This is a genomic window from Paraburkholderia elongata (assembly GCF_013177735.1).
Taxonomy (GTDB): Bacteria; Pseudomonadota; Gammaproteobacteria; order Burkholderiales; family Burkholderiaceae; genus Paraburkholderia; species Paraburkholderia elongata.
In genome coordinates this window covers 1-81,367 of the sequence record NZ_WOEZ01000019.1, presented here as the reverse complement: position 1 = coordinate 81,367, position 81,367 = coordinate 1, and the positions used below count along the sequence as shown (strand labels likewise).

At 61.3% G+C, this 81,367-nt stretch carries 77 protein-coding genes and 2 pseudogenes; 38 read left to right on the top strand and 41 right to left on the bottom strand.

Annotated elements, in window-relative coordinates:
* The 7 genes from GNZ13_RS04010 to GNZ13_RS03985 all read left to right on the top strand — a co-directional run.
* The coding region (locus GNZ13_RS04010; protein ID WP_216674699.1) for a hypothetical protein at positions 1-243 on the top strand (243 nt) is incomplete at its 5' end.
* A gap of 261 nt (positions 244-504) precedes the next feature.
* Complete coding sequence (locus GNZ13_RS04005) at positions 505-2,802, top strand: type VI secretion system Vgr family protein (RefSeq protein ID WP_236001791.1); 2,298 nt, start codon at positions 505-507, stop codon at positions 2,800-2,802.
* Position 2,803: 1 nt separating this feature from the next.
* On the top strand, positions 2,804-3,091 hold the full coding sequence (locus GNZ13_RS04000) for a PAAR domain-containing protein (protein WP_172160704.1): 288 nt from the start codon (positions 2,804-2,806) through the stop codon (positions 3,089-3,091).
* Between the two features lie 21 nt (positions 3,092-3,112).
* Entirely contained in the window at positions 3,113-4,018 is a 906-nt protein-coding gene (locus GNZ13_RS51995; RefSeq protein ID WP_236001790.1) for a hypothetical protein, read from the top strand.
* Entirely contained in the window at positions 3,985-4,338 is a 354-nt protein-coding gene (locus GNZ13_RS51990) for a hypothetical protein (RefSeq protein WP_236001789.1), read from the top strand. The genes GNZ13_RS51995 and GNZ13_RS51990 overlap by 34 nt, the downstream gene beginning before the upstream one ends.
* Before the next feature lie 218 nt (positions 4,339-4,556).
* Positions 4,557-4,772 (top strand): hypothetical protein, encoded by a 216-nt coding sequence (locus GNZ13_RS03990; RefSeq protein WP_172160702.1) that lies wholly within the window; start codon positions 4,557-4,559, stop codon positions 4,770-4,772.
* A 240-nt stretch (positions 4,773-5,012) separates the two neighbouring features.
* Complete coding sequence (locus tag GNZ13_RS03985) at positions 5,013-5,411, top strand: hypothetical protein (protein WP_172160716.1); 399 nt, start codon at positions 5,013-5,015, stop codon at positions 5,409-5,411.
* Positions 5,412-5,434: 23 nt separating this feature from the next.
* Here the strand turns inward: GNZ13_RS03985 and GNZ13_RS03980 are convergent, their stop codons facing one another.
* From GNZ13_RS03980 to GNZ13_RS03955, 6 genes are all read right to left on the bottom strand, one after another.
* Positions 5,435-6,289, bottom strand: coding sequence for an AraC family transcriptional regulator (locus GNZ13_RS03980; RefSeq protein ID WP_172160700.1), 855 nt, complete (start codon positions 6,287-6,289; stop codon positions 5,435-5,437).
* A gap of 28 nt (positions 6,290-6,317) precedes the next feature.
* Entirely contained in the window at positions 6,318-7,031 is a 714-nt protein-coding gene (locus GNZ13_RS03975) for an alanyl-tRNA editing protein (protein WP_172160698.1), read from the bottom strand.
* Positions 7,032-7,187: 156 nt separating this feature from the next.
* Entirely contained in the window at positions 7,188-8,183 is a 996-nt protein-coding gene (locus GNZ13_RS03970) for an ABC transporter substrate-binding protein (RefSeq protein ID WP_172160696.1), read from the bottom strand.
* Between the two features lie 123 nt (positions 8,184-8,306).
* Positions 8,307-9,128, bottom strand: a complete 822-nt coding sequence (locus tag GNZ13_RS03965; RefSeq protein WP_172160694.1) for a BPSS1780 family membrane protein — start codon at positions 9,126-9,128, stop codon at positions 8,307-8,309.
* A 56-nt stretch (positions 9,129-9,184) separates the two neighbouring features.
* Positions 9,185-10,360: a DUF1700 domain-containing protein gene (locus tag GNZ13_RS03960; RefSeq protein WP_172160692.1), complete on the bottom strand. Its 1,176-nt coding sequence runs from the start codon at positions 10,358-10,360 to the stop codon at positions 9,185-9,187.
* Entirely contained in the window at positions 10,357-10,698 is a 342-nt protein-coding gene (locus tag GNZ13_RS03955) for a PadR family transcriptional regulator (RefSeq protein ID WP_172160690.1), read from the bottom strand. The genes GNZ13_RS03960 and GNZ13_RS03955 overlap by 4 nt, the downstream gene beginning before the upstream one ends.
* Before the next feature lie 280 nt (positions 10,699-10,978).
* On the opposite strand from GNZ13_RS03955, the gene GNZ13_RS03950 reads away from it, so the two are divergent.
* The 10 genes from GNZ13_RS03950 (at position 10,979) to GNZ13_RS03905 (ending at position 22,698) form a co-directional block, all read left to right on the top strand.
* A complete protein-coding gene (locus GNZ13_RS03950; RefSeq protein WP_172160688.1) occupies positions 10,979-11,272 on the top strand; it encodes a DUF1330 domain-containing protein in 294 nt (97 codons plus the stop codon).
* A gap of 237 nt (positions 11,273-11,509) precedes the next feature.
* Positions 11,510-12,760 carry an ROK family transcriptional regulator gene (locus GNZ13_RS03945; protein WP_172160686.1) on the top strand — a complete coding sequence of 417 codons (1,251 nt, stop codon included), beginning with the start codon at positions 11,510-11,512 and terminating at the stop codon, positions 12,758-12,760.
* Positions 12,747-14,300 (top strand): sugar ABC transporter ATP-binding protein, encoded by a 1,554-nt coding sequence (locus GNZ13_RS03940; RefSeq protein ID WP_172160684.1) that lies wholly within the window; start codon positions 12,747-12,749, stop codon positions 14,298-14,300. The genes GNZ13_RS03945 and GNZ13_RS03940 overlap by 14 nt, the downstream gene beginning before the upstream one ends.
* A gap of 53 nt (positions 14,301-14,353) precedes the next feature.
* Positions 14,354-15,391, top strand: a complete 1,038-nt coding sequence (locus GNZ13_RS03935) for an ABC transporter permease subunit (protein WP_172160682.1) — start codon at positions 14,354-14,356, stop codon at positions 15,389-15,391.
* A gap of 96 nt (positions 15,392-15,487) precedes the next feature.
* Positions 15,488-16,432, top strand: coding sequence for an ABC transporter substrate-binding protein (locus GNZ13_RS03930; RefSeq protein ID WP_172160680.1), 945 nt, complete (start codon positions 15,488-15,490; stop codon positions 16,430-16,432).
* A 79-nt stretch (positions 16,433-16,511) separates the two neighbouring features.
* The gene (locus tag GNZ13_RS03925) at positions 16,512-17,450 is read left to right on the top strand and encodes a carbohydrate kinase family protein (protein WP_172160678.1); all 939 of its coding nucleotides are present in this window, start codon (positions 16,512-16,514) and stop codon (positions 17,448-17,450) included.
* Between the two features lie 5 nt (positions 17,451-17,455).
* Positions 17,456-18,937 carry a glucose-6-phosphate dehydrogenase gene (gene zwf, locus GNZ13_RS03920; RefSeq protein ID WP_172160676.1) on the top strand — a complete coding sequence of 494 codons (1,482 nt, stop codon included), beginning with the start codon at positions 17,456-17,458 and terminating at the stop codon, positions 18,935-18,937.
* A gap of 116 nt (positions 18,938-19,053) precedes the next feature.
* Positions 19,054-20,019 (top strand): hypothetical protein, encoded by a 966-nt coding sequence (locus GNZ13_RS03915; RefSeq protein ID WP_172160674.1) that lies wholly within the window; start codon positions 19,054-19,056, stop codon positions 20,017-20,019.
* Between the two features lie 126 nt (positions 20,020-20,145).
* Positions 20,146-21,783, top strand: coding sequence for an NADP-dependent glyceraldehyde-3-phosphate dehydrogenase (locus tag GNZ13_RS03910; RefSeq protein WP_172160672.1), 1,638 nt, complete (start codon positions 20,146-20,148; stop codon positions 21,781-21,783).
* Positions 21,784-21,972: 189 nt separating this feature from the next.
* On the top strand, positions 21,973-22,698 hold the full coding sequence (locus GNZ13_RS03905; RefSeq protein WP_172160670.1) for a phosphonate utilization associated transcriptional regulator: 726 nt from the start codon (positions 21,973-21,975) through the stop codon (positions 22,696-22,698).
* Positions 22,699-22,745: 47 nt separating this feature from the next.
* Here GNZ13_RS03905 and GNZ13_RS03900 read toward each other — a convergent pair whose 3' ends face one another.
* The 5 genes from GNZ13_RS03900 to GNZ13_RS03880 all read right to left on the bottom strand — a co-directional run bounded on the left by GNZ13_RS03900 (position 22,746) and on the right by GNZ13_RS03880 (position 29,417).
* Positions 22,746-24,134 (bottom strand): FAD-dependent oxidoreductase, encoded by a 1,389-nt coding sequence (locus tag GNZ13_RS03900; RefSeq protein WP_172160668.1) that lies wholly within the window; start codon positions 24,132-24,134, stop codon positions 22,746-22,748.
* A gap of 115 nt (positions 24,135-24,249) precedes the next feature.
* Positions 24,250-25,380, bottom strand: coding sequence for a 2-aminoethylphosphonate--pyruvate transaminase (locus tag GNZ13_RS03895; protein WP_172160665.1), 1,131 nt, complete (start codon positions 25,378-25,380; stop codon positions 24,250-24,252).
* 34 nt (positions 25,381-25,414) lie between these two features.
* Positions 25,415-27,142, bottom strand: a complete 1,728-nt coding sequence (locus GNZ13_RS03890; protein WP_172160663.1) for a putative 2-aminoethylphosphonate ABC transporter permease subunit — start codon at positions 27,140-27,142, stop codon at positions 25,415-25,417.
* The gene (locus tag GNZ13_RS03885; protein WP_172160661.1) at positions 27,139-28,230 is read right to left on the bottom strand and encodes a putative 2-aminoethylphosphonate ABC transporter ATP-binding protein; all 1,092 of its coding nucleotides are present in this window, start codon (positions 28,228-28,230) and stop codon (positions 27,139-27,141) included. Before GNZ13_RS03885 ends, GNZ13_RS03890 begins: the two co-directional genes overlap by 4 nt.
* Before the next feature lie 131 nt (positions 28,231-28,361).
* Positions 28,362-29,417 (bottom strand): putative 2-aminoethylphosphonate ABC transporter substrate-binding protein, encoded by a 1,056-nt coding sequence (locus GNZ13_RS03880; protein WP_172160659.1) that lies wholly within the window; start codon positions 29,415-29,417, stop codon positions 28,362-28,364.
* Positions 29,418-29,656: 239 nt separating this feature from the next.
* Here GNZ13_RS03880 and phnA point away from each other — a divergent pair, with 239 nt between their 5' ends.
* The 4 genes from phnA (at position 29,657) to GNZ13_RS03860 (ending at position 33,818) form a co-directional block, all read left to right on the top strand.
* Entirely contained in the window at positions 29,657-30,892 is a 1,236-nt protein-coding gene (gene phnA / locus GNZ13_RS03875; protein WP_172160657.1) for a phosphonoacetate hydrolase, read from the top strand.
* A gap of 13 nt (positions 30,893-30,905) precedes the next feature.
* The gene (phnY, locus tag GNZ13_RS03870; protein WP_172160655.1) at positions 30,906-32,360 is read left to right on the top strand and encodes a phosphonoacetaldehyde dehydrogenase; all 1,455 of its coding nucleotides are present in this window, start codon (positions 30,906-30,908) and stop codon (positions 32,358-32,360) included.
* Positions 32,361-32,613: 253 nt separating this feature from the next.
* Positions 32,614-32,922, top strand: a complete 309-nt coding sequence (locus GNZ13_RS03865) for a hypothetical protein (RefSeq protein WP_172160653.1) — start codon at positions 32,614-32,616, stop codon at positions 32,920-32,922.
* 41 nt (positions 32,923-32,963) lie between these two features.
* On the top strand, positions 32,964-33,818 hold the full coding sequence (locus GNZ13_RS03860) for a transposase (RefSeq protein ID WP_328807172.1): 855 nt from the start codon (positions 32,964-32,966) through the stop codon (positions 33,816-33,818).
* Positions 33,819-33,885: 67 nt separating this feature from the next.
* Here the strand turns inward: GNZ13_RS03860 and GNZ13_RS03855 are convergent, their stop codons facing one another.
* The 12 genes from GNZ13_RS03855 to GNZ13_RS03795 form a co-directional block, all read right to left on the bottom strand.
* On the bottom strand, positions 33,886-34,758 hold the full coding sequence (locus GNZ13_RS03855; RefSeq protein WP_172160714.1) for a hypothetical protein: 873 nt from the start codon (positions 34,756-34,758) through the stop codon (positions 33,886-33,888).
* A 156-nt stretch (positions 34,759-34,914) separates the two neighbouring features.
* Complete coding sequence (locus GNZ13_RS03850; protein WP_172160651.1) at positions 34,915-35,124, bottom strand: hypothetical protein; 210 nt, start codon at positions 35,122-35,124, stop codon at positions 34,915-34,917.
* 33 nt (positions 35,125-35,157) lie between these two features.
* Entirely contained in the window at positions 35,158-35,406 is a 249-nt protein-coding gene (locus GNZ13_RS03845) for a hypothetical protein (protein WP_407945602.1), read from the bottom strand.
* 131 nt (positions 35,407-35,537) lie between these two features.
* A complete protein-coding gene (locus GNZ13_RS03840; protein WP_172160649.1) occupies positions 35,538-36,170 on the bottom strand; it encodes a response regulator in 633 nt (210 codons plus the stop codon).
* On the bottom strand, positions 36,148-37,797 hold the full coding sequence (locus GNZ13_RS03835) for a response regulator (protein ID WP_172160647.1): 1,650 nt from the start codon (positions 37,795-37,797) through the stop codon (positions 36,148-36,150). The genes GNZ13_RS03840 and GNZ13_RS03835 overlap by 23 nt, the downstream gene beginning before the upstream one ends.
* Positions 37,794-39,956 (bottom strand): ATP-binding protein, encoded by a 2,163-nt coding sequence (locus tag GNZ13_RS03830; protein ID WP_172160645.1) that lies wholly within the window; start codon positions 39,954-39,956, stop codon positions 37,794-37,796. The genes GNZ13_RS03835 and GNZ13_RS03830 overlap by 4 nt, the downstream gene beginning before the upstream one ends.
* A gap of 199 nt (positions 39,957-40,155) precedes the next feature.
* The gene (locus tag GNZ13_RS03825; RefSeq protein ID WP_328807171.1) at positions 40,156-40,581 is read right to left on the bottom strand and encodes a hypothetical protein; all 426 of its coding nucleotides are present in this window, start codon (positions 40,579-40,581) and stop codon (positions 40,156-40,158) included.
* Positions 40,582-40,699: 118 nt separating this feature from the next.
* The gene (locus tag GNZ13_RS03820; RefSeq protein ID WP_328807170.1) at positions 40,700-41,551 is read right to left on the bottom strand and encodes a hypothetical protein; all 852 of its coding nucleotides are present in this window, start codon (positions 41,549-41,551) and stop codon (positions 40,700-40,702) included.
* Positions 41,552-42,068: 517 nt separating this feature from the next.
* Positions 42,069-44,057: an acyl CoA:acetate/3-ketoacid CoA transferase gene (locus GNZ13_RS03810; protein WP_172160641.1), complete on the bottom strand. Its 1,989-nt coding sequence runs from the start codon at positions 44,055-44,057 to the stop codon at positions 42,069-42,071.
* A gap of 11 nt (positions 44,058-44,068) precedes the next feature.
* Positions 44,069-44,611 carry a hypothetical protein gene (locus GNZ13_RS03805; RefSeq protein ID WP_172160639.1) on the bottom strand — a complete coding sequence of 181 codons (543 nt, stop codon included), beginning with the start codon at positions 44,609-44,611 and terminating at the stop codon, positions 44,069-44,071.
* A gap of 50 nt (positions 44,612-44,661) precedes the next feature.
* Positions 44,662-45,135, bottom strand: coding sequence for a hypothetical protein (locus tag GNZ13_RS03800; protein WP_172160637.1), 474 nt, complete (start codon positions 45,133-45,135; stop codon positions 44,662-44,664).
* A gap of 155 nt (positions 45,136-45,290) precedes the next feature.
* On the bottom strand, positions 45,291-46,820 hold the full coding sequence (locus GNZ13_RS03795) for an FAD-dependent oxidoreductase (RefSeq protein ID WP_172160635.1): 1,530 nt from the start codon (positions 46,818-46,820) through the stop codon (positions 45,291-45,293).
* A gap of 155 nt (positions 46,821-46,975) precedes the next feature.
* Between GNZ13_RS03795 and GNZ13_RS03790 the strand changes: the two genes are divergently transcribed.
* Positions 46,976-47,530 (top strand): histidine phosphatase family protein, encoded by a 555-nt coding sequence (locus GNZ13_RS03790; RefSeq protein ID WP_172160633.1) that lies wholly within the window; start codon positions 46,976-46,978, stop codon positions 47,528-47,530.
* A 26-nt stretch (positions 47,531-47,556) separates the two neighbouring features.
* Here GNZ13_RS03790 and GNZ13_RS03785 read toward each other — a convergent pair.
* Positions 47,557-47,898 (bottom strand): annotated as a pseudogene (locus GNZ13_RS03785) (KH domain-containing protein); the annotation flags it as partial.
* Positions 47,899-47,943: 45 nt separating this feature from the next.
* Here GNZ13_RS03785 and GNZ13_RS03780 point away from each other — a divergent pair.
* Positions 47,944-48,282 (top strand): DUF1269 domain-containing protein, encoded by a 339-nt coding sequence (locus GNZ13_RS03780; RefSeq protein WP_172160632.1) that lies wholly within the window; start codon positions 47,944-47,946, stop codon positions 48,280-48,282.
* Positions 48,283-48,382: 100 nt separating this feature from the next.
* Here GNZ13_RS03780 and GNZ13_RS03775 read toward each other — a convergent pair whose 3' ends face one another.
* The gene (locus tag GNZ13_RS03775; RefSeq protein WP_172160630.1) at positions 48,383-48,646 is read right to left on the bottom strand and encodes a DUF1488 family protein; all 264 of its coding nucleotides are present in this window, start codon (positions 48,644-48,646) and stop codon (positions 48,383-48,385) included.
* Positions 48,647-49,052: 406 nt separating this feature from the next.
* Entirely contained in the window at positions 49,053-49,703 is a 651-nt protein-coding gene (locus tag GNZ13_RS03770; RefSeq protein ID WP_172160628.1) for a DsbA family oxidoreductase, read from the bottom strand.
* A gap of 260 nt (positions 49,704-49,963) precedes the next feature.
* Here GNZ13_RS03770 and GNZ13_RS03765 point away from each other — a divergent pair, with 260 nt between their 5' ends.
* Positions 49,964-50,869: a LysR family transcriptional regulator gene (locus GNZ13_RS03765; protein WP_172160627.1), complete on the top strand. Its 906-nt coding sequence runs from the start codon at positions 49,964-49,966 to the stop codon at positions 50,867-50,869.
* Between the two features lie 349 nt (positions 50,870-51,218).
* Positions 51,219-52,331, top strand: a complete 1,113-nt coding sequence (locus GNZ13_RS03760) for an alkene reductase (protein ID WP_172160626.1) — start codon at positions 51,219-51,221, stop codon at positions 52,329-52,331.
* 24 nt (positions 52,332-52,355) lie between these two features.
* Here GNZ13_RS03760 and GNZ13_RS03755 read toward each other — a convergent pair whose 3' ends face one another.
* The 5 genes from GNZ13_RS03755 to GNZ13_RS03735 form a co-directional block, all read right to left on the bottom strand.
* Positions 52,356-52,730 (bottom strand): response regulator transcription factor, encoded by a 375-nt coding sequence (locus GNZ13_RS03755; RefSeq protein ID WP_172160625.1) that lies wholly within the window; start codon positions 52,728-52,730, stop codon positions 52,356-52,358.
* A gap of 76 nt (positions 52,731-52,806) precedes the next feature.
* Entirely contained in the window at positions 52,807-53,433 is a 627-nt protein-coding gene (locus tag GNZ13_RS03750) for a response regulator transcription factor (protein WP_172160624.1), read from the bottom strand.
* 92 nt (positions 53,434-53,525) lie between these two features.
* On the bottom strand, positions 53,526-55,043 hold the full coding sequence (locus GNZ13_RS03745; protein WP_172160623.1) for an ATP-binding protein: 1,518 nt from the start codon (positions 55,041-55,043) through the stop codon (positions 53,526-53,528).
* Positions 55,044-55,313: 270 nt separating this feature from the next.
* Complete coding sequence (locus tag GNZ13_RS03740; protein WP_172160622.1) at positions 55,314-55,781, bottom strand: hypothetical protein; 468 nt, start codon at positions 55,779-55,781, stop codon at positions 55,314-55,316.
* Positions 55,782-55,882: 101 nt separating this feature from the next.
* Entirely contained in the window at positions 55,883-56,083 is a 201-nt protein-coding gene (locus GNZ13_RS03735) for a hypothetical protein (RefSeq protein ID WP_172160621.1), read from the bottom strand.
* A gap of 16 nt (positions 56,084-56,099) precedes the next feature.
* On the opposite strand from GNZ13_RS03735, the gene GNZ13_RS03730 reads away from it, so the two are divergent.
* Both GNZ13_RS03730 and GNZ13_RS03725 read left to right on the top strand, forming a co-directional pair.
* Complete coding sequence (locus tag GNZ13_RS03730) at positions 56,100-57,497, top strand: cytochrome ubiquinol oxidase subunit I (protein ID WP_172160619.1); 1,398 nt, start codon at positions 56,100-56,102, stop codon at positions 57,495-57,497.
* Between the two features lie 25 nt (positions 57,498-57,522).
* Positions 57,523-58,512, top strand: a complete 990-nt coding sequence (locus GNZ13_RS03725) for a cytochrome d ubiquinol oxidase subunit II (RefSeq protein WP_172160617.1) — start codon at positions 57,523-57,525, stop codon at positions 58,510-58,512.
* Positions 58,513-58,582: 70 nt separating this feature from the next.
* Here the strand turns inward: GNZ13_RS03725 and GNZ13_RS03720 are convergent, their stop codons facing one another.
* From GNZ13_RS03720 to GNZ13_RS03690, 7 genes are all read right to left on the bottom strand, one after another.
* Positions 58,583-58,996, bottom strand: coding sequence for a DUF3331 domain-containing protein (locus GNZ13_RS03720; protein WP_172160615.1), 414 nt, complete (start codon positions 58,994-58,996; stop codon positions 58,583-58,585).
* Positions 58,997-59,093: 97 nt separating this feature from the next.
* Positions 59,094-59,348 carry a hypothetical protein gene (locus GNZ13_RS03715; RefSeq protein WP_172160613.1) on the bottom strand — a complete coding sequence of 85 codons (255 nt, stop codon included), beginning with the start codon at positions 59,346-59,348 and terminating at the stop codon, positions 59,094-59,096.
* Positions 59,335-60,282, bottom strand: coding sequence for a helix-turn-helix domain-containing protein (locus GNZ13_RS03710; protein WP_172160611.1), 948 nt, complete (start codon positions 60,280-60,282; stop codon positions 59,335-59,337). Before GNZ13_RS03710 ends, GNZ13_RS03715 begins: the two co-directional genes overlap by 14 nt.
* Positions 60,283-60,652: 370 nt before the next feature.
* Positions 60,653-61,339, bottom strand: a complete 687-nt coding sequence (locus GNZ13_RS03705; RefSeq protein ID WP_172160610.1) for a response regulator transcription factor — start codon at positions 61,337-61,339, stop codon at positions 60,653-60,655.
* Positions 61,329-62,453: a sensor histidine kinase gene (locus GNZ13_RS03700; protein ID WP_172160608.1), complete on the bottom strand. Its 1,125-nt coding sequence runs from the start codon at positions 62,451-62,453 to the stop codon at positions 61,329-61,331. Before GNZ13_RS03700 ends, GNZ13_RS03705 begins: the two co-directional genes overlap by 11 nt.
* 302 nt (positions 62,454-62,755) lie before the next feature.
* Positions 62,756-63,193: a PRC-barrel domain-containing protein gene (locus GNZ13_RS03695; protein ID WP_172160606.1), complete on the bottom strand. Its 438-nt coding sequence runs from the start codon at positions 63,191-63,193 to the stop codon at positions 62,756-62,758.
* Between the two features lie 289 nt (positions 63,194-63,482).
* Positions 63,483-66,482: a winged helix-turn-helix domain-containing protein gene (locus tag GNZ13_RS03690; protein WP_172160604.1), complete on the bottom strand. Its 3,000-nt coding sequence runs from the start codon at positions 66,480-66,482 to the stop codon at positions 63,483-63,485.
* Positions 66,483-66,820: 338 nt separating this feature from the next.
* Here GNZ13_RS03690 and GNZ13_RS03685 point away from each other — a divergent pair, with 338 nt between their 5' ends.
* The 11 genes from GNZ13_RS03685 (at position 66,821) to GNZ13_RS03635 (ending at position 77,296) form a co-directional block, all read left to right on the top strand.
* Positions 66,821-67,528 carry a TetR/AcrR family transcriptional regulator gene (locus GNZ13_RS03685; RefSeq protein ID WP_172160602.1) on the top strand — a complete coding sequence of 236 codons (708 nt, stop codon included), beginning with the start codon at positions 66,821-66,823 and terminating at the stop codon, positions 67,526-67,528.
* A 195-nt stretch (positions 67,529-67,723) separates the two neighbouring features.
* Complete coding sequence (locus GNZ13_RS03680) at positions 67,724-68,209, top strand: VOC family protein (RefSeq protein WP_172160600.1); 486 nt, start codon at positions 67,724-67,726, stop codon at positions 68,207-68,209.
* Entirely contained in the window at positions 68,209-69,435 is a 1,227-nt protein-coding gene (locus tag GNZ13_RS03675) for an FAD binding domain-containing protein (RefSeq protein ID WP_407945603.1), read from the top strand. The genes GNZ13_RS03680 and GNZ13_RS03675 overlap by 1 nt, the downstream gene beginning before the upstream one ends.
* A 101-nt stretch (positions 69,436-69,536) precedes the next feature.
* A complete protein-coding gene (locus tag GNZ13_RS03670) occupies positions 69,537-69,872 on the top strand; it encodes a DUF485 domain-containing protein (protein ID WP_172160708.1) in 336 nt (111 codons plus the stop codon).
* Positions 69,869-71,545 carry a cation/acetate symporter ActP gene (gene actP / locus GNZ13_RS03665; protein ID WP_172160596.1) on the top strand — a complete coding sequence of 559 codons (1,677 nt, stop codon included), beginning with the start codon at positions 69,869-69,871 and terminating at the stop codon, positions 71,543-71,545. The genes GNZ13_RS03670 and actP overlap by 4 nt, the downstream gene beginning before the upstream one ends.
* Before the next feature lie 295 nt (positions 71,546-71,840).
* Positions 71,841-72,968, top strand: a complete 1,128-nt coding sequence (locus GNZ13_RS03660; RefSeq protein WP_172160594.1) for an FAD binding domain-containing protein — start codon at positions 71,841-71,843, stop codon at positions 72,966-72,968.
* Positions 72,969-73,143: 175 nt separating this feature from the next.
* Positions 73,144-73,293, top strand: coding sequence for a hypothetical protein (locus GNZ13_RS03655; protein ID WP_216674697.1), 150 nt, complete (start codon positions 73,144-73,146; stop codon positions 73,291-73,293).
* 156 nt (positions 73,294-73,449) lie between these two features.
* Positions 73,450-73,761: a DUF4148 domain-containing protein gene (locus tag GNZ13_RS03650; RefSeq protein ID WP_172160592.1), complete on the top strand. Its 312-nt coding sequence runs from the start codon at positions 73,450-73,452 to the stop codon at positions 73,759-73,761.
* Positions 73,762-73,861: 100 nt separating this feature from the next.
* The gene (locus GNZ13_RS03645) at positions 73,862-74,512 is read left to right on the top strand and encodes a response regulator transcription factor (RefSeq protein ID WP_172160590.1); all 651 of its coding nucleotides are present in this window, start codon (positions 73,862-73,864) and stop codon (positions 74,510-74,512) included.
* Between the two features lie 716 nt (positions 74,513-75,228).
* Positions 75,229-76,203 (top strand): LysR family transcriptional regulator, encoded by a 975-nt coding sequence (locus GNZ13_RS03640; RefSeq protein ID WP_172160588.1) that lies wholly within the window; start codon positions 75,229-75,231, stop codon positions 76,201-76,203.
* Between the two features lie 187 nt (positions 76,204-76,390).
* Positions 76,391-77,296: a helix-turn-helix domain-containing protein gene (locus GNZ13_RS03635; RefSeq protein WP_172160586.1), complete on the top strand. Its 906-nt coding sequence runs from the start codon at positions 76,391-76,393 to the stop codon at positions 77,294-77,296.
* A gap of 341 nt (positions 77,297-77,637) precedes the next feature.
* On the opposite strand, the gene GNZ13_RS03630 is transcribed toward GNZ13_RS03635, so the two are convergent.
* The 3 genes and pseudogenes from GNZ13_RS03630 to GNZ13_RS03620 all read right to left on the bottom strand — a co-directional run bounded on the left by GNZ13_RS03630 (position 77,638) and on the right by GNZ13_RS03620 (position 80,976).
* Entirely contained in the window at positions 77,638-78,162 is a 525-nt protein-coding gene (locus GNZ13_RS03630) for a hypothetical protein (protein WP_172160584.1), read from the bottom strand.
* A gap of 332 nt (positions 78,163-78,494) precedes the next feature.
* Positions 78,495-79,686 (bottom strand): annotated as a pseudogene (locus GNZ13_RS03625) (TIGR03118 family protein).
* 678 nt (positions 79,687-80,364) lie between these two features.
* Complete coding sequence (locus GNZ13_RS03620) at positions 80,365-80,976, bottom strand: putative quinol monooxygenase (RefSeq protein WP_236001788.1); 612 nt, start codon at positions 80,974-80,976, stop codon at positions 80,365-80,367.
* Positions 80,977-81,367 lie beyond the last annotated feature (391 nt).

Genomic DNA, 81,367 nt, shown 5'->3' with positions numbered 1-81,367 from the left:
TCACATGCCCCAATCCCCCCGAGAGACCCCAAGCGCACCCCGCGCATGTCCCCGCTCGAAGAAGCTGTTACCAGCACGCTGAGCATCGGCCAGCACTACGCGGGCGCCTTTGCGAAGCTGGTCAAGCTCACTGTCACTATTCAATACATGCAGGCGTCGAACCTTGACAGCACACCCGTCGTGGCGCAACTGCGGAATATGGCGGAGGATGCGCGGTCGGGTCTTCAACTGGAACTGGATTAGTTCCGGCAACTGGGCGATGAGGTGCTTCCACAGATAGAGGCGTTTTCCGCAGCGGAAGACGAGACAGAGCCTTGCGCCTACGGGCCGTCCACGACGACGCTGCAATAGTATGCAATTTTTTTATGTCGCTAATAATTTGCAATACTGAATGGATCGGCTTCAAGAGATTGACAACTTTTTCGGATCTATCCTATTTGATTCGCCCCCAAAGTCCGCCAGGGTTCTACCGGGATATCCCGTGGACGTCTAACAGGAGGGGGCTTGAGTCAAAAAACTGGTTTTACGCACCGGCACTACCGTCTCGACATGCCGCAGGCCAGCAGTGCCGAGCTGGCCGATATCTTTGCCTTTGAGGGTGAGCGGGCCATTGGCGAGCCCACCCGGTATCAGATCCGGTTCACGCATCCGCAGCCGGACCTGTCGCGCACCGAGTATCTGAACAAGCCTGCGGCGTTCGTGATCCAGCCGCCATTCAATCCTCTCATGACGCTCAAGCCGGAACCCGAACGGCGTGTGCAGGGAGTTATCACGGGCTTCAGCCAGCGGGGCAGCAGCCGGGACGAAACCACCTACGAGGTTGTGCTGGAGTCGCGCCTGGCACTGTTGCGCAACGCGCCGAAGTGCCGGTTCTTCCTTGAGAAGAGTTTTCCGGAAATCATCGACCAGATACTGCGCGAACACGGCTTCGACAAGATACACGGAAGCTTCGAGTTCAACCTGTACCGCCAATATGGCCGACGCGCATTTGTGATGCAGTGGCAGGAAGACGACCTGACCTTCATCACGCGGCTATGCCGCCGCTCTGGTATCTGGTTTGTCTGCGAGCAGGGCAAGCACTGCGAAAACGTGCGGTTTGGTGACGACTTCACGCACTACCGCCGCGACCCGGACCTGACCGTGCCGTATCGCCAGTACAGCGGCCTGGAAAGCTCAGGGGCGGAATCGGTCGATTCGCTTGAAATGGACGCGACGACCTTGCCGACGAGCTACAAGGTGCGCACGTTCAGCACTGAGCGTCCGGTATCCGAACCGATCGAAGCGGCCAGCCGGATCACTGAGGACCGGACCACATATGGCGAGGCTTATACGTGGGGCACGCCGGATCTGAGCGAGGATGAGGCGAAGGCAGAAGCGCTGCTGCGGCGCGAGGCGGCCGTGGCTGTACAGGTGGTGTATCGCGGCACCTGCGACATGCTGGATCTCGCGCCCAGTTGCATCCTCAAGTTCTCGAACCGCAAACTGCCCGACGCTGAGTACGGGCTGGTCACTGTACGGGTGAAATGCGGCGCATCGCGCAAGCAACCTTACCGCGTCGAGTTCACCGCGATTCCGTCCGACCGGCTGTACCGGCTGCCCTTGTTGGAACATACGTGGCCTAGTATCCAGGGGGTTATCACGGGCACCATTGCCTCGCCGGGCGGGTACAAGGACCCGTATCTGGACGCGCAGGGCTCCTATATCGTGCACATCCATGCGGATCAGGACAAGCGCGCACCTGGACTGGAAAGCTGCCCGATGCGACTGGCAAAGCCGTTCGCGGGCGCAGGGCAGACCGGTTTCCATTTCGGTCTGGTCGAGGGTACGGTCGTGACTGTGGGCTTCCTGTGGGGCTGCCCGGATCTTCCCTTCATCAGTCAGGTACTGCACACGGCGCAGCATACCGACCCGGTCAATTCAACCTACCCGTGGGGCACGCGCAACACGCTGCGCACGCGCTCGAACAACACATTCCAGTTAGACGACCGCCAGGGCCGCGAACACATCAAGCTCGCAACCGAGCACGGCAAGACGCAGCTCACGATGGGCTATGGGGTGGACCGTGATAACAAGCTGCGTGGCGAGGGGGCCGAACTGCGATCCTCGGGTCACCTGGTCGGGCGAGGCGGCGCAGGTGCGATGCTGACGGCCTACGACCGGCCTGGGGGCGCGGGCCAGCAGCTTGACATGGCCGAGACGATGGCGCAGCTCAGGGAAATGCTGGCGCTTGCCGAGTCCCTGGCGCAGTCCGCCGAAGCCTCGAAGGCGTCGTCGGCCGATACCGCTGCACAGAAGGCGATCAACGATGCTCTGGACGAGCTTAAACAACCCGGTGCGCTCGTGACTGCGCCGGGGCCGGTTGGCATCGAATCGGGCGACGGTGTGCAGCTTGCTGCCGATGGCTCGCTCATCTCGACAGCGAAGAAGGGCATGCACTTCAGTACGCTCAAGCGGTTCAAGGCCGGTGACATCGCCACGACGGAGACGGTCAAAATGTTGATGGAGTCCGGTAACGGCGTCTCGATCGATGGGCCGGTGCAGTGGGTGTGGGAAGCCAGCGCGCTGCAGCTTACGAAGCCGGGCTCGTTCGAGTACGTCGAGGACACGAAACAGTTCTGTGAACCCGGCGCAACCTGCCCGCGCAGCGGTCGCTGGGTTTCACGCGTGCGCACGAGTTCGGACTATTCGGCCCCGGCCTACCGGCATGACCTGTCGCACATCATCGCTTTGCGCAGAGGACAGAAGATGCCGCCAGTTCACAGCGACGCAGGCAAAGCCGAGTGGGAATGGGTAGGAGCGTGACATGGGAGAACGTGCCTGCATATTCCAGCATGACCGGACCACGGCGAATGGCATTGTGCGCGACGGCCTGGATGACATCGGCCTTGATGACCGCAAGTTGAGCTACCTGGGCGCACGGGTCCAGTGCCCCGCCTGCAATTCGACAGGTCGCATCGAGCCAGATGGCGAGCGTTCGGGGCACGATCTGAGTGGCAAACAGCATGCGCTGGAGGGCGATTTTTGCCGGTGTGGCTGCAATCCCGCGCCACGGCTGGTCGCCTCACAGCGCGAATGGACAGTCGATGCCTGACGCCAGGTTGGTGGAGGAACAATGAAATTTCACTGGGATCAGTCCATACCGCCCGAGTGGTCGGCAGGCAAACCGCCGCCCACATGGGTCTACATCGTGTTGTTCCTTGTGATTGAGTGCGTCGCCCTGGGCATCACCGTGGCTACGTGGCCCAAGGAGGAACCGGTGGCGTCACAGAACTTCGTGCGTTATGCGCTGGCCGCTCCGGTTACTCTCTGGATGGCGGTCAGTTTCGCCCTGTATGTGTCAACGTACGAAAGTTTCGCGTTGGAGGCAGCAATCAGGAACAGGGCGCGCTGGCATCTGCTCACCCGGTGGCAACGGAAAAGCCGTGCGGGCATGGCAGTTCTTGACAGCGTAACTCTCACACCCGAACCCGATCTTGCTGAGCGCATGCTGAAGCTGGAGGGCAGTCCGCCTGAGAATCCTGGGAGAGTCATGGCGCTCGAAGGCGTTTACACAGTCGATGGCGTATCGCGCGTTCGCGGGATGCTGGAAAAGCTTCTGACGCCGCTGGCGAGCAGGCTTGCCCAGGCGGCGGGCAGTGGCTCGTTTGAGATCGTGATGCAGTGCGAACGTCGGGAACTGTCAGCGGATGTTCAGGCAGTGTGGGAGCAGCTGAAACTGCCAGGGCAACCCCGCATCAGGTGGATGGACAATGACAGGAATGTAGGCTTTGCAGACAGGTGGTTCGAGGACGACAGCTACGCGCCTTACCCGTTCAGCTCGTTTATCATCCACAGGACGCCGAAATATCGCCTTCTGCTGGCGTGGCATCTGAACGAAGTGGAAGCGGAGGTCCGCAGACTTTTTCGGAGTCGGCGGTTGCGCTGTTGCTGGGTTCGTCTGCGCTCATGCAGGAGAAGCCAGACCTCAAGCATCAGGCGTGGCTGTTGCGCCAGATTGTTGCGGATGCCGACCAGGTAGACAAGTCGCTCGCGCTGCTACTCAGGGCAGAACAGGTAGCGCGTGAGCGCATCCGCCATTTCTGGCACAGCCGGCTCAACGGACTGTCGCAGCACGCGACCTTGGGGGCGGTCAGGGAAACCGATCTGAAGGTGGAGGAGCATGCAGTTGATCCGGCAATCGGGCCGCAGGCCCCGGTAGCGCGCTGGATTCTTCCGGCGCTGGCGGCGAAGATGGCGCATTTCGGACAGGGCGCGCAACTCGTCGCGCTGCCTCATGAAAAGGGTGTCGCGCTGAACCTTGTCGTCAAGGAACCCACCCCGGTGGACGTGCCATGGTAAGCGGAATATCAGTACAACCCGATCCCATCCGGGGAACTCGCGACATGCGCCAGCCTTTGGACGTTCCTGGTGCTGCTGTCCCCCAACAACGAGTGGGGCACCTTTGAAACCGTGTTCACCTGCGTACTGGTTGTTGTCGTCCTTTTGTGTATTGGATGGCGCATCTACGCACAGCGGCTCTACGCCAATGCTGTCTGGCGTGAATACGGATGACGGCCATGAGCATTCGTCCATTGAACTGGATCAGTCACCGCATTGCGTTGTTGTGGCTTGCCATGCTAGCGTGTTGCGCATGGATGACGACAACCAGCTGGTTCGCATCGGAAGACCTGGGCACGCCGACTCCCCTTCAGTACGCGTTGATCATGCTGGGCTGCACGCTGGGCCTGATTGTGGACGACCTTTGCGACATGTGGCGATGGCATAGGCCCTGACTGGGGCAGCGAAATCACGGATGCTGCAGTCTGGCGCTGGTATGTGAAACAGGGCAAGCCGTGGTGGATCAGCCCGAAACGCAAACGGCCACATGTACGTTTTCAGGACGCATGGAAGCGCATGGAGGATTGCCGGCGCGGCGCCGGAGCGTGCATGATGATGCGGCCGCGTACCATGAGTCGCGGCCGCATCATCGGCTCAACCACCCTGCACGAATCGTGTGCTTCATGGCGAAATTCATGGCGGAATATCTGAACGCTGCAATGCTCCTTGAACTCGCGCAACGTGCGGAGCAGCACGCTGCTGGGCCATGCATGTGTACAAAAACACCGCTGGATGGCTGGCACTCGCAACCGCTTTCTCTCGACGAGACGCAGTTCAAAGAAATCGGCACGCTTGCACGGGACGACGATCCGGAACCCACGTTCAGTGAATACCTGCCGGGCAAAACCAGCTACTGGTCAGCTGACGCACCCATCGCGCCGCGTTACTTCCCGTACAACCGCTGTGCCGTCTGGCAGTGTGCGTTGTGCGGCCGTCTGTATCTGCGATACATGGAAGGGGGTGGCTATTTCGTCGATCGCAGGATTCGCGCTGTACAGTCGGCGCTGATCGAGGACGTTCCGCTTCCTGAGTAACGTTAGAGGCGCAGCGCGCGGACCTAATGCCCCGGCTTCAACGCCGCATACGTCCCCGGCGTGATCCCATATGCCCGCTTGAAAAGCCGGTTGAGATGGCTTTGATCGTAAAAGCCCACGGCCGCGGCGGCCGTTGCCGCGCTATGCCCCGCCGCGAGCATGCGTTTGGCCGCGAGTAGCCGCACCTGCGTCGCATAGGCGTGCGGCGGCAGTCCAAACTCTTTGCAGAAGGCACGCGTGAGGTAATAGCGGCTCAGGCCCACCAGTTCCGCCAACTCGTCGACCGGAATATCGCGCGCATAGTTGGCAGCGACGTACTCACGCACTTGCGCCATCTTGCGGGCTTCGCGCCGTACTTCGCCGAGTTCGTGCCGCGATTGCCCATATCTTCCGACCAGCATCCCCATCGCGGCCCACCAATTCGCCTGCCGCTCCATCAGCGGGACCGAGCCGTGTTCGTCGAGACTCGCATGTGCCTTGACCAGCAGACCGGCAAGGTGCGCATCCTGATAGAGCCCCGGCGGAATCAGAAGCGGATTGTCAGGACGCGAGTCCGGCGAAAACACCGCGCCCAGCGCACCCAGGCCCTCCATGTCGAGATAGATAGCGCGGTAGATCCATTCGCGGCCTTCCCACACCTCGCCGCTGTGATACTCGCCCGGTCCGAACACGAGCACGCTGCCGGGTCCGGCGACGTCGCTGCCGGTCCGCGTATGGCACTGCCCTGCACCGGTTTGCGTCATAACGATGACGAGTTCGTCGTGCAGATGCCGGTCGAATTTGTGCTCGCCGTAGCGCGCGCTCGCGAGACAGGCGCCGTCGAGCGCACCGTCTCGCCAGCACACCACCTCCGGTCCGCTTTTATCCGCTGTGTCCATGAGTCGCTCTCCCGGGATGCCCTCAAACTCAAACCAGCTCTATTCTCACCCGGCGATTGCGGCGCCCTTTGTTCTCGATCTTCACAATGCGGATCGGTCTCGATTGCGCCGTATTGGTCAGATGCGTGCCGCCACAGGCCTGCCGGTCGAGGTCGCCGATTTCGACGATCCGCACTGTGCCGTCGGAGGTCGGCGGCGGCGCCACCGAGAGGCTGCGGATCAGGCCCTGGGTCGACTTCGCTTCCGTTTCGCTGACATAGTAGGTGCGCACGTCCATAGCGCTGCGGATCACTTCGTTGACAGGTTCTTCCAGCAAACGAAGTGCGTCGTTATCCGCTTCGGGCAGATCGAAGTCCATGCGGGCAGTGCCGTCGGCATTGATCTGCGCGCCGGTCACGAGCGCACCGGCGAAGCGTTGATAGACAAGGGCGTTGAGAATATGCGTGCCCGTATGAAGCTGGGCGACGGCGGCACGCCGGGCCGCGTCGACGGCCACGTGCACGTCGCCGTTCAGTTCGAGCGGCTCATCGAGCAGATGCCATAGCATGCCGCCTTCCGGCGCGACGCCGGTAATGCGGACGGCGCCGTGCGTGTGCGTCAGCGTCGCCGCGTCCGACACCTGGCCTCCGCCGCCCGGGTGCAAGGCCGAGCGGCCCAGCACGACAGCGCCGGGCCGCGAGGCGATCACGCTCGTTTCGAACTCGAGTAAGTCCGGCTGTTCATGGCAAAGATAATGCGGCACCTTGAATTCCTCGCATGAAATGACTGATTACGCCTAGCATACTCAGTCCCATGGGGAGTGTCTTGGTTAAAAATGCCCTGTGGAAGGCGCCGCGCAAACGCGCGCCGGCTTCGCTGGGCACGGCACGGCACGGCACGAAGCGCGCCACCGTTCGCTTCAGACCTTCACGATGTGCGTCTCGGCAATCGCGCGGACGTCGATGCGGCGCGGCAGGATAGCGTCGCGGTCCGCGCTATCGGCGACTTTCTGGAGTGCGGCGATATCCGCCTCGGTCACGAAGTGCTGTTTCAATGACGCACGCTGCGTGATCTGCCTCGCGGCATCGAGCGGCGAGCGCGTCAATGTCGAGTAGATCTGTGCGTAAGCATCGGGGTTTGCAAGCGCCCAATCACCCGCGCGTTGCAGCCGGAGCAGAACGTCTGCGATGGCCGCGCGTTTGCGCGCATCAGCAAGTGCGGTGCCCGATGCCGTGATGAAGCCGAGACCGCTATTGATGCCGGTACCGTCGCGCAAAATGCGCGCGCCGCGCTGGACAGCGATGCCGTAGTACGGATCGAACGTCGCCCACACGTCGATCGAACCGGACGCAAAAGCGGCAAACGCATCGACGGGCGGGATGAAACGGACCTTGACGTCGTCTTTCGTGAGTCCCGCTTCGGCGAGCGCGCCATACAACTGGAATTGCGAAATGCTGCCGCGCGCCGACGACACGAACACGGTGCGCCCCTTCAGATCCGCCACCGTGCGAATCTGCGAATCGCGTGCAACCAGAATGCCGAGTTGCGCGCCCGAACCCACACGCGTCGCAACGATCTTCAAGGTCGGATCGCCGACCGCCGCTGCAAGCACAGGCAAGTCGCCCGCCGGGGCAAGATCGACGGCGCCCGCGCGTTGCGCCTCGAAGAGTGGCGCGGCACCCTGGAAGTTGGCCCAGCGAAATGCGTACGGCGTGCCGTCGAGCACCTTCACCGCTTCGGCGAGCGCCCGTGTGCCGCCGGCCTGGTCGCCGAGCACGAGTGTCGTCGACGCCAGATCGGCGGCCTGCACGTTGCGTGAATGAAATGCGCCGGTTGCGGCAAGTGCCGGCACTGCGCTGAGCAGCTTCAGCGTGCGCCGACGCGCGGAAAAAGACGTGGAAACAGAAGCAGCCATATGCCCTCGCTTGCAATATGTCTGCAAGCGTAGCGATCAGGGCGCGTCGTGAGGATGATTCAATTCCGATATCGTTGTCTCGACCGGGCAGCTTTCTTTTTCACTAAGACGCGAGCCTGTCGCCTATGGTTTCGCGAATATGTCGCGATAAGCGCCGTGCATCGAGAGAACGATCAGCGCGCTGACTAGCGGCATCACCATCAATCCACTCACGAGCAACGCTGCCGAGTTGGCCAGCAATGCATTGCCCACGACCACGCCCGCGGCCACGACCCCAAATACGGACGCAACCCGCCAGTTGCGCACAACGGCGCGCAAACTTGCCGCCATCGCGTTCAGCGGCGAAACGTTGTTCAGAACAACCAGCGCCGGCGCGAACCAGACGAGCGAAGCCGCGAGCGCATAGGCGAGAAAATTGAATAGCGGCTCCAGCGCATTGCCCGCGCCGTTGCCCGTGCCATTGTGCGTGCCGTAGAGGATCGTCAGATCATGCATGCCATTCGGCGTAACAGACGCCTTCATGGATACGTGAAATGCCGCGAACGAAATCAGCTGACCCGCGCAAGCAACGGCAGCGCCGCACAGCCCGATCGCGATCAACGCATTGCGATGCACATTGACGGCCTCGACCGTCTCGCGAATCGACCACGGGCGCGCATTGCTCGAACGTTCCTGCATCAGCACCAAACCTGCGGCGAGGATCGGCCCGACGAGCACGGCCAGCACGCGCAACGGCGGCGCCAGTTCGAACAGCGTAACTAAATCGGCGCAGCCGAGAATCGCCATGAGCCACAGCACCGGACTCGCGCGAGCGATGCGAAACCCTTCCGCGAGCCAGCCGGCAATGCTCAGTACGCTGACCACGCGACTGTCCGGATAACGCAGCCCGGAAACATGTTGCGGGTGTGCCGGGACTGCCGTACTGCCTGAATAGTGCATGTTCATGACCGTTTCCTTTTCATCGAATGAGGATAGAGACGTCAGTCAACCTGCGCCGTGCTTCAGGCGGATTGCCCTTCGTCGAGTCGAGCAGTAATCAGATCGAGTTGCCGCTGAACGTAGCGGACCAGGGCGCGCCATGTGATGCGCGTCAACCACAAACACAGCCACAAGCCGACGATGCCGGCGACCAGCATCGCGAATCCGTAAATCATCGCGCCGATGCCCGAGCCATGTGGCCCGACGACCACGACGTTATCCGAACCGCTCTTGATCGCGATGTGGTCGCGATCTATCACGACCGAATCCGATCCGCTGTGGACCGCCAGACCTTTACCGGTGGCGTCCATGCCTTGCACGAAGGACACGTGGTCGCCGTGGTTCTTGATGTCCCACGCCATCGCCTTCGCACCGGTTCCGATGCGCGCGGCCGATACGTGATCGCCTTCGTCATCCTTAAGATCGAGCGCAACGATGTCGGTGGATGCGATAGACCATGTGCCGTCCGGCTCGACTTTGAACAGCTCACGCGCGCCGCCGACGGAATTGATCTTGAGTTTGCCTTCGTCGTTCTTGATGTCGATCGGACCGGCAAACGTCACGATGGAAATCCGTGTGGCTGCATCCGGCCGCAGCAGGAAACGATCGCCGACCACTCTGAATACCTTCATGTTGGCGGTTGCCAGGCGCGCGTCGCCCTGCGCGGAAGCGCCATCCGCATCGGCGTCGTCGTCATCGTCTTTCGCCGCCTTGTCGCTTCCGCTGCCGCCCGCCTGCTGATCCATTTTCACGTCGCCGCTCTCGAAGGTGAACGGCACCGAATTGAACGCCGGCCACCCGAACAGGTGATGACTCCCGAGCGCAACCACCGTCACGAGGCCGGCAATCACCAGCGCACCCGAAACCGCGTAGCCGATCGTCAGCATCAGCAGATAGAACATGAACGGGATCAGCAACAGCAATTGCAATAAGCCGAGCCCCGCGATCGACGCGACCACCCGCATCAGGTTGCCGAACGAGCGCCGCGTTTCCCACTGGCGGAAGGTCGCCTGCGCCTTCAGTTCGCGTGCGAGCTTGACCGGGTCGCCAAGTGCTGCAACCACTTCCGCCTCACTGCGGCCCGCTGCGAGCGCGTCGCCGATGTACTCGCGATAGTCGGCGACGATTTCGTCGACCACCTGCTTCGGCAAACTCCGCAGTTCGTGGCGCAATTGCTGGATGAATGCGTCCTGCGTCATTGCTTTTCCCCTGGTCCTGAGGGCGTACCGGACAAGGCCAGCACACCGTTGACTTCATCGACAAAACTGCGCCATTCGCTTTGCATTTCCGCCAGACTGCTGCGGCCGGCCGCCGTCAGCGAGTAGTACTTGCGCGGCGGCCCCGAACTGGATTCCACGAAATACGTCGACACCCACGCCTCGGCCTGCAAGCGGCGCATCAGCGGGTAGATCGTGCCCTCGCTGATCTCCATGGTTTCGGAGAGGGTCGAGACGAGCTCGTACGCATAGCTGTCGCCGCCGGCGAGGACAGCTAACACGCACATGTCGAGGGTTCCCTTCTTGAGCTGCGTTTTCATTCAATTCCATTACATTAGTGTGCATAGCACGGTACCTTGCTATGCACTGGTGCCAAACGCACCTATCCGCGAGATGACGAACGAACTCTAGCACCCAGTATCGTTTAATGCAAGGTACTGTTTTATGCACGGGACAAGCTCGCCGGCCAGACCGGCGAGCGAAACCGTCTGCGCCACGCGCTCTTGAAACGCGTGCGGGGTTTCCCGAAGTGACATAATTCCCGCGTCGTTGCTTTGCAACGCATCCACTACTTTCACGCCGCAAAACAAGGAGATTCACATGAGCAAGGGATATTGGGTGACCACCTACCGCGCGACGAAAGACCCGTCGAAGCTGGCAGCGTACGCACAGCTGGCAGCGCCCGCCGTGGCCGCCGCCGGCGGCAAATTCATCGTGCGCGGCTTAGCCGACGAGGCTCGTGAGCAGGGTTTGAAGGAACGGACTGTCGTGATCGAGTTTCCGAGCTACGAGCAGGCCGTCGCCGCCTATGAAAGCGACGCCTACAAGAAAGCGCTTGAAGCCTTGGGCGACGGTGTCGAGCGCGATCTGCGAATCGTCCGCGGCGCCGAGTGACGCGTACGATTTGACGGACGTCCGTCGGCAGGCGCTGGCGGATGACAAGACAAGCTGATCGAACAAGACCATCGGGCGATCAGGCGACACACTCGACCCATGTTGGCCTTCAGAAATGCTTCCACACTCCACCTCGTAGAAACCCCTATGTATTGAGCGAGCAGGATCGTGATTAAATAAATCATCTTGATTTATTTAATCGGCACCAAGAATGCCGGCCCCCTCCGGAGGAGACTCGTGAGAAGCCCGCATATCGGTCAAGGCAGCAATTCGGTCAACGTACGCCGCTACAACGAGCGCCTGCTGCTGCAGGCGTTGCGTCGCGCGGGTCAGGCGTCGAAAGCCGATCTCGCCCGCCTCGCCAACCTGACGAGCACGGCGGTCGGCAGCATCATCACGTCGCTCAGCAAGGCCAAGCTGATCGAATTCACCGGCCGGCGCCTCGATGGCCAGCGCGGCCAACCCGCCTCGATGATCCGTCTTGATCCGCGCGGTGCCTTCGGCATCGGCGTGCGCCTCGACCGCACCAGCATGGAGACGGTGCTGGTGAACTTTGCCGGCGAGGTGCTGGGGCGCCGTGCGCACGATACCGTGCTGCCGCACCCGGCCACGGTGCTGGAGATCGTGCTGCGCGACATTCACGAACTGTCGCAACTGCTGAGCCCGGAAGAGCGCGAGCGCTTGAGCGGCGTCGGTATCGCCCAGCCGTACAACCTCGGGAGCTGGCTGCGCGAACTCTGCCTGCCGCCCGATACGTTCCGCGCCTGGGACGAGATGGATTTCCCGAGCGAACTCGGGCGTGCCCAGTCCTTGCCGGTGTTTAGCGAGAACGACGGCAACGCCGCGGCCATCGCCGAGCTGTTCTACGGCTGCGGGCGTCAATGCGACGATTTCATCTACCTTTTTCTCGGGCCGGCAATTGGTGGCGGCATCGCCATCGACGGCGACTGTCTGCGCGGCGTGAGCGGCAACGCGGGTGATATCGGCGTCATGCCGGTGCCGCCCAGCCGCTTGCCGTCAGCCTCTCAGCCAACGGGGCAATGGGACATCCTACTCGCGCGCGCGTCGCTCAATGCGCTCACGCGGCACCTGCGTTACAGCGGCGAGTCAATCGAGAATCGCGCCAGCCTCGAGGATTGCATCGCGCGCGGCTTGCCTACCGTCGACGAATGGATTGACGACTGCATCGATGCGCTCGCCCCCGCCCTGCGCGCAACGCTGTGCGTGCTCGACGTTCCGGTGGTCGTGATCGATGCCGATGTCGATAGCGGCCTGCTCGATACGCTGATGAAACGCCTGCGCACGGCCCTGGTCGCAACCGCACCCGAAGCGCGCGGCACCCCGGAACTCATGCGCGGCACGTTCGGCTCGGACGCGGGCGCGATCGGTGCCGCCACGCTGCCGATGTTCTTCAACTTTTCGCCGCGCGCGGGCATTCTCAAAGGCGCCGGTGCTGAATCGCAGGAGGTGAACCATGTCTCGCTCTGAGTCCGCACCCGCGCTGCTGGAGATGCGCGGTATCAGCAAAACCTTTCCCGCTGTGCGGGCCCTCGACAACGTGCGTCTCGCCGTGCACGCCGGCGAAATACATTCGCTCATGGGTGAAAACGGCGCCGGCAAGTCCACCCTGATGAAAATCCTCTCTGGCGCCTACCAGGCGGACCCGGGCGGAGAAATCCTGATCGACGGCAAGCCTGCCGTCATCGACGGCCCACTCGCGGCTCGCGCGCTGGGCGTGGCGGTGATCTACCAGGAGTTGAGCCTGGCGCCCAATCTGAGCGTCGCCGAAAACATCCATGCCGGCCGCGAATTGCGCAAAGGCGGCCGGGCCTGGGGCATGATCGACCGCGCCGCGATGGAGCGGGCCTGCGAAGACGTGCTCAAGCGCCTGGGCGCCAGCTTCCGGCCGCAGACCCTGGTGGGTGAGCTGTCGATCGCCGAACAGCAACTCGTCGAGATCGCGCGGGCGATCCACTCCCGCGCCCGCATCCTCGTCATGGACGAGCCCACCACGCCGCTGTCGTCGCGTGAAACGGACCGCCTGTTCGAGCTGATCCGCCAATTGCGCGCCGAGGGTCTCGCGATCATCTATATCAGTCATCGGATGGCGGAGATCTATGAACTCTCCGATCGCGTCTCCGTGCTGCGCGACGGTTCGTACGTCGGCACACTCGAGCGTGCCGAGCTTTCCGCAGACAGTCTGGTGAGCATGATGGTCGGCCGCGACATCTCCGGCTTCTACAAGAAGGAGCATGCGCCGTACGATCCGGGCAAGGCCGTGCTATCCGTGCGTGACATCGCCGACGCACGCCGCGTTCGCGGTTGCAGCCTCGAGCTTCACGCGGGCGAAGTCCTCGGTATCGCAGGACTCGTCGGCGCAGGGCGCACCGAACTGGCCAGGCTGATCTTCGGCGCGGAACCGCGCGTGCGCGGTGAAGTGGCAGTCGACGGCCGCACGCTTGCCTTGCGCACACCGCGCGATGCGATCGACGCCGGACTGATCTACCTGACGGAAGACCGCAAGCGGCAAGGTCTGTTTCTCGACATGAGCGTGCGCGACAACATCAACGTAGCGGTATGCGGCCGCGACGCCCGTCTGGGTGTACTCGATCTGGCGCAGGGCGCGGCGCGGGCACGAGATGCGATTCGTTCGCTATCGATCCGCGTTCCGCATGCCAAGGTGAATGTAGGCGCCCTGTCCGGCGGCAATCAGCAGAAAGTCCTGCTGTCCCGGCTGCTGGAAACCCAGCCGCGCGTGCTCATCCTGGATGAACCGACGCGCGGCGTGGACATCGGCGCGAAATCGGAGATCTACCGGATCATCAACGAACTGGCGAAGTCCGGCGTGGGCATCATCGTCATATCGAGCGAGTTGCCCGAGATCATTGGTGTAGCCGACCGCGTGCTGGTCATGCGCGAAGGCGAGATTGCCGGCGAACTCGGCGGGTACTCCGGCAAGCCGATCACCCAGGAAGCCATCATCGAGCTGGCCACCGGCTCGCGACCTGCGCTGTGCGAGGCCGCCTGATCTTCGCAAAGATATTTGTAAATATATTGTTAGACAATATTTAGGAGTACAACATGAGCAATCTCACCAAGCAGCAGCGCGTCGCCGCCGCATCGGCCCAGCCGGCGCAAGCTCTGGCACCGCAAAAGACCTCGATCGATGGTCGCGAACGCATGCAGACGTTGATGCGCACGGCGGGCATGCTGCCGGTTCTGCTACTGCTGTGCATTGGCTTCGGCATCCTGACCGACGGCTTTGCCACGCTGCAGAACCTGTCAATCGTCACGCAGCAGGCATCGATCAACATCGTGCTGGCCGCGGGGATGACCTTCGTCATTCTGACCGGCGGCATCGATCTGTCGGTGGGTTCGGTGCTGGCCGCTGCCGCGGTCGCCGCCATGCTCGCGTCGAATATCGCCGGCTGGGGCTGGCTCGGCATCCCGGCAGCGTTGCTGGTCGGGCTGGGCTTCGGCTTGGTCAACGGCGGGCTGATCGCCCTTCTGAGATTGCCGCCCTTTATCGTCACGCTCGGCGCGCTCACCGCAGTACGTGGCATCGCGCGCCTGATGGGTCATGACACGACCATCTTCAATCCGCAATTGTCATTCGCCTTTATCGGCAACGACTCGATCCTGGGCATCCCCTGGCTCGTGGTGATCGCTTGCGTGGTGGTGGCGCTCTCGTGGTTCATCCTGCGCCGCACCGTGCTGGGACTGCGGATCTATTCGGTCGGCGGCAACCCCGAAGCCGCGCGTCTCTCGGGCATCAAGGTATGGGGCATCGAGATGTTCGTCTATGCGATGTCAGGTCTGCTGGCGGGCCTCGGCGCGGTGATGTCCTCGGCCCGTCTGTATGCCGCCAACGGCCTGCAACTCGGACAGTCATACGAACTCGACGCCATCGCCGCGGTGATTCTCGGCGGCACCAGCTTCGTGGGCGGCGTGGGGTCGATCGTCGGCACGCTGATCGGCGCGCTGATTATCGCGGTGCTGTCCAACGGGCTCGTTCTGCTCGGCGTATCCGACATCTGGCAATACATCATCAAGGGGCTGGTCATCATCGGCGCTGTGGCGCTCGACCGCTACCGCCAGCGCGGCTCGGCCCGCACCTGAAATCTGTAGCACGTCCTACTCTCGCCCCAACGGCATATGGCGCAAGCCGGTCCTCTTGCGCTCGAACACATCACGGACCACCCTGGAGACATTGAAATGTTCAAGCAGAAAGTCGTTCTGGCCAGCATCGCACTGGGACTCGGTTTCGCCGTGCCTGCCGCTCACGCAGCGGACAAGCCGCTCAAGTCGATCGGCATCACCGTCGGCTCGCTCGGCAACCCCTACTTCGTCACGATCGCCAAAAGCGCGGAGGCGAAGGCCAAGCAGATCAACCCCAACGTCAAGGTCACCGCGGTGTCGGCGGACTACGATCTGAACAAGCAGTTCACCCAGATCGACAACTTCATCTCTGCTCACGTCGACATGATCCTGATTAATGCGGCCGACCCGAAGGCGATCGAGCCTGCGGTAAGAAAGGCCCGGGCTGCGGGCATCGTGGTGGTCGCGGTCGACGTGGCCGCCGCCGGCACGGACGCCACGGTGCAGACGAACAACATTCTCGCCGGCGAACTTTCGTGCGACTTCATCACCAAAAAACTCAACGGACACGGCAACGTCGTCATCGAAAACGGGCCGCCCGTCTCGTCGGTGCTCGACCGGGTGAAGGGTTGCAAGTCGGCGCTGGCCAAGAATCCCGGTATCAAGATTCTGTCGGACGACCAGGATGCGAAGGGCTCGCGCGAAGGCGGCATGGGTGCCATGCAAGGCTACCTGACGCGGTTCCCGAAACTTGACGCGGTATTCACGATCAACGATCCGCAGGCCGTGGGCAGCGATCTGGCGGCCAAGCAGCTCCATCGAAAAGACATCGTGATCACGTCGGTCGACGGTGCGCCGGACATTGAATCCGCCCTCAAGAGCGACACCCTGGTACAGGCTTCCGCAAGCCAGGACCCGTGGGCCATGGCGCAAACAGCGGTGAGCGTCGGCTACAGCATCATGAACGGTCAGAAACCGGCCAACCCGGTGATCCAGATGGCGCCGACGCTGGTGACGCGGGACAACGTGAACAGCTACAAGGGCTGGTCGTCGCCCCACTGAGCCCGATCCGTCGCTTCGAGCAGCGGTGCAAGCAGCAAGCTGAATCGGCAACCTGAATCGGCAACCTGAGTCAATTCGAATGACGATGAACCTCCCCAAACTAATCGTGTTCGGCGAAGCGCTGACCGACTTTATCCGCGAAGACGGCCAGCACTGGCGCGGCGCGCCCGGCGGCTCGTGCTGGAACGTCGCCCGCGTCGGCGCCCGTCTTGGCGTACCCACCGGCTTCGCCGGCACGGTTAGCCACGACACCTTCGGCGACGAGTTGATGAAGCAAAGCGCCGAGGCAGGGCTCGACATGCGCTTCACGCGCCAGGTGGAGCGCGCGCCGTTTCTCGCCATGGTCGTCTCGAAGCATCCGCCGCAATATTTCTTTATCGGCGAGAACAGCGCCGACCTCGCTTTCGACGCCAAAGCCTTGCCCTCCGGCTGGCTGGAGGCGGCGCAGATCGTGCACTTCGGCTCGCTTAGCCTCGTGCGGCAACCGCTCGCCGCGCACCTGCTGGAAATCGCAGAGGCCGCCCAAGCTGCCGGCAAGCGGATCTCATTCGATCCGAACTACCGCGATCTGATGGCCGGCCCTGCCTACCGGAGCACACTGCGCCGCATGGCCGAACTAGCCACCTATATCAAGGTCTCGGACGAGGATCTGCGGGGCCTGTTCCCCGAACTAAACGAAGCCTCGGCCCTGGCCCAGCTGCGCGCGTGGGCGCCGGCAGCGGCCATTCTCGTGACGCGCGGCGCCGCGGGCATGCAACTGTTCACGGCGCAAGAGGTGCTGTTTCAGCCGGCCTTCGCCACCCCGGTGGTCGACACCGTCGGCTGCGGCGACGCGTGCGTCGGCGGGTGGATGGCGAGCCTGCTCACCCGCCCCGATGCGCCGCTCGCTTCCCATCTCCAGTTTTCAGCCGCTTGCGCAGCGGTAACGTGCGCGCAGCAAGGGGCTTTTGCCCCGCGGTCGGACGAAGTGACGGCGCTGCTTGGTTCCGAAAGTCTTTGTATCGATTACCACCAGTGAACGCCATGACCAAACCCTCTACCAGCGGCCCGGATCACGCCCCATTCGCCTTCGTCCTGTTCGGCGGAACCGGCGATCTGGCGATGCGCAAGATCTTGCCCGCGCTTTATGCGGCGCACCGCGACGGCCTGCTCGCGCCAGAAGGCAGAATCGTCTCCGTCGCGCAGACGGCACTGGATACCGGCAGCTATCTGCGATGGGTCGACGAGCACGTGAAGCCCTACATTCCGGGAACAGCGATCGACGATTCAGTGTGGCGAAGCTTTCGCGAACGCATCGCCTACGTCGCGCTCGACGCCAGTCAGCCCGAGGCCTTCTCCTTGCTGGGCGATACGCTCGGTGCGGGACGCGGCAGACGCATTTTCTATCTGGCAACCGGGCCTGCGCTGTTCGTGCCGATCTGCCGCGCCCTGGCGTCGGCCGGGCTCACCGAAGGCTCCCGCGTCGTTCTGGAGAAGCCGCTTGGCTACGATCTGGAATCGTCCAATGCGATCAACGATGCGGTCGGCGAGATCTTCAACGAAGACCAGATCTATCGGATCGATCACTACCTCGGCAAGGAAGCGGTACAAAACCTGCTCGCGCTGCGCTTCGGTAATTCGTTGTTCGAACCATTGTGGCGCCGCGAATGGGTCGAGAGCATTCAGATCACCGTGGCCGAGGAACTGGGTGTCGAAGGCCGCGGCAACTTCTACGACCAGACGGGCGCGCTGCGCGATATGGTGCAGAACCACCTGCTGCAACTGCTCTCCATCATCGCAATGGAACCGCCGCAGTCAATGGACGCGGACGCGGTGCGCGACGAGAAGCTGCGCGTGCTGCGCGCGCTCAAACCGGTGCTGGGCGAGGAGATCAGACAAAGTGTGGTCCGTGGCCAATATCACGCCGGCGCCATCAAGGACACACCGGTATGCGCTTATCACGCGGAGCCCGGTGTCAGGCAAGGCAGCACGACCGAGACGTTCGTCGCGTTGAAAGTCGAGGTGGAAAACTGGCGCTGGGCAGGTGTGCCGTTTTTTCTGCGCACCGGCAAGCGGCTCGCGGGCCGCATTGCTGAAATTGTCGTCAACTTCCGGCCGGTGCCGCACTCGGCGTTGGGAGCGATGGCTTTGCGTCCCGGTTCGAACCGGCTGACGATCCGTTTGCAGCCGAACGAATCGATTCGGCTCAGTGCGCTCGCCAAGCAGCCGGGCATGGGCATGACCCTGCAAGGCGTGCACCTCGATCTCGCCTTCGATCAATTCTTCCAGCAAGACCGCATGGAGGCCTATCAGCGTCTGCTGCTCGATGTGATCGCGGGGCGGCTCGCCCTCTTCGTGCGGCGCGACGAACAGGAAGCGGCATGGCGCTGGGTCGCGCCGATCATCGAAGATTGGGCCACCCAGGGCAGCCTTCCGAAACCCTACGCGTCCGGTACGTGGGGGCCGGCGGCGGCGAGCGCGCTGCTCGCGCGGCACAACACATGCTGGCAGGAAGAAGAAAACTGAGCGCGGGCCGGATGTCGCGCGGCTCTATCCCCTTTCCTGTCAAGACGACGATCATGGACAAAATCTGGCACCTTCAATGGCCTCATGGCTCCCTTAACGTTCACTCGAGAGGCGGAATGCTCGGCGGCGTTTCGCTACAGAGCGGTAACCGACACGTGCAGCCGTTTTACGAAGCCCCGTGGATCGGCGACGGGACGCCCGAACAAGCGGGATTACTCGGCCAGCTCAGAAGCGAATTTCCATGCGTGCCATTTGGGGTTCCGTATTCTCCCGAGACCGTCGTGGAAGGCTGGCAAGAGAGCCTCGCCACGTCAGTCGACGAACATGATCACCCGTTAGATGCGAGCGACGATCTGCTGCATGGTTACGCCTGTGTGGGTGAATGGACACTCGTGCGACAGACAGACCTCGCGATCGAGATCGCGCTCGAGTATCCGTCCACCTCGTCGATCGCTCGCGTCGTCCGCGTGATCCGCGCCGACCCCGATGGCCCCGCGATCGACTTCTCCGTGACGGTTGAGGCGCGCCGGAAGACGCGCCGTCCGATTGGACTGCATCCCAATCTGGCACTGCCTTCGATGGCCGGGGCGCTGCAGATCTACCCGGGCACGTTTCGCTTTGGTGTCGTTCACCCGGCCGGCCCCGAACCCGGCGTGTCTCGTGCCGACCCAGGCGCGGTTTTCGATAAGCTCGATAACGTACCGCTGCACGCCGGAGGAACAGCGGCGTTCGATCGTTTTCCTCTCGCTCACGATACGGAGGAAATCATTCAGCTCTGCGGAGTGAATGGGTCCGTCATCCTGACCGATGACGAATCCCGGGTTGCATACCGGCTGACCTGGGACGCCGCTGTGCTCCCGTCGCTTCTGCTATGGATCAGCAATCGCGGCCGTAGCTATAGCCCCTGGAACGGCCGCAACCTCTGCCTGGGCGTCGAGCCGGTGGCAAGCGCGTTTGAACTGGGCTGCCGTCCCGCGCTGGCGGCGAACCCAATCAATGCCAGAGGGGTTCCGACCGCGATCTCGGTCGATCCGGGCCAACCGGTTGAAATTGCTTATCGATTCGAGGTCATGACCCAATGAATGCGCGCGCTCCATGTGCGGGGTTCGGCTGCCTGCACGTTGCTTTATACACAGTGCGCCTTCAACATCTTGCGGGCCTTGATTCGCCACCACTGTATTAATGTCACTACCTCCTTGGGAGACCTCATGACGACCGACCACAATTCGCGACTCGCTCAGCACTTCCCCACGCTCGACGATATTCCGGCGGAACACCGTCTCACCGCCGCCGTTCACCAGCGCGCTTTCCTGGTCGGCGGCCAGATGCTCGCATGGGACGGTCCCTGCAAAACCGTGCTGTCGCCGGTCTGCACACGCGACCCAGTGACGGGCGACGTGAGCCAGGTCGAGATCGGCAGCTACCCGCTGATGGGCGAGGCGCAAAGCGACGCCGCTCTGGATGCCGCGGTCGCCGCGTACGACAACGGCCGGGGCCAATGGCCGACGATGACCGTCGCCGGCCGCATCGCCTGCATGCAAACGTTCGTGAAAGGCATGGTCGAGCGCCGGCAGTCGATCGTCAACCTCCTCATGTGGGAAATCGGCAAGAGCCTCGCCGACTCGCGCAAGGAATTCGACCGCACCATCGAGTACATCCAGGCCACGATCGAGGCCCTGAAGGACATGGACAACGGTCACTCGCGATTCATGGTGGTCGAGGGAACCATTGGCCAGGTCCGCCGCACCCCGCTAGGCGTGGTGTTGTGCATGGGGCCGTACAACTACCCGCTCAACGAGACGTTCTGCACGCTGATCCCGGCGTTGCTGATGGGTAATACGGTGGTCCTCAAGCCGCCACAATATGGCACCCTGCTGTTCGAGCCGCTGCTCGAAGTGTTTCGGGATGCGTTCCCACCCGGTGTGGTCAACACCATCTACGCACCGGGTCAACTGGTGGTGCCGCGCATGCTGGCCTCCGGCAAGGTCAACGTGCTGGCGTTGATCGGCTCAAGCCGCGTTGCCGACCATCTGAAAAAGCAGCACCCCAAATCTCACCGCCTGCGCGCGGTGCTGGGCCTGGACGCGAAGAATGCGGCAATCGTGCTGCCCAACGCCGACCTGGATCTCGCAGTCAAGGAGTGCCTGCTCGGCGCACTGTCGTTCAATGGGCAGCGCTGCACGGCCCTCAAAATGCTGATCGTGCACAGCAGTGTCGTCGACGCGTTCCTTGAACGCTTCACGGCTGAACTGGCGCGGCTCAAAATGGGCATGCCCTGGGAGGCCGGCGTGCAGATCACGCCGCTGCCAGGGCCGCATCGCACCGCCTACATGACAGAGGCGATCGACGACGCCAAGGCCAAGGGTGCGCGCGTCGTCAACGAGGGCGGCGGCGCCTTCTGCAGCACGCTGTTCAACCCGGCTGTCGTCTACCCCGTGAAGGACGGGATGAAGCTGTACCGCGAGGAGCAGTTCGGTCCAGTCGTCCCAGTGATGAGCTTCGATGCGGTGGAAGAGGCACTCGACTACGTGATCACCTCCGATCACGGGCAACAGGTGAGCATCTTCGGAACTGACGCTGCGCAGATCGGTGCGCTGGTGGATCCGCTGGTCAACCAGGTCTGCCGCGTGAACATCAACTGCCAGTGTCAGCGTGGGCCGGACGTGTTCCCGTTCGCCGGGCGCAAGGATTCCGCCGAGGGCACGCTGTCGGTCAGCGACGCGCTGCGCGCGTTCTCGATCCGCTCGATGGTTGCAACGAAACAGACCGAGTCGAACAAGGAACTGCTCAATACCATCGTGCGCGAGCATCAATCGAAGTTCATCAACACAGACTTCATCTTTTAAGCAGAGCGAACCTAGCGTCAGCCGCGGTGTCGGACGGGGCGCGCACCGTGGCGGAGAAACGGAACACGCACGGCATGCGCTTCTTTCCGACCAAAGGGTGTTGACGATTGTTGACAATAAACAACCTACCGCGCTATGGTCAAAGAAGCCGACGGTCCGTTGTCCCACCCTTTGTCTCAATCGCTGATCATGACCACGCCAACCACATCTAGCGCCATCGAACTGCTGCAGCGGCATTCCCTTGCGACGCTAGTGCAGGAAACGCTCGAACGCAGCATCGTCTCGGGGGAATTCGCCCCTGGGGAGAAATTGAACGAAGTCGAAGTCTCCACGCGCTTGAATGTGTCTCGCGGGCCGCTGCGTGAAGCCTTCCGTGCATTGGAACAAGCAGGTTTGCTAAAGACGGAGAAAAACCGCGGTGTCACGGTGCGCGCACTGTCGCTACGTGAGGCCGAAGAGATTTATGAAGTCCGTGCCATGCTGGACGAATCGGTCGCACGCGCACTCGCCAATCGGATGACGCCCGAAACGCTCGCCACGCTCAAAGGCATCATCACGTCGATGAAAGCCGCGAAGCAAGATCACGACCTCACACGCTACACGGCATTGAACGTCCAGTTGCACGATGCAATGGTGACGGGTGTCGGCAACCAGCACTTGATCGAAACCTATCGGCATCTCGTCCGCCAGCTTGGCCTGCTCCGTCAGGCCGCAATCGAATCGGAAAAGAGCGCGCTGGCGACCTCGGTCACGGAACACGAGAAAATTGTCAACGCGCTCGCCAAGGGCGATGCGGAGCGTGCCGTCACGCTCGTGCGCGAACACGTCGCGCACGGCCTCGCGAGAATGCGGCGTGCCCACGAGCACTGGGCAGCGTCCGCAAGCAATACCGGCAACACCGGAAGCCAAACCTGACGACTCCGCACTCGCCCCGCGTTCAGCGTCGCGGGGCCGCCATCACACTAAGCTTTATCCGACTTCCCCGCAGCATTGGCGAGCTTGCTGAGCAATCGGTCGACCAGCCACGGCTGTCGATCTTCGTCTTCCGCGCGCTCCTTGCGCCGAATCGCGTCGCGCACGGTAATCGAGCCCACGAACCGGATCGGTTCGGGCGGGAAATAGCCCAACGGTCCGTTCGTCAACGGACTGCGCGTCCATTCATTATCGAGCTCGAGCAACAGCGAAGACAGGATCTGCCCGCCCATATAGGTCGGTCCCACACCATTACCGGAATAACCAAATCCGTAGAGCACGTTCGGCGCGTCGTCAAGCCTGCCGAAAAACGGAAAGCCCGTGACCGAGCGATCCGACGGACCGTTCCAGCTCGCCGTCACCGGCACGTCGCGCAACGCCGGGAAGAAATCGTGCAGGCTGCGCGTCAGATCGGCTTCATACGGCGAGCGTTGATCGAACACCGGCGCGATCCGGCCGCGCCAGGCAAAGGTATTACCGCCCTTGCCGAGCATCAGCCGGCCGTCCGCAGTGCTGCGATAGTAGTAGACAAAGATGCGTGAGTCGAGCACCGATACGCCATTTTTCAAGCCCATTTGATGCAGCAACTCCGGGCATTTCTCGGTGACGATCATGTCGCTGGAGACGACTGCAAGCGTGCGTTCGAACTGCCGGAAACGGCTCGCCATCCACGCATTGATCGCGAGCACCAATTTGGGCGCCGTCACGCTGCCGGCCGGAGTACGCACGGTCACGCGCTCGCCGGAAGTGAAGTCGAGCATCGGCGTGCGTTCGTAAATGCGAATGCCCATTTCGATCGCGACACGCCGCAATCCGCGCACGAGCTTGCCAGGATGAACCGTTGCCGCAACCGGCGAATACACGCCACCGAGATTGCGAGCCGAACCGGAACGGCTCGCCACTTCGTCCGGCGCGAGATGTTGATACGAATTGATGCCATGCTCGCTCAGTGCGGCGATCACCGGATCAAGCAGGCCGATCTGTGCGCGCGAGGTCGCGGTGTAAAGCGTGCCGTCGAGCCGAAGCTCGGCATCGACAGCGTGCTCGACACAGAAGTCGCGAATCTGCCCAACAGCCGCTTCGGACGCTTTCACCAGCCGGATTGCTTCGGCCTCGCCAAACAGACGCCGCAGCGTGAAGAACTTCGTTGACCACGTCAGCAGGCAGCCGCCATTGCGGCCGCTTGCGCCCGCGCCGCACAGGTCGCTCTCGATGATCACGATGTCGAGATCGGGTTTTTTCTGTTTGGCCTGGATGGCTGTCCACAAACCGGTGAAACCGCCACCGACGATGCAGACATCGGCCGTGGTCGCGCCTTGCAGTGCGGGCGCCAATGAACCATCGGCGAAGAGTGCTTGTTCAATCCAGAACGGGCGCATGAATTGCTCACATTGATACAACGGTTTAACGCCAAGCGGCAAAACAAAGACTTCTCCCCGCTCTTACGGAAAGAAGCCTTCGCACGTGGGCATGCTCAGGCCAACCCGGGCCAACTCAGGCCAACGCTTGCGCCGATACCCGCGTGATCCCCATCGCCTTCAGCGTATCGGCGATAGCGGCAACCGCACCGGGGATGCCGGATTCGCCGAAGTGGCCGATACAGCCGACGCGAAATGTTTCTAGCTGGGTGAGCTTGCCTGGATACAGGATGTAGCCGCGTTTTTTTACTTCGGTATAGAACGTCTTGAAGTCGTAGTTGGGATCGTCAGGCGCATGGAACGTGACGATGATCGGCGCCTGAATCGACGGGTCGAGAAAGGTTCGAAAACCGAGCGCGGCCATGCCTTCGATCAGCGCCCGGCAATTGCTGGCATAGCGTGCGCCGCGCGCTTCGAGACCGCCCTCTTCCACGTATTGCGCGATCGCCTGATCGAGTGCCGCGACGACGTGGGTGGGCGGCGTGAAGCGCCACTGAGTCGTGCGGTTCATGTAGACCCACTGATCGTACAGATCCATCGCAAGCGAAGGACTGTTGCCCTCGCATTGCTCCAGCGTGCTGCGGCGAATGATCACGAAGCCCATGCCGGGCACCCCTTCCAGACATTTCCCGGAAGCGGCCACGACGGCGTCGAAGGGCGTTTGGCGCGCGTCGATGTCGATAGCGCCGAATGAGCTCATCCCGTCGATGATCAGGCTGCGTCCGTGCTTCGCGACCACCATGGCAATCTCATGCAGCGGATTGAGCACCCCGGCACCGGTTTCGCAATGCACGAGCGCGACGTGCGTGATGCCCGGATCGGCCGCTAGCGCGCGATCAACGTCAGCCGCTTTGACCTGCGTGTCTTCGGGATAGTCGAGGGTCTGATGACGGCGGCCGAGCGCCCGGCAAATCTTCGCGATACGCTGGCAATACGCGCCGTTGTTCGGTATCAGGACATGTCCATCGCGCGGCACCAGCGTGCCGATCGCCGCTTCGACCGAGAACGTGCCGCTGCCTTGCAACGGTACGCATTCATGCGTGTCTTCGCCATGCACGATGCGCAGCGTCTGCTGGCGAACACGGGCGGTGATCTCATTGAAGTCACCGTCCCACGATCCCCAGTCGCGCAGCATCGCCTGACGCGTGCGTTCTGAAGTCGTGAGCGGACCGGGAGTGAGCAGAATGGGCTGGGCGGGCAGATTCACAGTAGCTCCTTATCGATATTTATAAAGACTTGTTTCAGCCACGGCGCGAGGTGCGCCATGCCTGGGTTCTGCGCAATACACCATGCGACACGCAGGCAAACAGCAAACAGGCGAACGCAGCCGTCACGAGGACCAACGTGGCCATTGCCGCGGCCGGTCCAATCTGTCCCGCGTCGTCGAGATTGAGGATGGCGACGGAGGCCGGCTGCGTGTCGGGCGAATAGAGAAACGCGACCGCCGACACCGTCGTCATGCCGTTGACGAACAGATAACGCGCGATCTGCAGGATCGACGGCAGGCACACAGGCACGGTGACGCGCAAAAACGTCTTATAGAAAGGCACTTTCAGCGAAGCCGAGACCGCTTCGAACTCGTTGTCGATCTGACGCAGCGCGGTGACCGCAGTCAGGTGGCTCGACGAGTAGTAGTGCACCACCGTGACGATCGCGAGCAGCGCGAGCGTGCCGTAAAGACCGTTCAAAGGATTGGCGGGCGAGTTGAACAGAAAGATGTAGCTGATGCCAAGCACCAGACCCGGCACGCCCATCGGCAGGATCGCGCACAGATTGATAAAGCCGCGTAACCAGCGCGGCCCGCGTGTCTTCTCGACGAGATACGCGCCGCCGAACACGATGATGGTGCCGCCGATCGCCACGCACGCGGCCATTTTCAGGCTGTTCTTGTACGCATCGAAAATCCCGGCGCCGATCAGTCCCATCTTGTAGTGCTGCAAGCCGAGGCTCATCTGATACGGCCAGAACTTCACGAACGAAGCGAACACCGAAATGCCGACCACCGCCAACAGCAGCATGCAGACGAACCCACAGTACCCGAGCATCGCCATGTCGAAACCACGTGCGGGTTTCGGCTGATAAGGCGTCGAGCGCGCACCGAGTTGCGATTGCTGCTTGCGGCGAATGAAGAAGTCGACGGCAAACGCAACCAGCGCCGGACAGAGCAGCAGCAGGCTGACCACCGCGCTCCGATTGAAGTCCTGCAAACCGATGATGAGCTTATAGATGTCGGTGGAGAGCACCGAATAAGGTCCGCCGATCACGACCGGCACACCGAAGTCGTTGATGCAAATCGTGAACGACACCATCGTCGCGCTGATCAGGCCATACTTCGCGCCCGGCAGTGTGATCGTGAAAAATTTGCGCGCGCGGCGTGTGCCCATCGCTTCGGCCGCTTCGTATAGGCGTCCGTCGGACAGCGATAGTGCTGTTACGAGAATCATCAGCACATGCGGAAACGCGGCGTAGACCAGACTGCACACGATGCCCGGCAGCCCATAGATCGAATGCCCGTGGAGCAGGGGCTTCAGGATGCCCGAGTTGCCGAACCAGTAGATGAACGACACCGCCGACAGCAGCGTTGGCGCGAGCAGCGGAAGCAGCGCGACCGTGCGGACGGCGTTCTTCATCGGCATGCACGAGCGGGTCAGTGCGTACGCGAATGTAAATGCCATCGGAATCACGGTCGCCGTCACGAGGCAGGCGACCGTGACCGAATGCAGTGTCGACGTCCACACGCCCGAATCCACCAGATAGCCGGTGAAATTCGCAAGTCCGACGAAGTGGCCATCCGCATCGACGAAGCATTTGCCTATCACCAATGCCAGCGGCAACAGCAGAAACACGCCGAGAAACGCGGACATCAGCACGAGGGCCAACTGCGCGATCCGGTCATGCCAATGGCTCTTCTGGCGCACCTCGGCGTGACCTTCCTCGCCGCTGCGGCGCTCGATCAGAACGGCGCTCATTGGAGTCGCTCCTTCGCGGCGGAGAAGACGCACACGTGCTCGCGGTTGATGGCCAGATTGAAGCGCGACCCCGGCTGCAGGCGGGTACGATGCATTTCATGAAACGACAGGTCGGCGACGATCTCCTGCTCGCCAAGCCCGTCCACCTTGAAGCTGACCCGGCAGAACGCGCCGAGGAATTCCAGTTTCTCGACTGAGGCGGACAGCAGATTGTCCGCCTCGCTGCCCGGCGCGCTGAGGTGAATGTCCTCCGGGCGCACGAACGCCGACACTTTCGAACCCAGGACCGCACGCTCCGATCCGCACCCGTAGCGCAGCGCGATGGAACCCGCCTTCAGACTGCCGTCGCGTGCCACCTCAGCCGGAATCAGATTGACCTTGCCGATGAAATCGGCAACGAACGGCGACGCCGGTTCGCGATAGATTTCGTGTGGCGTGCCGATCTGCTCGATCACGCCTTGATTCATCACCACGATCCGGTCGGCCATCGAAAGCGCTTCTTCCTGATCGTGCGTCACCATGATCGTGGTCACGCCGAGGCGCTGCTGCAACTGGCGGATTTCCTGGCGCAGCCGCACACGTACGCGCGCATCCAGCGCCGAGAGCGGCTCGTCGAGCAAAAGCAAACCGGGCGAAGTGGCTAGTGCGCGCGCCAGCGCGATGCGCTGCTGCTGGCCACCCGACAACTGGTTCGGATGCTTCTTCTGCGCATCCGGCAAGCCGACCAGTGCGAGCAGTTCGTTCACCCGATCGACGATCGCCGCGCGCTTCATCTTGCGATTCACCAGACCATAGGCCACGTTGTCGAAGATGGTCAGATTCGGAAACAGTGCGTACGACTGAAAGACGATGCCGTAATCGCGAAGCTGAGGCGGCAGCCGCGAAATATCGCGGCCGTCCTGCATGATCTGGCCGGCGCTCTGTGTTTCCAGCCCGGCAATGATTCGTAGCAACGTGGTCTTGCCACATCCCGATGGCCCGAGGAAGCAGAGCATCTCGCCCTTCTTCACGCCAAGATTGATGTCCTCCAGAACCGGCGTGTCGTTGAACCGCTTATAAACCCGCTGCACGCTCAAATACGCTGTCATCTGCTCCTCCGCTTCCTTGCCCGCATGGCGGCGACGCACTGCCGCTGCATCGCCGCATCGTTCAGGGGTCGCGCAGCGCGCGCCCCGGCGCTCGTCAAGACCTGGCCTGAGCCTGGCCTTTGAGTCTGGCCTTACTTCTGCTCCTTGTTGCCGTAGCGCTTTTGCCAGTCTTCGAGAATTGCGTCGCGGTTCTTGGCCGACCATGTGAAATCGTTCTTCACGAGCAGTTCCGAATAGTTGTCGGGGATGCCCGAGAGCTTCTTCGCGACGCCGGGGTACGCAACAATCGCCCACCATTGCGCGGTGATTTCATTGGCCTCCTTGCTGGCCATAAAGTCCGCAAGCTTCCTGGCCGCTTCCGGCTGCTTCGTCGTCTTCATGATGCCGGTCGCTTCCATGTCCCAGCCAAGCCCTTCTTTCGGGAAGATCAGGTCGATGGGCGCGCCTTGCGCCTGCAACTCGTGTCCACGGAATTCGAACGAGATACCGATCGGAAATTCTCCGGTGCCCGCCAACGTGCAGGGCTTCGAGCCCGAGTGCACGTATTGCGCGACGTTCTTGTCCAACGCGTCCATGTACTTCCAGCCCTTGTCTGCGCCGAACGTTTGCAGCCACGACGTCACATCCAGATAGCCGGTGCCGGACGACACCGGACTCGGCATCACGATCATGCCCTTGTAGACCGGCTTGGTGAGGTCTTCCCATGACGTCGGCTTAGGCAGGTGGCGCTTCTCCGCTTCGACGCGGTTGTAGCAGACCGTCGCGCCCCACACGTCCATGCCCACCCAGCGCGGCGGCGTGTTCGCGTCGCTGTACTTGCGCGTCAGACTGTCGAAGCCCTTCGGTGCGTAGGGCATCAGCATTCCCTGCAGATCGAGCAGCGTGAGGCTGGATGCCGCGAGCCCGAGCACCACGTCGGCACGCGGATTGTTCTTTTCGGCGAGCAGTTTGGCCGTGACCGCACCAGTCGAATCGCGCACCCAGCGGATTTCGATATCCGGATTGGCCTTTTCGAACGCGTCCTTATACGGCTTCATCGCTTCGTCTTCGAGCGCCGTGTAGACGAGCAACTGCGTTTTCGCGTACGCGAACTGGACTGCGCCGAGCGTGACGGTGGCAGCCACCAGACAGCGCAGCGCCAGATTCAGACGACCTCTGCGATTTTTAAACCCCGACTTTTCCTTCATTTCCAGACCCCTTGAGAAAGTGGCGTCGCGGCCAGCGACGAAAACGACCGGTGCTACGGGACCACAGCGTGTTGCAAGCCTCTTGAGCAACCCTCCTGACAACTGCCTTCGACTCTTTGAAATTCTTGTCTGTTGTTGACAATCTACAAAGCATCAATTTTAATGTCAAGTATTGCCTCACTTTGCCACACAACGCCACATCTCCATCACCCGACTTACCCTAGCCAAAAGGACCTGTCATGAGCGAAACACCGGTTTCCATTGAAGTGAACGGCCGCAGCTACAACTGGATGCGCAGACCTGTCGTCGTGGTCTGCGTGGACGGCTGCGCGTATGAATATCTGGAGATGGCGGCGGCGGCAGGGGTCGCGCCCTTTCTTGGCAAGCTCCTGCGTCCCGGCACGTCGCTCAAGGGCGAATGCGTGGTGCCGAGCTTCACGAACCCGAACAACCTGTCGATCGTGACAGGCGTGCCGCCCGCTGTGCATGGCATTAGCGGCAACTACTTTTTCGATCGCGACAGCGGCACCGAGGTGCTGATGAACGATCCGAAGTACCTGGTCGCCCCTACCGTGCTCGCCAGTTTTGCCGAACAGGGCGCGAGCGTCGCGGTGGTCACGGCAAAGGACAAACTGCGCCGGCTGCTCGGCAAAGGCCTGAAGGGCGTCTGCTTCTCGGCGGAGAAAGCCGACGAAGCGACGCTCGAGGAGAATGGCATCGACAACCTGCTCGAACTGGTCGGCCAACCGGTGCCGAGCGTCTATAGCGCGGAGTTGTCGGAGTTCGTGTTCGCGGCCGGCGTGCGGCTGCTCGAAACCCGCGACATCGACCTGATGTACCTGTCGACCACCGATTACGTGCAGCACAAGTGCGCCCCGGGCACGCCCGGCGCCAACGCGTTCTATCAGATGATGGACGGCTATCTGCAGCGGCTCGACGAGTTGGGTGCGATCGTCGCGGTCACCGCCGATCACGGGATGAATGCGAAGCACAACGAGGACGGCGAGCCCAACGTAATCTATCTGCAGGAACGCTTCGACGAGTGGCTCGGCGAAGACGCTGCCCGCGTGATCCTGCCGATCACGGATCCCTACGTGGTGCATCACGGGGCGCTCGGGTCGTTCGCGACGGTCTACCTTCCCGCCTCAGCCGACCTCGAAGCGATGCGGCGCCGGCTTGCAGCGGAACCGGGCATCGAACTGGTGCTGACGGGTGCTGAAGGCTGCGCGCGCTTCGAACTTCCGCCAGCGCGCATGGGCGACCTCATCGTGATCTCCACGCGCGACGTGGTGCTCGGCACGCGACGCATCAAGCACGATCTGTCCGGCCTCGACGTGCCGCTGCGCTCGCATGGCGGCCTTGCCGAACAGATCGTGCCGCTCCTGTTCAATCAGCCGGTCGCGAAGTCGGTTGGCGAGCGGGCACGGCTACGCAACTTCGACATTATCGACATCGCACTCAACCATCTTCAATGACCGGGGATCAGACATGAACGCTGTTGCTGAAATGAAGGCTCAATGGCAGGTGCGTCATGAAGCGCTGCGCATTGGCGGCGAAAAGATCTTTCGCGACGAAGTGATCGAAGTGCGCAACCCTTACGATGGCACGCTCGTCGGCACCGTGCCGAAAGCGACGCTCGAGGACGTGCGCCGCGCGTTCGAATTCGCGCGCGCGTATCGTCCGGCGCTGACCCGCTATGAACGAGCCGCGATCCTGCGTCGTGCGGCCGACGCAGTGCGTGTACGCACCGAAGAAATCGCCGCCCTCATCACGGCGGAAGCCGGCTTGTGCAAGAAGGATTCGATCTATGAAGCCGGCCGCGTCGCGGACGTGCTCGTTTTCGGCGCCGGCGAAGTGCTGAAAGACGATGGCCAGATTTTCTCGTGTGACCTCACGCCTCACGGAAAGAAACGGCGCGTCTACACGCAACGAGATCCGTTGCTGGGCGTGATCTCCGCCATTACGCCGTTCAACCATCCGATGAATCAGGTCGCGCACAAGATCGTGCCGTCGATTGCAACGAACAATCGCATCGTTGTGAAACCGTCGGAGAAAGTGCCGCTGTCATGTTATCTGCTTGCCGACATTCTCCATGAGGCAGGCCTGCCCGTGCAGATGCTTCAGGTGCTGACGGGCGACCCGAGCGTAATTGCCAACGAGCTGATCACCAACCCCGCGATCGATCTCATCACCTTCACTGGCGGCGTTTCGATCGGCAAATCGATTGCCTCGCGGATGGGCTACCGGCGCGCCGTGCTCGAACTGGGCGGAAACGACCCGATCATCGTCATGGAAGACGCCGATCTCGACGAAGCCAGCTCGCTCGCCGTGTCGGGCTCGTATAAGAATTCGGGCCAGCGCTGCACCGCCATCAAGCGCATGCTGGTGCACGAGGCGGTTGCCGACCGCTTCACGGATCTCGTCGTGGAAAAGACACGCGCGTGGAAGTATGGCAATCCGGCGGATAGTTCGGTCGATATGGGAACGGTCATCGACGAAGCGGCCGCGCAGTTCTGCGAACGCCAGGTCAACGACGCCTTGTCGCGCGGCGCCCGTCTGCTTGCGGGCAACCTCCGCGACGGCGCGCTTTACTCGCCGACGGTGGTCGACCGTGTCACGCCCGACATGCCGCTCGTCAAGTACGAGACGTTCGGACCGGTGTCGCCGATCATGCGCTTTGCCAACATCGACGAAGCGATCCGCATGTCGAATTGCACGGATTACGCGTTGTCATCATCGGTCTGCACGAACCGCCTCGACTACATCACGCGGTTCATCACCGAACTGGAAGTGGGCAGCGTGAATGTGCGCGAAGTGCCCGGTTACCGGCTCGAACTCACGCCGTTCGGCGGCGTGAAGGACTCGGGACTCGGCTACAAAGAAGGCGTGCAAGAGGCCATGAAGAGCTTTACCAATACGAAGACCTACTCGCTGCCATGGTGAGTGCGGGGGTGAGTGCGAGAAGCGCTGACGCGCTTCCCGTCCCGCAGCCATGCTGACCGCGGGAGCCACGCGTCTCGGTTCGACAAGCGCGCGGCCATCGATATCCGCGGATCTGCCTGCAGCCCCCCCTTAGGGATTCCCTGACCCCAAGTTCAGCATCGACCGTGCGTTTTTTCTCGATGTCCCGACAGCACCGCGATAACTGGCCGCATACGATGAATGCAAGCCAATCGTCCTTTATCCGGGTGCTGTCATGTTCCCCTACCTGTCTGAGCGAGAAAACTCTATCGAGCATATCAACGCGATGTGCTTGCACCTTTTCGACCTGTGGTGCGAAAGCAGAAGCGTCGTGCCGCTGACGCATCTGTTAAGAGGCTGGCCGCTGACGAACAGCGACCCCGAGGCCCTCCGGCGCCTCGGCAACGCACTACGCGATCTCAGACGACAACATCCTTACGACGCCAAAGGTGCCTCGTTTCAGGAACTCTGCGAGCTATCGGATTGTGTCGAGGATCTGCTTGTCCTGTCGTCCCTATCAACGTGGGCGACGAGCAGCGCGTAGCGCGACCGGAAACACCGGGCCCCGCGCAATGCAATGGGTATGTGGAGGACAGCGTGCATTTCAACGAAATCAGTGATGAAGAATGGCTACGGTTGGCGCCCGTCCTGTCGGATGCCGCCATCGCTCATGGGCAACGCGGCCGGCCTCGCGCGCAGGTTCGCGTTGTGGCAAATGCTGTGCTGTGGATACTCACCACCGGCGAACCGTGGTCCCGGTTGCCGGGCACCTTTCCGTCGGTGCCGACGTGCCGGCTCCGCTTCGAAAAGTGGCGTTCGAGCGGCGCCCTTGCGCAAATGCACAGGCTACTCTCGGACGCCGGCCGCACACTTCGTTGCGGCCCGGACGGGCTGCTCGAACTCCGCCACGCCACGCCACGCGCCATTGACCGTCAGCCCAAGAATGAAGGTCTTCGCCAGGTGTTCTGGAAAGACCAGGCGTCGTGGCAGATACCGCATGACACACGGCAGCCACGTCATACCGTGGATACGTTCACTCAGATCGCACAGCAGCTCCCGAATTCTTCGCATACCATGCCTGAGCGCATCCAACCCCACGCTCCGATTGAACGCCCTCAGTCCATCCATCGGACTGTCTCGCCCTGGATGGGTCTTGCGTCGAAAGGCAAATGCGAATTCGACCCGCGCGGCTACGTCATCTACCTTGCTGCCGATCCGGTGGCCAACGCCCGGTTCCGCGGATGGGCCGAGATCGTGCGGGATGCACGGCGAATCGCCCGTTCCGGGCTGATTGGCCCGAGCTTCAAGAACAGCGAGGCGGCGCAACAGTACGCATTCGAATGGGCGCGGCGATGGATCGACGAGGCAAGCGGTAATAACGGCGACGACGTCGACGAAGTCGAAAGCGATTTCTGGCAGCGAAAAGTCCGGTCCGGGTAAGCGGTCCATCGACGGCGCGCCCGTGCGGCTGGTGCTGGTGCCAGCAAAAAAAACCGTCCTGACGCCGTCAGAGCATCCAGTATTCATCTGGAATTCTGCGGTCCGCTTCGGAGAGATAGGGATTGTCCAGTTGAAAAGTCTTCCGCAACGCGGGCTTCGTGCGGGCCAGCGCATCCTGAATGTAGGGATGCGAGTTGAACAGTCTCATGTAGGCGCCCTCGCGATACGCCAGCACGAGCCCCTTCTCAATCGTATCCGCCAAGGCTTCGTGACCCGTTGCGACATAGAAAATGAAATCGGATCGATACTTCAGCATCAGCCGTTTCTCGACCACCAGATCAGGCTCACGGTGCTGGCGGCCCTCCAGTTCGGCGAACGCTTCAATCACGCCCCTCGGAAAATAGTCGACCCGCCCGCTCTGGGTCATCTCGAACATGGTCTCGTAAGTCGATGTCTGAACTTCTAGGCCCGCTGCCGTCAGGATATCGGTATCGATCCATCCTAGCCCCTGGCCGCACGTGAACGCCTTCAGATCCGAAAAGCGCTCAATTCTGTCGAAGTCCTTTTGCCGATCTTTTCTTATGACGAATACCCGATAGCCGATCAGCCCGCGATGGATAGGAATCCGCACCACGTTCAGCCCGCGTTCCGCCTTCGCCTCCATGCTCGTCCAGTGCAGATTGATTGCGTTGTTGCCGTTCGCCAGTTCGGCCAGCGCACGGCCACGCTCCATGACGATTTCGGCCTGCCGCGCGGTATAGGAGGCTTTCGCCGTTTTCATCGCCAGATCGAGGACAGCGAGCGCAAACGCAGCATGCACATCGCCGCCAGGACGAATACGCGGATAGACGATATCGAAGGGCGTAGCCGGCGCCGCAGGCATGCCAAACGTCACGCCTGCGGCGCCCAGTGCGGCCAGTACAAAGCGCCTGCGATGCATGGATGGCTGGTTTCTCGACACGGGATGATGCGCCCGGATTGGCGCATTGCCGCACAGGCTCGCGCCTGAATGGTTTTTCATCGTGCCATGCGTAACGCATGCTGGCAAACCGTGCTTTCCCGCTGGCGCAGCAGGCGCTTCAGTGCGCCTGACGGGTCAATGAACCACGCCGAAGATCGCGTTGACACCCTCCGCAGGCGTCAATCCTACGTTGAAATAGCCTTCCAGCCTCGATGCGGTCGCGTCGTCGAGTATGAAAGGCGGCCGGATGAAGCCGATCGCAAATGCGTGGTCGTACCATTTGCTCATCCACGCACGCAATTCTGTCTCGTGCCTCGACAGTTCCCCCGAATGCTCTGCGCTCATCCGCGATCTCCCTTGTCCTCCGGACCTGTCATGTCACGCCACAAGCCGCTCGAAGCCCATCCTGCCCAGGTTGTCCGCGGGTGGAAATACGTGCCAGGTACCGTCGCCGTGCCGGTAGAAGAACAGCACGATCGGACCATCCGGCCGCCTGATTTCGATGCATACCCGGCAGGTCAGACCGTCCTGCGAACCATGCAGCGCAAGCAAACGGGCGGGCATCGCGCCCGCGGTTGCCTGCAATTTTTCGCGCAAACCGCGCAGTGAGCTTTTCGTCGCAACCACGTCTGCCCCTCGCACTACTCGTTCCCATATGACAATCGTGGGGTAACGGCGAAATTTTTTCCGTCAGCAGCGATGGATTGTGCATTCAGGAAACGCTGGATCGAGGCTCAGGATTTCCCTAAAGGCACGCCTTACTCCGTGACCAACCCATGCCTGATTGCATATCGGATCAGTTCAGCGTTGTTGTTGAGGCCGAGCTTCTGCATGAGACGCATCTTGTGGGTGCTGATGGTCTTGGCACTGAGCGAACACGATTCGGCAATCTCATTGATGGAATTGCCGGCAGCCAGCATTCGCAACACCTGGAATTCACGGTCGGACAGAACCTCGTGCGGCGGCGCGTCGCCGGAATGGGTCTCGAAGACCATGGCGTCGACCAGCTTCGGATCGATGAAGCGCCCGCCTCCGGCCAGCTTGCGGATCGCTGAGAGGAGAACGTCGGGATCACTGTCTTTCGTCACATAGCCGGTCGCCCCGGCCCGCAGCGCTCGCGAAACGACCTGTGCCTCGTTGTGGATACTCAGCACGAGTATGGGCAAGGGGGGCTGCTCAGCACGTACGCGCCGAATCAGATCGACCCCGCTGATCCCGGGCATCGTCATGTCCAGCAGCACAAGATCGAACCGTCCCGTACGCAGCCGCTCAAGCACTTCTGAACCCTGCGCGGCCTCGGCGGCAACGACGATGTCCGATGTCGTCGCGATAATCTGTTTCAGGCCGCCACGCACTACAGCGTGGTCGTCAGCAATCAGGACGTTGATCATTTTTTTCCCCGCCTGCGAGCGGAATGTGAATGGAAATGGCGGTGCCCATGCCTTGCGCACTGTCGATCGTCATCGCTCCGCCGATCAGGCGGGCACGCTCCTGCATGCCGAGCAGACCGTACGAATAGCCTGTACTCGCCATGGCCGGATCGAAACCGCAGCCATCGTCGCTCACGTGGAGGTCGAGCGTTGCCGCGGTGCTGGTCAGCGTCACGTCGACCCGCGCCGCGTTGGCATGGCGCCCAACGTTGGTCAGCGAAGCCTGAACAATGCGAAACACGGCGGTGGCGCAAGCCTCCGGCAACACGGGCTCGCCGCCGTTGATGTGCAACTGGCAAGGAATCCCGTTGCGGCGCACGAAGTCTTCAACCAGCCACTCCAGCGCCGAAACGACCCCGAAGTTCAGCGCCACCGGCCGCAGATGGTTCGCGACATTGCGGACCATCCAGATCGTTTTCTCGACAAGTTCACGCATGTCGTCAGCCTTGCGCATCGCGTCGGGATCATGGCCGAGGCGCATTTTCAGCAGCGAAACGTCCATCTTCAAGGCCGTCAGCAGTTGGCCCAGTTCATCGTGAATTTCCATCGCAATGCGTTTGCGCTCTTCCTCGCGAATCGCCTCCATGTACGCGGACAATTCGCGTAACTGATTGCGCGATTCGAACAACTCCTGCTCAATACGCTTGCGCGACGTGATGTCGTTCAGGCCAACATAGATCGCCGGCGCATCGCCGAAGGTCGCCACGCGCGCGGTCGCCATGGCCCAGAACGCCGAGCCGTCCACTCGCCGCAGGTGGACTTCGCTGTTACTGAAGCTGCCCTCCCTGCGCAGATGCGACACCAACCGGTCGCGATCGCCGGCATCCACATAAAAATCAACGATGTTGGTCAGAGTGTCCGTGCGTGCATCGAGACCGAACAGTTCACGCAGCGGTTCATTCGCGTACAGAATGACGCCTTCGGGCATCGACGTAATGCACAGCGGAATTGGACTGGTTTCGACAATCGTGCGAAAGCGCGCTTCGCTCGCCTGTAATTTCGCTTCCGCCCGGCGGCGCTCGTCGACCTGGGCGGAAAGCCTCACATTCGACTCCGCCAGTTGCCTCGTGCGCTGATGGACCTGCTGCTCGAGTACATCGCGCGCGCGCGACAATTCGGCTTCGGCCTGCTGGCGTACCGCCACCTCGTTCAGAAGCTGGCGGTTCTGCGCGACAAGCTGCCGGTGCATCACGCGCAGGGCAAGATGGGTCTCGATCCGGGCCATCATTTCATTGACGCGGACTGGCTTCGCCACGTAATCGACGCCACCGGCCGAAAAACCCTCGACCATATCGTCGCCGCCCGTCAACGACGTCATGAAAATCACTGCGATATCACGCGTGCGCTCATTCGCCTTGAGCCGCCTACAGGTCTCGAAGCCGTCGATACCCGGCATCTTCACGTCGAGCAGGATCAGGTCGGGCTGCGAAAACAGCGCGCGTTCGAGCGCCTCTTCACCATCGAGTGCGACGAGTACCCGAAAACCGCGCTCTGTCAGGCTATCGACGACCACGCCAAAATTCGCAGGCGTGTCGTCCGCAATGAGGATCGTCGGCCGCTCGCGGGCATCTGCGTTGGGATCGCTCATGACTTGGGCTCAACATTCAAGTATCGTTCGACCAGCTGAAGTATGGCTTTCGACTGATAGTCCCGGGCGAGCGCGCAGAGCTGCGCCGTGAATGAGTGATAACGCGAATCGCGCGCCGCCATTCTCTCGGCCCAGGCGATGATTTCTTGCATATCGCCAAGGCGGGCAAGGTGATGCAGTTCTTCCATATGTTGCTGAGGCACCGCCGCCAGGCTTATCTCGGGCGCATTGGGGCGCGCGGACGGTGGCGGCGACGCATAGATCCACGTCAGTCCGAGCAACGTGCCGATCTGGGTCAGCAGCGCTTCAAGGTCGACCGGTTTGGAAAGGAAGGCATTCACACCTGCGTCCATGCTCATCGCCCTGTGGGCTCCGGAAGGACTGGCGGGCATGGCAATGATCGGGACGTGCGCGAACGCCTGCAATTGGCGCAGGTCGCGTGTCAGTTCGAGTCCGTTCATTTCGGGCATCACAATGTCTGTGAGAATGAGTGCCGGGTGTTCGCGCTGCGCCTTCTCGAACCCCTCGCGACCGTTTTCCGCCTCGACAGTGTCAAAGCCAAGACGACTCAGCAGGTCCACCGCAATCGCACGATTGACCTCGACGTCGTCGACAATCAGCACCTTCCTGCGCGGCCCCTCATAGCCCGTCACCGTATTCGGAACCGGCGTGGTGGCTGGCGTGGGCAACACCGGCGACACGCTCGCCGCCGGCAGTTCGAACCGGAAGGTACTGCCCTGCCCGATGCGGCTTTCGACCTCGATCCCGCCACCCATCGCACCCACAAACTCCCGACTGATGGCCAGACCGAGGCCCGCCCCGCCCGCTCGCCGCTCAGCCGCGCCCAGCTGCTCGAATGGCTCGAAGATTGTATTCAGCTGATCGGGACCAATGCCGATCCCGGTATCACGCACTTCGAAACGGACGCGGTTCGACGCAGACCTCGAGATATGCAGGCTGACGCAACCAGAATCGGTGAACTTCACGGCGTTTGCAAGCAGGTTGAGCACCACCTGGCGCAACCGTCGCTCGTCGGCACGCACGCCGGCAGGCGTATCCTCAGTGATTTCGCAGATGAAGCCGAGATGCTTTTGCTCCGCTTTCACGCCGATGATTTCCCGAATGACATCGACAAACCCCGCCAGAGGCACGTCGCAGATTTCGACACGCAGCTTGCCCGCTTCGATTCTCGCGAAATCGAGCGTGTCTTCAATCAATGTCAGCAGATGTTCGCCGCTATTGCGGATGGCCTCGACGCGTTCGCGCTGCCGCTCGCTCAGCGTGACATCACGCGCCAGGATCTGGGCATAGCCAAGAATGCCGTTCAGCGGTGTCCGCAACTCATGACTCATATTCGCGAGGAATTCACCTTTGGCCCGGTTGGCCGCTTCGGCCAGATTGCGTGCTTCGCGTTCGGCCGCCGCGTCCTGCTCGTCGCGATACGCACGGTGCAAGCGCGCGCCCATCGCATTGAATGCGGCGGCCATACGGTCGAGCTCGTCCGGCTCGCGCGGTTTGCGCCGCTGGAGACTGAATGGCTGGGGCGTTTCACGGAAATCGTAGTTTTCCACCGTGCGCGCGATGGCTGCGACGTGCCGCATCACCAGACGGGACAGGATGTAGACAATGAACAGCGAGACGAGGAAGGTGTTGGCGGCCTGAGTGACCAGAATCATTGCGGCGGTCCGCATCAGCTCATGGTAAAGGTCGAGGAGCGTCGCCTCGACGTAGAGTTCGCCGATCTCCCGCTCTTTGCCCTGTACTTTGTAGACAAGCGGAAACTCGCGGGAGACAACCGGGCCAACCGAGCGCTGACCGGCGCTCAGGTAGGCAGATTGCCCCTTGTTCCCCGGCTCGCGAATTTCCACGGCACGGATGTCGGCGAGACGCAGAATGCCATTCAACTCCAGTTGCAGCTGGGCATGGTCCAGCCGCCAGAGGGCTTCTGCGAGACTGTCGCGATTGCTGCGATCGATGTCCGCAAGGCGATTTTCAATCTGCTCCACCCCGCGGTGGTAGTCGCGGTAAAGCTGCAACCCGGTCAACAACACAGTGACAACGCAACTGACGAGCAACACCGTCACGAGCAGCCGCAACACAAGGCTACTCCGGAAGCGGTTGATCAAACTCCACCATGCGTCGAACAGGTTGTGCTTCATACATCCCCGTGAGTGCTACGGTTCTAGTTTCGTCTATTCTGCACTCGTTGCGGCAGCGAGATACTGACACGTCTGCCGCCGCATCGGCCAGGTGGCGATTCAACGTATGCCTTCCCAGCCAGTCGGTCGTTCGGGTTTTTCCTGAGCTCCGCCGGCGTTCACGCCGGGTGAAACGTGCCGAGACTCATCTAAAGAACGCTTATCTCCCGTACAGAACCCGCCTCACACGCGGCGAATCGTCCACCGCCTTCTGTAAATAAATCCGGGGATACAGCACGATCTCATCGATGCACAAAGCCAGCTCGCAGAGGATCGGCCAGATGCGACCGCCGAGCGCGTCGGGATCCGTCCTGCCCAGTTCGCGCAATCCGTCCGCCAACCGTTTTACGGACACGTGCCCCTTATCCGGCAACGGCCAGGAGTGCAACAGGTAACCGAGCGGTATGACGCTTCTGCTTTCACACCACGTCTCAAACAGGCGCTGACACGCAGTGTTCAGGCGTTCAAACACGTGTTCGTGGTTTTCTGAATGACCGCTCATAACGAACCCGCTGATAAAGACGACGACAGACCATCCTAGGGAGACCGGCAGCGCTGCGCAGTCAGGAAGCCCGGAAAAATGCACTTCCGGTCTGCTGAATATGCCGTCAGGAAATCCTGAATGCCGACGCCGGATAGTCGGCCCATCCAGACAAGCCCGCCGTCACCACGGCAAGGACGGCTGGACGAGCGCGCACGCGCCACTAGCTCATCCAGTACATGTCCGGAATCTTGCGATCCCTTTCGGAAAGGTACGGATTGTCGAGGACGAACACCTTGCGATTCCCGAGATCGGAGCGGGCCAGCGCGTCTTGAATGTAGGGATGGGAGTTGAACAGCCTCAAATACGATCCGTCGAGATAAGCCTTCACCAGCCCTCTATTAATGGTCTGGGCCAAGCTTTCGTGCTCCGCGGAGACATAGAAAATGAAGTCCGACCGGTATTTCAGAAGCAGGCGCTTCTCAACGACCAGGTTCCGGTCCCTGTGCCGTGGCTCGTCCAGTTCCGCGAAAGCTTCAACGACACCGCGCGGAAAATAGTCGAGCCGGCCACCCTGAATCATGTCGAACACCGTCTCGTAGGGAACCGTCGCTATGTTCAGATCGGCTGCCTTCATGATTTCCGTATCGACCCAGCCAAGGCCCTGACCGCCCGTCAAGGCCTTCAGATCGGACAGGCTCTGCACCCTGTCGAATTCAGCCTGACGATCTTTTCGTATGATAAAAACCCGGTAACCGATCAGGCCGCGATTGATCGGAATCCGTACCACGGGCAAGCCTCGTTCCGCCTCTGCGTCCATGCTCGTCCAAAGCAGATTGATGGCATGGCCGCGGCCAGCCAGTTCCGCCAGCGCACGCCCCCGTTCCATCAGGACGTCAGCCTGCCGCGCGACGTACTCGACGCCTGCCGCTTTCATCGCGAGGTCGAGCACCGCCAGTGGAAAGGTCGCACGCGCCCGATCTTCAGGCCGGTATTGTGGGTAAACGATATCGAATGAGTCTGCTGGTGCTGCATGCGCGCGAAGCGTCACGCCTGCCGCACCCAGTGCAGCCAATACAAAACGCCTGCGATGCATAGATAGTTTCGACACGTGAGCGATATACCCGTACTACCGCCGATCGCCCAGAATCACACCAGGTCAAAAAACCATCGTGCCACGATTCGCGCCTGCATACAAAACCCACGAGCAGCAGCTTGTTACTTGATGGTCACCGAATTAAGAGGCCGCACGCGATGAAAGAGCCCCACGCCCAATTAATCCTCCAGAAGCTTGATCTGATGACTGATTGCAGAGGGAGTCACGAACAGTTCGTCTGCTTGCCGTTGTTCAGGAATGGCGCGGCACGACAATCAATTCCTTATTTCGCTTCCCCGACTACCTGTCAGGCTTGTTATCGTCTAACTGACCGAGTCCACTATCTTCGCGGACAGGGACCGCTCAGCCCGGTCACCGATTTAACAACAGTTAGCAATTGCCGGGCGTTACGGCCAATGTCCCCGCGACAGGCGTGCGAGGATCGAAGACGAGTTAGCGGCCTGCCGGAGCAGGACGCCCAGCATCGCGTGACATATCAGGCGCTCGAGTTCCGCGCCTGCTGCGCGTTCTCGAAGATATACGGCGACAAGCCACGCCGATGCAGCGCGTCGCCCAGCTTCGCCCGCAGGAAGCTGCTCCCCGTATAGCGGGATACCGTCGTGTAGTAACGCTCGACCAGGCCTTTAACCATCTCCGCATAGGCATCTTCCAGCTCCGGCAGCAAGCTGAAGTTGTCGTAGTTGACGATCGCATGCACGCGCCGGCCGAGCGGCTCGATCAGCGCCTCGACCTGCTGGCGAATCGCGTCGATGTCGGCAACGCTGCGCACGCTATGCCCTTCGAAGTTGATAAACAGCGTATTGCGCTCGGTGTCGTACGCGAAGCGGTTCGGCAGCGGCAGCCGCAGCAGGTCGTCACGCAGCCCCATCGGTTCAGGACGGAAGATGCGCGCGTCCATCAGGGCCGGCGTGCCCTTGATGATCGGCGTGAACGCCATCCGGTCGAGCACGTCGCGCTGGAGATCCACGCCCGGCGCCACTTCGATCAGCTCCAGCCCGCCGGGCGTCAGTTGCAGTACGCAACGCTCGGTCACGAACAGCACGCGCTGTCCGCGCTCGCTCGCGACGTGGCCGCTGAACGTGCAATGCTCGACCGCTTGCACGAACTTCGCGACCTCGCCGTCGTCGACGATGCGCAATTGCCCGTCATCCAGTTGCACCTGCAACTTTCCCGCGTTGAAGGTGCCGACAAACACGACCTTCTTCGCGCTCTGGCTGATGTTGATGAAGCCCCCCGCGCCGGCGAGCTTCGGGCCGAACTTGCTGACGTTGACGTTGCCCTCGGCATCGGCCTGCGCTAGGCCAAGGAACGCGATATCGAGCCCGCCGCCATCGTAGAAGTCGAACTGATAAGGTTGATCGATGATCGCCTGCGTGTTGACCGCCGCGCCGAAGTTCAGACCGCCGGCGGGCACGCCGCCGATCACGCCGGGTTCCGCGGTCAGCGTCAGCAGGTCGATGATCTTCTCTTCGCTCGCGACCGCAGCGATGCCCTCAGGCATGCCTATGCCCAGGTTCACGACGCTGTTCGCATCCAGTTCGAGCGCGGCGCGGCGCGCGATGATCTTCCGCTCGGTGAGCGGCATCGGCTCGGCATGCGCGAGCGGCACGCGAAACTCGCCGCTGAAAGCCGGGCTGTACGGCTCGGCAAAGGTCTGCCAATGATTTTCCGGACGCGCGACGACAACGCAATCCACCAGCACGCCGGGGATCTTGACCTCGCGCGCAGGTAGCGCGTGGCGCTCGGCGATGCGCTCGACCTGCACGATCACGATGCCGCCGGAGTTGTGCACGGCCATCGCGATGGCGAGCGATTCGAGCGTCAACGCCTCGCGCTCCATCGTGACGTTGCCGTCCGGATCGGCGGTCGTGCCGCGGATGATGCCGACCTGGATCGGGAACGCCTTGTAGAACAGGTACTCCTCGCCGTCGATCGGCATCAGGCGCACCAGGTCCTGGGTGGTCCGCTCGTTGAGCTTGCCGCCGCCTTTGCGCGGATCGACGAAGGTACCGAGCCCGATCCGCGACAGATAGCCGGGCTTGCCCGCGGCGATCTCGCGAAAGAGGTGCGAGATCACACCCTGCGGCAAATTGTAGGCTTCGATCTGGTTCGACGTCGCGAGGCGCTGCAGTTTCGGCACGAGCCCCCAGTGGCCGCCGATCACGCGCTTGACGAGGCCCTCGTGCGCCAGGTGATTGAGGCCCTTGTCGCGCCCGTCGCCCTGGCCGGCGGCATACACGAGCGTCAGGTTGCGCGGTTTGCCGACGGCCTGCGGGTACGCGTCGTCGCTCGCCAGGTACAGCGCCTCCAGCGCGAGCGCGACTTCCTCGGCAAAGCCGATGCCCACGAAGCCGCCGGTCGCCACCGTATCGCCGTCGCGGATCAACCGTACCGCGTCACACGCGCTGACAATCTTGCCCTGCGAGGTCTGCAGGAGCGTCGCGAGTTGCACGTTCTGAGTCATGACGTCTCCGCTCAACGGAAGGGTTCTTCCCGGATGATGCGCTTTTCCTCGTCGACCGGGTTGATCGCCGGGTTCTGATCGGCGCGGATGATGCGCTCGACGGTGCCGTCGGCCTGCATCGCCGCCCATGCCGCCTGCCAGCGCTTTGCTTCGGCATCGGGCAACGACTTCGACGCCGCGAGCCACAGCTCGGAGCGGCGGATCACCTGGCCGAACTGCAAGACGTCGAGGTTGCCGCGCACCTCGCGCACCGCGTGCACGACCATCATGCGCGGCGCCACCCACGCGTCGATCGTGCGGTCCTTGATACGCTTCGCGTTCATCCACTCCTCGCGCTGCGCGGCGATGCGCGTGAAGCCGAGACTCGCAAGCAGCGCCTGCGCGCCGCTATGGTCCAGCACGCCAACCGGCCGGTCGCGTACCTTGCTCAGGTCGCCGACGTCCACGCCCGGCGCGCCGACCAGCACGAGATCGTCGTCGAGCAGATGCAGCAGCCACGGTCGGTTTACCGATTCATGGTATCGGTTTGAGCCACCTTCGACGGGTCGACGCATGCGCTACCGCTCATTGGGCCACCGGAACGTAAACGTAAGTTTGCCCACAATCACGCTGGCGGCCTGGCGTCGCCGGAAACGTTCGACTGCTCGGCCGTTGAGGTTCCCTTTGCCATAACCGCGCGATGGATCGCTTCGGTTAGCGCATTGTTGATCTCGATGAGCCGGTGCATCTCATCCTGAATCTTCAAGAGCGCCTCAGCGTCCCTGTAGGTTTGTAGCGCCTGCTTGTCTGAGGCTGCGGCCGCAACCTTTTGGCCCACCATAATGACGGACAGCAGCACCAACTGCAAAAACGTCTGAGCGATCCAGGCGATTAGCGTCGACACTCCGCCCTGGATAGCCGATGGCAAGCTGATCAGGGTCATCGCCGCAAAGACGTAGGCGCACCACATCGTGCCAACAGCGTTGGTGACGATGAGGGCGATTCGCCCGTTCAAGCCCAAATGCTCCTGCTCGGTAAGGTGCGGTCCAGTTTTTTCGCGTTCCTTGATTCGCGGATTGGGAAGGTGTTCGACTGTCATTATTGAGTCCCCATTGGAGAGTGAGTAAACCGCGGTTGATGGGCTCGGTCTGGACCCCGGTTCTGGCCATGACGCTCCCTATGATTTGGAATTCGATTGAACTCGTCAACTCTCCGTCCAGGTTGTTACATCGCACAGGCTTTAAACAAGCCGGGTCATACAGGCGTTTCCTGCTCGAGCGTAACTTCTGCTCGAAGACTATCCAGATCCCGCCCGACGGTTGCTACCGCGAGCCGCTTGTTCTTGTACCAATAGCTCACCGTACAGTCATGCGCGCCTGGGTCGCCGTCAATGTCGGCGCGATCCCATTGCTCCGCATAGCCCACGTAGTTGATCGCCGTATCGTAGTGCTGGGTCCAGAAGAAAGGGACCGCAGCGAAGCGCTGCCGTTCTCCAAGCATATTTCGCGCCGCAACCACGCCCTGGCGCTCTGCCACCACCCAGTGTTCGACGCGGATGCGATCGCCCGTTCTGTGGTCCGGCCAGCGTGCGATATCACCCGCGGCGTAAACGCCTCCCACGCTCGTCTGCAGAAATTCATCGACCACCACCCCGCGATCCACTGCGAGGCCGGCCTCCTGTGCCAGGCCCACCTCAGGGAGAACACCGATCCCGGTCACCACCAGATCGGCGGCCAGTTCCACGCCGGTCGACAATTTCACGCGATCCGATTCAATTTCGGCGACTGTGGATCCGAGATGAAAAGTGACCCCGTGCGCTTCATGAAGCGCTCTGATCATCTTGCCGAGCGCCCCGCCGAGGACGCGTTCCATCGGATGCGCACCGGGTGCGACGACGTGCACTTCCAATCCGCGCGTTCGCAAGGAGGCCGCGACTTCGAGCCCGATGAAGCCCGCGCCGACCACGACGCATCGACGTGCTGTACCGAGACGCGCGATCAGGGCGTCGCAGTCGGCGAGCGTGCGAAGCACGGCCACGTGCGGCAGGTTTGCGCCGGGTACCGTGAGACGTATCGGTTCGGCGCCAGTGGCTAGCAACAGTGCACCGTACGTCACCCGGCTGCCGTCCGAAAGCGTGACGGCTTTTTGCGCCGGGTCGAGCTTAACGGCGCGAATGTTGCATCTCGCATCGATGTGATGATCTGTGTAGAACGCCGGGGATCGTAAAGGGAGCCAATCGGCCTGCGCGGTTCCCGCGAGGTAGTCCTTCGACAGATTCGGCCGGTCGTAGGGCAATGCGCTATCGACGCTCAACAGGGTAACCGGCCCCTGATAGCCTTCTCGTCGCAAAGTCTCAACCGCCGCGTTTCCGGCTGCACCACCGCCGATGATCACCACCGATTCGGGAAGCTGCGTTGCAGTCAACTTGGGTGGCCGTACCGCAGGCAGCGCTTCGCATACAAAAGCCCGGCCGTCGCGCTGTTCCACACGCCAGCATTTCAGATCGTCCTGAGCGGGTGGCCGGAGAAGCTCGCCTGCACGAAGACTGAAAGACGCGTGGTGCCAGGGACATCGAATCGTGTCCGCGACCAGCAGGCCGTCAGCCAGTGGAGCACCATAATGCGGACACGTCGCGCCGATAGCAAACAACTCACCGGCCTGACGCACGAGCAGCACAGCTTCTTCGCCGACGCGGCCTGTCACCATCTGACCATCAGCGATATCTGTCGCCGGAATGCCTTGCGTGAAATCGGTTCCGGCCGTTGAGGACGAGCTTTCGGACATTGCGCCACTCCTTGCTGTCACGCGACAGCGATATTATCGTCCGCATTCCCGCAAAAAAACAGGGAAGCAGGCGAGCTTGTCGCTGCGGGCGAATAACTGGTTGATACTGTTGGTTGTACTGAAATAACAGGCTTCAACAACACCACGGAGGCGGCATGGCACCCGAACGAATCATGTTTATCCGGCACGCGGAGAAGCCAACCGCCAGCGAGGGTATCGGGATCGAAGCGGACGGTAAGGCCGACGACGAAAGCCTCGCGGTTCGCGGCTGGCAGCGTGCCGGCGCGTTGGCACGATTCTTCTGTCCGATTCACGAGACGCATTCTGCGCGACTGACGCCGGCCACCGTGTTCGCGCCGGGGAACGGTCCAGCCAGCAAGAGCAAGCGGGCGATGCAGACAGTTGCACCTCTGGTTGCGCTGCTGCAAGAAACATCGCAGGTGAACTACGTCACGGCGCACCTGAAGGACGACGGGCAAGCGCTAATGAGGGACGTGCTGGCCCAACCCGGCGTCGTGCTGATTGCATGGGAGCACAAAGTGCTGCCGTCGCTAATCGGACACGTGCCCGGCGCTCCAGCAGTTCCTGCAACGTGGCCGGAAGACCGGTTCGACATGGTTTGGATACTCGATCGCGTGCCGGGCGGATGGTCGTTCTCGCAACTCCCGCAATTGCTGCTCGCCGGCGATATCGCCGGGCCGATCAGCTGACCATCCCGCTGCTTGTCAAGCCGGAGTTATCCATTTGCCGCATCTTTGGCCTTGGACAATGCCTCGACCAGCTTCAACTCATCGTCGAGCGAAAGATTGATCAGCGCGTCCGTGTTGATCTGCTTGAGCTTCGCCCCATCCTTGCCGATCACTATCGCCTTTTGCGAGTCGCGCTCGACGAGGATCGTCGCGAAGACGCGCTTCAGGCGCCCTTCCTCCTCGAACTTCTCGATCACAACCGTACTGGTGTACGGCAGTTCGTCGCCAGTCCAGCGGAATACCTTCTCACTCAGAATCTCGGCGGCGAGGAACCGTGAACTGCGGTCGGTCAGGTCATCTTCGCCATAGATCGGTTCGCCTTCCGGCAGGTTCTCGAGGGCAAAGATCCGAGCTTTAAGATCGAGAGCGGTGTGATGGTTCAAAAGGACCTGGCTGGGAAAGTGACCTTGCTTGGTACAAAGACACAGCCATTTTGGGGTGTTGTAATCGGTGCCATAACGGGCTCCCTGATCGGCATGCTCGGAGGGCCATCCGGCGCGATACTCGGCTTCACGATAGGAGCAAGTACAGGGCTAGCTGACGTTGCGCTCATCGATATACTCGATCATGAATTCGTCGATTCCGTAAGCGGTGACTTTGCGCCGGGATGTTTTGCAATCATCCTCGAGGCTTACGAAGCGACACCCGGCGCGGTCGACCAGGTCGTTTCCGCTCATCATGGAACTGTCTACCGCAAGCCACTTAGTGCATAAAAACAGGGAGTAGGTCTCGATCGCTGGCATCAACCCAATTGCGCGATCGAGTATAGGAGGGCGAACTGATGTCACCCCCCGGTGAGGTTTGCGTTTTGCGTTAAGGGAGGAAGAGGTCGATGGTAAGCGGTAGCGGGTCGCCCCTCAAACCGTTTCGAATCGCAAGCGCGGCCTTCTCGTAGATCAACTCGCGGTGCCGTTCGAACTCCTGCAACAAGTCGGATTTGTGGCCACCCGGCTGCGACAATTCCTTAAGCACTTCCCTGCTCACAGTGCAGAAGTGGTGGACGCTGTCGACTCTGATGCCGAACTTAACGGCCTCGCCGTCATTTGCGACACTAATGCCTTCGATGGTGTCAGCCATTGTCGCCTCCGTTGCCAAGTGTCCAAGAATCCTAGCATGGAATATCTAAGCGAGGCTGATTCTGCTGTCGACGTGCCGGCGATTGTCGCGACGGAACGCTTCTCAAGGAGGCGCGCCACCAATACATACGAATAGGCGGTCCGCCGAAACAACCTGGGTTCCACCCGCCTTGTTCGTGAGTTGCAGCGCTTCAAGCTGGGTATCGCCATAGATCGCTGAGACAGACGACTCGAAGACAACCTGGACGTTGCTCTTGTGGGCGGCACCGCTGCACTTTCTTCTCTGCGCATGCTGACCCAATGCAAACTCGCCGTCGAATTAAAGTTTCTGAATGTGCAGCGCCGCAGTGGCCATGGGCTGCCGCCCAATCTGCGAGGCGAACAGCCCATGGCTACCGCGGCTCTGCTTACGCCGCGGTCGCGCTGGGTTTCAGGGCATCCTCAAGCGTTACCCGAAACAGAGCGACAGACTGTGCGCCGCTGATAATTTCGTCGCCAATCTTCACCGACGGTACCGAGTTGACGCCATGCTCGATCGCCTGAGCTTCTAGCGCACGCACTTCGTCCACGCCATTGTCCGACGCAAAGAACGCTTCGACCTTGTCTTTCTTGAAGCCGGCGGCTACCGCAATCTCCGTCAACACGGCGACGTCTCCAATATCGCGGCCAGCGGAAAAATACGCATAGAAAGTCGCCTCCACCAACGCCGTCACGTCATGTCTTTGTTGCAATACCCATACAAGCCGATGCGCGGCGAGCGTGTTCGGCGTGCGCCTCGCCAGCGCATAGTTGAATTCCAGACCGACCTGACGTCCGGCCGCCGTGACCTGAGCATCCATTGCTTGCGAGCGCGCCCAGCTCCCAAACTTCGCTGACCGGTATTCTTTACGGTCGAGCCCTTCCACGGGCATACCCGGATTCAATTCATAAGGAACGAACACGAGTTTCGTTTGCTCGCCGGCGTTCGCTTCGCGAATCGCCTTCTTCAGTTTTTCCTCGCCGATCCAGCACCATGGACAAATGAAGTCGTATGTCACCTCGATATTCAGCCTGTTCATCGAACATCTCCAAAAGGGATTGTTTGCAGAGGCACGATAGCGCGGTTGCCGGCCGATAAGAATGGCAACATGAGGCAATGCACCTTTGCGTGCCAGACAATGAGATGAGGCGAACGGCGTAGTCTACTCAGAACAACTAATCTCGTGCACGGAGCCGCTTTTCGCCACTCAGCGTAATGGCTCTGATACATTGAGAAAGTTGACCGCGCTCGCCGCATGGCGTTCCCACCGCGAAACAGCAAACTGTATGGGCCAAAATTATGGACAAGCTATTGTCGCTTCGGGCGTTCGTGGAAGTCGCTGAGACAGGCGGTTTTTCGAGTGCGGCACGACGCCTCGATCTGGCAACATCTTCGGTCATGCGCTCTGTCGATTCGCTTGAGAAGGAGCTTGGCGCGGCACTCCTGAATCGGACCACCCGCCAGGTGACCTTATCCGACGCGGGAACCTCCTACTACGCCAAGGCGAAAAAGCTGCTCGAAGATATGGCCGACGCCGATGCGTCAGTTTCGGACAGAGGCGATGAACCGTCGGGCCCACTACGCGTTTCCGTGCCCGTCGCATTCGGCTCCCGACGGATCGCACCTTCCCTCGCAGCGTTTCTGAAAAAATATCCAAAGCTGGAGTTGGACGTCAAACTGAGCGATGCCTTTGTCGATCTGGTCAGCGAGCGAATAGACGTCGCTATTCGCCTTGGTGAGGTCGCTGCCACGGCCGACGTCGTCAGCAAGCGCGTCGCCATCTTCGCTCGTTATCTTGTCGCGAGCAGCGAATATCTCGATCGAGCAGGCTATCCCAAGTCTCCTGACGAATTGGTAGACCATGAATGCCTTCGATTCACCTACACGACAGAACCTCAAGTCTGGACGTTTTCGCGTGACAAGGAAGAAAAGCGCGTGCCGGTGACGGGCAGACTCAAGGCAAACAGTTCCGAAGTATTGCGCGAAGCCGCGTTGGACGGTATGGGCATCGCGTTGCTTCCCGACTGGCTGGTGGCGTCGGACGTTCAGTCAGGCGCCCTCACCCGGCTGTTCGCCGAGTACGAGGCGGGACCGAACGACGCACGGGCTGTCGTGAGCGCGCTGTATCTACCGAATCAGCGGGGATCGCGAAGAGTCAATGCGTTTATCGATTTCGTGTCCGAACTGGCGGGCAGCCCTCAGTGACCGCTCACGCAGAGTGCCGATCTCTGAACCGGTTCTTACGTCAATCATCGGCAACTGGCATTCGGTAGATGCCGGCAAACGCCGGCAACACCCTCCTCAATCTTTGCGCACCACGCAATGGTGTGTAGCGTGCCGTTGGGATTCCGCCCCAGCCCCGTCTCTCCTACCCTTACACACATCAACCAACCGCGCAGACATGCAGCATCGCGGCATGTCCGTCAACGACGAACACGACGTCTCACAGTCTCGTTGCGGAAGGATCAGGTAAGGCGCGCTGCATCAGGCTATGCCTTGAAATGCAAATGGCGGAGCTGCAAGGCGCGCCTCACATCTTTGACGGAGATACACCATGACGAAGCACCTTTTTAACCCGATCAAACTGGGCCGCCTCTCCCTCGATCACCGCGTTGCGATGGCCCCCCTGACGCGCTCGCGTGCCGGTCAACCGGGAAACGTGCCGACGGACCTGAACGTCGAATACTATCGGCAACGCGCCAGCGCGGCACTGATCGTGAGTGAAGCAACGCAGATCTCACAGCAAGGTCAAGGTTATGCGTGGACGCCGGGTATCCATACGGAACAGCAGATTGAAGGCTGGCGTGCTGTCAGCAAGGCTGTCCATGAAGAAGGCGGCCACATGTTCCTTCAGTTGTGGCACGTCGGCCGTGTCTCGCATCCCGTGTTCCAGCCGAATGGCAGCCTGCCTGTTGCGCCGACCGCCATGCCCGTGCCCGGAAAGACGTTTATTCTCGACGAGGCCGGCAATGGCGTGTGGGGTGACGTACCGGTGCCGCAGGAACTGACAGTTGAAGGCATACGAGAAATCGTCGCCGACTACCGGCGTGCTGCAAGCAACGCGATCGCGGCCGGCATGGACGGCGTTGAAATTCATGCTGGGAACGGCTATCTGCTGGACCAATTCATCAACAGCAACAGCAACCATCGGCAGGACAGCTACGGCGGCAGCATCGAAAATCGCGCCCGCCTGCTGCTTGAAGTCGTCGCCGCTGTCAGCGACGAAGTGGGTCCGCAAAACGTCGGAGTTCGCCTCACCCCCATGGGACGTTTCATGGGTATGGGCGATGAAACGCCTGAGGCAACGTTCGGCTACATCGTGAGAAGACTCAATGAATATGGTCTCGCCTATTTGCATCTCGTCGAACCAGCGATGGTGGGTACGGTGAAGGACGAGAACTTCGACCCGCGGTGGGACGCCATTATCAAACTGCTACGAGGCGAATACAAAGGCATGCTGATGATTGCCGGCGGCTATGACCGTGAAACGGCCGAACAGGCGATCGCCAGCGGCCGGGCCGACATCATTGCGTTCGGACGGCCCTTTATCGCGAATCCGGACCTGCCGGCCCGTCTGCGCGACGGACACCCGCTGAATGCCGCCGATAGTGTCCATTTTTTCGGTGGGGATGTGACTGGCTATACCGACTACCCGACCATGAACTAAGCGTCGGCTCTCGCGGGGCTGAATTCAGTGCCCCCCGCTCTTGCGCCCAATAGCAAGCTCGATCGAGTCGAGCAGTACTTCTTCCGCAAAGGGTTTGCGCAGGAAACCGACCGCGCCGTGCTGCATCGCCCGCCGCACCGCCTCGTCGTCGCCATGCGCGGACATGAACACAACCGGGATACGCCGGTGTTCCGCGTTCAGTTGCCGTTGCACTTCGAGACCCTGCATGCCTTGCATTTTAAGGTCGAGCAAAACACACAGCGCATCGTCGACCACCGGGGAGGCGAGGAATTCCTCTCCCGATGAGAAAGTCACAGTCGCATAACCCACTGCCTTAAGAAGGTTTCCAACGCCACTTCGTACCGAGGCGTCATCGTCGACGATGCAAACAAAGCTCATAGCTGCCAATACTCCAATTGCGCCGACGTAGTAACAGAGACAAATATCCGGCGCGATATTTACTGCTTCAGGATGATCATCGCGTCCGACGTATCAATTCCCACATTTTTGCCAGCTCGATGAGCGTCTTTGCCCGCATCTTGCTCATCACGCGCCGTTTGTGAACCTTCACCGTCACTTCCTGCGTGCCCAGTTCATGCGCGATCTGCTTGATCATCCTGCCTTCCACCGCAAGTTCGAAGACATCCATTTCACGCGGCGTCAGCGACGCGGCACGCTGCAGCACCTCCGCATTGAATGCGCGCGCCGAGAGGTTGGCCTCGTCCTGTGCGAGCGCCCGCCTCACCGCGTCGAGCAGTTCTTCGTCGTCGATAGGTTTGGTGAGGAATTCATGCGCCCCTGCCTTGATCGCACGCACCGACATCGGAATGGAACCGTACCCGGTCAGAAAAATAATCGGCACCTGCACGCCCTTCTGCGCGAGCTGGCTTTGAACGTCGAAGCCGTTCGTGGACTGCAGGTTCATATCCAGCAGGATGCACATCGGTACGCTGGGCAACTCTTTCGAAAGTATCTCCGCGGGCGACGCAAAAACCTGCGCGTTGAAACCCGCTGAGCGCAGCAGGCGCCATAGCGCGTCGCGCACCATTTCTTCGTCGTCGATCACATAGACGATCGATTCGCGCTCCGAAGGACCAGGCATTTCAGATTCCAGAAAGATTGGGATTTGAGTGCCGTCATGGTACATGAGACCAAACTCCGAAAAGTCCTTTCCAGGCCGCATTGGCACTCACTTCATCTCGATGCGACGGATTCTGCCGCAAGGCTGTTACCGAGCGTCGCCGCCCTGAAACCGCGCCCGTAAGGCTGCTCGTAAGGCGGCTCGTAAAACGGCGCTAGGTAGGTCGCGTTTCTCGTCAGCACTTCATCCCCCTCGTCCGATTCGTACAGTTTGCGCAAGGCATATTCGCGCGTCGTTTCGAGCAGGAAGTACTCTTTGGTCTTGCTGTCGAAGGTCGTCATGACGACGCACTTGGAGGCAAGGCCTACGATCGCCTCCATCACTTCGTGGGACGATAACCGTTCACAGGCTGCGACGGCACAGGCCGCTTCCAGGGAAAACCTTGCTGGGAAAATACCGAGCCTGTGCAGCACGATCCGCTCCGTCGCGCCGAGAAGCTGATAGCTCCATTCGAGCGTAGCCTCCAGCGTCTGCTGCCGCGGCGGCGCAGTACGGCGCCCGCCCGTCAGAAACTGGAACCGGTCGTCGAGCCCGGAAACCGTCTTGCGGATGCCGAACACTGCTGCACGGGACGCTGCCAGTTCGAGAGCAAGCGGCACGCCGTCGAGCCGGCGGCAGATCGTCGCGACCATCTCGAGGCTGCCAGGGTCGGTCTCGACGTCGGCATTGAGTGCACGCATCTGCGCCAGAAACATCCTTACCGAACTGCTGGCTAAAATCGCCTGCGAGCCCGCCTCCGCATCTGGGGTGTCGAGCGGCGCGACCCAATAGAATTTCTCGTCCCGAGTTCGCAGCGGCTCACGGCTCGTCGCCAGAATGCGCAGGTCCGCGCTTGCCTGGACGAGCAGCTCACACACGGTTGCCGCCGACTCGATCACGTGCTCGCAGTTGTCCAGCATGAGCAGCAATTTGCGTCCCTGGACCGCGGCGACGAGCGAATGTAGCGTGACGTCGTCTGCGGCACGGCCGACGCCGAGCGCTTCGGCGATCATGCTCACGACGCCCTGAGCATTGTCCACCGCGGCCAACGTGATGAAGCACACTTCCAGGTCCGACGCAGCCGCGATTGAGCTCGCCACCGCAATACCGAGTTGTGTCTTGCCGATGCCCCCCGGCCCGAGCAAGGTGACAATCGGCGTCCCATTCAGGGCCCGCGTGATTTCAGCAATTGCACCGTCGCGTCCAATTAAGGGCGCATGGCAGACCGGCAGGCCGTTCAGACGCGTCGCGCCCGTTTGTCCGCCCTGGGCAGCTCCGGGCAAGGCGGCTGCCTCATTCCCTTCCGTCGGGACGGTGAGCCGGTAGCCCCGCCCCGAGATCGTGCGAATCGTGAGCTTGTCAGCGCCTAAGATCTTCCTGAGCGCCGAAAGCTGGACATGGATATTATTTTCTTCCACCACCGAATGCGGCCACACGCGTCGAAGAATCTCGTCTTTCGTGACAGTCTTGCCGCGCGCCTCAATCAGCAGTTCAAGGATATCGAATGCTCTTGAGCCGACCTGCAGCAGCCGGTCATCCAGGTATGCCTCGCGCATTTCCAACGACACTGTTACTCGACCGATCTTTATCATGCTGCACTCACGCCTGGTTGATTAGCGGGACGGGCACGTTCGACGACTGCACCCTTTGCACTAACGCGGCCGGTGCGAGGCTTGCGTCGTTAGAACCATACTAATTGGGAAATTCATCCGAAACTATTATCCATAGGGATACGGTGCCCACGGTTGGTGCGTGCCCGCCAATGACGGCCTCCGGCACAGTGACCGCGCGCAGCCAGCGGCCTTACATCACACCTTGGTATGACTGCCTCATGCTCCCGGTCAAGCGCGGGGCACGCAGAATCACGCCTCCTCGGGATAGATGCCCTCGGACACAATACAAACGAATGCCGTTGCCTTTAAAACGCACTCCACCGAAGACAGTATGAATCCCAGAGGAAACACCCGGTATTCGGCAGGCAGGCCGAATGCAACGGCCATCAATCCAATCGTGCAAAGAAACGCATAGGCGACGCGCGCTGAACGGCTTCCGGTCAGAACGAAGAACACGAGCGCCAGCCATAGAAGCTTTGCGGCGACGCAGCACACCACCTCCCGTGCTGTGCGACTGAACCAGACCTCGAATGGAAGCTCGCAGACCGACCAGACGGCCGTAGCGACGACGACCCTTCGCGTCCATCGCCCGAGAGTCAACTCAGGCGTTGGCAGATCGGACGTATCCCACCCCTTCATATCGGCCAGACCGGCGTCCGGCAGAAACGCCAGATCGCTTCGATTCATGTCGTGCTGCGGATTGTCCAGATATCGCATGATGGTTCTCCAGGTTTCTTCTCGGAATCTGACTCGTTCTGACGCGAGGACCGCGGGGACCCTGCCGCCTACCTTCATGCAGCCGCTCCGCGTTGAAAACATTATTCGGCGACGTGATCCGCCGCTCTTGTCAGATCGCCTTCGCGGTTTACAAAACGCACGGCGCGTAAGGAGGCGCGTTCGGCGCGCGCAGCAAGCGGCGTGCGAATACGAAACGGGCGGGCATTTGAACAAGAGCCGTGCTCGACGGCGAGCCATGCTTTCACCTGATGTTCCTCAACGAACGTCAGGTCACGCTTCAAACCGCGGGAGTTCCTCATGCATCTCAGTGACGTCCTCGATCTGTCACGCGCCCAGTTCGCAATGACAGCGATTTTCCACATCATGTGGCCGATTCTGACCATCAGTCTTTCGGCCTTCCTCGTACTGATCGAAGTGTTGTGGCTGCGCACCGGCAACATCGACTACTACCGGCAGGCGCGCTTCTGGAGCAAGCTGCTGGCGCTGAACTTCGCGGTGGGCGTGGTCAGCGGCATCCCGATGGAGTTTCAGTTCGGCACCAACTGGGCCGGTTTTTCCCGTTACGGCGGACAGTTCTTCGGCGACATCCTCGGCTTCGAAGGCGCGATGGCTTTTATGCTCGAAGCGGGCTTCATCGGCGTGATGCTGCTCGGCTGGGGACGCGTGCCGCGCGGCGTGCATCTCTTCGCCACCTCGATGGTCGCGCTGGGCTCCAGCATCTCCGCGTTCTGGATCATGGTCGCCAATTCGTGGATGCAGACGCCGGCAGGCATTACGGTCGAGAACGGCAAGATCGTCGTGACCGACTACGCCGCCGCGATCTTCAATCCGGATACGGTCTGGGGCGTCACGCACATGTGGGTCGCGGCGATCGAAACCGGCATGTTCGTGATCGCCGGCATTTCCGCATGGAATCTGTTCAAACGCCGCAATCCGGAATTCTTCGCCCGCTCGTTCAAGATTGCGCTGCTGGTGCTCGTATTCGCCGCGCCGATCCAGATCTGGCTCGGCGATTCGAGCGGCGGCAGCGTGTTCAAGACCCAGCCGGCAAAGGGCGCGGCGATCGAGGGGAACTGGATCACGAACAAGCCTGGCACCGGTGCGTCATGGTCGCTGCTCGCGTGGCCAAACCAGAAGGCGCAGCGCAACGACTGGTCGATTGAAGTGCCGGGCATGCTGAGCATTCTCAGCACCCATACGCTGCACGGCCAGGTCAAAGGCCTCACCGACTTCCCGCCGGCCGACCAGCCGCCGATGATTCCGCTGCTGTATTACGCGTTCCGTGTAATGGCCGGCATTGGTTTCGCGTTCATGGCACTGGCGTTCTGGACTGCATACGTGCTGCGCAAGACGCGCGGCAACCTCGAGCGCCTGCTCGCTCAACGCAAGCTGCTGCTCGCATGGGTACTGTGCATTCCCCTGCCCTATGCGGCGGTCGAGGCCGGCTGGATCGTGCGCGAGGTAGGCCGCCAGCCTTGGATCGTCTACGGGCTGCTACGCACGAAAGACGCTGTGTCGAGCGTGGCGCCCTCGTCGGTGACCCTGAGCATGGTGATGTTCTTTGCCTTATACGTGGTGCTGCTGCTCACCTTCTTCGTGCTCGCGCGCAACTGGCTGCGCACCGGTCCCGATCTCACGTTGACTCCGCCCGCGCCAGTCAAAGCTGAAGCAGCGGCGGCCGTCACCGGGTACTAACCCATTCCCGTTACGAGGAAATCTCATGGACAACTCGATTCACACGACGCTCGCATTCACCTGGTTCGGTTTGATCGGCCTGATGCTGGTGTTCTACGTCGTCACCGACGGCTTCGACCTCGGCATCGGCATACTCAGCCTGCTACGCAAACGCCGCGAAGATCACGACGTGATGGTGCAGACGATCGGCCACGTCTGGGACGCCAACGAAACGTGGCTCGTCGTGCTCGGCGGTGCACTTTTCGGGGCGTTCCCCGAGGCGTATGCAATGCTTCTGCAGGATCTGTATCTGCCCGTCATGGCGCTCATCGCGGGTCTGATCATGCGCGGCGCCGCCATCGAATTCCGCCATAGCGTGGCGCACGGTCCACTGTGGGACAAGGCGTTCGGTATCGGCAGTCTGATCGCCGCTATCGCCCAGGGCGTGGTGCTCGGCAAGGTCATCACGGGACTGTTGCCGGGCGAACTGAGCGGCGTGTTCGTCGCCGTTTCAGCGGTCGGCGTGGTGGCCGGCTATTCACTGCTAGGTTCGACCTACCTCGTCAATAAGACCGTGGGATCGCTCGAACAATGGGCGCGCCGGATCGCGCTGCTGAGCGCCTTCATCACGGTCGCCGCGGCCGCGCTGCTGACCGCCGCGACCTGGTTCATCAGCGCCGTCGGCCACGACCGCTGGACCCAGCCCGGCGTGCTTCATCTGCTGATTGGGCTCGGTGCGGCTGCGGCGTTCGCATTCGCCTACGTCATAGGTTCGCTGAGTATGGGACGCTCGCGCGGGCCGTTCCGCGCGTCGGTCGCCCTGTTCGGCGTGTCGTTCGTTGGTCTCGCGGTCAGCCTCTTTCCCGACTTCATTCCGGGCAAGCTCGGCATCGTCGAAGCGGCATCCGATTCGTCGACACTCGTGTTCATGCTGATCGGGATCGGACTCATCTTTCCGGTGATGATCGGCTACAACCTCTACCAGTACTACATCTTCCGCGGCAAAGTGCTGACCGGTTCACACGCGGGTGAGTGAACAACGCATTGAGTACACGAAGTCCAGCCTGGTCCTTTGCAGCAAAGCCGACTTAGTCGGCTTTGCTGCATCAGAGCGCGACGGCATTGTCTAGTACGGTGCGCAGAATCATCGCACCCGTGTTGAGCGGCGCGGGACGGCAGGGACGGGGCTTGTAGATCGCGTCGCCCGGCTGGATCGCGCGTCCGCTCATGGCGCACACGCCGGCCAAGCGCGCGCGGCTTGCGTGCCAGATCTGATCGCCATAGGAACAGCGGGTCGGGTCGCGCCATATGACCGTCGCGGTCGACTGCGACGGCCGGTCGATCACATGCACCTGGACTTCAAAGCGTTTTCCCATGACCGGCAGATCGCAGTTCTTGCGGCCGTTCTGGGAGACGGCCGCTGCCAGGTCGTTGACGCCGGAGTCGGTGTCACCGGACAGGACGGACAGCAAACCGAGGGTTTGCATCCAGGGATCGGTGAAATTCGCATTCGCCTGCATGATTGCACTCCTGTTTCGGATAGTCCGGTTGATCATCGAGGTGGCTCTGGAGAGGCTGCCAATCCAGCACGGCTGGCAGGGCGTCCGGTTGCGCTGCTCAAGCGCTGTCCTGTACGCGCGCCGGGATGGCACCGTGGCCGTGGCCGCTTCCGCCACTGTTACCCCCGCCGTTTCCGCCATTGGCTGAAGTCTTCCAGTTGAGCAGTACGCATGCCATCAGCGTCCGGGCATCGCGAGCACTTCCCACGCCTTCCAGCGATGACAATTCGTCATTGACTAGCCCGGTTCCGGACTGCCGCAAGAATGTTTCGCTGACTTCCAGAAACGCGTGAATCTGTTTAGCGATCGACATTCGCTTTCATCCTCCAGCAATAAGGGGTTTCTCCTACGAGGCGTTTGAACACCGTCGTAAAGTGAGCCTGCGATCGGAAGCCGCAGCTCAGTGCAACGTCGAGCACGTTGTGTCTCGACTCGACTAGAAGATGCTGTGCGCGTTCGATCCGACGTCGCAACAGGTATTCGTGCGGTCGCATGCCGGTCGCGCGACGGAACTGCGAAGCGAAATGCATGCGGGTCAGCCCCGCGCTGCCGGCGATGTCCGCAAGCCCGATCGACTCGGACAGGTGCGCGTCGACGTATTCCATCGCGCGGCTGAGCCGCCATGACGGCAATGCACTCGCTTCGCGGGTCTGCCGTTCCGCAACCGTGAAGTGACGTGCGATCATGCGCGATACGATTGCGAGACTGACGCTGTCGGTGAAGACTTTGCCGAGCGCGGCGTCGTCAGACTGCGACACGGCAAGCGCCTGACCGAGTCGTTCGAGCGCAGGGTCGCGCACGAGCTTCGGATCGTCGATACGGATATCGCCCGCATGCGGGCGGCCGAACAGGTCCTCGAAGCATTCGCCTAGCACCTGCTGGGAGACGAAAAGATGCAGTACGTCGCCCGGCGACTCGAACACGGCGCTGCACGGTACCTCCGGTGCGGTGATCTGCACCGCGCCCGCCGTCACCCGACCGCGCACGAGCGTCCCGCCAGCGTGAACGAACGTCAGCGATGTGCACTTCAGGTTCATGGCGACGCAATGGAGCGCGGCGCTACCCGGATTGACGACCTCCAGCGGCTGGGCATCGTTACGGGTCCAGCGCGACACGAGAATATTGCTTCGCTGCCGCGCGTTGGCGTGATCGTCGCCGGGGGCACGCCATTGATGCTCCACGGCGATCGCGCTGCCCCGGCTCCTCTGGACGACGTGCGCAGCGGGCAAAGTCAACGAGCTGATCATGATCTGGTCATCCGATTGAGTGGTGAGACGGTGCCCGGTTGATCCGGCACTGTGATGCTTCCAAGGTATCGCACTGGAAATACTGCAACTAGCCCTACATACGGTTGCTCGCCATGACCAATGGTTGGGTCGACTCATATCCAGGTTTAGTCACGCCGCAAAAGATGCGGACAGCACGCCACCCCGCCTGGCCGCGGCGAGCGCCAGAGCATGTCGGGTTGAGACAAGACAGAGACAGGATAGAAACGGTTCTTTTGCCAGAAGCGGTGAGCGACCTATAGGACCAGTACGACCTATACGAAGGTATGAGATCGATACCCATCATGACCGCGTGAACCACGCACCAACAACAGACCGTCCCGCACGATGCTCAGGTACGCGAATTGCGCGCCGGCGTCGCCATGCCCCGCGGCGGCTTGATACCAAGCGCCTCCGCCTTCAGCACGAAGTCGGCGAGCGAACGAGCACCCATCTTGCGCATCGCCTGGCCGCGATGAATCTTGACGGTGATTTCGCTCAGACCCATTTCACCCGCAATCTGCTTGTTCATCAGCCCGGCCACAACGAAGGCCATGACTTCGCGCTCGCGCGCGGTCAACGATTCGTAGCAACGCCGCAGATCCGCGACGGACCGGCTGGCCTCGCGCCGCTCCTCGTCGCTCGCCAGCGCATGCGCGACAGCGTCGAGCATGTCCTGGTCACGAAACGGCTTGGCCAGAAAATCCTTCGCGCCGGCCTTCATGGCTTTGACTGTCATGGCTATATCGCCGTGCGCGGTCATGAAGACGATCGGCAAACCGAGTTGACTTGCCGCGATCTGTTCCTGCACCGCGAGCCCGCTTTGACCTTTGAGGCGAACGTCGAGGATCAGACAACTCGGCACGTCCGGCATGTCGTAGGCGAGGAATTCCTGCGCGGAGCCGAAGGTTTCGACACCGAGCCCGACCGAACGCAGCAACATGCTGACGGCTTCGCGCATCGACTCGTCGTCATCCACGACATAGACCATGGTGCAGCCCGCGTCGCTGCCGGCATTGCTACGCACATCACTGCTCATGACATCTCCCTTCATCAACGGGCAGAATGAACTGCAGCACCGCGCCGCCTGCTGCCGGCGACTCGGCCCAGATACGGCCGCCGTGTGCCTCAACGATCGAACGGCAGATCGACAACCCCATACCCATGCCCTCGGCTTTGGTCGTAAAAAACGCATTGAACAAATGGCCGCTGTTTTCCTCGCTGATCCCCGTGCCTGAATCCTGCACGATCACCTGCACATGCTCGTGGTCGAACCGGCGCGTGGCGATCCGGAGCTTGCGCGGCCCGGTCACATCGGCCATGGCCTGGACGCTGTTCATGATCAGGTTGATGAGTACCTGCTGTAGTTGCACACGATCGCAGCACGCCGTGGGCGGGGGCGCCGCGAGGTCGCTTTTCAGCTCGACGCGATGGCGCTCGAGTTCGAGCCGCACCAGTTCGATCGATTCGCCGACGATCCCATTCAGATCGACCGTAGCCGGAAGACGGTCGCGCTTTTTGGCCATTGAACGGATCCGCTGAATGACCTCGTCCGCGCGCTTCGCATCGCGGATCATCTGCGTGACAGATTGCGCCGCTTCGTCGATCTCCGGTGCAGGACGGTTCAGCCAGCGCAACGCGGCAGCGCCGCACGTCACGATAGCCGCGATCGGCTGCGTAACCTCGTGCGCAACCGAAGCAGCCATCTCGCCGAGCATGGTGATGCGCGTGACGTGAGCAAGTTCCGCGGTGGAGCGCGCGAGCGCTTCCTGAGCGAGATTGAGCATTTCTACCTGTTCGTGCAACATCGCCGTCGCAGCCATGTTTCTCAATGCCAGTCTCGATGTGGTGGCGATCGCCAGCAGGCTCACCGCGCACCGCGCAATCGCGCCGCCAGAATAAGCGCCATTGTGCGAGATCATGAAGCCGAGCAACATCAGCGCCACACAGCCCCACGCGGCCGCGATCGTGGCCGGCCGGTTGCCGGCCGAGGCGACCAGCAAGACCACCACCCCATAGAACACGGCTGCCGCGATGTCAAGAGAGGTCAGCGCGGCGATCCCGAACACGGCGAGCGCGATCACGGCGGCGAGCGTCGACACGACGCGGACGTCGGGACGCACCGGGGGGGAAGCGCGTCGGCAATTTTTCATGGCGGGCGGATCAACAGGCCGGCAGCCGGCAATTGGCCAAGTTGGTCGAAAGGGAACAGACAGGCGTGGACATAGGCGTTCGAAACGGCGTTCATTGACGAATACCGGAAGCCTGTCCATCTGGATGACGGCCAGGATGGCTGTCAGCGCGCATGACACTCAGACCTACCGGTGACCGATAGCTTTTAAGCTGAATGTGATCATGCGCGGGCCCACGTCAAGGGCGGTACTTATTTTTCCTTAATCGTTCCAAAATCACGGCTGCGCGGCTACCGCCCCCGGCCGCCGCGCAAGCGCATCCGTCAGTGCTGACCGTAGTCCTTGCGCGCCACGGGAATGACGCGGACCTTCGCATACTGAAAAGCTGGAATCGACTTGACCGCGTCGCGCGTGGCGCCCGCCCACACGAGCTTGCCATTCACATAGTCCAGTTGCGACATCGGAATCGCCACGTCGTGCTGGGACACGCCGAGAAACTGATGAGCCGCCACGATCGCGAACGACGCGGCGTTATCCGGCGCGATGATGATGTCGTGGAGTACCCCGACTTTCTCACCACTGTCGTTATAGATGCTCTTGCCCAGCAGGCTCTTCTTGGTACTCCAGCCTTCGACGATGAGCTGCGACTCCTCCACGCTGACGCCGATGGTCTGCGTGCCCGCGACCTGTGCGCTTGCCGACTGGCACACCGCACCAAACGCCGACGTGGCTAGAAATACAAGTGCCCACTTTGCCTTCATGATAATTTTCTCCAAGAATTGCGTTGGTTTCAAAACGATAAATTACACCAAGATGGGGGCGCCTGTGGTGTGGCGTGCCCATGTCGCGCTGCCCACTACTTTGAACCGGTTGCGCTCGCGGTGTTTTCGAATTCGCACGGTTTCGGCGTTCATGCACTCAATTTGTGGTGCCTTGTGCGCCGTCGTCAGATCAATGGTCAATGGCCACGCTGCGGCCGCAGCGTCACCGTGCAGGTCATGCCCGTCGCGAGCTTGACCCCGGCGGGAATCTGATCCAGATGAATGCCGCCTAACCGCATTCGCTGATTCTTGCGTCTGGCGGCGCGTCGGAAGAACCCGCCACGGCAGGTGCAGCGGCCGGAACGTTGGCGGAAGCAATGGCCTGCTCGCTGGCCGCAGCCGTGATCTGCAGCAAATGGGTAGCGGCTTTGAAATCGTCCCAGTCGAGACCCTCGGTCAGTCTCGAACAGGCCGACTTCAGGAGCTGTGCAGCCTCCGCACTTTGGCCTTGCGCGTGCCAAAGCCGGCCGAGGCTGGTCGCGGCCCGCAATTGCAGCGTGCGGCAGCCTTGCATCAGCGACTCCTCCAACGCAACGACCAGACACGCCTCTGCATCCCTTGCCATTGCTTTGGACGGGGACGCGCCCGTCGGCTCCATCAGCAGCAGTTCGCCGTGGATGCGCCTGAGTTCGCTGGCATACCAATGGTCGCCGGTTTCGTCGCACTGAACCAGCGCGCGCACTACGGCGGCAATGCCCTCTTCCCGCTGACCGGCGCGGCCAAGCGCAAAGCTGTACTGTCCCGTGAGCATGGCGCGCGGCGCACCGAACTCGAGCGACTCCAGATCGTCCAGCGCGGTGCGGAAAGCGTGCAAGCGCTCGGGTGACACGTCGTCCATCGAGCACAGGTACTCCTCGAAACAGCGGCAACACGCTTGCGACACGTTCAAACCCGCGCGCGCCGACACCTCCTTCAGCAACGCGATCGCGTGGGCTGCCCTGTCCCGCTTGCCCGACAACAGCGCCAGCGGGACAAGCGCCTCGACCAGCACATAACTCGTGACCATCGCCTGTTGCTGATCGCAAGCGTCGGCCACGCTATCCTCCGCGAGCCGCAGCGCCTGATCGCGGAAACCCTGCAGCCACAGCACGCGCGCGAGCGTCGCACAGCCGACGATCCGTTGATCGACGGACTGGCCCAGCGGCAGGCGCTGATGCAAGCCGTCGCCGTGCCGCAGCAATTGTTCGAGCGACGCGCGGGCCTGCCGTTGATCGCCTGTGTAATGCGACGCGATGCCGAGCAGCCGGTCGGCGAGCACCGCGCAACCCGTGTCGCCCGCCTCGGAGGCGAGCAACGCGAAGCGCCCGGCGAACGCCAGCGCATTGCGCGCCGCACCGGACGATTGACTGGCGTTCCACATGCCCCACAATGCGCGGGCTTCGAACGCATGGTCCCCAAGCGCAATCGCCGAGGCGAGAACCTCGGACCAGATGCCGAAGGTTTCCTGGTTCGGTCCGTTGACGTAGAGAAGAGCCGCCGCAAGCGCCGCTTTCAGTTGCATATGCACACGGAGGTGGCGGGTCGAGCGCGAGCCATGGTGGGTCGCCGCGACCGCATCGAGGGCCCGCCGCGCCCATGTGCAGCACTCGTCGACCATCGATAGTTCATAGAGAAGAAACACGACCTTCACGGCCAGCGCTTCGACCACCGTTTCGCCCAGCGCTTCGCCGCCCTTCGGCGATAGAGCCCAACCCAGTGCCATGCGCAAGTCGTCGAGCAGCACGCGCATCTGTTGATGCCAACCGTCGGCGAAGGCGCTCACGGGGTCCGCGCGGCTCAGCGCTTCGCGCTCCAGCACACCAGCGAAGTAACGCGCATGATTGAGCATGACGACGCGCTGCTCGCCGTTATCCTCGAGCTTCTGCATCGCATACGCACGCGTGGTTTCCAGCAGGCGATAGCTCGCCCTGCCGCACTCCATGCACCTCACCACCAAGGACTTTTCCACCAGCCCCGACACCGCCGCGATCACCTCGAGTTCCCGCAACGCGCCGTCGCTCACGACGGCGATCGCAGCGTCCATCGTGAAGCTGCTCACAAAGATGCCTAGCCGGCGCAGCGTCGTGCGTTCAGCATCGTCGAGCATCGCGTGGCTCCAGTCGAGCGTCGCCTTCAAGGTCTGGTGGCGTGGCAACGCGGTGCGATTGCCGCCGGTCAGCATGTCGAAGCGGTCGTCGAGATGGCTTGCCAGTGTCGCAATTCCGAGTATCGCCGCGCGTGCCGCTGCCAGTTCGATGGCCAACGGTATGCCGTCGAGCCGGCGGCATACCATGCCGGTCAGATGGATGCTTGTTTCGTCGAATGAGAAGCGCGCGTCGATCGCGCGGGCGCGTGACAGGAATAACTCGACGGCGCTGCATTGCAGGACATTCTGACTCTGCTCGTCCTGGGCGGGCACCTGCAGCGAAGCGACCCAGTACAGGTGTTCGTCCACGATGCGCAGCGCCTCCCGGCTGGTTGCGAGCACGCGCACGGCGGGACCGGCGCCGAGGAGCGTCTCGGCAAGCTCCGCGGCGTGGCCGAGCACATGCTCGCAGTTGTCGAGCACGAACAGCACGCTCCGCTCGCGGAACTCCTTGCTGATGCGCGCGAGCGTGAGCGGCCCGCTCGCCGGATTCACGCCGATGCTGGCCGCGAACGCCGCGAGGACGCTACTCGCATCGGAGGTCGAGGCGAGCGCGACCAGATAGACGCCGTCCGGAAAGCGCGCCAGCGAACCGCGTGCGACTTCCACGGCCAGACGGGTCTTGCCGATGCCGCCCGAGCCGACGAGCGTCACATGGCGGGCCGAAGCGAGCGCCAGCGAAACATCGTCCAGCGCCTGGTCCCGTCCGATCAGCGCCGACAAATTGACAGGCAGGTTGTGCGGAACGCTCCCGCCTTGCATGACGTCGTCGAGCTTGTCGTCATCATTAGCGTTGCTGAAGGCAGCCGCAGACGAAGCCCTTTGAACCAGCCGGTAGCCTCGTCCGGACACTGTCTGTATCAGTCCGCGACTTTCGCCCAGCACCTTGCGAAGCGCGGACATATGAACCTGAAGATTGTTCTCTTCAACGATCGCGTCCGGCCAGACCTGTTTGAGTATCTCGTTCTTCGACACCAGCCCGCCGTTCGCGGCGATCAGCACGGCCAGTATGTCGAACGCGCGGCTGCCGAAGCGCACAGGCTGGCCGTCGAGAAACACTTCCCGACGCTCAACGTCTACCTGAAGCGGGCCAATGTGAATCATTACCTGAGCATCCCAAACACAGCGGATAAAGGAACAACTGGGGGAAGACGGAGGGGAGAACTGAGGAAAGAACACTCAGCGTCGAATCCCCCGGAGTCTAGAGCAGCGACGACCTCGCATGCGCGGAAAAAACTGAACGTACTGTTCAAAAAATTTGTACTAAGCGCGTCCGGCCTCGCCCCCGACCTGACCGCGCTGGACATCGCAACCGAGCGCTGCGCGTGCTCCCAACCGGCCTCCGGCCCGCTCGGCAAGCGCGGCCGCAGGGCGCCTTCGCCTAGCCAGAGCGGGGTAATCTTTGTATGATGCGTCCGAACATCCTGGGTACCGAACACACCATGCCGAGAAAAGTACGGACGGTCGACGCAGCGTCGAAGAGCGAGGTGCACGACATCGAGAAGGGCATCACGCGCCGCCTGGCTCCCGAAGTGCGGGAGCGCCAGATCGTGCTGAAGGCCATCGACCACTTCGCCACGCACGGCTTCTCCGGCAGCACCCGCGAACTCGCGCGCCAACTCGGCGTGACCCAGCCGCTTCTCTACCGCTATTTCCCGAGCAAGGAAGCCTTGATCGACCGCGTGTACGAAGAGGTCTATCAATGGGACACGAGTTGGGAAAGCCTGATCAAGGACCGCTCCGTGCCGATTCAGGAACGGATGATCAGGTTCTACTCGTCGTACGCCGGCGTGATCCTGCGGCGCGAATGGATCCGGATTTTCATCTTCGCCGGTTTGACGCGCGAAGGCATCAACTCCAAATATCTGTCGCGGCTGCGCGAACACGTGTTCCTGCCCGTCATGGCGGAAATCCGCTCCGCCTACGACCTCCCGGCTTCGTCCAGCACGAAGCAGCGCGAGATCGACCTGGAGCTGATCTGGAGCCTGCACGCCAGCATCTTCTATCTCGGCGTCCGGAAATGGATCTACGGACTGCCGGTCAGCGACAACGTCGAAGACCACATCGCGCGCCAGGTCGACGCCTTCCTCAATGGCGTGCCTGAAGCGCTCAAGCACGTACCGAAAGCCTCCAGCAAGGCCAAAGCCTGACGCCGGCCGGCACCACAGCCGGCCACTAGCTGCATCGCCCATCGCGCAACGCTCCTTTGCGTTTTCCAGCGAATTTTCCAGCGAATTTTCCAGGGTAAACACCGCCGTTACGCCGCTTTCTCCCGCCGAAGAATTCGCCTACTATTTATCCATCGATCACTAATCGAACGATAAATAGCATAGTAGGAGTTCCTTATGCCTGTGTCAAAACTTGCGCACTACTCGATCCGCACGATGGATCTCGAGCAATCCTGTCGTTTCTACGAGCGGATCCTCGGTTTCAAGCGGGGCTACCGCCCGCCCTTCGACTTTCCGGGCGCGTGGCTTTACAAGGGTGGCGATGAGGCCGACTTCGGCACCGTCCACATCATTGGCGTCGATCCGGACAATCCCGCCGGGCTCACCGCCTATCTCGGCGACAAGGCATTGCCCGCCACCGGAACCGGCACGGTCGACCACATCGCGTTTCTTGCGACGGGTGTCGAAGACATGTGGAAGACCTTGCAAGCGGAAGGCGTGGCCTGGCGCGATCGCACGGTGCCGAGCCTCGGCCTGCATCAGGTGTTCATCGAGGACCCGTCCGGCGTGACCATCGAACTGAATTTCCCCGCAGAAGAAGTCACCGGTCTGGCCGAAGCCCATCCGGCCTTCGATCGCGCATCCATCAACGCAGGAGAGTAATCGTGACCAATCCTTCCGCACGTTCAAAAGCAATCATCGTCGGTGGCTCGCTGGGCGGCCTGTTTGCGGCCAATCTGCTGGTCCGCAATGGCTGGGATGTCGACATATTCGAGCGCGTTCCTGAAGAACTGGCCGGCCGCGGCGCCGGCATCGTCACCCATCCCGAGTTATTCGACGCCATGACCGCAGCCGGCATCGCAATCGACGACTCGATCGGCGTCAAAGTGCAGTCGCGCGTGACATTCGCGCAGAGCGGCGCGGTGTTGTCCGAGCGCGAACTGCCGCAGACCCTGACCGCGTGGGGCAAGATGTATCACGTGCTGCGCGCGGCGCTGCCCGACGTCCACTACCATGCCGGCGGCACCGTCGTATCCGTGGAAGACGGAGCCGATCAGGCAAGCGTGTCGCTCAGTGACGGCACCGTATTGCGCGCCGACCTCGTGATTGCTGCGGACGGTTTCAAGTCGGCGATTCGCGAGCGGTTCCTGCCTGACGTGAAGCTTCAGTATGCCGGCTATGTCGCATGGCGCGGCCTTGTCGACGAAGCGTCGCTGTCGCGAGCCACGCGCGAGGCGCTGTTCGACAAGTTTGCCTTCTGCCTGCCGCCGCGCGAACAGATTCTCGGCTATCCGGTTGCCGGCCAAGGCAACAGCACGACTCCGGGCGAGCGCCGCTACAACTTCGTCTGGTATCGCGCGACGAGCGAAGACATCCAGTTGCCGAACCTGCTGACCGATGAATCCGGCAAACGCTGGGTGGGTGGCATTCCGCCAACGCTGATTCGCCGCGAGGTGCTCGCCGACATGGAAGACGCGGCGCTCACGCTGCTCGCGCCGCAATTCGGCGAAGTGGTGACCAAATCGGCGCAACCGCTCTTTCAACCCATCTTCGACCTCGAAGTGCCGCACATGGCGTTCGGCCGGGTTGCCTTGTTGGGCGACGCCGCGTTCGTCGCGCGGCCGCACTGCGGCATGGGCGTCACCAAAGCGGCGAGCGATGCGATGGCGCTAGTCAGCGCGTTGAAGAGTCATGCAGACGTTCAGGACGCACTCGCGGAGTACAGCAGCGTGCGCACCCAAGTCGGCGCGGCCATCGTCCAGCACGCGCGCCATCTCGGCGCTTACATGCAGGCGCAATTGAAAACCGAGGTCGACCGTGAAATGGCCGAGCGCTATCGCACGCCCGATGCGGTGATGCGCGAGACCGCAGTACCTGCACATTTTTAAATGTTCGTTGTGCTTGCGGTGGGTTCGATCCACTCTTGCAGCACCGATAAGAAGTCGTTTCGAAAGGAGACCAAGTGGAACATGGCGCCCCAACCTATCCGATGAGCGCGCAGCACGTCGCCAGCGACCCGCCGCCCCCGGCAAATCCGCTGCTCGACGATCCGCACTTTCGCGCACTTGTGCGAGCGCGACGCACGTTCTCGTGGACGCTCACGATCCTGATGCTGGCTGTGTACTTTGCCTTCATTCTCACGCTTGCGTTCGCACCGGCGCTGCTCGGCCGGCCGATCGTCGACGGCTATCCGGCAACGTGGGGAATTCCGGTCGGCTTCGGCATGTTCGTCTTTACGTTCGCGCTGGTCGCGGTGTATGTCGCGCGAGCCAATACCACCCAGGACCGCGCCGTGAATGAAATCCGGCAAGGAGCACGGCAATGAAACGGAATTCTCAACTGCATGGGCGGTTGTCGAGCGCACTGCTTGTCGGAGCCCTTACCGCCCTTACTGCCATCACCGCCCTGCCCGCCGCTGCGGCCGAAACCGCAGCGCCGGCGCGATCGCACAATCCCATCGCGATCGGCATGTTCCTGCTATTCGTCGCGTCGACGCTGTTCATCACGCGCTGGGCGGCAAAAAAGAACCACAGCGTGTCCGATCACTATGCGGCCGGCGGCAAGATCACCGCCTTCCAGAACGGCTGGGCGATCGCCGGCGACTATATGTCCGCCGCTTCGCTGCTCGGCATATCCGCGCTGGTTTTCACGAGCGGCTATGACGGTCTGATCTATTCAATCGGCTTTCTCGCCAGTTGGCCCATCATTCTCTTTCTGATTGCCGAACCGCTGCGCAATCTCGGGCGCTATACGCTGGCCGACGTCGTGTCCTATCGACTGCAACAGCGGCCGATCCGCGCCTTCGCCGCCTCGAGCTCGATCGTCATCGTGCTGCTCTATCTCGTCTCGCAGATGGTCGGCGCCGGCAAGCTTGTCGAGTTGCTGTTCGGTTTCAACTATACGGTCGCGGTCGTGATGGTCGGCGTACTGATGGTGGTGTACGTGTTTTTCGGCGGCATGCTCGCCACGACATGGATTCAGATCATCAAGGCAGCCTTGCTGCTTGCGGGTGCGGCCTTCATGGCGTTCATGGTGCTCAGCCGCTTCGGCTTCAGTCTGAATGCCCTCTTCTCGCAGGCGATCCTCGCGCACCCCAAGCATGCCGCGATCATGAGGCCGGGCGGACTTGTATCGGATCCGGTTTCCGCCGTCTCGCTCGGGTTGGCGTTGATCTTCGGCACGGCCGGATTGCCGCACATCCTGATGCGGTTTTTCACGGTGGGCAACGCGAAGGCAGCCAGAAAAAGCATTCTGTACGCGACGGGCATTGTCGGCATTGGCTACGCGCTGATCATCATCATCGGCTTCGGCACGATTGCGCTGGTTGCGACCGATCCGCAATATCACACGGCCTCCGGCGCGGTGATCGGCGGCGTGAACATGGTAGCCATCCATCTCGCGCACGCAGTAGGCGGCAACGTGTTTCTCGGCTTCATCTGCGCGGTCGCCTTCTCGACGATTCTCGCGGTTGTCGCAGGCCTGACGCTCGCCGGATCCTCGGCGGTCTCGCATGACCTGTACGCGAATGTGATTCGCCGCGGTTCTGCTACGGACCGCGAAGAAATGCACATGTCGCGGATCACCACGCTTGTGCTCGGCGTGCTCGCCATTCTGCTGGGCATTGCCTTCGAGAAGCAGAACATCGCGTTCATCGTCAGTCTGACTTTCTCGATTGCGGCCAGCTCGAACTTTCCGGTCCTGCTTCTTTCGATTTACTGGCGCGGCTTGACCACGCGAGGCGCGGTGCTCGGCGGCTCGCTCGGGCTGATCACGGCGGTGACCTTGACGATCCTCAGCCCGACAGTCTGGGTGCAGGTGCTGGGACACGCGCATGCGATCTACCCGTACGAATACCCGGCGCTCTTCTCGATGATCGTTGCCTTCGCCGGCGTGTTCTTTTTCTCGATCACCGACAGCTCGCCACGTGGCGTACGCGAACGTGCGTTGTATGGCAACCAGCTCGTCGACTGCGAGCTCGGCATGGTGAAGCGCGGGTAAGGCTTTGGCGCGTTGCCGATCCTGATGGGCCGCATCGACGCGGGCTGGACGGTACGTCCGGAAACACGGCGGCTGGCGCAAAAGCCGAGTAGCTATCTGCGCCGCTTCAGCTATGACACGGTCTCGCATTCCGGATCGAAAGCATGGCGAAAGGCCGCTCGATACCGTGGCTAATTTTTCTTAATTTTCCTGAACGGAAGGGCTTGTACGCCGGCTCGGACACATACTGATCGGATCGATGGCAAATGAGACTCGCCATGAAAAACGCATCCGTCACGCCTGAGGCCATTCGCTCATGAAAATTGCCATTGCGGGTGGCTCGATAGCAGGACTCGCCTGCGCTTTGACGCTGACGTGCACGGGTCACGAGGTGCTCGTCTATGAGCGTTCTGCGGCACCGCTTCGCGGTCGCGGCGGCGGCGTCGTGGTGCTGCGGCGGATGCTGCGTTTTCTCGAAGAGCACGGCCATCGAACCCGCGAGATGCTCTCGGTGCCGACGCACCGGCGGCGCTGGATCGATATCGACGGCCACGTGACACGCGACGACCCGGAGCTGCTGCCGTTCTCATCGTGGGACGCCGTCTACCGGTCGCTGTGCAGCATGCTGCCGCCCGGCGCGGTTCACTACGGGCACACCGTCGCGAGCGTCGCCGAAGACGCGGACGGCCTCGAACTCCGTTTCGCGGACGGCCCGCCACCGGCGCACGCGGACATTCTGATCGCCGCCGACGGCACCGGCTCACGGCTTCGCGCGATGCTGTTTCCCGGCAACGCTTCGTCGTACGCGGGCTACATCGCCTGGCGTGGCCTAGTGAATGAAAGCGCCTTCAAGCGTGCCGACATCGCCGATCTGATCGAGAACATGACGTTGTGCCGCTCGCAAGCCGAACTGTTCATGACGTTTCTGATTCCAGCGTTGGACGGTTCGCTCGAACCGGGCACGCGCCGGTTCAATTGGCTCTGGTACAGGAACGAATCCGACGCGTCGTCGATCAACTCGTTTCTGACCGGCCGCGACGGGCAACGGCACAACGTATCGGTTGCGCCGGGCGAACTGTCGGCGCAGTCACTGGCGCACCTGCATCGCGCGGCGCACGATAGGCTTCCACGCATCTTGTCGCAACTGGTGGCGGCGACCGACGCTCCGTTCCTGCAAGCCATCTCAGACGCGCTGAGTCCGTCTTTCGCCAAGGGACGCATTGCTCTCGTGGGCGACGCAGCGTGCACGCTGCGGCCTCACACGGGCTCAGGCACCTCGAAAGCCGCCGACGACGCCGCGAGCCTCGCACAAGCGCTAGCCGAGCCGGCGCAGAACGTCGTGCACGTACTCGCCGACTGGGCCACAGCGCGGCGCGCCGCCGTCGAGCCCCTGCTCCTCAAGGGCCCACAACTTGCCCAGTCGTTCGGGCTCGGCTCGCCATAGCGCTCGATCCGGCGATCCGGCGCTTCACTAGAGCGTGTTAGGCACTTCCAATCTGAAGCATCGCATCGCGTACCAGCTCACGCTGGGGCTTTGCCACCGCTCCTTTTCTCGATAACGACCACAACGCCTCGCCACAAGACTTGCATTGCATCCGGTCGAGAAAGACGGCACCCAATTGAAGCCCATTGGCGTCGACGTCGACGCGAAAACGCGCACGTGGATCGACTTCCTCGACACTCACCTGCCCGCGATGATCGCGCGTGACCAAGCCACGCTCGTTGAATTCACGCACACGGGGCCGGTCGATACGCCGGATCTCCGCTAACCGGCACCGGTGCGCTCCAACGGTTTCACTCAGGTATCGATCACAATGCCTTCCTCACAGGCACCTTAATCTGCGGTTATTCCTTACATAAACTTCGGATCACGGAATGCGACAACGTGTTCGCACCGGCCCAATACCAATGTGAGGTAAGTGAAAATGAAGTCCCTCGTTCAGACCATTGTCGTCGCCGCAGCACTCACTGCGCCTGTCGTGTCGTTCGCGCAATCGAATTCGCACATCACACGTGATCAGGTGCGCGCCGAGTTGATCCAGCTTGAACAGGCCGGATATCGCGTCGGCGTCGGCGACGCATACTACCCCGATGCCATCCAGGCCGCGGAGGCACGTGTGTCGGCACAAAACAGCGCGGCAACGGGCTACGGTGGCGTTAGCAGCGGTTCGTCGAACGCGCGGCGTGGAAATCCGATCTTTCTCGCGACGATTCCGCGCCATGGTCAAGAGCTATAAATTTTGTCGGCACGACCGCATGAGAGAGGCATTCGGCGAGATTATCGTGGGCCGGGAATACGATGTTAGGCGAGGCTTCAGCTAACAACTGAGGGATTCCATGCAATCCGCAAGCGAACTGGTGTATGTGGTTGACGACGACAGACGGGTACGGGAAGCACTCTCTACGCTGCTGCGCGCAAACGGAAGAGACGTCCGCGCATTTAACTCCGGAAGTGAGTTTCTGGACACACCGCGTCAAAAGGTTGTTGCATGTCTGATTCTGGAATTGAGGATGCCAGGCATGAATGGGTTGGAAGTCCAGAAGCTTCTCGGCATGGAATCTCCGATTCCAGTCATTTTTATTACTGGAAGGGGAGATGTGCCCTCCACGGTCTTGGCCATGAAGGGCGGGGCTGTTGACCTCCTCACAAAGCCGCTCGATGCAGATGCATTGATGCGCGCGGTCGATGCGGCCCTCGCCAGGGCGCACGTTCTTCGCAAGGAGACAGAGAATGCAGCGATGCTCCAGGCTCTCTATCAATCGCTGACGCCTCGTGAGCAGGAAGTGTTTCCGTTAATCGCAAGTGGCCTGCTCAACAAGCAGGCGGCAGCGGTACTTGGTATCACCGAATACACCGTGCAGGTACACCGCGGCAACATAATGAGAAAAATGCAGGCGGATTCATTTGCCACTCTGGTCAGGCAGGCAAGCAAACTGGAGCTCAAAACATCAACAACGAAGAGGTTAACAGCCCCTTCCGCTCATTAGAGCGGTAGCCGCAGAACCGTACGTGCGAGTTTCCCCGCATACGCCTCGCGCACGGCATTAAACATCGCATGGATGCCGGTTGCGTCATCGCACACGCAAATCTTCGCCAACGTCACATCATCGAATCGTCCCGTTACCGGAGCAAGGACGCTTAACCGTAGCCCAACCGGTCTCTCACAAGCTGTCTATATGAACGCGTCCCATTTGAGCAAGCGATCGTGTGTTTCTGACAGACAGGATGGGTTGCAGCTCTTTATCCGTACATGGACTCCCGCCTACGAGCAAGCGTGGTTTGCATTTTTTGAAGGTCACGACTGCGTCCGTACATTCGGCTTTTGATGTACCTGCTTTCGGCACTAGCCATCATGGATGTTTGCGCGCCTGCTCCTCATCGGCCTGCTGGCTTCATACTGCAACCGTCTGCCATCCATCGTGAATGTCGGAAGCCGGAAGCGTCGACGATTGAGCAGCGCTCGCGTGGCTGACGCAGACCACCATCGTCGCGGACGCGCAGAGCCGTATCCAAAGTGCCTAACACGCTCTAGAAATCCTTCCCCCTCCCTACTTCACCCTATACGCGCGGATTAGCGGCGTGAATGCATTGATGAATGCAGCACCCGTATGTAGGGATGGCGCGAGCTCGCCGCTGACCGTATTGTCTTCACATCAGGCAAGACGTGTTGCCGAGTTCAACCGGATTCAGGAGCCAAGCGACTATGGACAGGATTTTCAGCATGCGCGTGTTCTCGCGGGTCGCGGAGACCGGCAACTTCAGCGTGGTTGCAAAACATATGGAATGCAGTGCCGGCAATATTTCTCGCGCGGTGGTGTCGCTCGAGGAGCATCTTCGTATGCGGTTGCTGCAACGAACGACTCGCCACGTCTCGCTTACGGAGTGCGGCGAGCGGTACTACCACCGCTGCAAGAAGATTCTGGCCGACCTCGACGACGCGGAGGCCGAGGCCAGCGATGCCCACACGCTGCCGCGCGGCAGATTGAGAGTTCACGCCGTACCCGACATTGGTCTGAAACAGTTGACGTCCACCATCGTCGAATACCGGCAGGCCTTCCCGGCGGTCTCCGTCGATCTGAAACTGCTGCCACGCATGGCGAATCTGGTCGAGGACGAGTTCGATGTGTCGATCGTGTCGGCGTCGGCGCTGCCGGACTCTCGCAATGTGAGCAAGCTCATAGGACGCTGCGAGCGCACGCTGGTCGCGGCTCCGGAATATCTCGCACGGCATCCCATTGCTACAGTGAGCGACCTGCCGAACCACACACTCATGCATACCAGTTCGAGCTTCGATCCGCCCTCCGGGTGGCTCGCCGAAATCGCCCGGCATGCCACAGCCGGCGCGGAGCTGGCGGGGCAATTCGTCGTCGACAACATGCAGGCGCTCAGAGTCGCGCTGCTCGCGGGCGCCGGGGTCGGCGTGGTACCCACTTATTCGGTCGTGGACGATATCAAAGAGGGAAAACTCGTTCAGCTATTTCCAGAGTACCCGCTTCAAACAATCAACGTTTTTGTCATGTATCCGTCCCGTCGATTCGTCGACGCGAAGATCAAGACGTTCGTTGAATTCCTGACTGTGTCGCTAAAAGAAAAACTCGATTTGCGGATTGAAAATCTGGCGGCCGTTGACTCATCTGTTAACTCATCCGGACATGCCCAAGCGGTGCTGCAATCCTGATTCGCGCCGCCCCTCGAAAGCGAGTTGAAGGAAATTAATCTCCTGAAAGCCGAACCTTAATGAAAATTAATAATTGACGCCGGTATTTTCGAGATAATTGCGCAGTAACGCTGACGATCACCCTCTCCAGCTTTTGGCCAAGCGAACTGGCATGCAACCGTAGCGCGACGAACGGAGGTGACGGATCATGTTTAGCGGTGCAGAAACTTCCACCGCCACGGTAGCTCGGCAGAAGGACTCGCTGGGATGTCTGTCGAATCAGTTGCATAAGGACCTGGAACTTCACACGGGTGAATTCACGTTTTATCGCAAATGCAGACACCACGAGAAGACCAGTGAAGTTGTAACGCCGGCGTCGAATCGCGGCTTCCTGATCGGCGTTTCGCTGACAGCGGGACACCACAGGCGCATTATTTCAGGGAACCGGTCGGCGTCGCACGACTTCGAGAAAGATTCGGTCTACATACGTAACTTCGAAGAAGACTACCGGGCCGACTTGCATGGCGCTTTCGATTTCGTGCTGGTGGAGCTGTCGCGTGCTTTTATCGCCAACGTCTGCTACGAGCGAACCGGCAAGGCCATCGAGGGTTTTTCGTCGCCGTCGGGCCAGAAAGACCCCATCTTCGGCCACCTCGCACAAGTATTAGCCCTGACACTGGATTGCCAGAGCGAAGCAAGCCCACTCTTTGTCGAGCAGCTGGGTATGACGATCGGGACACATCTGATCGACCGGTACGGCAATGCGCCGGCCCAATCGAACAGGAAAGGCCCGCGGCTCTCGAGTCTGCACGAAACGCGCGCCAAAGACATGCTGCTCGCGAAGGCTGAGGGCAATGTTTCGCTTGGTGAGATCGCGAACGCCTGCAACCTGTCGCGCAGCTACTTCATCCGGGCGTTTCGCGAAACCACGCATCGCACGCCGCATCAATGGTTACTGGAGCGGCGCATCGATCGCGCGCGCGAATTGCTCCGGCATTCCGACTCGTCGCTGTCGGACATCGCCATCGCATGCGGTTTCTCCGATCAAAGCCACTTCACGCGAACCTTCTCGCAACTGGTCGGCACACCGCCGGGCACCTGGCGCCGACAGTGAGACAGTGAGACAGTGAGACAGCAAGGATAACTTTGCAGTATGCGGCAATCTTATTCTTGCGCCCGTCTCGTGGCGCGATAAGGGACGTGGCTCAACAGCGAAAGCCGGTTTGCAAGCATAACTTTGCACTTTGTCCAAATGATCAGCATTTCTTTGCACATTGGTCGCTGCGCCCCAACCGGCACGTGTGGCCGACGCCGATGCATATCGCTGTTTCTTTTTTTTGTCGAGGCGGCCACACGACGAGGCTCGCTGGCAGACGGCAGTCGGCCAACTCCGGACACCGCGCTTCCGGCCATGACCTAACTCTCATCAACATAATGCCTGATAAACGCGCCTGTTCAAGATGTCTTGCCCGTGCGCTTAAGTGTCTTCTCAAGGTAGTTGTTGAAGGCCGTCTGTAGGATCGTTCCTGCATCGAGGATGCATTGCGCCTGGTCAGCCACCGGTGCGCTAGGGACGACGGAGTACATCGGATTGGTTGATGCAACAGCGATAACGCGATCCGTAATCTGCCGGTCGAGATCGCTGTAATGAAGACCGCCGCCATTGATCATTACGGGCACGCCATCGGCCAGAGCCACAGAAGACACGAGCCCAAAAATCAACGCAGTCGCTAGCTTGCGGATCTTCATTGCATCATCCTCCATGCCGGTTGAATGGCAGAAGTCTATGCGGTTTGCCCTTCGTCCACCATAGGCGCGACGGCAATCCGTGGACTTCCGCTTCGGGTCGCGTGCCGCCGATCGCCGACAGGCAGGGACCGGCCATGAAGTGTCATTCGTCGGCACCATTCTTCGGACGGTCAGGCGGCGGTTCCATGCAGCAAGCGGCCATTCGATTAGCGGCGACGAATGTTGCTTCATTGGCCGTTCGATATCCTGAGGGAGTGGACGCGGCGTCTGCTTTCTGGTTTGATGGATGTACGTCGACGCCCCTGAACGTGTAACCTCAGTGCGATGCACACGGCTTCCAGGCTCGAGATCTCAAGCTGACGTCAAACGTCACATTCGCGACTCCCGGACAAGGTCGCGGTCTCCGGTGGGTACGACGATCAATGTGGGCGAGGTCTACGCACATCTTGTCCGCGATGTTCGTGAGGGCACCTACAGCCCCATCGCGCTGCACGCTCGCCACTTCCTGGCGGTGACGAGGTCACTGCCAGGAAGCTGCGCAGGGAGCCACGCGCGACTGCCGGCTATTGACTGTGCTGAGCGGACGCTCGTGCCTTCGAGGCGCCTATAGGAGCTATGGTCCCAAACAGTCCATTGACCTCCTTGTTAGGACCTGCCGAGAAGTACAACGCGTCCGAGCTCGAGTTGCGGCCGCCACCGAGTGTCAGAGTCCACAGGCCGTCGATAGCCAGTGGATTGCGGTACGCATCCTCCAGCTGATCGACGAACGTGCCGTCATCGTTGAAGACATTGATTCGGCCATCGCCGAAGTTGCCAATCAGGATTTTTCCGCTGGAAGCGGCCGAATGCAAACGATGCGCGCGTGATTCCCCAGGGCGAGTTGAGCGCCCCTCGGCTGGCGAAGCGGCGCAGCAGGTGGCCGTCTGTATCGAATACATCGACGAATCCATGACCTCTGCCTGCAACATCGTCGTGCTTCTGATCGTTCTGCTGCGCATAGGTGACGAAAAGGTCGCCATCGATGTTCGCGATGCCAAACGGCGCGTAGCCGGCCGGGATGTCCGGGTCGGTGAAGCCGCCGTCCGTCGTCGCGGACGTGAACAAGCCGTTCGTACCGCCGTTTGGCCCGAATACATCGATCCGACCCGAGCGGAAGTTCGTCGCAAACAGGAATCCTCCTTTCGCGTTCACACCAAAGACGAGACCCTTGTAGACGGCCCCGCTGGCGGCGGATGGAGAGGACGAGTTATCGACCGCGATCACGGCGTTGGTCGGCGGATTCAACCCACCGGCCCAAGCGGAAATCGTGCCATCCTCGGTCGCGAAGATGAATGCGGCCGGGATCGTGGTACCTGGCACGAGAAACGCCGATGAGGGATTCCACACGATTCCGGTCGGCGCCGCAGGCGCGGGATTCGGTGGATTGTTGGGAAAGACGGGATGACAGGCGCTGGCCGGTATGACATTGCCTGGCAGCGGGATGGAGACCTGCAGCGCCACCTTTGCCCCCTCGCCGTCATACAGCGTGGAGCAGCCTGTGGCATTGTCGTTGATCCAGAATGGACTTGCTGCCGGACTAAAGGCAATACCCCAAGCGTTCTGTAGTACCCCGTCGACCTTCGGGGCGGCGCCTGCCAGGTTGGACACGAGTGGTGTGACGACGTAAGCATCATCGTCAGCGGCATGCCCGATTGTGAAGCCGGCGGCGAGGACGATCACGGCCGCCGCTTTGAGAGCCCAAGAGACCTGTGACATGACTACCCTCCTTAGTCTGACTGGTGAGAAATTGCTCCGCGAGTAGGCGCCAGAGGAGGCTAAACGACAGCTGTCCTTCAAATATTCCCGCTATCCTTTAAAAAATTCCACTTGCCACACGGTCGAATGACGCGATAGGGCCTCGGCCCTTCGACTTGATTCATGGATCAGAACGTGCTTTAAGTGCTTTAAGCAATACTTTGAGTGAGTCACGATAAATTCACGGCACTGTCACAGAACTCGAGCGGTGAATTTACCGACGCCGCCTGGCCGTTCAGTTCGCTCGCACAAAGTAAGTCTATCCCCAGCAACCGTGTACCAATTCGGTGCTGACTTTGGATACCTTGGCGCCCAACATTAAGTGGACGCGACCGTCGCCTTCATGACCCAGCCGTTTCAAGGCGACTTCGCCGAGTGTTTACGTGGCTCGCTGTGTCATACCTTTCTGCCGCGAGTAGCCGTTGGACTTCGAAAACAGCCGTTGCCGTCGCGCAGACTCGAATGACGGCAAGGGGTCGAACCCGGACGGTCTTACCTGAAAACTCTCGGGGCCGGGTACAGCCACGCGATGCTCACTATAAAACCGTTTGCGCTGTCCCTGGCGATACGACACGGAGGCAGATTCCGACCTGTGGGGAAGGTTCCCTGTCAGGCATTGTTCGCCGTCTGCTTGACCGTTCACCGCGCCCCCGTAGACTGGTCGGTCCATTTTGTGTCAACCACGTCGAGCATTCCGATATCCGGCACGCTGCCCAGCAATGACAGCGAATGCTTGGCGAGCTCCCGAGGAACATGACCCGTCAAGTGCGCAAACCTACCGCCGTTGTCGGGGAAGACGTCAAAAATGCCGAAGTGACGGTCGTCAAGGCGGATGGCAAACCAGGCAACGGTCTTGGGTTCCTGCTCCACGAGTGCTTGCGCGTCGCGAAGGAACTGCGCGACCTGTGACTCATGACCCGCCTTTGCCTTGAACGTGAGGAGCAGCGCCTTCGTGACCCGTTCGCCCGATGACGTTGCAGGCAACTTGTCGGCCAGGACGTCGAACTCCTGAATCAGCGGCGCCCCGGCAAACACGCTGCCGCCGGCATCCAACAGTGCTTGTGTAACTGGCCCCGCCAGATGCGCCTCGCGGCCGGCATCGTCTGCGAACACGTCGAAGATGCCGTACTCCGATCGCCCGAATCTGATCGCGAACCACGCGGTGGTTGCGGCTTCCGCCCGACCCATCGCGAGAGCCGAGCGCAGGACGTCTTCCGCCATGGCGTCGTCGTTGCCGGCCTTGACTTCCAACCTGACGAGCAGACCTTTAGTGCCCATGAGACACCTCCATTCGTGATCGACCGACCGTGAGCGCGTCGAGCGTGCAGTCCTTCGACGCTAACAAGCCAGCAGCGCCGCGCAGTAGATTATGTAAGAGCGCCGCACGCCGGGTGAGCCGCGCAAGCTCGAATTCCCCTCTAGCCTGGCGCCCCCGGTCAGGGACTCGTCTGCAGTATGCGCCGTCTGGCGCCCGGTGACCCGCGGAACTGTGGTCTGACGTGGCTCCGACTGTCCTGGTTAGAGCAATGCCAACATGCGTTGAACGACCGCTGCTACCATAGCTGAAGATCGGAGCCTACGTGTTGCGCCCGCGGCGATGCGGTTCCATGGGCGTCAGGTCGGTAACATGGCTTTCTACCAA

Excerpts from the sequence above, each read along its gene's own strand:
- GNZ13_RS04000 (WP_172160704.1), top strand. The coding sequence starts at position 2,804 with ATGGGAGAACGTGCCTGCATATTCCAGCATGACCGGACCACGGCGAAT.
- GNZ13_RS51995 (WP_236001790.1), top strand. The coding sequence starts at position 3,113 with ATGAAATTTCACTGGGATCAGTCCATACCGCCCGAGTGGTCGGCAGGC.
- GNZ13_RS03990 (WP_172160702.1), top strand. The coding sequence starts at position 4,557 with ATGAGCATTCGTCCATTGAACTGGATCAGTCACCGCATTGCGTTGTTG.
- GNZ13_RS03985 (WP_172160716.1), top strand. The coding sequence starts at position 5,013 with ATGGCGGAATATCTGAACGCTGCAATGCTCCTTGAACTCGCGCAACGT.
- GNZ13_RS03980 (WP_172160700.1), bottom strand. The coding sequence starts at position 6,289 with ATGGACACAGCGGATAAAAGCGGACCGGAGGTGGTGTGCTGGCGAGAC.
- GNZ13_RS03970 (WP_172160696.1), bottom strand. The coding sequence starts at position 8,183 with ATGGCTGCTTCTGTTTCCACGTCTTTTTCCGCGCGTCGGCGCACGCTG.
- GNZ13_RS03965 (WP_172160694.1), bottom strand. The coding sequence starts at position 9,128 with ATGAACATGCACTATTCAGGCAGTACGGCAGTCCCGGCACACCCGCAA.
- GNZ13_RS03960 (WP_172160692.1), bottom strand. The coding sequence starts at position 10,360 with ATGACGCAGGACGCATTCATCCAGCAATTGCGCCACGAACTGCGGAGT.
- GNZ13_RS03955 (WP_172160690.1), bottom strand. The coding sequence starts at position 10,698 with ATGAAAACGCAGCTCAAGAAGGGAACCCTCGACATGTGCGTGTTAGCT.
- GNZ13_RS03950 (WP_172160688.1), top strand. The coding sequence starts at position 10,979 with ATGAGCAAGGGATATTGGGTGACCACCTACCGCGCGACGAAAGACCCG.
- GNZ13_RS03940 (WP_172160684.1), top strand. The coding sequence starts at position 12,747 with ATGTCTCGCTCTGAGTCCGCACCCGCGCTGCTGGAGATGCGCGGTATC.
- GNZ13_RS03935 (WP_172160682.1), top strand. The coding sequence starts at position 14,354 with ATGAGCAATCTCACCAAGCAGCAGCGCGTCGCCGCCGCATCGGCCCAG.
- GNZ13_RS03930 (WP_172160680.1), top strand. The coding sequence starts at position 15,488 with ATGTTCAAGCAGAAAGTCGTTCTGGCCAGCATCGCACTGGGACTCGGT.
- GNZ13_RS03925 (WP_172160678.1), top strand. The coding sequence starts at position 16,512 with ATGACGATGAACCTCCCCAAACTAATCGTGTTCGGCGAAGCGCTGACC.
- zwf (WP_172160676.1), top strand. The coding sequence starts at position 17,456 with ATGACCAAACCCTCTACCAGCGGCCCGGATCACGCCCCATTCGCCTTC.
- GNZ13_RS03915 (WP_172160674.1), top strand. The coding sequence starts at position 19,054 with ATGCTCGGCGGCGTTTCGCTACAGAGCGGTAACCGACACGTGCAGCCG.
- GNZ13_RS03910 (WP_172160672.1), top strand. The coding sequence starts at position 20,146 with ATGACGACCGACCACAATTCGCGACTCGCTCAGCACTTCCCCACGCTC.
- GNZ13_RS03905 (WP_172160670.1), top strand. The coding sequence starts at position 21,973 with ATGACCACGCCAACCACATCTAGCGCCATCGAACTGCTGCAGCGGCAT.
- GNZ13_RS03900 (WP_172160668.1), bottom strand. The coding sequence starts at position 24,134 with ATGCGCCCGTTCTGGATTGAACAAGCACTCTTCGCCGATGGTTCATTG.
- GNZ13_RS03890 (WP_172160663.1), bottom strand. The coding sequence starts at position 27,142 with ATGAGCGCCGTTCTGATCGAGCGCCGCAGCGGCGAGGAAGGTCACGCC.
- GNZ13_RS03885 (WP_172160661.1), bottom strand. The coding sequence starts at position 28,230 with ATGACAGCGTATTTGAGCGTGCAGCGGGTTTATAAGCGGTTCAACGAC.
- GNZ13_RS03880 (WP_172160659.1), bottom strand. The coding sequence starts at position 29,417 with ATGAAGGAAAAGTCGGGGTTTAAAAATCGCAGAGGTCGTCTGAATCTG.
- phnA (WP_172160657.1), top strand. The coding sequence starts at position 29,657 with ATGAGCGAAACACCGGTTTCCATTGAAGTGAACGGCCGCAGCTACAAC.
- phnY (WP_172160655.1), top strand. The coding sequence starts at position 30,906 with ATGAACGCTGTTGCTGAAATGAAGGCTCAATGGCAGGTGCGTCATGAA.
- GNZ13_RS03865 (WP_172160653.1), top strand. The coding sequence starts at position 32,614 with ATGTTCCCCTACCTGTCTGAGCGAGAAAACTCTATCGAGCATATCAAC.
- GNZ13_RS03855 (WP_172160714.1), bottom strand. The coding sequence starts at position 34,758 with ATGCATCGCAGGCGCTTTGTACTGGCCGCACTGGGCGCCGCAGGCGTG.
- GNZ13_RS03850 (WP_172160651.1), bottom strand. The coding sequence starts at position 35,124 with ATGAGCGCAGAGCATTCGGGGGAACTGTCGAGGCACGAGACAGAATTG.
- GNZ13_RS03840 (WP_172160649.1), bottom strand. The coding sequence starts at position 36,170 with ATGATCAACGTCCTGATTGCTGACGACCACGCTGTAGTGCGTGGCGGC.
- GNZ13_RS03835 (WP_172160647.1), bottom strand. The coding sequence starts at position 37,797 with ATGAGCGATCCCAACGCAGATGCCCGCGAGCGGCCGACGATCCTCATT.
- GNZ13_RS03830 (WP_172160645.1), bottom strand. The coding sequence starts at position 39,956 with ATGAAGCACAACCTGTTCGACGCATGGTGGAGTTTGATCAACCGCTTC.
- GNZ13_RS03810 (WP_172160641.1), bottom strand. The coding sequence starts at position 44,057 with ATGACTCAGAACGTGCAACTCGCGACGCTCCTGCAGACCTCGCAGGGC.
- GNZ13_RS03805 (WP_172160639.1), bottom strand. The coding sequence starts at position 44,611 with ATGCGTCGACCCGTCGAAGGTGGCTCAAACCGATACCATGAATCGGTA.
- GNZ13_RS03800 (WP_172160637.1), bottom strand. The coding sequence starts at position 45,135 with ATGACAGTCGAACACCTTCCCAATCCGCGAATCAAGGAACGCGAAAAA.
- GNZ13_RS03795 (WP_172160635.1), bottom strand. The coding sequence starts at position 46,820 with ATGTCCGAAAGCTCGTCCTCAACGGCCGGAACCGATTTCACGCAAGGC.
- GNZ13_RS03790 (WP_172160633.1), top strand. The coding sequence starts at position 46,976 with ATGGCACCCGAACGAATCATGTTTATCCGGCACGCGGAGAAGCCAACC.
- GNZ13_RS03780 (WP_172160632.1), top strand. The coding sequence starts at position 47,944 with ATGGTTCAAAAGGACCTGGCTGGGAAAGTGACCTTGCTTGGTACAAAG.
- GNZ13_RS03775 (WP_172160630.1), bottom strand. The coding sequence starts at position 48,646 with ATGGCTGACACCATCGAAGGCATTAGTGTCGCAAATGACGGCGAGGCC.
- GNZ13_RS03770 (WP_172160628.1), bottom strand. The coding sequence starts at position 49,703 with ATGAACAGGCTGAATATCGAGGTGACATACGACTTCATTTGTCCATGG.
- GNZ13_RS03765 (WP_172160627.1), top strand. The coding sequence starts at position 49,964 with ATGGACAAGCTATTGTCGCTTCGGGCGTTCGTGGAAGTCGCTGAGACA.
- GNZ13_RS03760 (WP_172160626.1), top strand. The coding sequence starts at position 51,219 with ATGACGAAGCACCTTTTTAACCCGATCAAACTGGGCCGCCTCTCCCTC.
- GNZ13_RS03755 (WP_172160625.1), bottom strand. The coding sequence starts at position 52,730 with ATGAGCTTTGTTTGCATCGTCGACGATGACGCCTCGGTACGAAGTGGC.
- GNZ13_RS03750 (WP_172160624.1), bottom strand. The coding sequence starts at position 53,433 with ATGCCTGGTCCTTCGGAGCGCGAATCGATCGTCTATGTGATCGACGAC.
- GNZ13_RS03745 (WP_172160623.1), bottom strand. The coding sequence starts at position 55,043 with ATGATAAAGATCGGTCGAGTAACAGTGTCGTTGGAAATGCGCGAGGCA.
- GNZ13_RS03740 (WP_172160622.1), bottom strand. The coding sequence starts at position 55,781 with ATGCGATATCTGGACAATCCGCAGCACGACATGAATCGAAGCGATCTG.
- GNZ13_RS03730 (WP_172160619.1), top strand. The coding sequence starts at position 56,100 with ATGCATCTCAGTGACGTCCTCGATCTGTCACGCGCCCAGTTCGCAATG.
- GNZ13_RS03725 (WP_172160617.1), top strand. The coding sequence starts at position 57,523 with ATGGACAACTCGATTCACACGACGCTCGCATTCACCTGGTTCGGTTTG.
- GNZ13_RS03720 (WP_172160615.1), bottom strand. The coding sequence starts at position 58,996 with ATGCAGGCGAATGCGAATTTCACCGATCCCTGGATGCAAACCCTCGGT.
- GNZ13_RS03715 (WP_172160613.1), bottom strand. The coding sequence starts at position 59,348 with ATGTCGATCGCTAAACAGATTCACGCGTTTCTGGAAGTCAGCGAAACA.
- GNZ13_RS03710 (WP_172160611.1), bottom strand. The coding sequence starts at position 60,282 with ATGATCAGCTCGTTGACTTTGCCCGCTGCGCACGTCGTCCAGAGGAGC.
- GNZ13_RS03705 (WP_172160610.1), bottom strand. The coding sequence starts at position 61,339 with ATGAGCAGTGATGTGCGTAGCAATGCCGGCAGCGACGCGGGCTGCACC.
- GNZ13_RS03700 (WP_172160608.1), bottom strand. The coding sequence starts at position 62,453 with ATGAAAAATTGCCGACGCGCTTCCCCCCCGGTGCGTCCCGACGTCCGC.
- GNZ13_RS03695 (WP_172160606.1), bottom strand. The coding sequence starts at position 63,193 with ATGAAGGCAAAGTGGGCACTTGTATTTCTAGCCACGTCGGCGTTTGGT.
- GNZ13_RS03690 (WP_172160604.1), bottom strand. The coding sequence starts at position 66,482 with ATGATTCACATTGGCCCGCTTCAGGTAGACGTTGAGCGTCGGGAAGTG.
- GNZ13_RS03685 (WP_172160602.1), top strand. The coding sequence starts at position 66,821 with ATGCCGAGAAAAGTACGGACGGTCGACGCAGCGTCGAAGAGCGAGGTG.
- GNZ13_RS03680 (WP_172160600.1), top strand. The coding sequence starts at position 67,724 with ATGCCTGTGTCAAAACTTGCGCACTACTCGATCCGCACGATGGATCTC.
- GNZ13_RS03670 (WP_172160708.1), top strand. The coding sequence starts at position 69,537 with ATGAGCGCGCAGCACGTCGCCAGCGACCCGCCGCCCCCGGCAAATCCG.
- actP (WP_172160596.1), top strand. The coding sequence starts at position 69,869 with ATGAAACGGAATTCTCAACTGCATGGGCGGTTGTCGAGCGCACTGCTT.
- GNZ13_RS03660 (WP_172160594.1), top strand. The coding sequence starts at position 71,841 with ATGAAAATTGCCATTGCGGGTGGCTCGATAGCAGGACTCGCCTGCGCT.
- GNZ13_RS03650 (WP_172160592.1), top strand. The coding sequence starts at position 73,450 with ATGAAGTCCCTCGTTCAGACCATTGTCGTCGCCGCAGCACTCACTGCG.
- GNZ13_RS03645 (WP_172160590.1), top strand. The coding sequence starts at position 73,862 with ATGCAATCCGCAAGCGAACTGGTGTATGTGGTTGACGACGACAGACGG.
- GNZ13_RS03640 (WP_172160588.1), top strand. The coding sequence starts at position 75,229 with ATGGACAGGATTTTCAGCATGCGCGTGTTCTCGCGGGTCGCGGAGACC.
- GNZ13_RS03635 (WP_172160586.1), top strand. The coding sequence starts at position 76,391 with ATGTTTAGCGGTGCAGAAACTTCCACCGCCACGGTAGCTCGGCAGAAG.
- GNZ13_RS03630 (WP_172160584.1), bottom strand. The coding sequence starts at position 78,162 with ATGAAGCAACATTCGTCGCCGCTAATCGAATGGCCGCTTGCTGCATGG.